The organism is Actinoplanes cyaneus (genome assembly GCF_016862095.1).
Taxonomy (GTDB): domain Bacteria; phylum Actinomycetota; class Actinomycetes; order Mycobacteriales; family Micromonosporaceae; genus Actinoplanes; species Actinoplanes cyaneus.
Window position 1 is genome coordinate 57,672 of record NZ_BOMH01000036.1, and the last position, 111,980, is coordinate 169,651.

Consider the following 111,980-nt stretch of genomic DNA (forward strand, 5'->3'; position numbering starts at 1 on the left):
GCTGCTCGGTCATGACTCTCCCCGGACCAGTGACGTCAGGCGCCCGACCGCTCGCGCAGCAGGGCGATGTCGGCGCGCTGCCCCTCCACCCCGCCCGGAGTCTCCACAATGGCCGGGGCACCGGAGGCGCGGATGGCGGCGACCACCAACTCGGGGTCGATCTTTCCATTCCCCAGGTTGTCGTGCCGGTCCTGGCCCGAGTCGAACCCGCCCTTGGAGTCATTCGCGTGGATCAGGTCGATTCGTCCGGTGATCGCCTTGACCCGGTCGACGATGCCGACCAGGTCCTCCCCGCCGGCGAAGGCATGGCACGTGTCCAGGCAGAAGCCGGCCCCGAACTCGCCGACCGCGTCCCACAGGCGGGCCAGGTTGTCGAAGCGCCGGGCGCACGCGTTCTCCCCGCCGGCGGTGTTCTCGATGAGGATCGGGAGCGGGAGGCCGCCGTCCTTCTCCGCGTACTCGAACGCCTTCCGCCAGTTGGCGAAGCCGGCGGCCAGGTCACCGCCGTCGACGTGCCCGCCGTGCACGATCAGGCCCTTCGCGCCGATCTCGGCGGCCGCCCTGGCGTGCGTCATGAGCAGTTTGCGGCTCGGGATGCGGATCTTGTTGTTCGTCGAGGCGACATTCAGCCTGTACGGCGCGTGGATGAAGACGTCCACGTCGGACGCGCGCAGCCGCTCCGCGTCCTCGCGCGGCTCCGGATTCTTGTAGCTCTGCGGGTCGGCGAGGAAGAACTGCACCGCCTCGGCGCCGCGGGCGGCGGCCTCGGCCAGCGGGTCGGCGGGATCGACGTGGGCTCCGATGCGCATGGGACGAGCCTACGACGCCCGTCCGACAGTTTCCGGAAAGCGTCACCGCCGTCCGATCCGCCTCGTTAGCCCCATCGATCACGTTTGACCGATCGCCGGCCGTGACCGGCGGCGAACTGGGGAGATCTGCATGTCGCGGCAGTTCCGATACCGGATGGCAGCGCTGGTGGCCAGCGGCCTGATCTTCGGCCTGCCGCTGCTCACCAACGGCACGGCCAGTGCAGGTCAGCTCCAACCCGGTGATCGGTGGGTCACCTTCGGGGCTGGCATGCTGGGACTTTCCTGTGATTCCAGGCCGAACGTCGAGAAGATGACGGTGCCCGCCGAGAGCACCCTGCGCGTGATCAATCGGACCGGGCACGACGCCCGCCTGGAGCTCGCCGGCCGGCCCGGGGGAGTCATCCCGGAGAACGGCGCCGCCGAGGTGCTGTTCCGCCGGGGCACCACGCCGGTCGTCCTCACGCCGGACTGCTCGGGCTCCGGTGACCCGATTCCGATGCTGGTCACCGCGGTGCCCTCGATCGCGGCGACGCTCGTGGACCCGGCGCCGGGCGGTTCGGACGCGTCGGGCCTGCCCGCCCTCGTCAACAGGGTGTCCGGGCAGTCGTCGGCGTCCGGGCCTGCGGTGTCGCGCACCAGGCAACCGCGGGCACGTCCGTCGCAGGGCGCGGGACACGGCGGGTCCCGCGACCAGGACGACCGGCGGGCACGAGCTGACGCTTCCAGGAGCGCCGCCGCACAGCCGGACAAGGCAACTGCCCATCACAGCAAGGACCGGATCGCCCGTACGGCGCAGGCTCGTGATCCTGGATCTGCCGGGGTGCCGCCGGCCGGTCGCGGGACGCAGGCGCCACCGAGTGGTGTGGCAACCGGCGTGACCGGCGACGACGCCCTCCCGCGGGCCTCCGCGACCGACCCGTTCCCGCAGTCGGGGGAGCCGGTGGACGCGCCCGCGGCCGAGCCGGTGGCGGCGGTCGGGCCGCTGCGCACCGGCCGCCCGATCGGTCTGCTCGGCCTGACCGCCGTGGTTTGCATGCTCGGTGTGCTGACAGCGGCTATTCGGGCAATCGTGTCGCAACGTGCATCTCGGTCAAATCTGGCGTAAGGTTTTCTTCGTAAGGCTCCGCGGGGCGACCGCGTCCACCTCATCGGTGTGGTCGTTCCTCCCCAGGTCCCACCCAACGAACCGGACCGGACGCCCCGCGGCTCTGCAGGAAACGAGACCCCGTCCACACGGACGGGGTCTTCGTTTTGGGACCCAGCGCCCTACCTGGGTATGCTGGCTCGGTTCGCAGACTGTTCGCCGTGGGCGTTCCTTCTCCCACGGCTTTCTTCTGCGTGCGACACAAGACCTCCTGCCACGGAGAGACCGTGGCCGTATAGCCCACAGGAGGTGAATGTCTTGCGTCATTACGAACTCATGGTGATCCTCGATCCTTCGCTCGAGGAGCGCACCGTGGCCCCGTCGCTCGACCAGTACCTGAACGTGATCAGGACCGCGGGTGGCTCGGTGGAGAAGCTCGACGTCTGGGGCCGTCGCCGGCTCTCGTTCGAGATCAACAAGAAGGCTGAAGGCATCTACGCGGTCATCGACCTGCAGGCGACGCCCGAGGCCGTGGTGGAGCTGGACCGTCAGCTCAAGCTCAACGAGTCCATCCTGCGGACCAAGGTCATCCGTCCCGAGACCCGCTGAGGCGTTTTTTGTCAGAGGGTCCTGAGACCCTTTGCGTCAACGACTTGAGCGGCGAGGAGAAGTTTCATGGCTGGAGAAACCGTAATCACGGTGGTTGGCAACCTGACCAATGACCCTGAGCTGCGCTTCACCCAATCGGGGGCGGCGGTCTGTTCCTTCCGCGTCGCCTCCACCCCGCGGACCCTTGATCGGCAGTCGGGCGAATGGAAAGACGGCGAGCCACTCTTCCTGGCGTGCAGCATCTGGCGTGACGCCGCTGAGCACGTGTCCGAGTCGCTGCAGCGCGGCGCTCGGGTGATCGTGCAAGGCCGGCTGCGTCAGAGGACGTACGACACCAAAGAGGGAGAGAAGCGCACCGTTTACGAGCTCGAGGTCGACGAGATCGGCCCGTCCCTGCGCTACGCCACGGCGAAGGTGCAGAAGGCGAGTCGTTCCGGCGGCGGGGGTGGCTTCGGTGCCTCCGGCGGTGGTGGCGGCGGCAATCGGCAGCAGTTCAACGGTGGTGGCGGTAACAGCGGCGGTGGTGGTGGTCGGAGCAACAACGACTACGACGACCCCTGGGCCACGGCTGCGCCCGCTTCCGGCAACCGTTCCGGCGGTGGCAACAACTCCTCGTTCGACGACGAGCCTCCCTTCTAAGCCCTCGGGCTTATCTTGAGTTCAGGAGTAAGAGCAATGGCCAAGGCTGCGGCGCTTCGCAAGCCGAAGAAGAAGGTGAACCCGCTCGACAAGGACGGGATCACCTACATCGACTACAAGGACACCGCGCTCCTGCGGAAGTTCATCTCCGACCGGGGCAAGATCCGTGCCCGTCGCGTCACCGGGGTGACCTCGCAGCAGCAGCGGCAGATCGCCCGCGCGGTCAAGAACGCCCGCGAGATGGCGCTCCTGCCGTACACGGCGACGGCGCGCTGAGGAGGGTCACCGAAATGAAGATCATCCTCACACAGGAAGTTTCGGGTCTCGGGACCCCCGGCGACGTGGTCGAGGTCAAGAACGGCTACGGCCGTAACTACCTCCTGCCGCAGGGCTTCGCCATCCGGTGGAGCAAGGGCGCCGAGAAGCAGGTCGTCGTCATCAAGCGGGCCCGCGAGGCCCGTGAGATCCGCGACCTGGGCCAGGCGACCGAGGTCAAGGAGCAGCTCTCCGGCCTGAAGGTCTCGCTGAGCGCGCGTACCGGCAACGGTGGCCGCCTGTTCGGCTCGATCACCCCGGCCGAGATCGTCGACGCGGTCAAGGCCGCCGGCGGCCCCTCGCTGGACCGTCGTCGTCTCGAGCTCCCGAGTCACATCAAGACCACGGGCTCGTACAACGTCCAGGTCAAGCTGCACCCCGAGGTGACCGCCACGTTCCCGGTGAACGTCGTCGCCGCGAAGTAAGTCCTCGCACCACCATGTAACGGCACGCCGGTTCGCCCGGCGTGCCGTTCGTGCTTTCCGCACCGGGCGCCGCCGCCTCGTCGTCCGGTGCTCTGGGTGGGTCAGCTGAGCTCGCGCCGCCTCGTCGTTCGGCGCTCCGGGTGGGTCAGCTCAGCTCGCGCCGTCTCGTCGTCCGGAGGCTCCGGATGGGCCAGGTGAACTCGCGCCGCCTCGTCGTCCGGCGCTCCGGGTGGGTCAGCTGAGGCTGTTGCCGGTGATGGCGGAGTTCAGAACCGTGGCCAGCCCAGCGCCGACGACCGCGGCGGCCAGGCCGACGCTGGCGGATTTCCAGGCGGTGGTGGCGAAGCGCAGACCGAAGGCGACCATGATGCTCAACACGAGCGAGATGCCGAACTCCGGCGCCGCGTTGGCGAGCGTCTGAAGGGCGTGGGCCCGCTGGCCACCGTTGAGCAGGAGGATCCCCAGGACGAACAGGACGACCGGGACGCCGTACCACACGACGGTGTAACCCACCGCTGCGAGCGGGCTGTTGGACTTCTGGTCCTCGTCCTCGTCATCCGGGTCGAGCAGGTCGTTCTGCCGGCCGGAGAGCACGCCGCTGCTGACCGGGCGCCGCTCGTAGGATCCGGTGTTCTCGAAGAGGGCACCGCTCACGCCGCGGCGAGGCGGCCACGAGGTGTCCTCCTCGGGGGAGGCCGGGGGCGTCGCGATCACCGAGGTGGCACTCAGCGCCAGGTTCGACCCGCCGTTGACCGTGGCGGTGCCGCTCGGCCGGAAGGGCGGGAAGTCCGACGTGCTGAACCGCTGAGGCTCCCCGTCGACCGGTGCGGCATCGCGGGCGAGCTCGCGCCGCCAGTCGTCGTCGGTGCTTGCGGGCGTGGTGGCGCGGTAACCGGTGGCGCCGGAGACCGGAGCGGCGACCGGCGTCACGCCCAGGTCGGTACGCCAGTCGGCGCCGGCGGTCGCCCGATATCCCGCGGCGCCCGAGGTGGGTGCGGCGGCGGTGCCGTTCAGCTCGGCCCGCCAGTCGCCGGCCGGCGGTGCGGAGGTGACAGCGGTCGCCGCCGTCCCGGTGAACCCGGGCGCGGCAGCCGCTGAGCCGCTCAGCTCCGGCGTGGCGGTCCCGTTGAGCTCGGCCCGCCAATCACCGCCTGGAGTCGCCGTGGCACGGTACCCGGAGACGGGGGCCGCGCTGGTGACGGTGGCGCCGCCGCTCAGATCGGTGCGCCAGTCCCCACCCGCGGCCGCACGGTAGCCGGCAACGCCCGACGTGGGCGCGGCCGTCCCGCCGCTGAGCTCGGCCCGCCAGTCCCCACCGGGACCCTCTGCCTCGGCGCGGAAACTGCCGTCCGGCGGGGCGCCGCGATAGCCGGGCCCGTCCGGGGCCGCGCCGCGCCGGTAGTCGCCGCCGGGCCGTCCGCCACCGTTCCACCCGGTGGCGGGGCCGCTCCCGTCGTTCCAGGAGGGGCCGGTCGGCGGTTCCGGAGCTCGGCGGTCACCCTGGCCACGGGGTCCGCCGCCCCCACCCCCGAAAGGGGGTTCATCACGGTCATCCCGCCGGCGGGGATTCCCGTACCGGTCGGTCTCCTCGTCGAATGCCGGTGATTCCTGGCCGGCCCAGGAGGACGGGCCACCGGGCAGCTCACGCTGCGCGCCGTAGGCCGGTTTGCGCTGCTCGCGCCAGTCCGGCTCGTCGTAGCCGTCATCCCGCCGCTGCGGGGCGGCGGGCAGCTCACGCATGCCGAAGGCCGGCTCGCGGGACGCGCTGCCGGACGGCAACTCCCGCGCGCCGCCCGCCTGACGCGTGCCGGACCAGGACGAGTCGTCATAGCCACCCGGACGAGGATCGCGCCGCGGCTCCGGAGCGCCGTAACCGCCCTGGCGATCAGGGGCGCCATAGCCGTTCTGCCGGGGCCCGCGGTCCGTCTCGGGGCCGCCGTAGCCGTTCTGCCGGGGGATGCGATCCGACCAGCCGTCCGGCTCGGGCGCGGCATAGCCGTTCTGCCGCGGCTCACGCTCCTCCGACCACGACGAACGCCCGGCCGGCAGCTCGCGCTGAGCCCCATAGCCCGGCTCCGACCAGCCCGAACGCTCCGCCGGGAACTCACGGGGGCGCGGCGGCACGGGACCCTGCCGCCAGCCCTCGGTGGCGTAGTCGTCGTCGCGACGGGCCTGACGTCCCGGCCACGCTTCGGGTTCCGGCTCCGGCGCGCGTCGCCGGCCGCCGTTCTCGTTCGGGTACGCCTCGGGGGCGCCCCGCTGCGCCGGGTAGGGACCCGACTCGTACTGCTCGGAGCGGAAGCGCCCGGAAGTCGAAGGGTCGGGCTGGTCCGCACCGGTCCACGGGGTGCCGCCGGGCATCGCGCTGCGCGGGGTCGCCGGGCCGGGCATCGCCCCGGCGGTCGACCAGCCGCCACTTCCCTGCGACGGCACGGCGCTGCGCGGCGCGGGCATGGCGCTGCGCTGGCGGGCGCCCGGACCGTCGGGCATGCCGTCGGCGGGCAGCGGGCCACCGGGCACGCCACCGACCGGGCCGGTGGGCTCGTCGTCGCGCCGGCCACGCCGGCCGCCACCACCCCACCCGTCCGGGCCCGGGGACTGCTCGGCAGGGGCGCCGCCCTCGGCCTTGCGCATCTGCTCGCGCCGGGCCGCCTCGGCCCGCCAGGCCAGCACGCGAGGGTCTTCCTCGCCGCGGCTCCACTGGCCGGTGTCCGGGTCGCGGGTCCAGTTGCTGGTGTCGGGCTCGGCCTCCCAGGAGCGGGTGTCCTCGCGCCAGTTCGTCGGGTTGGCGTTGTAGCGCTGCGGGGTGCGGGCGGCACGGCGGCCCTGCTGGCCCTGAGCGCGCTGGCGCTCCGGCAGGCCACCGGAGGCGGCCGGGCTCTCCGACGGGCCGCTGGGACCGGCTGACGGGGTGTCGTCGGGTGCTCTGCGGGCGGACGGGGGGCGTACGCCGTACTGAATCGGGGTCTGCCCGGTGTTGCGCTCACCGTAGGCACCGCTGGTCTCGCCATAGGCGCCGCTCGGGGTCTCCGCGCTGTAGCCGCGCCGGGGGGAATCGTCGGACCGGGAGTCACGGCGAAGCGACCGACTGCCCCAGGAGGGCGCCGGCGGGCCGGGATCGGCGACGGGCGAACCCGGCGCGAGGATGTTGCCGGTGTCGTCGTGGCCGGCCCAGTTGTCCCGGTCGGACGTGCCGGACCACCCCGTGCCGCCGGAGGGCTGCTCGTCCGGCTCGGGGGCTCGGCGGCGGCCACGCCGGGTCGACCACTCGTCGTCGGCGCGACGCCAGGCGGCGCGGTCGTCCTCCCGGACGAAGTGGCGGCCGTCGTCGCGCGGGCCGCTCTGCCAGCCCGGACCGTCGGAACGGCCCCAGCCGGCGCTGTCGGTCGTGTTCTCCCCCGGGGAGCGGCGGCCGGTGTCCCACGACGACGACGGGGTGGCGCTCTCGGCGGACCAGGAACCGCTGGCCGGCGCGGACGACGACCACGAGTCGGCGGGCCGCTGCTGCCAGGACGGGGTGGGCGGCGAGGGCTGCTGCCACGACGGCGTCTGCGCGGGCTGCTGCCACGACGGGGTCTGGCCGGACTGCTGCCAGGACGGTGTCTGCGTGGACGGCTGCTGCCAGGACGGCGTGCTCGAGCTGCTCCAGGTCTGCTCGACCGGGGTGGTCGCGGCCCGGCCGGGGGGATCCGCGTCGCGCCGCCAGGACGGGGTCTCCGACCAGCTCGACGAGATGTCCCGGCTGCTCTCCCGGCCGGACTCCAGCGCGGGGGTGGGCCAGGCGGTGCCGGAGATGGTCGGGCGCTCGGGAGTGCCCGGACGGTCGCCGGACGTCTCCGCCTCGTTCTCCGACCGCCAGGCCTCGGTGGTCGAACGCCAGACGTGCGAGCCGGTGGACGAGCGCCACTCGGTGGTCTGCCGCCAGCGTGCGCCGGTGGCCCGCCACTCCGAGGTCTGCGTGCGCCAGCCGGCGCCGTCGGCGGGGAAGGTGGGGCGGCCGGTGGAGGCGACGTCGGACCAGCGGTTCGCCGGCTCGACGGCCTGACCGCCACCCGAGTAGGGCTCGACCTCGCTCTGCTGCGCCCACGCGTCCGCGCGGCGCTGCCAGGTGAGGGCTTCCGGGCTCGGCGTCATGCTGCCGGTATCGGTCAGCGCGGACCACCGGGTGCCGGATTCGTCGATCTCCGGTTCCGGGATGGGCCAAGCCTCCGCAGCGCGCCGGTCGCGCGACATGCGGGCGCCGTAGTCCCACTCCCGTTGGTCCACGTGAAAAGGGTGACGTGCGAGAGACGGAACCGCAACGCCTGACAGCGACGGCTTGCTCACCCGACCCAGTATTTTCGCAGATCCATCAGCTTTTCTGCCTTCCACAGGACGTGGCTGGAAAAGTGCTGCTGAGGCTCTTTCCCCAAGAGTTGTCCACATGCTGTGCACAGGGTTGCCCACAGGTTCGGGGGTACTGTCCACAGCTTGTCCAGAGGCTCGTCCACCGCGGCAGTTGGGCAGGTAGCGGCCGGGTTCGTAGAGTGGGCCATCGCTCTGATCGACTGGTTCTGCCGAAGTTCGTCTGGTTCTGCTGAAGTCACGACGAGTTCGGCCGAACGGTCCGGGTGAGAGTGGTTCGATCGTGATGGCGGCATGGTCATTGAGGGGGGATGTCCCGGTGTCGATCACCGACGACGCACGGCCGGATCCGCGTCCTCCATCTCAGCCGTCCGGGGGACCCCAGAGCAACGGCTTCGGTCGTTCCGAGGGGCCGAACGAGGGACGGTTCGACAAGACGCCCCCGCAGGACGTCGCGGCCGAGCAGGGCGTGCTGGGCGGCATGCTGCTGTCCAAGGACGCGATCGCCGACGTCGTCGAGATCCTCAAGACCAACGACTTCTACCGGCCGATCCACGCCACTGTCTACGACGTCATCCTCGATCTGTACGGGCGGGGTGAGCCGGCCGACGCCCTGACCGTCGCCGCGGCCCTGGCCGACAGTGGTGACCTGCAGCGCGTCGGTGGTGTTCCCTACCTGCACACGCTGATCGAGAGCGTGCCGACCGCGGCCAACGCCTCCTACTACGCGCGGATCGTCTCCGAGCGCGCGATCCTGCGCCGCCTGGTCGAGGCCGGCACCAAGATCACGCAGTTGGGCTACGGCGCGGGCGGCAACGGCGGCCGCGACGTAGACGACATCGTCGACCTGGCCCAGCAGGCCATCTACGACGTCACCGAGAAACGGGTCAGCGAGGACTTCGCGGCCCTCGGCGACATGCTCCAGCCGACGCTCGACGAGATCGAGGCGGTCGGCGCGGCCGGCGGCGTGATGAGTGGCGTCCCGACCGGCTTCGCCGACCTGGACCGGCTGCTCAACGGTCTGCATCCGGGTCAGCTGATCATCGTGGCCGGCCGTCCCGGTCTCGGTAAGTCGACCGCGAGCATGGACTTCGCCCGCAACGCGGCGATCCGGCACGGCTGCGCCAGCGCCATCTTCTCCCTGGAAATGAGCAAGATCGAGATGGTGATGCGGCTGCTCTCCGCCGAGGCGCGGGTCCCGCTGCACACCCTCCGGTCCGGCCAGCTCTCCGACGACGACTGGACCAAGCTGGCCCGGCGCATGGGCGAGATCAGCGAGGCGCCGATCTTCGTCGACGACACGCCGAACATGAACCTGATGGAGATCCGCGCCAAGGCCCGCCGCCTCAAACAGCGGCACAACCTGAAGATGCTGGTCATCGACTACCTCCAGCTGATGTCCTCGCCGAAGAAGACGGAAAGCCGCCAGCAGGAGGTCTCCGAGCTGTCCCGTGGCCTCAAGCTCCTGGCGAAGGAGATCGAGTGCCCGGTGATCGGCGTGAGCCAGCTGAACCGTGGTCCCGAGCAGCGCACCGACAAACGGCCCCAGCTCTCCGACCTGCGTGAGTCCGGCTCGATCGAGCAGGACGCCGACGTCGTGATCCTGCTTCACCGTGACGACTACTACGACAAGGAGTCGCCGCGGGCGGGAGAGGCCGACTTCATCGTGGCCAAGCACCGTAACGGTCCGACCGACACGATCACTGTGGCGGCGCAGCTGCACCTGTCCCGCTTTGTGGACATGGCCATCTAGAAACGGGTGGGCTGCTCGCCCTGCCGCTGGACAGGCTCGTCACCCGGGAGCGACTCCGGAACATGGCGGCGAGGGGCAGCGCTGAGGTCGGTGGTGAGCACACTGGCGGTTCGCCACGGAACACGATCGCCGGGCTGTTCGCGGCCGTCTGCGGCGTTACCCGCCGGGCTGTTCGCGGCCGTCTGCGGCGCTACCCGCCGGGCTGTTCGCGGCCGTTGTCCATCGGCACGTCCGCTGGATCGTCGGTGCCGGTGAGAAGCGGTTGGCACGCCGGGTCGCAGCTTTTGGCCGCGGCCCCCGCCCGGCGTGGCCTGGGGCTTCGGTCCGGCGCCGCCGCGGCGGGCGGCTTGCGAGGAACGGATCAGATCGTTCGTCGGCAAGGCGGCTCGGGCAGCGTCGGAATGGGTCGAGCAGCGTGGTCAGGCAGTTGCCGACCCGTGGTCAGGCAGTTGCCGACCGGGACGAGCGTGGTCAGGCGGCTTCGTGGTGGAACGGGGCCGGAGCTTCGTCCGGCTGCTGGTGAGCGGCCACCAGTTGCTCGACCTGGCGGTGCTTGCCGGCGGCGGCGTGCTGGACCGTCTCCACGATCACGCGGGCCAGCGTGTCGACGTTCCACTGGCGGCACGCCTGCTGGTCGAGGCGCAGGCCGACGAGGTCGCCGTCGGCGTTCACCGTGGCGTGGACGGCGCCATCCGCGGAGGCGGCGCTCACCTGCATGGTGGCGAGGCTGCGCTGCAGTTCGTCCACTCCGGAGCGTAGTTCCTCATAGCGGCCGTAGACGTTCTCGAGATCGTTGCGCAGCGCCTGATTCGCCGCGCGATCAGCAGTTTCAGTCACGGTTTCTTCCTCCGTTTGCTGCTACAGGGAGCGACGTGACAATACCCAAGATCCGCGACGTTGCGTATTCCAATGACTTCGTAACGCGAACGAAAAGAGAGAGCTATCGAAATAGTTCACTCTTATGTGACCGATCGACTCCGAATAGTGGTCACTGAGCGTGATCAACGCCACTGCCGAGCGCGCGGAGGCGAGTCAGTGAAGGTCAGTTGCCGCTGCTAGCGGTGCCGAAGGGCGGACGATCGGCAGCCCACGGTTCGAGGCGAACGTGGTCGCTCTCGGTCAAGGGCCTCCGGCCGGTGCACATCGGTAACGTCTCGCGGCCGTCCCAACTCGCGGGCGGACGAGTATCACCGAGTAGACCGCCAAAAGTGGCGAGCGCCACGTCTATCGGCGATTCGGCCGGTTGTGACGCTGCCGATCAGCCGACGACAAGATCCGAATGGTGCAGGGACGCCTCGGTGATCAGGGTGGCCGCACCAACCGGTGCGGGTGAAGCCGCGATCCGGCGGTGGAGCCACAATCCGGGGATGGCGCTGCGATTCAGTGGTGGCGCTGCGACTCGGTGGTGGCGCTGCGACTCGGTGGTGGCGCTGCGACTCGGTGGTGGCGCTGCGATTCAGCGGTGGCGCTGCAACCCGGCGGAGACAGCACGCGGGGCCCACCCCCACCGGCGCAAGCCGGCCGAGGTGGACCCCGCAATCGTCAGCAAATGAGCGAGCCGTCAGACGGCAGGCCGGACCGCCCCGCGATCAGGAACGATCAGTCGAAGAGGTCGTGCAGGAACCCGCGACGCCGGTAGTGCCCGTGGTGCTGCTGCCGGTAGTGGCCGTGGTGCCCGTAGTGCGGCGCCGGCGGGTAGTGCGCGGCCGGCGGCGGGTAGTGGGCAGCCGGAGCCTGGTGCATCGGAGCGCCGTAGGCCGGCGGCGGCGGGGGCGGCGGAACGTATCCGTGCCCACCGTGTGGGGCAGGCGGGGGCGGCGGCGTGTGGGCGGCAGGCCCGGGAGCCGACGGCGCGCGGTTGTAAGTGGCCTCGGCCGCGAAGAGCTTTTCCAGCTCGCCACGGTCCAGGAAGATGCCGCGGCATTCGGTGCACTGATCGATCGTGACGCCGCTGCGCTCGTAGACCCGCATCTCGCCGTGGCACTTGGGACAGGTCATCTGCATTCCATTGACGGTACAAGGCGATGTCATGCCGTGGGGCGGAAGAACCTGTGCATCTGCTGTGCCGGCTGGGAAACCTGTGCCCGGAGTGCCGGTGCCCAGACCAGGAACGCCGCTGGGTAGAGCAGGTAGCCGAACCGGGTGGTCGGCATCAGCAGGATCGCCGCGAGCAGTCCCCACCCGCAGAACAGCGCTGCGGTCCCGGCGTCGCGAGGCGGGCGGCGCAGCAGCAGCCAGGCGATCACCAGAGCCGCCGCACCGAGCAGGACGGACGCGAGGATGTGCCCGCCCGGGAGGTTCTGCGCGATCAGGTAACCGGGGAACGGGGACTGCGCCGGGCTGGTGACCAGGCCGTGCCCGAGCGGGAACCGCAGCACGTTCTCCACCAGCGAGTCCGCGTTCACCAGCAGTGGCGGGACCAGCGCGAGCACCGGCAACCCGACAGCGAACGGCAGGTAGCGGCGGCCGTGCCCGGTGACCAGGGCGAGAACGGCGAGCACGGCGACGACCGGGAAGGCGAACAGTTTCGCGGCAGCGGCGACTCCGACCGCGACTCCGGCCCAGCCGAACCGTCCGGTGGCGGCGAGGGCCAGCGCGAGCAGGCACAGCGCCAGTACCGGGATGTCGTCCCCGCCCGTTGCCAGCGTCAGCGCGGTCACCGGCAGCACGGTGGCCGCCTGAATCGCCCGTACGGGAAACGGGTGTGAAGAACGCAGCAGAGCGACCGCCGAGCCCACCGCGAGCACCGCGGTGATCGCGAACCAGACCCGCGCGTCTGTCCACCAATGGTCACCGGCGAACGCCCGCGGAAGCCCGAAGACCGCCATGCCGGGCTGGTACGGCCGGTAGCCCATCAGCCGCTCGTCGAGCGGGAGCGCGGCGATGTCGGCGCGGCTCAGATACGGCGTACCGTGCTCGACCAGCGACTTCCCCATCGCCTCGACGACGAGGACTTCCTCCTGTGCGCGATCGGTGCGCCCACCGGCTCGCTGCACCGCCTCGACGACCAGTGGCACCAAGGCCACGGCCGCCCAGGTCGACCAGGCCAGCCAAGCCCGGAAACGATCACCGGAGACGTGCCGCGCGAGAAGTTGGACGAGCACCAGCAGGGTGGCAGCCAGGTATCCCCACCAGGCGATCAGGCCCCAGGCCCGGTGCGGCAGCAGCGTGGAGGTCAGCCCGGTGACCAACGCGAACACCGCGGAGATCAGGTACAGCCCGAGATCGACCGTGAGTCTGCCGGCGGGTTTGGTCACGCGGGCAAGTGTGGCAGAGAGGATCTCCCTGCTCCGGCAGCTCGCCGGGCCGGCATCCGCACCACCGCGCCCACCTCGTGCAGCGCCGACGCGAGCACGCCCGGACGGCCGCCGGAGCCACGCTGCAGCGTTCCGACGAACCGGGCCGCCGACAGCGGCCGGGCGAACAGGCGCCCCTGACCGGCGAGGCATCCGAGCTCCCACAACGCCCGCCGCTGCGGCTCGCTGTCGACCCCCTCGGCAACCACCGTCAGGTGCAGGTTGCGGGCGAGGTCGACCGTCGTCCGGACGACCGCCGCGGCCTCCGCCGAGGTCTCCACCGCCGCCACGAACTCCCGATCGATCTTGAGTTCGTGCACCGGGATCCGGGAGAGCACCGAGAGCGAGGAGACGCCGGTCCCGAAGTCGTCGACGGCGAGCCGCACGCCGGCGTCGCGCAGCTCCGCGAGGGTCTGCTCCACCACGTCGATCTGGCTGATCGTGAGTGACTCGGTCAGCTCCAGGATCAGCTGTGCGGGTGACACGTCGTGGTGTTCCAGCCGGGCCAGCACCGCCGCCGGGAAGCTCGGGTCGAGCAGGCTGCGCGGCGACACGTTGACCGCGACCGGCAGGTCGAAACCGGCCGCCCGCCAGGTCTGCATGGCGAGCAGCGACTCCTCCAGCACCGCGTCGGCGAAGGTCGGCAGCTGCCCGGAGCGTTCCACCGCCTCCAGGAACTGCAGCGGGGTGAGATCTCCCTGGTCCGCGTGTTTCCATCGGGCCAGCGCCTCGGCCGCGAGCACTTCGCCGGTGCCCAGGTCGACGATCGGCTGGAAGTCCACCGTGAACTCGTGCTCGTTGATCGCGCGCCGCAGCTCACCGGTGATCATCAGCCGGTCGACGTCGGCCGTGTCCCGCGCGTGTGCGTAGATCGTGGTCGGCTCGCCGGCACGTTTAGCCTGGTACATCGCTATGTCGGCGCGCCGCATCAGCTCCTCGACGCTGCCCGCGCCGGCCGCCAACGCGATGCCGCCGGCCGCCTCGACGGTGATCAGCATGCCGTCGACGTCGATCTCCGGCTCGAGCGCGCTGAGCATCGCGGCCGCCCGGTGCCCGGCCAGCGCCGGGGTGGGCAGACCGGCGAGCAGCACCGCGAACTCGTCGCCGCCGAGCCGGGCGACCAGATCGCCGGCCTCCGCCGCGCCGCTCAGCCGTCGCGCCACCTCGCGCAGCACGTCGTCCCCGGCCGCGTGCCCGAGGGTGTCGTTGACCTCTTTGAAGTGGTTCAGGTCGATGAGCAGCAGCGCGACCAGCCCGTCGTGACCGGTGTCGGTGAACAGGCGGCCGGCGCGTTCGTAGAGCTGACGCCGGTTCGGCAGACCGGTGAGCGGATCGTGGGTGGCGGCGTGCTCGTTCTCCGCGGCGATGCGCGCCAGTTCGGCGTACGCCTGCGCGTTGCGGATCGCCGTGCAGACGGCCGACGCGAAGGTGCGCAGTTTGTACTGCTCGACCTCGGTGAGCCGGACCGTGCCGCCGAATCGCAGCCGCAGCACGCCGACCCGCATGCCGCCGTCGTGCGCACGAAGATCCACTGTGGTCTCGCCGGGCGTGGGCGTGCCCCGGACCAGCGCACTGTCGGAGAGCACCTGGGACTCGGTCGCCCGGACCGTCCGGTCGGCGCCGCCGGCGGTGAGGTCGATCGCGGCCTCGGCCGCCGAGAAGATCTGCGCCGCGCGGGTCGTCGCGGAGTGCAGCACCTGATCGAGGTCGACCGCGTTCAGCTCGTCAGTGGCCTTGGCCAGGCGTTGCCAGGATTCGCGCTCCTGCCTCGTCCGGGTGGTGCGCGACTGCCAGAGGTGCATGCAAGCCACAACGAGCGGAACGACCAGCAGAAGCATCACGTTCGCGTCGGTGGCGAGCACCCAGAGCACGATCAGGCAGGCGATCATCTGGCCGAGGTGGCTGATGATCTTGCCAACCAGGTTCTGCCGGAGGGCCCACCCGATGCTCAGTTGCGAGTTCATCGCCAGGATCGGCGCGAAGACCACGTCATCGACCAGGGCGTATGCCAGCAGGCCCACGACCAGCGCGGCCACCGGGAGGTCCGGCGTGGTCAGGTGAGGGCGGATGCCGAAGGCCAGGAAGACGGCCGCTGCGGCGCTGACGGTGAGCGCCTCCTTGGCGACCGAGAACGCCGTCTTGCGGGCGCCGGCCCGGATCGCGGTGCGCAGCACGGCCTGGGCGACCGCCGCACAGAGCAACACCCAGACGGGTGGCAGCAGGACCAGGCCGACGAGCACCGGCACTTCACCCCAGGTGGTGCCGAAGGTGCTGGACCTGACCCGGACGTAGACCCGCAGGCGGTTGGTGGCGATCACCGCGGCGCAGAGCAGGACGAGCACGAGGGCCGGGGGTCGCGGGTCCGGGACGCGGACGGCGTAGACGGCCCACAACGCGGCGGCACCGGCCGCCAACATGACGACGAGACCGACAAGCAGCCGGAGCCGCTGATCGGTCTTGTCGTCGTTGGTGCCGGTCTCAGACATGATGTCCTCGTCGCCGAACGCAACTGAGCGATAGCTCAGGGTTCAAGGCTATTCATATGCGCCGTTTCGCGCATCCCTGTCTTTTTCAGCCCCACTCGTTGTTGCGCATGGCACTTCTCCTCACCCGTTGCCGAAGTTCGCTCCGGTCTGCCGACCGTCGCCTGTGGTGTGTCGCGACAGGGCAGAACGTTAGGCCGCGATCATGCCGTTTTCCAGCATATCGTGTCGGTATGCGCAGATTGCGATGAGAGCATCGGCGGTGCTCACGGACAGTTTCCGAATGACAACTGAATGCAATGAAAATGCGGTCCCGAATACAATTTTCATTGCCTGCGCAACGGCTCTGGCCAGTACCGGAACCTTACGAAGCCGGTGTGGACAAAGTGTGAAGCGGATCCGGCCCGGATGCGAACGCGGCTCCCCCGATCGCTCTATAAGCTCCCGGTATGCCCCAGGAGACGCAGTTGACGCATGTCGACGAGACCGGCGCCGCCCGGATGGTCGACGTGTCCGCGAAGGCGGTGAGCGACCGGCGTGCCGTCGCCGCCGGCCGGGTCCGCACCACCCCCGAGGTGATCGAGTTGCTCCGGGCCGACGACCTGCCGAAGGGTGACGCCCTGGCGGTGGCCCGCCTCGCCGGGATCATGGGCGCCAAACGGACCCCCGATCTGATCCCCCTCTGTCACCCGATCGGGCTGCACGGCGTCAAGGTCGAGCTGGTGCTCGGCAACGACGTGGTGGAGATCACGGCGATCACGAAGACGGCGGACCGCACCGGCGTCGAGATGGAGGCGCTGACCGCCGTCGCGACGGCCGGCCTCGCGATGATCGACATGATCAAGGCGGTGGACCCGGCCGCGAGCCTCGACGCGGTGCGCGTTCTGCGAAAAGAAGGCGGGAAGACCGGCGATTGGGTACGCCCGGAGGACCGCCCGTGACCATCCGGGCGCGCGTCGTCGTCGCGTCGAACCGCGCGGCGGCCGGCGTCTACGCCGACACCAGTGGTCCCCGCCTCGTCGCCGGCCTGCGCGACCTCGGGTGCGAAGTGGACGATCCGATCGTCGTCCCGGACGGTGACCCGGTCGCCGAAGCGCTCCGGTCCGCGATCGCCGACGGCGTCGACGTCGTTCTGACCAGCGGCGGAACCGGGGTCACCCCGACCGACCGCACCCCGGAGGCGACCCGCGGCCTGCTCGACTTCGAGATTCCGGGCATCGCCGAGGCGATCCGCGCGTACAGCCGCGACAAGGTTCCCGCCGCCGCCCTGTCCCGCGGTCTCGCCGGGGTCGCCGGCCGCACCCTGATCGTCAACCTGCCCGGCTCGACCGGCGGTGCGAAGGACGGACTCGCGATCCTGGGACCACTGCTCTCCCACACGGTCGATCAGATCCGCGGCGGGGACCATTAGGCTCGACGGGTGAGCGCTGACGAGAACACCCCGGTCGGCTGGGAGCAGGCCCGCGAGCTGGCCTACCAGGCCGGTCGCGCCGCCTGCGCCGGCACCGAGCAGGTCCCGCTGCCAGACGGTGACGGCCGCACCCTGGCCGAGCCGTTGCGCGCCCGCACCGCCCTGCCGGCGTTTCCCACCTCGAGCATCGACGGCTGGGCGGTCCGCGGTGACGGCCCGTGGCGGCGCGTCGGTCAGGTGCTGGCCGGCGGCACCCCGCCGCCGCTCACCGGCGACGGCACGTGCGTCGAGATCGCCACCGGCGCCATGGTGCCCGAGGGTGCCGCCGCGCTGATCCGCGTCGAGGAGTCCACCATCGACGCGGAGGGCCTGGTCACCGGCGTTCCGCGGCCCAACCCGGAGTGGCGCCTGCCCGGTGAGGAGGCCACGCTCGGCGAGGAGTTGTTCCCGGCCGGCACCCCGGTCGACCCGGCGGTCATCGGCGTCGCCGCGACGTGCGGACACGAGTTCCTGACCGTCCGCCCGCAGCCCCGCGCGGCCCTGCTCGTCTTCGGCGACGAGCTGCTCACCGAGGGCTCGCCCGGCGGCGGCCGGGTCCGCGACTCGCTCGGCCCGCAGGTCCCCTCCTGGCTGCGCCGCAGCGGCGCCACGGTGACCTCGGTCATCGGCCCGGTCAAGGACACTCTGGACGCGCACCTCGACGCGATCCGCACGGCCCTCGAGACCTCCGACGTGGTCTGCACCACCGGCGGCACCATGCACGGCCCGGTCGACCACCTGCACCCGTCACTGACCGAGCTCCGCGCGGACTATGTGGTGAACACCGTCGGCGTCCGCCCCGGTTTCCCCATGCTCCTCGCCCGCGTGCCCGGCCCGGACGGCCGCCCCCGTTTCCTCGCCGGCCTCCCAGGCAACCCGCAGTCCGCCGTGATCGCCCTGGTCAGTCTCGTCGCGCCGCTGCTCGCGGGCCTGGCGGGCCGTCCGTTCCGTGCCGACCTGCCCCTGGTCGAGGCCGCCACGCCGATCCCCGGTCGCGGCCGTGACACGCATCTCGCGCTGGCCGCTCTCGACCCGGCCGGCCGGGTCGCCACGCCGGTCGGTCACGTCGGCTCGGCCATGCTCCGCGGCCTGGCGAACGCTCACGGTTTCGTGGTCGTCCGCCCCGGCGTCAAGGTCGCAGCCGGCGACGCAGTCCCGTTCCTGCCCCTCCCGTTGCTGCCCGGAGAGCGCACATGACCGTCATCCTCGCCGAGGTCCTCGATACCCCGCTGGACCTCGCCGCCCATGAGGCCGCCGTCGCCGACCCGCGAGCCGGAGCGGTCGTCTCGTTCCAGGGCGTGGTCCGTGACCACGACGGCGGCCGCGGCGTGACCCTGCTCGAATATGAGGGCCATCCCTCCGCGGCCAAGGTCCTCCAGGAGGTCGCCGAGGAGATCGCCGCCGATCCCGCGGTCTACGCCGTCGCCGTCTCGCACCGCGTCGGCACGCTGCAGATCGGCGATGTGGCTCTGGTCGCCGCGGTCAGCACGGCGCACCGCGCGGCCGCCTTCGAGGCCTGCGGCCGCCTGGTCGACGAGGCCAAGGCCCGCCTCCCGATCTGGAAGCGCCAGGTCTTCACCGACGGTCAAGAAGAGTGGGTCAACTGCCCCTGACCTGAAGATCAACTTCAAGATCTTCAGGTCCCCTCTTCGCTGTGGTCCGGATCGTCGCTCCCGCGGGGACCCTTGCGGGCTTCGCAGGCCGCTGGCGCGGCCAGAACGCGAAGCCCTCCAGGGCGGCCTCCGTGGCGGGGCACGGTCACCCCAACCCCGCCGTGCCCACTCCGCCCCGCGCCCGGGCCAGTTCTCAGCTCGCCCCGCCGGCCCGCGCACCGCTCACCGTTCGCCCGCCGGTCGCGGTTCCCCGGCTGGTGCTCACGGTTGTTATCCGGGCTTGAAACAACCGTGAGTGCCAGCCGGGAGGGTGAGACGCGCAGCGGCCTGGCGCGGGGATCAGGTCGCGTCGCCGGCCCTGCGCGTCGTTCACCGTGCCGGTGCCGGTGCCGGTGCCGGTGCCGGTGCCGGTGAGGGTGAGGGTGAGGGTGCGGTGCGCGTGTGCGCGGGTCGCGGTTCCCCGGCGTGGGGACCAAATGGCGGCCCTGGCCCACGGGACCGGAGAGAGACGGGTCGGGCCTGGGAGGCGACAGGGTTCAGGGGCGGGAGCCTCGGGGGACCGGGATGGCGGCTGGATGCCGGTGGGGTTGTGGCTGGGCGGGCGGGAGCGGGGCCGAGCGCCACGGCAGCGTACTGGTCAGGATGATCAGGGCGAAGGCGTAGCCGTTCCACGGCAGCAGAGTCGTGGGGGCGGAGAGCAGCAGGGCGTACCCGCAAATCGCCGAGACGGCCAGGAACGTGTCGACGAACCTCGAGTGCCGTGATCCCCGGGCCGGCGCCCGGCGGCGCAGCGCGGCGTCGGCGAGCACCAGCAGCGCCGGGACCAGCCAGATCAGCTCGGCCGGGGTGGTCATCGGCCCGAAGGCCGCGGCGGCCAGCCCGATCAGCACGAACGCGGTCACCTCGTCCCCGGCGTAGCTCGCGGAGCGGGCCCGGATCATGCCCACGGCCACCAGCAGCACGCCCAGCGAGAGCCACACCAGGACGGGCGGCGCCGGGGTGCCGTCGAGGCGGGCGAGCACTCCGGCCAGGGCCTGGTTGCCGGCGGCGTCGAGGGATTCGGTCCGGTTCAGCTGCCACAGGGTGCTGCCGAACCAGGTGATCGTCTCGCGCGGGGCGAACAGCAGGCCGGCGAGAGTCACGGTGACGCACGTGGTGAGCGCGGTCAGGGCGGCCCGCCAGTGACGCAGCACGAAGAGACCGGCCAGGAAGAACACCGGCGTGACAGCGAACGCCGACGCCAGACCGATCCCCACGCCGGCCCACGAGCCGTCGAGCCAGCCGTGCCGGACGCGGTCCCGGAACGGAACGACCGGGTCGTCGACGCGCCACAGGGGCCAGCGCAGGGGAGCGGCCGGGTCCGGTGAGCGCGGCATCACGGGGTGCCGCAGGGAGCGGCGCAGAGCGACCAGGTCGGCCACGATCAGCCCGAACAGCAGCAACTCCGGCCGGCCTTCACCGAGCGTGGCCCGTACCGGCTCGGTGAGCATCGCCAACGCGGCGGCGACCAGGGCGAGGGGGGCGCGGCGGCGGCCGTACCGGCGGGCGATCGGGGCGGTCAGCGCGGCCGCGGCGAGCAGCAGCGCGACCACCCCGGTGAGGCCGAGGAGCCAGCCGGCCGCCTTCAACGGCAGCAGGGCGAGGGGCGCGAGGAGGATGGCGAGTGCGGGTGGCAGGGCGGCCCCGGCCTGGCTGAAGGGGTCGCGGTACGAGTACAGCTCCGCCCCGCCCAGCCAGTCCCGCACTGCCGCATGGGTGACGGCGAGCGTGCTCAGGCCGTACCGGGAAAGGTTTATCGAGATCAGTGCGAGGGTGACCAGGCCGCCGATGGTGACCAGCGCGGACCTGGTCCGGGCAGCGCGAGGCGCGCGTCTCTCGATGACCGGCATGGCTCGACCCCCGTCTCGTCCTCCGGGCACAGCACGGCTGCCACCAGCACGGGTTTGGCGGCAGGTCGGTGCCGGGCGGAACGAGCTAGTGCGGCCTTTCGTCGGCTTTAACGCCGGGGCCGCACGGAGGTTGTTATTCGGACAATTAGTGCATTCCGGTCGCGCACAGAGGGTGCGTCAGGGCAGCTTCCTCGCCGCGGTCGCGGACAGCGCGGCAATCTTCGCCTCGCGCTTGGCGGTGCGCACCGCACGACGGATGTCGCGCCGCGAGCGATCGACCGCATGGGTGAGCGACCGCTGCGACCGGTCCACCGCGTGGCTGAGCGAGCGCTGACCGCGGTCGACCGCGTGGGTGGTCCGATACCGCAGGCTCGGCTCGCCCTCGGTGTCGGCCGCTGCCAGCAGCAGGCCGCCGAGCAGACCCAGGTTCTTCAGGAAGTGGATCTGCTGATCCGGGCGGCGGTCCTTCGGAACGGCCCAGAACGGATGCCCGGCGAAGGTGGTCGGGAGCAGACCGGCGGCGAGGACCGCTGCGGCCGGCCGGGTGAACCGGCCGGTGGCCAGGGCGAGCCCGGCCAGCACGTCGGTCCCGGCCTTGAGCCGGACCAGCGTCTCGGGGTCGGTGGGCAGGCGGGGGTCGGTCTTCTCCAGCAGCGGAGTGAACCGGTCGGTGACCCGGCGGGCGGCCTGCACCCGCCCCTCACCGGGTTTGATCAGCACACGGACTCCGCTGATCACGAAGATCGAGGCGAGCATGGCTCGGGCGGCGGCGCGGACGGGCTTCATGGATTCCTTATACCCGTCCTGCGGAGATCACACCGGCTGTGTACGGAGGTAACGGCCGAAGTGCGGCACGGTGAACGCAACGGTGCCCCGTTCCCCCGAGTAGATGAGCCCCTTCTTGATCAGCGCGTCCCGGGCCGGTGACAGGCTGGCCGGCTTGCGTCCCAGGGCCACCGCGATGTCCGAGGTCGGCACCGCCGCGTCCATGTCGTTGCCGGGGTCGTTGGAGAGCGCGGCCATCGCCCGCATGTACTCGCGCTCGGCGGGGGTGGCCCGTTCGAAGCGCGAGCCGAAGAAGCCGACTGCCAGTTCGCTCTCCGCTTCCGGCGCCGCCACCCGCACGTCGCCGGCGGTGATCGGCGACTGCGGCGCGTGATCCCAGGTGGCTTTGCCGTAGGCCTGTACGAAGTACGGATATCCGCCCGACTTCTCGTAGAGCAGGTCGAGCGCCTCCTGGTCGTAGTCGACGCCCTCCCGCTCGGCCGGCACCCCGAGCGCCAGGTCGGCCGCGTCCCGGTCGAGGCGGTCGATGCGCTGATACCGGAAGAGCCGCTCGGAGTACGACTTGGCGGCTGACAGCACCGCCGGCAGATGCGGCAGCCCGGCACCGACCACGATCAGCGGCGCGCCGAGCTGCGAGAGCTCGTGGCAGGCGGCGCAGAGCGCGGACACGTCGGTCGCGCTCAGGTCCTGCATCTCGTCGATGAACAGGGCGATCCCGGTGCCCACGTCGGTGGCGAGCGACGCGGCGTCGGTGAAGAGCTCGACCAGATCGATCTCGATGTCGCCGGAGTCGGCGCGACCGCGCGCGGGCGGCACGTCGATGCCGGGCGCCCAGCGGTCGCGCAGCTTCGAGCCGCTGTCGTTGGCCCGTAGCGCGAACGCCTTGAGCACGGCCAGCACGTCGTCGACGCGTTCCGGGTCGCGGTGGTGCGGGGCCAGCTCACGGATCGCCATGTGCAGCGCGCCGGAGACCGGGCGGCGCAACGACTGGTCCGGCCGAGCCTCGATCTTGCCGGTGCCCCAGAGCCGGCCGATCGCCGCCGAGCGCAGGGTGTTGAGCAGCACCGTCTTGCCGACGCCGCGCAGGCCGGTGAGGACCAGGCTGCGTTCGGGGCGGCCGCGGGCCACACGTTCCAGCACGATGTCGAAGGCGTCCAGCTCACGGCCGCGCCCGGCCAGCTCGGGTGGACGCTGACCGGCGCCGGGAGCATAAGGGTTCCGCACCGGATCCATGACGTAGCACCGTATCGGGCCATCTAGGACCAACGCTAGAGTCCGCTCGATATGTCGCTCTAAAGCTGTCTAGGATTCTGGCTAGAAAAGGCTAGAGCGGGTCAGAGTCAGCCTGCGGGGTGCTCACGCAGGCACAGCACGAAGTCCACGTCGTCATACTCCGTGTCGTAGAAGTACCACTTGGTGTAACCAGGAACCTTGGAGCACTTCGCCACCGCATCCTTCTCGCCGGTGGTCCGCCCGTCGAAGCGTTTCAGCACCTCGTACGTGTTCTCCGAGCACGCCACGATGGTCAGCGCCGGCTCGGTGTTCGTGCCGCCGTTGTGCACGCACTGACCCGGGTTGGCGAAACGCGCGTCCGAGCTGGCCTGCGGACGGGCCAGGTTCCCCGCGGTGGACGACGCGGCGACCGGTGCCTGCGACTGATCCTTGCGACCCAGCAGGAACCACACCGTGGTCGCCAGCCCGCCACCGACCAGCACACTGAGCACCGCGATCAGCGCCGCGACCGCGACCCCGCGTTGGGGCGCGCGCGGCGCCGGTGCGGGTGCCGGGGCGGCCGACGGATATGCCGGGAACTGCTGATGCGGGATCGGCGGCGACTCCCAGCCCGGATCGCTCCGGTTGTCACCCCAGGGATCGGACGGCTCCGCATACGGCTCGCCGGAGGCAGACTTGTCCGAAGAGGCCGGACCGTCCGGTGAGGATGGCCCATCCGACCAGGGCGGTCCGGAGAACGGGCCGTTGTGTGACATCGGGAGATCCTCCTCGGCTGGCTGCCGGATGTCACGGTAGCGTGCGCCGCGTGCTGTGGACGGTTCTGTCCCGTTGTCCACAACCCGACCTGCGAGCGCCGTTCCGGACCGTTACCTTTCCGGCCCATGTCGTCACTACTGGTGATCATGGCGGGCGTGCTGGGTGGACTCCCGGCAGTTCTGCTGGCCCTGATCGATCTGCGGTCGCTGCGCCTGCCCGATCCCCTCGTCGCCGTGCTGGGCCTCGGCGCCGGGGTGCCACTGGCACTGCTCGCGCCGGCCCGGATCGGGCTCGCGCTGCTGGCGGGCCTGCTCGTCGGCGCCGGCTATCTGCTGATCGCGCTCCTGCCCGGGGACGGGCTCGGCCTCGGGGACGTGAAGCTCGGGGCGGTCCTGGCAGTGCTGCTGGGGCTCGCCGGTGGCTGGCCGGTCGTGCTGATCGGCCTGTTCGCGGCACACCTGATCGGCGCCGGAGTGGCAGTGTTCCTGCTGGCCACCCGGCGCCGCCGGATCTTCCCCTTCGGACCGGCGCTGCTGCTGGGCGCGCTGATCAGCGTTGTCACAGCAGCCTGAGCTGGCGATCCTTCGGTTTCGACCGCGCCGACTCACCCAGCCGCTCGAACAGGCCCGAGTCGATCACGTCGAGGAACGGTGTCGGATGCTGCTCCCGCTCGCTGCCGTGCCGGAACCGCTTCGCCGAGTAGCTCACGTACAGCCGATCCTGTGCGCGGGTCAGCCCGACGAAGAACAGCCGCCGTTCCTCGGCGATCTCCTCGTCGGTCGGCTGCGAACCCGGCCAGCGCAGCGGCAACAACCCGTCCTCGCAGCCGACCAGGAACACCACCGGGAACTCCAGGCCCTTGGCGGCGTGCAGGGTGAGCAGGTTCACCGCCTCGGCGCGCGGGTCGAGCGCGTCCACCTCGGCGCCGGTCTCCAGCTGCTGAAGGAACTGCGGCAGGTCGTCCCCGACCCGCTCGGCCAGTGGGGTGAGCAGGTCAGCCGCGGCCCAGATGTCCTCCGGGGCGATCTGCCCGCCGTCGAGCGTCGGCGCCGCGTACCGCTGAGCCAGCACCTGGGCGGCGAGCCGGATCCGCGCCGCGAGCGTGCCGCCCTGCCCGTCCGCGTGCCGCAGCTCGCGAGCGATGATCTCCACGCCGGGCCGGTCACGCAGCCGGTTGTGCGAGCGCTTCTGCACCGGCACGCCGGCCCGCGACAGCGCCTCCAGGATCGGGCCGGACTGCGCGTCGGTGCGGTACAGCACCGCGATGTCCGAGAACGACAGCGACCCGGCGGTGGCCGACCGCGAGTCGACCCGGCCCGAGTCGAGCGACCGGTGGGACAGGCCACCGACCAGCTCGTCGATCGTGCGGACCACGAAGTCGGCCTCGTCCGCGACGCTGCGCGCCGGGTAACGCCCGACCAGCGCGGCCTCCGGGTCCAGCCGGGCCGGGTCCAGCCGGCGGCCGCTGACCAGCGACGACGGCGCGATGGCCTGCACCGCGGCGGCCAGGATCGGCGCCGACGAGCGGTAGTTGCGGGTCAGCCGGACCAGGCGGGCGTCCACGAAGTCCTGGTTGAAACGGAGGAAGTAGCGCACGTCAGCGCCACGGAACGAGTAGATCGCCTGGTCCGGGTCACCGATCGCGCACAGGTTGCCGTCGGCCGGTGACAGCAGGCGCAGCAACTCGTACTGCAGCTCGTCGACGTCCTGATACTCGTCGACGAAGATCCACTGCCAGCGCCTGCGGTACTTCTCGACCAGCGCAGGATCCTCGCGCAGCAGCTCGACCGGGACGCTGATCAGGTCGTCCAGGTCCACCAGGTCCTGCTGGCGCAGCAGCTTGCGGTACGCGAGGTCGTCGTCGCCGGCCTGTTCCCGGGCGGCCTTCTGCTCCGGCTCCTCGGCGATCCGCCAGCCGGAGCCCAGCCCGGCGGCCTTCGCGTTCTCCTTCAGCACGGTCAGGCCCAGCGAGTGGAACGTGCCGACGGTGATGTCCTCGGCCACGTCCCCGAGCAGGCTCTCCAACCGCTCGCGCAGCTCGGCCGCGGCCCGGCGGGTGAACGTGATCGCCAGGCAACGCTCCGGGAAGACGCCCAGCTCGGCGCAGAGATACGCGATCCGATGGGTGAGCGTGCGGGTCTTGCCGGTGCCCGGGCCGGCCACGATCAGCAGCGGGCCGCCCGGTGCGGACGCGGCCACCCGCTGCATCGCGTCGAGCCGGTCCAGCAGGCCGGTGCCGACCTCTTCCATGCCGGCCAGCATCGGCTCGAACGGCTCGTGCGGGCTCGGCGGCGGGGCCAGCGGGGGCGGGGCCGGCTTCTCCTTGACCGCTTTCGCCTTCGGTTCCTTCTTGGGAGCCTTCGCGACCTTGGCCGCCGGCGCCGTCGGGAACATGTCGAAGAGCGTCTCGACCTGCGGGGCGCTGTTGCGGTTGCGCAGCTCACCGGGCTCGAAGAGGGTGATCACGCCATACTCGCCGTCATACCCCGGGACGCGCCGGACGTCGCCGCGCCGCAGCCGGGTGATCGCCTCGCGCAACTCGTCGCCGCCGGCCCTGCCGATCTCGTCGACCGGCACCTTGCGCAGGATGTCCAGCTCCGCGCCGAGCGTCGCCACCAGGTGGTTGAGCTGCGACTCGACGGTCTTCGACTTCGGGCCGACGCCGTGGATCTCACCGAGGATCTCGTGCAGCTGGATCAGGTGCTCGACGTGCGCGTCCCTGGCGAAGCCCTCCGGACGATCCGCGAGATCCTCGACCCGGCTCAGTACGCCCACGGTCAGTGGACGACCGCACTCCGGGCAGCGGCCGCCGGCCTCGCGGGTGCGCTCCGGCTCCCAGTTGACGCCGCACGCGCGATGACCGTCGGCGTGGTACTTCCCCTCTTCCGGGAAGAACTCGAGCGTGCCTGCCAGGCCGACGCCGTCCTTGACCGCGAAGTAGTCCGGGACGCCGGTGAACAGCGTGGCCTCGCGGGCCAGCGCGCCCGGCGAGTGTGCGTCCGAGTTCGAGACCAGGCGGTAACGGTCGAGGCTGGAGACCCGCCAGTTCATCGCCGGGTCACTCGACAGGCCGGTCTCCACCGCGGTGATGTGGTCGGCCAGGTCGGCATAGCAGTCGGCGATCGCGTCGAAGCCGGACTTCGAGCCGAGCGCGGAGAACCACGGCGTCCAGATGTGCGCCGGGATGAGATAGCCACCGGCCTGGAGCGTGATCTCCAGCAGGTCCCGCGAGTCCAGGCCGAGAATCGGACGGCCGTCCGCGGTCAGGTTGCCGATCCTGCCCAGGGCGGTGTTGATCCTCGCGGCGGACTCGAAGTCGGGCGCGTAGAGCAGGTGGTGGACCTTGCGGGTGCGGTCGTCACGCTTGTAGATCGTGGAGATCTCCACGCTCAGCATGAACCGTGCCGGGTCCGTGCCCTTCAGCGAGCCGGGCAGCCGCTCGGTGACCGGGCCCTCGTCGTTCAGCCGATAGAGACCGGGCTCGGCCGGCGTCAGGCTCTCCCGGAGGTGCTCGAACCACGCCGGGTGGGTGAAGTCGCCGGTGCCCAGCAGCGCGATGCCCTTGCGCCGGGCCCACCAGGCCAGGTTGGGCAGGGTCAGATCGCGACTGCAGGCTCGCGAGAACCGCGAGTGGATGTGTAGGTCGGCAACGTATGTGTCCGAGCTGACCTCCACGTCTCGCATCCTGTCATGGCCGTCGGTTCCGGCACGAATCGCCACGCTCAAACACACTTACCGATCTTGATGAGTTACGCCATGCGGAGTTCGACCACCGTGACCTGCGGCGGCGCGCCAACACGCACCGGAGGGCCCCAGAAGCCCGCGCCGTTGGTCACGTAAACCGGCACTCCGTCGACCCGCCCGAAGCCGGAGACTACCGGTTGCTGCAATGTCACGAGGAGGTTGAACGGCGCCATCTGCCCGCCGTGGGTGTGCCCGGAAACCTGCAGATCCACCCCGTACGGCGCGGCGTCCTTCGCGGCCAGGGGCTGGTGCGCCATCAGCACCACCGGGCGGCTCCGGTCCCGATCGCCGAGCGCCTTGCCGAAGTCGGCCGGGTCACCGTGCTGATCGCCGCCCAGGTCGTTGACACCGGCCAGGTCCAGCCCGTCGATCTCCACACGCTCGTTGCGGAGCGGGCGCATGCCCAGCTCGGTGACCTCCCCGATCCACGGCTCGAAGCCGGAGTAGTACTCGTGGTTGCCGGTCACGAAGTAGGCGCCCCTGCGTGACTCGATCCCGCGCAGCGGCTCGGCGAGCCGCCCCAGCTCCGCGACAGTGCCGTCGACAAGGTCACCGACGACGCACACGACGTCCGCGTTCACCGAATTGATCACACGGGTGATGCGCTGGGCGTGCCCGATGCCGGTCAGCGGCCCCAGGTGGATGTCCGAGACGACCGCCAGCCGGGTCCCGTCCATCGCCCGCGGCAGCTTCGCGATCGGAATCCGCACCCGGTCGATCCGCGGCGCGCTGGTCGCCGTGCGCACCCCGTAGCCGGTCACGCCTGCCGCGGTCAGCCCGGCGAAGATCGCCGCACCCCGGGCCAGCACCAGACGCCGATCCATCCCCTCGCCGACCGCCCCGGAGCCGGAGCCGGTGTTGCCAGGTCCGGAGTTTCTGACGCCCGGCTCCGCAGCCGGTGCGTGCGTGTCGCCGTCGATCGTCTCCCCCGCGGCGATCACCGGCTGCAACTCACGGTCCGCCGCCAGGTTGCGGCTCTGCGGCGCTTCCGCGCGTTTCCCGGTACGCCCGTGGCGCGCCCACGTCAGCCGCAGGACGAGCCGCGGAATCTCCAGCACGATGAGGGTGACCAGGAGGTAGAACAGCAGCGCGAGCCACAGGTATCCCGGCCAGGCCAGCCACTTGAGATGCCCACTGCGCACCCCGATGAGGGTCGCCGGCCCGAGCAGCCCCAGCGCGACGGCGATCACCGCGCTCACCCGCCGAGCCCAGCGCGAACGCACCGTGTCCCCGGCCAGCCGCTTCCACAGGTAGGCGTAGACAAGGCCGATGACGACCACCAGGATCACCGCGACGATCGCCACCAAGTCTTCCTCCCCAACAGCCGTCCCACCGTAACCGGCCATCCCCCGAGCCGAGCCAAGTCTCCCCGACCCTCGGTGTCACCGCCGCACCGCACCCTCGGCCCCACAACCACGTCGCCGCCAGGCGGCCGTGTCGTGGCCGCCGCACCGACGCCCGTGTCGCCACCAGGTGCGGTGTCGTGGCCGCACGACGCCACCCCCTCCGACGGCGTCGTGCCTCGCCACGCAGCCCCCGGTGTTGCCGCACCGGCGGGATCAAGGGGCGTCACCGGGTTGCCGAAACGCCGCGGAGCAGCGCGCATCACCCCGAGCCGATGCGAGCCGCCCCGAAGCGTTCCCGCTTCCCGAGTGACTGGAATCCTGCCCGAGGGGTACGACAAAAACGCGAAGCCCGAGGCGCCCCGGGTGGTAAGCGACCGAACCAGCCGAGGAATGGTGGAACCGGTCAGCCGCCGGCGAAGGGCGGCAGGACGTCGATCGTCGCGCCGGCCGGCAGGACCGCGCGCCGATCGTGGCAGGCCAACCCGTCCACCAGGAAGCTGGCGGCCTTGAGAACCAGCCCCAGCCGCTCCCCGTGCCGACTGGTGAGGACCTCGGCCAGATCCTCCAGGGACCCGGCGGAGACCTCCTCGGCGGAGACTCCCCCGGCCGCGGCACGCGCTCCGGCGAAGTAGCGAACGGTCAGCAACGCTCTGCTCCCCACGAGACGATCAGCCCCCGATGGCGGACATCGGCCGGGCCGGCTGCAGGAAGGCGGGATCGTCGATCCCGTGCCCGGCCCGCTTGCCCCGCATCGCCACCCGCCAGGCCTCGGCGATCTCGGTGTCCGGAGCACCGTCGCGCAGCAGTTTGCGCAGGTCGCTCTCGTCGGTGGCGAACAGGCAGTTCCGCACCTGGCCGTCGGCGGTCAGGCGGGTGCGGTCGCAATCCCCGCAGAACGGCCGGGTCACACTCCCGATCACGCCCACCCGTGCCGGCTCCCCGGCCGCGTCGACGTGCCCCGGGACCAGCCAGGTCTCGGCTGGAGCCGTTCCACGTGAAACATCGTCAGGCCGGAGATCGAAGGGCTTCAGCGCCGCCAGGATCTCCTCCGCGGTCACCATCGTGTGCCGATCCCACTGGTGCTGGGCGTCCAGCGGCATCTGCTCGATGAACCGCAATTGATACCCGTGTTCCAGCGCGAACCGCAGCAAGGCCGGCGCCTCGTCGTCGTTGACCCCGCGCATCAGTACCGTGTTGATCTTCACGGGGGTGAGCCCGGCCTCGGCCGCGGCGCGGAGGCCACTCAGCACATCGGCGTGCCGGTCACGGCGGGTCAGCGTGTGGAATCGGCCCGGGTCGAGCGTGTCGAGCGAAACGTTCACCCGGTCGAGCCCGGCGTCCCGCAGGGCCGGAGCGAGCCGATCCAGCCCGATCCCGTTCGTCGTCACCGAGAGCCGGGGCCGGGGCGTCAGCCGCGCCGTCTCGGCGATGATGCCCACCAGGCCACGCCGGATCAGCGGCTCCCCGCCGGTGAACCGCACCTCGGTGATGCCGAGCTGCTCCACGGCGATCCGCACCAGGCGGACCACCTCGTCGTCGGTGAGCTGCTCGGGCTGCGGCATCCAGGCCAGACCCTCGGCGGGCATGCAATACGTGCACCGCAGATTGCACCGATCGGTGAGGGAGACCCGCAGATCGGTGGCGACCCGGCCGAACCGATCGGCGAGCATCATCACAGCTGCCACCGCCACCGCTCGGCCGATCTCGACGTCTCGCTCACGAATCGAATCTAGCCGCTCCTCCGCCAAGTTGCCGCTAGGCATATCGGCCTGTGGACAACGGACGACCGATTCCGAGCCTGTGCAGAACGGATGAGTGATGCGGTCAGCGCGCAAGACGGCCCGCGGCGGCGTCCTTCACGGCAGGTCAGCGCGCAGGACGACCCGCGCCGGCGGCCGCCACGGCAGGTCAGCCACGCAGGACGGCCGTGGCGGCGGTCACCACGGCGTCCGCGAACTGCGCCCCGAACGCCGCTGTGTGCACCAGCAGAAGATGCAGCTGATGCAACGGCACCCGCCGCTCCCACCCGTCGGCGAGCGGCCACTCCGCCCGATACGCACCCATGAGCACATCGAGCTGAGTCACCCCGCCGAACAGCGACAACGTGGCGAGGTCGGTCTCCCGGTGGCCCCCGTGCGCCGCGGGATCGACGAGCCACCCGCGACCGTCGGCACCCCACAGCAGGTTCCCGGGCCACAGGTCACCATGGATCCGTGCCGGGGGCTCCTCCACGCCGTACCGGTCAATCGTCTCGATGATCTCCTCGACCATCGCGACGCCGTCGCCGGAAAGCGCGCCTCGATCAGCGGAAAGCCGCAGGTAGGGCAGCAGTCGGCGCTCGGCGAACCAGCCGCTCCACGGCCCGCCGGAGGGTGTGTTGTCGAGCGGGAGCGGCCCGATCCATCCCGGCCACGGCGCGCCGAAGGTCTCCGCCCCGCTGCGGTGCAACGCCGCGAGCCCACGGCCGAGAAGCTCCGCGGCCCGACGGCTGGCCTGGCCTTCCTCCACCCACTCGGTCACGATCAGATGCGGAAGAGCAACGATCATTTCCGGTACGGGCACCGCTCCCGCCTCGCCCAGCCAGCGCAAACCCGCCGCTTCCGCCGCGAAGTACCCCTCCGGCGCCTGCTCGTCGGATTTGGCGAACAGCGAGACCCCGTCGTCGAGCGTCAACCGCGAGATGCCCGCCCGCACCGGCGTCTCCCGGATCCGCTGATGCGTGAGAAATGTCGGGAGGTGCTCCGGGTGCGCGCGCAGATACGCCATGTCCACCCGGTTATCTTGCGCTTCGGGTGACGGACATCCCATTTCAGAGGCAAAATGTCGGCATGGCCCCTGTCGCAGTGCGTTCATACCGCCCGAGTGACCACTCCGCGGGCCGACGGCTGTGGGCTGAGCTGACCCGCCAGCAGAACGAGATGTACGGCGAGGCCGACGACGACGGTGGCGCCGGCTTCGAGGAATACCTGACCAGGCTCGATCTCAGTGGGCTGTGGGTCGCCGACCACGCCGACGACGGGGTGATCGGGATGGTCGGGCTGATCATGCGGAACCGGGCCGGCGTGGTCGAGCCGGTCGTCGTCACGATCACCCACCGTCACAAGGGGGTCGGCCGCAAGCTGCTGCAACACGTGGCGGCCGAGGCCAAGAAGCGGAGCATGACGTCGCTGACCATCTCGCCGTCGTCGCGCAACGTGGAGGCGATCCGCAGCCTGCACGCGGCCGGTTACGACGTGGTCTCCTCGATCGAGCTCACCATGGATCTCGACCGTCACCCGCACGCCTGGCAGCAGGAGGGCCTGGAGTTGCAGGGCCTGCCCTTCCGTAACTGACGCTCGGCCGCGGCCTGTGGACGAGTTGTCCACAGCGGTCGCGATCGGCATTCGGCGGCCGCGCGGAACGAGCCAGGCTGCCGTGCATGACAGCCAGCCGCAGCCTCGCCATCCGCACACCCGCCGAGCTCATCGCCGTCGTGCCGTTCGTGATGGGCTATCACCCGAACAACAGCGTCGCCCTGGTCGGCCTCGCCGGCTCGCGGATGGAGTTCGCCGCCTGCCACGACCTGCCTCCGCCGGAGGTGAGCGACGCCGACGCCGAGCTGGCGGCCGACGCGGTCGCCGACGTGGTGACCCGCCAGCAGCCGACCCGGGTGGTCATCGTCGGCTACGGGACGGCCCGGCGAGCCCTTCCGGCACTGCTGCGCAGCGCTGAGGCGGTGCGCCGCCGCGGCGTGGAGGTGTTCGACGTGATGCGGGTCGAGAACGGGCGCTGGTGGTCCTACGCCTGTCCGGACAGGGAGTGCTGCCCGCCGGAGGGCACCCCCTGCCTGCCGGGCGACAGCGTGATCGCCGCCGAGGCGACGTTCCACGGGGCGGTCGCCCTGCCGAGCCGCAAGGACCTGGTCGCGCAGGTGGCCGCCGTCGACGGCGCCGAGCGCGCCGAGATGGTCCGGGCGACCGAGAGGGCTCGGCGCCGCTTCACCGACCTGCTCGCCGAGGATCTGACCGCGGAGCGCTGCGGACGGCTGATCCGGCAGCAGGGCAAGCTCGCGATCCGCGCGGCGGAGAAGTGCTACCGCTCGGGCCGCTCCCTCGAGCCGGACGAGATCGCCTGGCTCGGCGTGCTGCTCGTCGACCGTTCGGTGGAGGATCTCGCGCTGGACCGGGCCGCCACCGCGCACGAGTGGCAGATCCGGCTCTGGACCGACGTGCTGCGCCGGGTCGAGCCGGCCTACGTCGCGCCCGCGGGCTGCCTGCTCGCTTTCACCGCGTGGCAGGCCGGGTTCGGTGCGCTGGCCCGGGTCGCGGTGGACCGGGCCATCGCCGAGGAGCCGCAGCACCAGATGGCCGAGCTGCTGCACAACGTGCTGGGCTTCGGGCTCGCACCGCACATGCTGCGCAGGCCCGGGCGGGCCCGATGAGGTCGCCGGCCGGTCCGCTGCCGCCCGGCGACCCATCAGGATCAAGGACGATCGATTTGCGGTACGGCCGCGGCAGTCCCGTTCCCGGCGGCCTGCGCGGCCCCGCTCCCAGCGGCCCGCGCGGCGGGCGTCGGCGCGTCGGCGATCTGCGTGAGCCCCGGCACCCGATCCTCGATCACGAACGACGCCCGGGTGTGCGCCGGTGCCCCCGGCGCGCTGACGTAGGGCAGCACCACGAAGTCGGCGGTCAGGGCGTCGGGCGTGATCCGCGTCCGGACGTATCCGCGCTGGTTGTTGTAGAACTTCAGGTGCGGGTTCCAGGCCGCCCACGGGTGTGTCCCGCTCGGCACGTCGGCGCCGTCCCCGGTCGAGGTGATCGACGAGCAGACCAGCTCGGTGCCGACGGTCCGCGAGGTCGGGTCGTCGTAATCCAGCTTCAGCTCGTCGGCCCAGTGCGCGTGCACGTCACCGGTCAGCACCACCGCGTTGCGCACCCGCGCGTCCACCCAGCCCTGGGTGATCCGCTGCCGGGACGCCTGGTAGCCGTCCCACGAGTCCATGCTGAGCACCTTCTGCGGCCCGGCGTTGTTGTCGCGCTGGCCGAAGAAGACCTGCTGCCCGAGGACGTCCCAGCGCGCGTCCGACCGGCGGAAGCCGTCGAGCAGCCAGGCTTCCTGCTCGCCGCCGGTGATCGTGCGCCGGGGGTCGTAGGCGTCGGCGCAGTCCTTGTAGCCGTCCCCGCAGGCCTGGTCGTCGCGGAACTGCCGGGTGTCGAGCAGGTGGAAGGTCGCCAGCCGTCCCCAGCGGATCCGGCGGTAGAGCTGCATGTCGATGCCGCGCGGGATCGAGGTCCGACGCAGCGGCATGTTCTCGTAGTAGGCGCGGAACGCGGCCGCCCGTCGCGCCGGGAAGCCGGGATCGGGCTGCTCGGGCACCTCGTCGGCCCAGTTGTTCTCCACCTCGTGGTCGTCGAAGACGACGGCCCACGGCGCGACAGCGTGCGCGGCTTGCAGGTCCGGGTCGGTCTTGTACTGCGCGTGCCGCTGGCGGTAGTTCGCCAGGGTCACGGTCTCGGGCCCCTCGTGGTCGCGCGGGTTCCCGGTCGGCGCGAGGTAGACCCCGGCCTGGTATTCGTACTGGTAGTCACCCAGGTGCAGGATCAGCTCCGGCTCGTCCTCAGCGAGCCGGCGGTACGCCGTGAAGAACCCGTGCTCGTACTGCGAGCACGAGACGAACGACATGGCCAGCGACCCGCCGGTCGCCCAGCGCGGCGGCGTGGTCCGGGTCCGCCCGACCGGCGAGGTCCAGCGCTCGGCGTGGAAGCGGTAGAAGTACTCACGCCCGGCGGACAGTCCGCCCAGCTCCACGTGCACGGTGTGGGCGGATCCGGGCCGGGCGGCTACGGAGCCGCGGCGGACGACACGCCGGAAGCGCTCGTCGGCGGCCAGCTCCCAGTCGACACGGACGACCCGGTTCGGCATGCCACCGAGGCCGTCCTCGGCGAGCGGGTCGGTGGCCAGGCGGGTCCAGAGCACGAAGCCGTCCGGCTCCGGGTCTCCGGAGGCGACTCCGAGGGTGAACGGGTCGGTGCGCAGCGGGCCACGATACGGCGCGGCATCGGCGGCGAGAGGCCACAACGTGGTGGTGCCGGCAGCGCCGACGGCGGAGCTCAGCAGCAGGGTACGTCGTGAGATCGGCATGCCCGCAGCCTCCCTGCCATGGATGAAGGTGGATGAATACGGCAAGTGGCCGAGAGGGGAATGTCTTGTGGTCAGACCGTGACGCGCTCCACTCCCGCGTAAACGTTCATGGTCGTCCCGCGCAGGAAGCCGACCAGCGTCATCCCCGCCTCGTCGGCCAGCTCGACCGCGAGCGTGCTCGGTGCCGATACGGCGGCCAGCATCGGCAACCCGGCCATCCACGCCTTCTGGGTCAACTCGAAACTGGCCCGGCCGGAGACCATCAGCACGTGCCCGGCCAGCGGCAACCGGCCCTCCCGCAGAGCCCAGCCGAGCACCTTGTCAACCGCGTTGTGCCGGCCCACGTCCTCCCGCAGCACGAGCAGCCGCCCGTCAGCGGTGAACAGCCCGGCCGCGTGCAGCCCGCCGGTCCGGTCGAAGGTGCGCTGCGCGGCCCGCAACTGATCGGGCAGCCCGGCCAGGACGGTGGCCGGCACCCGCAGCGGGTCGGCGGTCACGTCGAAGCGCGACCTGGTCCGCACCGCGTCGATGCTGGCCTTGCCGCAGACCCCGCACGAACTGGTGGTGTAGAAGTTGCGGCTCAGGTCGGTCACCGGCGCCGGCACGTGCGCGCCGAGCACGATGTCCACCACGTTGTACGTGTTCGGGGTGTCGGTGCCGGCGCACAGCTGCGCGGTCGTCACGTCCTCGGCGACCGCGATCAGGCCCTCGCTGAGCAGGAACCCCATCGCCAGGTCGATGTCGTGCCCCGGGGTGCGCATGGTCACCGCGAGCGGCTGCTTGCGCACGCGGATCTCCAGCGGCTCCTCGGCGGCGAGCTCGTCGGGCCGTCGAAGGCTGGTGCCCGGAGTCGCGCCGAGATCGATGCGGACCACCGGGCGACGTGTCGTGCTCCTCCCCATGGCCGGAGCTTACGGCGCTCCGGAGCAAACGCCACGGCGGCGCGGTCGCCGATAAGTACACGCCGTGTCACCGGGCACAACAAAGACGCGTGGACACGCCCGGACGCCGGTCGGGATACGGTACTCACGTGGGGGGATTTGCGGCGGTGGTCCTGGCCGGTGGTGCGGCGCGGCGAATGGGTGGTGCGGACAAGCCGACTCTGGCTGTCGCCGGCCAGTCGATGCTGACCCGGGTCCTGGCCGCCGTGCACGACGCCGACCCGCGTGTCGTCGTCGGCCGGGTCTCCTCCGACCTGCCGGTTCCGGTGCACGTGACTCGCGAGGAGCCACCCGGTGGCGGCCCGGTCGCGGCGGCCGCGGCCGGTCTCGCGCTGGTCCCGCCGACCATTGCGTACACGGCTCTGCTCGCCGCCGATCTGCCGTTCCTCACCGGCGAGGCGATCGACGTGCTGCGCCTGACCATGGAGTCGGCGCCGATGGAGGGTGCCGTCTATCGGGACGCCGACGGGCGGCTGCAGATCCTCTGCGGGGTGTGGCGGACAACGGCGCTGCGTGCGGCGATCGAGCGGCTCGCCACCAGGCGGGGCGGGTTGCACGGCGCGCCGGTCCGCGAGCTGATCGCCGAGCTGCGGGTCGCCGAGGTGTCCTGGCGCCGCCCCGGCCCGCCACCCTGGTTCGACTGCGACACCGACGACGACCTGCGGACGGCCGAGGAGTGGGCGCGATGAGCGAGCTGGACAGGTGGGTCGCCGCGGCGAGCGCCGAGCTCGGCGTCCCGCGGGAGGACGTGGCCGTCACCACGGTGCTGGACGTGGCGCGGGACGTCGCGCACAACGTCGTCCGGCCCGGGGCGCCCGTCACGGCGTACCTCATGGGTCTCGCCGTCGGTCGTGGAGCGGACCCGGCCGACGTCGCCGAGCGTGTCACCGCGTTGGCCCTGAGCTGGGAGAACTCGCCAGCCGAGAAGTGAACGCGAGACGGGCGTTTACAGCCCCGCCGCTCTCGATAGGGTGACGGGGACGGAGGTGCGATCATGACGGCAGAGAGCCCGGCGGGCGACACGCCCGAAAGCGTGTTGCTCGACGAACCGACCACGGCAGATCTACGGGCCAAGGTCACCGAGGCGTGGCGAGAGTTCGCGAGCGCTCTGGCCGGCATGCTGTCCAGCCTGCCGTCCGGCGCCCAGATCGACCTCACCCTGGACCCGACCGCGTCCGGCACCGGCGCCGCGGTCTACTCGGTCAGCATCCGGGTCCTGCCGGCAGGGGTGCTCGAGGCGCTCGCCGTCGGCAACGCCGCGCTGCCGGCGGAGTATCGGATGGATCGCGCCACGGTCGCCGAGATGGTCGCGCTCGGCTGGTCCCCGCCGGGCGTGCTGGCCGGCTCACGGGACGCGTTCGGCCTGCGTTCCGAGCAGTCCAAGGCGACCGCGGTCGCCGCCACCATCTCGCGCACCCTGCGCGACATCTACGGCGCGCCGCACCCGGCCTTCCTGGTCTACCTCGTGCACGACGAGGAGGACGAGCCGATCGAGGCCGGCCCGCTGGCCACCGCCCGGCTGGAGGCGGGGCTGGAGCTGGTGGGCGCCGATGGCGCCGAGCTGACCGACGAGGAACTGCTCGCCGAGGTCGCCGGTGACGAGGTGCCGCTCGACGAGCGGGTCCGCACGGTGATCGCCACCATGTCCAAGACCACTGTCGACCAGCTCCAGGTCGACGCGGACGGAGACATCGGCATCCGGGCCGGCTCCGCGATGGTCTTCGTCCGGGTCCGGGACAATCCGCCGCTGGTCGACGTCTTCTCGCCGATCCTGACCGAGGTCGAGCCGACCGAGCAGCTCTACGTGAAGCTGTCCGAGCTCACCAACCGGATGCCGATCGGCCGGCTCTACTGCGCGCAGGACACGGTCTGGGCGTCGATCCCGGTCTTCGGCCGCAACTTCCAGGCCGTGCACCTGATGCTCGCGGTGCAGGTCATGACCGGGCTGGCCGACGAGCTGGACGACCGGTTGCACGGTGAGTTCGGTGGCAAGCGCTTCTTCGGTGAGGGCGACAAGCCGACCCCGCCGAAGAACGGCGACGACCACCGCACCGGCATGTATCTCTAGTCCGGCAAGGACGGCACCGCTGTCGGCGTCTCCACGAGCCGGGACAGCACCACCATGCTGCGCGTCGACGTCACGAACGACTCGGCGCGCAGCCGCTCCAACGCCTGCTCCAGATGACCGATATCGGCCGCGCGCAGGTGCACGAGCGCATCCGCCTGCCCGGAGACCGTGTACGCCCCCACCACTTCAGGATGCCGGCGCGTAGCGACGGTGATCTGCGCCGGTGTGGTCCGCCCGGTGCAGAACAGCTCCACGAACGCCTCGGTCGTCCACCCCACCGCGGCCGGCTCGATCACCGCCGTGAATCCCTTGATCACCCCGGCCGAGCGCAGCCGGTCGACCCGGCGTTTCACGGCCGGGGCGGAGAGCGACACCTTGGCGCCGATCTCGGCGTACGAAGCGCGGGCGTCCGCCACGAGCAACGCAATGATTCGATGGTCGACGGCGTCCATCTGCAACGATTCGCCTCCGGAAGGCAAGATTTCGAGCTGTTTGCTGCACCGCAGCCTACCTACGCTAAAACCTCATGAGCCAGTTGGAGCGATCGCCACGAACCCGGACATATCTGATGTGTCCCCCGGAGCATTTCACGGTCGAGTACACGATCAACCCGTGGATGGACACCACCGTCGCGGTGGATGCCGCCCAGGCCCTGAAGCAGTGGGAATCGCTCCGCACCACCCTGGTCGATCTCGGTCACGTCGTCCACGTGCTGGACGCCCGCCCTGGCCTGCCGGACATGGTCTACTCGGCGAACGGCGCGTTCTCGGTCGACGGCACCGTCTACGGCGCCCGGTTCCGCTATCCGCAGCGCGCCGACGAGGCCGTGGCGCATCAGGCTTTCTACGACACCGCGGGGGCCTGGAGGTTCGTCGCTCCGCAGCACGTGAACGAGGGCGAGGGCGACTTCGCGTACCTTCCCGCGGCGTACGGCGGAATCGTCCTTGCCGGTTATGGCTTCCGCACCGACCCGGCCGCGCACGCCGAGGCGCAGGAGGTGCTGGGTCGCCCGGTGATCTCGCTCCGGCTCGTCGACCCGGCCTTCTACCACCTGGACACCGCGCTGGCAGCGCTCGACGACCGCCACGTCACGTACTACCCGGAGGCTTTCTCGGAGGCGTCGCAGCGGGTCCTCGCGCAGCTCTTCCCGGATGCCGTGCTCGCCGACCGCGCCGACGCCGAGGCGTTCGGCCTGAACCTGGTCAGTGACGGCCGCCACGTGGTCCTGAACACCGACGCGGTGGACATGGGTCACAAGGTGCGCGCCGCCGGATATCACCCCGTCCACGTGGATCTCTCCGAGCTCAAGCGCGGCGGCGGCAGCGTCAAGTGCGCCGTCGCGGAATTGCGACCCGCACAACGCTGACCTCACGGGCACCTTTGGATTCCGTGCGCAAAGATGGTTCGCATGACCGACGAAACCCGCACCACCGAGCACAAGGACGACGGCACCGTCATCGTCATGGGCCCCGACGGTCGCCCGATGGGCACCATCGACGAGGACGGCACGATGAGCCCGGAGGAGCCGGGCAACCTCATCGAGCAGCCGGCGAAGGTCATGCGCGTCGGCAGCATGATCAAGCAGCTGCTGGAGGAGGTCCGGGCCGCTCCGCTCGACGAGGCCAGCCGCGGCCGGCTGCGGGAGATCCACCAGCGTTCGATCAAGGAGCTGGAGGATGGTCTGGCCCCCGAGCTGCGCGAGGAGCTGGACCGGCTGACGCTGCCGTTCGAGGGCGAGACCCCGCCGAGCGAGGCCGAGCTGCGCATCGCCCAGGCGCAGCTGGTCGGCTGGCTGGAGGGGCTGTTCCACGGCATCCAGGCGGCGCTGGTCGCCCAGCAGATGGCCGCCCGCCTGCAGCTCGAGCAGATCCGCGGTGGCCAGGGCCGTCCGGCCCTGCCCATGGGAATCCCCGGCAAGCCGGACCGCCCCACGGGCCAATACCTTTAAGGCCCCTTCCCGTACGCCCATGGCAGCGGCCGTGCGAACGTCCCCGCGCGAGGCCGCTGCCATTCCGGGCCGCCCCGCGCCCCCGCCCGCCCGGCTGGCGCTCACGGCCGCTTCAAGGCCCGAATACAACCCTGAGCGCCAGCCGGCACCTGGCACCGGCTCGCGGCGCGGGTCACCGTTCCGGCTGGTTCTCATGGGCGTTATTCGGGACGAATAACGCCCATGAGAACCAGCCGATGGCAGGCGGCGCGGCAGCGACCGCAAGCCGAAGCGGACATCGCGGCTGTGCCGGCGCAGGGGCGCCGCACCCGCCGTACGGGAAGATCCGGTCTTAGAGGTTGAAAGCCTTTTGCAGGTAGACCGCGACACCGTCGTCGACGTTGGTCAGCGTGACCTCGTCGGCGACCGCGCGCACCGCGGGGTGAGCGTTCCCCATCGCGACGGCATGCCCGGCCCAGGTCAGCATCGGAAGGTCGTTCGGCATGTCCCCGAACGCGATGACCTGGTCCGCCGTGATGCCTTCCCGCTCGCAGAACCAGGCGAGCCCAGCAGCCTTGGTCACCCCCGCCGCGGAGATCTCCACCAGCGCGGACGATGACGACCGCGTCGCCTCGGCCACCCCGCCGAGCGCCTTGCTGACCAGCTCCAGGAAGTCGTCGGGATCCGCCGAAGCCGAGCGGGCCAGCAGTTTCACGGCGGGCGCGGAGGTCAGCTCCGCGGGCGTCGAGATCACCCGCACCCGATGATCGGTGAAGCGCAGCGGCCACGTCGACTCGTGCCGGAACGACCGCCCGTCCTCGATCTCCACCGCGAGCGAGAGGTCGGGCACCGCGTCCCGCAGGCGGCGGGTGACGTCGAGGAGCACCTCGCTCGAGAGCGGATCGGCGCGCAGCACCTCGTCGGCGTGCGGGTCGTAGATCACCGCACCGTTCGCGCACACCGCCGGCAACCGCTCCGGCAGCTGGTCGTAGAGATCCTCCAGCCAGCGCAACGGCCGCCCGGTCACCAGCACCACCGGCGCCGGGACGGCGGTCAGCACGTCGATGGTCCGCCGGCTGATCCTGCGCTCGTCGTCGATCAGCGTGCCGTCGATATCGGTCGCCACCAGCCGCCAGGGAGCCGTGGATGGCGAGGGAGCCGTGGATCGGGAAGAACCTGTGGAGCCAGAAGGACCTGTGGATCGCGAGGGTGCCATCACCTCGACAATAGCCGTTCCAGATACACCGCCACCCCGTCCTGATCGTTGGTCAGCGTCACATCGTCGGCGACCGCCAGCAGCTCCGGGTGCGCGTTGGCGACGGCGACCCGCCCCCAGCCGGCCCAGGCAAACATCGACAGGTCGTTGGGCATGTCGCCGAAGACCAGCACGTCCGCCGGGTCGACGCCGACGGCCTCGGCGACCACCGCCAGGCCGGTGCCCTTGTCCACGTGTGCCGGGCAGATCTCCAGGTAGTCGAGGCCGGCCTGGGTGACAGTCGCCACGTCGGCCGGGACGACGCGCCGCGCGACGGCCAGCAGCTCGTCGACGTCCAGCTTCGGGGACCGCGCGAACGCCTTGATCACCTCACCGTCCAGGCAGTCGGCGCGCTCCCGGGCCTCGAAGGCGACCGGGTACCGCCAGGTCGGGTCGTAGTCACCCCAGAGCGGCGAGTCGTCGTGCTCCAGCGCCTCGAAGATCACCGAGAGCGGGCCGGCCACCGACTCGATCCGGGTCAGCACGTCGGCCAGCACCGGACCGGACAGGCGCGCCTGCCGCAGGTAACGGGACTCGGCCTGGTCGAGCACCCACCCGCCCTGGGCGAGCACCAGGTAGTCGGCGACGCGGATGTCGTTGCGGGTCAGTGACGCGAGCCGGGGGCCGCGGCCGGTGGCGGCGACGATCCGGATGCCGGCAGCGCGGACCCGTTCCAGGACCTGATGTGTATACGCCGAAACGGTCTCGTCACTGCGGACCAGCGTGCCGTCGAGATCCGTGGCGATGAGCTTGGGAAGCCCAGGCTTGAGCATCGGAACCTCCGTGGGTTGGGAAACCCCCGCGGAGGGCGGAAGGAGAACGTTACTCCTGCCCGGCCACCAGCGACCATGACAACTGGTGACCGGGTGATGTCGAGATCGTTAGCGGCTGGGTTCCAGCACGTCACGTCCGCCGAGGAACGGCTGCAACGCCTTCGGCACCCGCACCGAGCCGTCCGGCTGCTGGTGGTTCTCCAGGATCGGAATCAGCCAGCGGGTGGTGGCGAGCGTGCCGTTCAGCGTCGCCGCGGTCTGCGGCTTGCCGTTCTCGTCGCGGTAGCGGATGTTGAGCCGGCGCGCCTGGAACGTGGTGCAGTTCGACGTCGAGGTGACCTCGCGGTACCGCCCCTGCGACGGCACCCAGGCCTCGCAGTCGTACTTCCGGGCCGCGCTGCTGCCGAGGTCACCGGCGGCCACGTCGATCACCCGGTACGGAATCTCGACCTTGGCCAGCATCTCCTCCTCCATGGCGAGCAGGCGCTGGTGCTCGGCGAGCGCGTCCTCCGGTTTGCAGAAGGAGAACATCTCCACCTTGTCGAACTGGTGCACCCGCAGGATGCCGCGCACGTCCTTGCCGTGCGAGCCGGCCTCCCGCCGATAGCACGTCGACCAGCCGGCGAACCGCGACGGCCCGTTGCTCAGATCGATGATCTCGTTCGAGTGGTAGGCGGCCAGCGCCACCTCCGACGTGCCGACCAGGTACAGGTCGTCGGCCTCGAGCCGGTAGATCTCGCTGGCGTGCGCGCCGAGGAACCCGGTGCCCTCCATCGACTCGGGCCGGACCAGGGTCGGCGTGATCGACGGCGTGAAACCGTGCTCCACCGCCTGCTGGATGGCCAGCTGCAGCATGCCCAGTTGCAGCAGCGCGCCGACACCGGTCAGGAAGTAGAACCGCGAACCGGACACCTTGGCGCCCCGCTCGGTGTCGATCGCCCGCAGCGCCTCGCCGATCTCCAGATGGTCCAGCGGCTTGTCGATCTGCGGGATCGTACCGACCTCGCGCAGCACCACGAAGTCGTCCTCGCCGCCGGCCGGAGCGCCCTGCTCGACCAGGTTCGGCACGGCCAGGTGCGCACGCTTGAGCGCCTCGTCGGCCTCGGTCGCCGCGGTCCCGGCGGCCTTCACCTCGGCGGCCAGCTCCTTGGTGCGCGACAGCAGCGCGGCCCGCTCGTCACCGGAAGCCTTCGCCACCTGCTTGCCGATGGAGTTCTGCTCGGCCCGGACCGTCTCGAACCGCTGAGTGGCGGCCCGGCGCTCCTCGTCGGCACGCAGCAGGTCGTCCACCAGCTCGGTGGACTCGCCGCGCAGCCGCTGGCTCGCGCGGATCAGTTCCGGGTCTTCACGAAGCAGACGCAGGTCAATCACGACTGTGGAGCCTACCGGGAGAAACACCCCACGGTCGCGCGGGTATTGACCGCGTCATCGAAGGGGTATATCGCGATTGTCCGGCGAGGAGACGAACGGCTCGGCCGGGGTGATGCTCAACTCCAGCGGCTCGTCCGCCGCCGGCTCCGGGGCCCGCATCTGCTCCGGTCGCGGCCCGGCCGTCGCACGCCCGGCGAGCCAGAGCGCGACCAGCGCGGCCGCCACGCCGGCGATCGCGCACCACAGCCCGCGGCCGAGCGCCACCGTCATGTGCTCGCTGTCCAGCGCGATCTTGTAGAAACTGGTCACCTGCCGGCTCTGCGCGCCGAGCAACTGGACCGAGGCGAGCAGCAGTGCGAGCAGGACCCCGCCGGCCCCGAACCCGGCCAGCCGCGCGTAGCGGCGTCCCGCCTCCGGGCCGCGGATCGCCAGCAGCACCGCAATGGCCAGGAGGAACAGGCCGACGACGTACGCCGCGCCGACGCCCCCCAGATCGAACAGGTCGGTCGGCAGCATCTTGGTCTCGCCGACCTCGTCCGCGCCGTACATCAACCCGTCGACCGTGGTCACCTGCCACTCGGAGATCAGCGACGCGAACGCCGCCACCCCGCCCAGCCCGGCGATCAGCGGCGCCACCCGATGATCACCGCCCAGCCCGCGGAAGAATCCGGGCCGCTCGGTCTCACCGATCTCGATCACCGTCTCCGACATGTGATCCATGATGGGCCCTGCCTCGTCGACCCTCCACCGCGCCCCGGATGGGCTAGCGTTCTGTTCATGCCTATTCGTTCTGCTACGGCCCGCTGGGAAGGGAACCTCACCGAGGGTTCCGGCACGGTAAAGACTGGTAAGGGTGGCCTGCAGGGGAACTACTCCTTCAAGTCACGCTTCGAGGAGGGTGAGGGGACCAACCCCGAGGAGCTCATCGCCGCGGCCCACTCCGGCTGTTTCTCGATGGCGTTCTCGAAGGGTCTCGCCGACGCGGGCTTCACGCCCACCTCGGTCGAGACCGTCGCCAAGGTGCACATGGACAAGACCGACGCCGGTTTCGGCGTGTCCCGCATCGATCTGGAGACCGTCGGCGACGTCCCCGGCATCGACGAGTCCACGTTCCAGAAGATCGCCGCGGACGCCAAGGAGAACTGCCCGATCTCCCGCCTGCTCAGCCCGGGCGCGGCGATCAGCCTGTCCGCCAAGCTCGCCTGATCACTGCCTTACCCACGCCGGCGCGGTCCTCACGGCCGCGCCGGCGGTCTTTCGCTCCGGCCGCCACACGGCACAATGGTGGGCGTGCCGGTGGACATGAGTCGCGAGCGCTTCGAGGAACTCGTCGGTGAGGCGCTCGACGAGGTCCCGGTCGAGCTGCTGTCCCTGATGAACAACGTGGTCTTCCTGGTCGAGGACGCCCCGCCGGACGGTGACGACGGCCTGCTCGGCCTCTACGAGGGCACCGCGCTCACCGACCGCGGCTGGGACTACGCGGGCGTCCTGCCCGACCGGATCACCATCTACCGCCTGCCCACGCTGCGCGTCTGCGACTCCGACGAGGACGTGGTCGAGGAGGTCGCGATCACCGTCGTCCACGAGATCGCCCACCACTTCGGCATCGACGACCAACGCCTGCACGAGCTGGGCTGGGCCTGACCCGAAGATCAACTTCAAGATCTTCATGTCCCATCTCCGCTGTGGTCCGGATCGTCGCTCCCGCGGGGACCCTTCCGGGCCGAGCAGGGCGCGGGGCGCCCAGAACGCTCACCCCGAAAGGGCGACGTCCGCGGGTGGGCACGCTCAGAGCAACAGACCCGTCCACGCCCTCGAGTCCGCCGCGCAGTGCCGCCGCGGCCGGCAGGCGTAGCGCGTCGGTGACGGCGTCGCCCCGGGAGTCCGCGACGCCGCCGATGGTCCCGGCCGCAGCGCGCCCCCGCTTCCGGCTGGTTGTCATGGGCGTTATTCGTGCCTCATAACGCCCATGACAACCAGCCGGGACCGTGACCCCCGCGCATGCCCGGCCCCGGCGCTCATCAGGGCCGCAGCGCGCGTCGCTCACGACGTACCGGAGTCAGCCTGGTTCGCCGGAGCGCAAGCGCGCCAGCCAGGCGGACGAGTCCGCGAAGTCGGTGTCGGAGAGACCGGCCGGCGCCTGCACCGGAGGCTCCGGCTGCAGGCGATGCCGACCGTAACTGCCCAGGAACCGCACCTCCGCGCAGATCCGCCGCAGCCCGCGCAACGCCTCCCCGAGACGCGCCTCGGCGACGTGGCCGGTGCAGTCGAGGAAGAAGAAATACGTCCCGAGCTGCTCCCCGGTCGGCCGCGACTCGATCCGGGACAGGTTGACGCCACGCACCGCCAGCTCGGTCAACACCGCGAGCAACGCGCCCACCTGATCGTGCCGGATCGACACGGCCAGCGACGTCACGTCGTCACCGGTCGGCGGCGGGGGTGGCCCCGGCGGGGTGAGCAGCGCGAAGCGGGTGACCGCCTCGGCCCGGTCGGCGACCTTCTCGGCCAGCACGGCGAGCCGGTTGCGGGGCACGCCGATCGGGGCGCAGAGAGCCGCGTCGTACTCCCCGGCGGCAGCGCTGAGCGCCGCGGCGGCGTTGGAGAGCACGTCGACGACCGTCGCATCCGGCACGTTGTCCTGCAGCCAGTGCCGGCACTGTGCGGAGGCCTGCGGGTGCGCCGCGATCGTCCGTAAACCGGCCAGCGGCTTCAGCACATCGGCGGCCAGCACGAACTCGACCGGCAGCAGCACCTCCCGCGCGATCATCAGCGGCGTGCCCGTGACCAGCTCGTCGAGCGTGACCGGGATCGCGCCGCCGACGGAGTTCTCCAGCGGAACCAGCGCGGCATCGGCTTCGCCGGAACGGACCGCTTCCAGGGCCTCCGGCACGCTGCGGGCCGGGATCCGCACCCCGTGCTCGGCGGCCGGGAGGGTGCGCAGGGCCGCCTCGGTGAACGTCCCCTCGGGGCCGAGGAAGGTGAAGCGCGTGGGCGGCGTACCGGGCATGCCGTCAGTCTAGGGTCTGTACAGCCGGGAGCTCAGTAGCCGCAGGCGAGGACCCGGATGCCGGCCGGCGCGCTCGACTGGACCTGCGGGTTACAGACGTCCGAGCCCGCCGTGATGAACGCCAGCGAGGTGCCGCTTCCGCTGGCCACGACGTTCAGCGGCTCCTGGTCACCGCTGACCCCGGCCAGTTTCAGGACCGTGAACGACCACGTGTCCGCGCAGAACGGCCCCTCCCGCACCTGCAAGGTCTTCTTCGGGATGCCGTCCTCTCCCTTGACCAGCGCGAGGATCTGCGCGCCGGTCGGCTCGCCGCTGCACTTGGCCGCGTGCGCCGGGGTGGGCGTCGGCGACTTGGTCAGCGGCGCCGCGCTCGGCGGGGCCGTGGTGGTGGTGGCCGTCGTGCCGGTCGGATACGCATACGTCGGCGGAACCCACGTCGGAGGCAGCACGCCGCCCGGCGAGACCGGGGTGTACGTCGGCGGCGGCAGGATCATCGACGGCTGCGGGCTCGGAGCGGGGGGAAGCGACGCCGCTGAGGGCAGCGCGGCAGGCCGTGACTCGTCGTCGCGTGATCCGCAGGCCGCCGTCAGCAGCACAGCGCCCACGACCAGGGGGATGAAGCGAGTGTGCGGGGACACCCGGTCATGGTAGGAGCGTTACCCGGACAGTGCCAGGTTGTCGGGCGGCTATCGGGAGCCGGTCACCCGGCTATGCGATGCCCGGCCGCGGCGAGCGTGTTGACCGCCTCGGTCAGCCGCACCGTCGGCACCAGCAGATAGTCCGTGTCATACGTCGAGAACGTGACGATGTTGACCCGGGCGTCGGCGAGGGGCCCCACCAGCGAGGCCAGCACCCCGGTCATCGCCGTCGTCAGCCCGGCCACGCGCAGACATCGCCAGGCGGTGTCCACCTCGGCGCTTTCCGGCACCCGGTCGGTCGGGCAGATGATCGAGATCTCGTCGAGGCCCCAGGTCACCGAGATGACGCTCTTGTCGTCCGGACCCGCGGTCAGGGAAGGGGGCAGGGACGAACCGGCCGACAGGCGGCACACCGCGTATTCCCCTGGTAACAGGTCTAGATCGAGCATGACGGCAGACTACGTTACGGATCGGTAACACCCAATGGTTGCCGGATGCGGCGAACACCACACCGCCACGGGCAAACCGGACGTCAGTAGTGAACCAGGGAGAGAAAGGTCAGCGATCCGGCCACCCGGCCACCGGCCAGCAGCGGCGTGGACACCGCGTCGACCGTCAATGGCGGCTTCTCGGCATCCGGAACCACGCGCAGCAGCCCTCGTGCCAGGCGCTCGCTGCGGACCGCGAGCAGCGGCGGGATCTTCTCCGCCTCCGGGTCCTCGAGCGGACCGGCGCCGGCCGTGAAGTCGATCAGGTGCAGCGTCGCGGTCAGCCGTTTCCCGATCGCGTCGGCCGGCTTGCCCAGCCCGAGCAGCTCGCTGCCGGACAGGGAGACGGCCAGGATCGCGCCACCCGCGTCGATGATCAGGCAGGGCTCGTCGGCGATCGCCACGGTGCTCGCCCAGCGCTCGATGCTGGTGACGAACTCGGCCTCGGCCGGTGTGCGTGCCTGGGGGACGAACGCTCCCGAGAGGGAGAGCTCAACATGCGCCACCCGCTCCTCCTCGCTTCTGTCGCGTCGTCCGGGACGCCCCGGGAAACCGGGGCGTCACCGACGACGGCGTCGCAAGGAACGTTACCGGCGGGTCGGCCGCTTGTCAGCGGCCGTCTGTCCGTTGCTGTACCAACGGTAGTCGCCGGCCGGCCGATAGGGCGCGTTCGCCCAGGTGGCCGGGTTGCTGGCAACGGCTGAGAGTTTGCTCGCCGTGGCCGCCGAGATGCGGGCGCCGCCGGCCAGCAGCAGCCGGTCGAGCTCCTTGTCGGTGGCGACCAGACAATCCTTCGGCAGGCCGTGGACGCTGATCACGCCCGAGCCGACGAACGTCAGCACCGGGGTGACCGGCACGTTTAGGCCGACCGCGGCGGAAAGCGCTTTCGCGGCACGTCGCGCGTCACGACGCGCCTCGGCCACGTACTGCGGGCGCTTGCCGTTGATCTGCACGACGTCACCGGCGATCAGAACACGCGACCGGCCGTGGTCGGCGACGGTCACCGCGTAGACGCCACCGGGGCCGATGGCGAGGAATCCGGCCCGCTCATCGGCGGGGTCGGGCTCGTAGTACGACTGGGACAGGTCGGTGCGCGGCCAGTCCACGATGTGCCAGGCGGACCCGAGTCGGTCCAGGCGGGTGAGCGCACGTGCGCCTGCCGCTTCCATGCGACGGGCGTCACGATCGGCGCGACGGCGCCGAGCCCACTCCATCGGAGTCAGCCGCGGCTCGAGGGCCGAGGGCGGTGCCGCATGGCCGACCGGCGTCAGTGCGCGGTTGGTCGAGGGCACGGGCAGGGCAGGGCGGGCGGGGAAGACAGTCACTGCGACCTCCGGCAAAAGGTCTTTCGGGCTGGCTCTCTGTTTCCAACTACCGTACGTGCTCAGCCCTTCACGGAGAAGGGCGGCGGAGTGGAAAGAAAGAGAAAGAAGTGTGGATGAATACCGCATTCACGGACAACGTCTTCTTGCGGATGGTGCTACTCCACACGAGCGGTCCGGGGTTTCGTCGCACTGTGCCAAGTTAACTCCGTCGCCCGATCGGTGCATGCTCGTCTCAGGATCTAGATCAGAACGTGACCGGGCGATAGCGTTCGGTACGGACTAACGTCGGCCTGGTGTACGTCGACAGTGAAGTCAGCCGCCTGCGCACCGTCCTGCTCCACCGACCGGGAAAAGAGCTGGCCAGGCTCACGCCGCGGAACAGTGGATCACTCCTCTTCGACGGCATCCCCTGGGTCGGCCGCGCTCAGGACGAGCATGATCAGTTCGCCGAGGCGCTCCGCTCCCGTGGTGTCGAAGTGCTCTATCTCTCCCAATTGCTCGCGGAGACCCTCGCCGTGCCCGAGGCGCGTGCGGAGCTGACCGCCGGCGTTCTCGCCGATCGGCGCCTGGGCGACGGCCTGCGCGCCGGGATCGCCGACTACCTTGCCGACCAGCCGCCGGACAGGCTGGCCGAGGTGCTGGTGGCAGGGCTCTCCCACGAGGAGGTGAAGCCGGCCGGGGGCAGCCTGGTCTACGAGATGCTCCAGCCGAACGACTTCCTCATCGACCCGCTGCCCAACCTGCTCTTCACCAGGGACTCGTCGGTCTGGGTGCGCGATCGGGTCGCCGTGACCAGTCTCGCGATGCCCGCCCGGCGCCGGGAGACGACGCTCACCCACGCGGTGTACCGCTTCCACCCGCGCTTCGCCGGCTCCGGGCTGCTCTACGACCCGGCGCTGGAGCACGTCGAGGGCGGTGACGTGCTGGTGCTCGCGCCGTCCGTGCTGGCGATCGGGGTCGGCGAGCGGACCACTCCGGCCGGCGCCGAGCGGCTGGCCCGGCGGGTGCTGGCGGCCGGGCTCGCGCACACCGTGCTGGCCGTGCCGATCGCGCAGGAACGCGCCACGATGCACCTCGACACGGTCTGCACCATGGTCGACGCCGACGCGGTCGTGATGTACCCGAACGTGGCCGACACCTTGCAGGCCTGGTCCATCACCTCCGGCGAGGATCACGATCATTTGCGGGTACGGCCTCCGCGCCCCTTCCTGGAAGCCGCGGCCGAGGCGATGGGCATCGAGCGGCTGCGCGTGATCGACACCGGCCTGGACCCGGTCACGGCCGAGCGGGAGCAGTGGGACGACGGCAACAACACGCTCGCCATCGCACCCCGGCTCTGTGTCGCCTACGAGCGCAACGTCGAGACCAACGCGCAACTGGAGCACGCCGGCATAGAGGTCGTCCGCATCCAGGGCTCCGAGTTGGGCAGCGGCCGTGGCGGCCCGCGCTGCATGAGCTGCCCGGTCCTGCGCGACCCCCTGCCCGGCTGAACCAACAGCGTCACCCGCTACCCGGCTCAACCAACAGCGTCACCCGCTACCCGGCTCAACCAACAGCGTGACCCGCTACCCGGCTGAGCCAACAGCGCGACCCTGCCCGACTGAACCAACAGCGTGATCCGCTACCCGCCTGAACCCGCCAGGAGGTGCCTGCGCGGGCTTTGCGCGGTCAGGGCCGGGACGCGACGTGCTGTGGTCAGCTGGTTCTCATGGTCGTTATGAGGCACGAATAACGACCATGAGAACCAGCCGGAACGGCGAGCCGCGCACCTGCGACGAGCGGCCACGGCCTGGCGGCCACCGCGCGAATGACCGTGCTCGCCCGTCCGGCCCGTGCGCGGATCTGGTGCTCTGACCGTGCCCCGCCACGGAGATCGCCCTTTCGGGTCTCGCGTTCTGGGCCGCCCCGCGGCCCTGCGAGGCCCGGAAGGGTCCCCGCGGGAGCAGCGCAGAAGGACCACAGCGGAGGCAGGCAATGAAGATCTTGAAGTTGATCTTCAGGGCCGGACGTGCCGGCGGCTCAGCGAAGGGTGAGCTGGCGGCCGATCAGGCCCTGCTTGGCGCGGCGGGCCGCGGCGTCGAGCGGCTCGCTGATCGCCAGCGTGTCCTGGTAGCGCTTGGCGAAGTCGGCCAGCGGCGCCTCCCAGTCGGCAGCCTCCGGCTCGCCCGGAATGTCCCAGACCGGCACGAGCAGGCCGTGCGCGCGGAACATGCCGGCGAACTTGGTGTCCTCGCGGAGCACGAGCTCCCCGGCGGCGGAGAGCCGGGCGAGAGCGTCCAGCGCCTGGTCCTCACCCTCGGCGAGCACCCAGCGGACGTGGCCCTTCTCCGGCGCGATCCGGCACCAGTAGGCGGCCTTCGCGGCGGCCAGGCGCACGGTCGGGTAGATCGAGGCGTTCGCCCGCTCCAGCGACGCCTTGACGCTGGCGTCCTGCAGCTGGTCGGTGTCCAGCCAGTACTCGAAGCCGTCCTGCATGGTGATCTCGAGCGGGCCGTCGACCAGCACGTCCTGCAGGCGCTGGCCCTCACCGGGCAGCGCCGGCACCGAGACCGGGTCGCCGGGCTTGGTCTGCAGGCCGGCGAGGATGGCCACGGCCAGGTCACGCGAGACGTCACCGGACTGCACGTGCCGCTGGAGGCCGATGAAGACCTCCCCGTCCTGGCGCGACATCGCGGGCCAGGCCATCGGGAGCACGGTGGAGAGGGTGACGGGGCGGTCGCCGTACTCCTCGATGATCTCCGGCTTGAGGGTCAGTCTGGCCGAGGCGGCCGGGACCAGCTCGCGCAGCGCGACCCACTCGGGCTCGTCGGTGAGACCCTCGAACGGGCGGGCGACGAAGATGTCGCGCACCTTGGTCCTGGGCTCGGACTGGGACTTACGACGCTTGCTCACGAGGGACCAGCGTAGGCGGTGCCCCTCGGAAACCGGTGACGCGGGCCACCCAGGCGCGGCGCAAGAGCGCTCAGGCGCGGCGCAACCGGACCTCGGCGACCGTCCCGCCGCCCTCGCGCGGACGCAGCGACACCCAGCCGTGCTGCCGCTCGACCATCCGTCGCACCAGGTAGAGGCCCAGCCCGGCCCCCGGGTGGTGGTGCCGGTCGCCGCCCTCGGCCTGCCAGTAACGCTCGAAGGCGCGCTCGACGTGCTCGGGTGCGATGCCGGCGCCCCGGTCGGACACGCGGAAGCGCAGGGTGTCATCGTCGGTGCCGGCGCAGAGCTCGACGATGCTGTCCGGCGGTGAGTACTTCTCGGCGTTCGTCATGAGCTCGGTGAGGATCATGACGATCGAATCGCGGTTCCCGTACGCCTTCGGCAGGTCCCCCGGCAGATGGGCCAGTTTCAACCGTCGACGCAGGTCGGCCGGCAGCTCCTCGGACGCCTCACGTAACGCCTCGACCAGGTCGAACGGCCCGGCCGGAGCGGAGCCGAGCACCCCGTCACTGGCCGCCGAGAGCAGCCGGTCGACCAGCCGGGCCAGCTCGCCGGCGCGGTTGCCGATCACCCGCACCGCTTCCCGGCGACCGGGCTCGCCGAGCGTCTCCCAGTGGTTGGTGAGCGTGTCCGCGTACCCCTTGATCACCGTGACCGGGGTGCGCAGCTCGTGGCTGGTGACGGCCACCCACAGATCGCGGTCGGCCTGCGCGGGGGCGGCGGCCGGGTGCACCGGCAGCCCCTCGCCCATCCCGTAGAGCCGGCCGATCTGCCCGGCGAGCAGCTCCAGCACCGCGTGGTGCTCCGGCCCGGGCTCGCCCGCGTCGGCGCCGAAGTAGACGTGCAGCGAGCCGGCGAACGTGCCACCGGCCTCGCACCGCGCGCCCAGCATGTGCCGCAGGTCGCCGCCCTCGATCTGCCGCGCGAACTCGTCGTTCACCGAATTCAGTGACACCAGCAGGGTGCGGCCGGGCGCTTCCAGCCGGCGCTCGACGCGACGCCCTATCGCCGGCTTGCACACGCCGGTGGCCGCGATGATCCGGCCGTGGCCGTCCCCGTATTCCGCGAAGCCGGCCCCGCGGGCGCCGAGCACCTCCTGCGCCAGCAGGACGAGGTGCTGGAGCACGGGCAGGCCGGACTCCCCGGTGTTGAGGCGGTCGAGGACCGCGATCTGACCCCGGGTCAGCGCTGGATAGTCGGGACTCTCCGGCATGTCTGCGAGTCTGCCTCGCCTTTCAGCGTTCAGCGGATGTGACTGCAGTCACAGTTGCTCCAGGCGGTCCAGGACGAACTTCGGCCGGTCGGTGATCACGCCGTCCACCTGATGGCGGAGCACCAACTCGAGATCGTCCGGCTCGTTCACGGTCCACACGTACGTCCGGTGGCCGGCCGCGCGGATCGCCGGCAGCAGAGCGTGCCGGTTGCGGACCAGATCGATCCCCGGGCCGGCGATCCGCGAGCCGAACGGCAGCTTTCCCTTGCCGGCCAGCGGCGGGAGGAGCTCCATCAGGTAGGCGGTCGGCACGCCGGGCGCCTGGGCGCGGATGCGGCGCAGGGCGAGAGCCGCGAACGACATCACCGTCACGTGGACCGGATCGTCCGGCTTCGGCTCGGCGAGACCGAACCGCCGGAGCATCATGACCAGCCGCCGCTCGACCTCGGCGCCGTACACCGAAGGGTGCTTGGTCTCGATCAGCAGGCGCACCGGCCGGCCGCAGTCGCGCACCGCCTCCAGCAGCCGTTCCAGGGTGAGCAGGCGGCTCAGGTCGGGAAGCTCCTCGTCGCCCGGGTAAGCGGGGTGCCAGGAGCCGTAGTTGAGTTCGTCGAGCTCCGCCAGCGTGCGGCGGCTGACCAGGCCCTTCCCGTTGCTGGTGCGGCTCAGTCGCCGGTCGTGGAAACACACCAGGTGCCCGTCCCGGGTCAGCCGCACATCGCACTCCAGGCCGTCCACACCCTCGTCGAGCGCGCGAAGGTACGCCCCGAGCGTGTGCTCGGGCAGCGCGTCGGCGCCCCCACGGTGTGCGAAGACGAGCGGCCGATAGCCGGTCACAACACCCGGGCCGGCTGCCCGTCCTCGTCGACCACGTCTTTACCGGCGGCAGCCCACGACTTCATCCCGCCGTCGAGGTTGCGCACGTTGTCCCACCCGTTGTTCATCAAGTAGGCCACGACCTGGCCGGAACGCCCGCCGGCGCGGCAGATCACCACGACCTCGCCGTCGGTGGGCACTTCGGCCATCCGGGCCGGGACCTCCATCATCGGGAGGTGGTGGGCGCCCGGCGCGTGGCCGGCCTCCCACTCGTCCGGCTCGCGGACGTCGAGAAGGTAGGCGCCGGAGTCGACCTGATCCGGGGTCACGCTGGGTACCTGAGGTCCGAACACGGCTCCCAGCGTACGACCCCGGGTCCGGTCAGGACTTCTTGACCGGGTTCGCCGTCATCCACTCGGACATCGTGTCGGCCTTGACCGCCTTGAACAGGGCTAGCGCCTTCTCCCGGTCGGAGACCACCACGGACTGCCCGGCGATCGTCTCGCTGCCCTTGTTCGGCGTGGTCAGGAACGTCAGGTTCTCCCCGCGCAGGCTGCGGAACTGCAGCACCATGTCCTTGAGCGAGAAGTCCTGGTCGACGGTGACCGCCTTGGCGACCGCGTTCAGGAAGTCGTCGAGCTTGCCCGGGCTGGCCAGCGTGCCGCTGCTGGCCGCCTTGTCCATCAGCGCCTTGAGGAACTCCTGCTGGTGCTGCATGCGGGCGAAGTCGCCGCGGGCGAACTGCTTGCGCTGACGCACCCAGTCCAGCGCCTGGGCGCCATTCATGTGCATCATGCCCTTCTTGAAGACCCGGTGCGGCGGGTGGATCGACGTGATCGTCTGGTCCACCTTGAGGTCGACGCCGCCGAGCGCGTCGGTGACCTCCTTGAAGCCGCCGAAGTCGATCGCCATCACGTTGTCGATCTTCACGTCGGTCAGGCACTCGACGGTGTGCACCGCGCGGGGCAGGCCACCGAAGGCGAACGACGCGTTGATCTTGGCGCGGGAGCCGTCGCTGCACGCCGCGTCATTGGTGCGCGGCACGACCACCCACAGGTCACGCGGGATCGAGATGATCTGCGCGCTCTTGTGGTCGGCCGGGACGTGCATGATCATCAAAGTGTCCGCGCGCCACCCGGTGGCGTCGTCGTCCTTGGTGTCCGGATCGCGCGAGTCGCTGCCGACCAGCAGGATGTTGATCGCGCCGTCGACCGTCTTGGCCGGCCGCTCCTCGCTGAGCCCGGAGAACGCGTTCGTCCGCTTGAGGTCGTTGTCGATGCCGCTCACGTAGTTGACCGCGAAGATGCCGCCGGTCAGAGCCAGGGCCAGCGCCACGCCACCGGCGACCAGGCCGATGCGGCCCCAGCGAGGGCGGACCCGCGGGCCCTTGCCCTTGCCCTGATAGGTGTGCCCCCGGTCGCCCGGTCCCGCAGACCGGCCGGGAGCCGGCCCGGACGGCGGGACGGAGGCCCGTCCGGAGGAGTTGCCGCTGGGAGAGGTGGTCGCAGACATGAGACCACATTAGGTCGGAATGACCCGTGATCCCGGTGGTCGCGAGCGGTGCGGCACGAAGGTGGGAGACGGGGCTCTCCCGGGCCCGAGCCGGCGCGGCGACGACACCGGCCCGGGCAGGGGGAAATGCTCTAGTGCGCGCCGTGCCCGGTCAGCGACCGGACCTCGAGCTCGGCGTACTTCTCGACGTCCGTCTCCTTGCTGAGCACGGTGCCGAGCCAGCCGAAGAAGAAGCCCAGCGGGATCGAGATGATGCCCGGGTTGGACAGCGGGAACCAGTGCCAGTCCTGGTTCGGGAACATCGCGGTGGCCGAGCCGGAGACGACCGGCGAGAAGAACACCAGGATGACCGCGGAGAGCAGGCCGCCGTAGATCGACCAGAGCGCGCCCGCGGTGTTGAAGCGCTTCCAGAACAGGCTGTAGAGGATCGCCGGCAGGTTCGCCGAGGCGGCCACCGCGAAGGCGAGCGCGACCAGGAACGCCACGTTCAGGCTCTGCGCGAAGATCGACAGAGCGATCGCGATCGCGCCGATCACCAGGGCCGAGATCCGGGCGACGCCGACCTCCTTGCGTTCGGAGGCGTTGCCCCGCTTGATGACGCTGGCGTAGAAGTCGTGCGCGATGCTCGACGACGACGCCAGGGTCAGCCCGGCGACCACGGCCAGGATCGTGGCGAACGCGACCGCCGCGATGATCGCCAGCAGCACCGCGCCGCCGGTGTCCCCGCCCAGGTAGTCGATGCCCAGCTTCTGCGCCAGCTGCGGCGCGGCGGTGTTGCCCGCCTTGTCCTGCGCGGTGATCGCCTTGCCGCCCACCAGAGCCGCCGCGCCGAAGCCGAGAGCCAGGGTGAACAGGTAGAAGACGCCGATGATGCCGATCGCCCAGAGCACGCTCTTACGAGCGATCCGGGCCGTCGGCACGGTGTAGAACCGGGTCAGGATGTGCGGCAGGCCGGCCGTGCCGAGCACCAGCGCGAGACCCAGCGACAGCAGGTCCATCTTGCTGTAGAAGGTCTTCGTCGCGTCGCCGGCCGTCTCCACGCCATACCTCAGACCGGGCTCGAGGAAGGCCGCGCCCTTGCCGGACTGCGCGGCGGCGTCGCCCAGCAGCGTCGACAGGTTGAACTTGTAGTGCGCCAGCACCATGAGCGTCATCACCAGGGCGCCGGTCATCAGCATGAACGCCTTGACGATCTGGACGTAGGTGGTGCCCTTCATGCCGCCGACCACCACGTAGACGATCATCAGTGCGCCGACCAGGATGATCGTGAAGACCTTGGCGGTGCCGGCGTCCATGCCCAGGAACTTCTCGTCGGCGGAGATGCCGAGCAGCAGCGAGACCAGCGCGCCGGCGCCGACCATCTGGGCGATCAGGTAGAAGATCGACACCACCACGGTGGAGACCGAGGCGGCGGTGCGCACCGGGCGCTGACGCATCCGGAACGCCAGCACATCGGCCATCGTGTAGCGGCCCGAGTTGCGCAGGAACTCGGCGACCAGCAGCAACGCCACCAGCCACGCGACCAGGAAGCCGATCGAGTAGAGGAAGCCGTCGTAACCGTAGAGCGCGATCAGGCCGGCGATGCCGAGGAACGACGCGGCCGACATGTAGTCGCCGCCGATCGCCATGCCGTTCTGGAAACCGGAGAACTGGCGGCCACCGGCGTAGAAGTCGGTGGCGGTCTTGGTCTGCCGGCTGGCCCAGATCGTGATTCCCAGGGTGATGGCCACGAAGACCAGGAACAGCGTGATGGTCAGCGTGCGCGAGGTGCTGGACGAGGCCTCAGCAGCGAGAAACATCAGAGCACGCTCCCCTCTTCGGTGGTGGAGGAGGGCGCACGCCGGTCGCCGTCGATGCTGTTGTAGATGTCGTCCGCGGCCGGGTCGATCTTCTCCGCGGCGAACTTCGAGTAGTACCAGGCGATCACGAACGTCGAGACGAACTGCAGCAGGCCGAGGAGCAGGGCGACGTTGATGTTGCCGACCAGCTTGATCGCCATGAAGTCCCGCGCGTACGCGGAGAGCAGGACGTACAGGGAGTACCAGAGGATGAACGCGATCGTGGTCGGGAAGATGAACCTGCGAAGGGTATGGCGCAGCCGACTGAATTCGTCGGAGTTCTGCACCTCGAGATACTTCTCGGGGGTGGCCGGCACGGTGTCACCACCTTCGTTTGCGAGCGGACTTTTCCGGGACCGTACGAAGGAAAGCCGCCCGCCCCGCGCCACCGGTCAGCGTCTGCGCTCAGTGGTGGTCTGACTGCGCTCAGCGGTCGAGTTCGGCGTACCGACCACGGAAGTGGACGAGCGGCACGGTCGCGGCATCCAACTGAACCGATGCCACGACGCCCTCCACCAGCAGCGCCCAGCCGCACGGCCGGCTCGTGTCGAGGGTGCAGCCGGCCCAGGCTCCGGCGTGCGCGGGCACCGGCCCGTACGGCGTCTCGCGCCACTGACCGGTGGCGAACAGTCCACCCGGCGCCGGCATCAGCCCGGCGAACCGGTCGGCCAGTTGCCGGTCGGCCGGCGTCAGCGGGGTCATCGCGAATCGCCCGGCCTGCGACACCGCGTCCCAGAAGTCGCTCTCCTCGTCGATCAGGCCGAGCACCCGGCCCGGATCGCCGTCGGCGACCAGCGTGGACGAGACGGTCAGGCCGGACGGCCCCGGCGCGGTCCAGAGGGTCACCGGGGACGCCAGCCGGCCACGCAGCCGGCGCACCGGCGACTTGTCCTCGTCGGGAACGGCGAACGGATCGGTGGAGTGGATCGTCATCAGAACATTGTCTCGATTACAGATCGTGCACGCGGCTGTCACTTTGAATTGATCACCGGCTATTTTCCTCTGGGGACCTTCGGCGGGAAGGGGATTGCGCATGCCCCAGGTGGTGTTGCGGCCGGGCGACGTCGTTCACGTCGGGGCCGACGCGAGTGTGCAGTTCTCCGGGGATCGGGCGCTGACCTTCCGGGTCATCCGGGTCGACCCGCGGGTCACCTACGACGGCTGGATCTGGCTGGACGGTTACGTCGTCGGGCCGGGCGGCAACGCGTTGCAGAGGCGGCGCATCTTCGTCCGGCAGGACGGGCTCCGGCCGATCCGGGCCAGCCGGGTTCCGGCCCCGCGCAATGGCAGCCCCCGATCGGCCCATCGCCCTTAGGTGCCTTTTGATCCGGCGTTGTCCCTCGAAAGTGGACAAAGCCGGGGATGTCCTGGCATTACACATTCTGTGTAATGTCGGGCAGGGGTGCGGGGAAATGGCGGACGACCTGCCGCGCGCAGGGGACGTTTATCACGTCGGGGCCGCCGCGAGCGTTCAGTTCGCGGGCGATCGGGCGCTGACGTTCCGGGTGATTCGAGTCGATGTGCGCCCTACCTATGCGGGTTGGCTGTGGATCGACGGATATGTGTTGGGGACTTCCGGGGACGCGACGGAACGGCGGCTGATATTCGTACGCCGGGATGGTCTGAAGAAACTGCGGTGACTAGCGCGGTGTCACCGCGGCGAGCACCTCGGGCATGCGCCGATCGAGCAGGTCCCCGGCCAGTCCCGCGCCGATCAGATAGGCGGCGACGCCGTAACCGAGGCCGATCGGCAGCCCCGCCCAGGTCCAGGCCGGGCCGAGCAGCGAGCCGGCGAGCACGACCGGCAACGCCCCGAGCATCCCGCCCAGCATGCCGGCGACACTCGGCAGACCTTTGGCCAGGCCGCCCCCGGAGGAGACCGCGAACGGGCCGGTCGACTCGGGCAGGGCATAGGCGCCGCGCACCGAGATCGGCAGCAGCACGGCGAGCCCGGTGCCATAGACCGCGAGCAGCGTGCCGAGCTGCGCCGGGATGCCCTGTGGCCGGCCGGCGAGCAGCCCGGCCACCGTCGCCACCGCCACCAGCACCGGGAACGTGATCAGCGCGTGCGAGGCGGCCCGCGAGTGGATCTCCAGCCGGCCGGGGATCCCGATCGCGACGTTGGTGGCGTAGGCACTGCCGTCGTAGCCGAACTGGTTCGCCAGCGCGACCGGGGCGATCGCGCCGACGACGAACGCCAGCGGACCGGCCACCCCCGCGCCCGGCCCGAACGTCGTGGTCAGCGGCAGGAACAGCCCGGCCATCAGGAGCGCGACCATGCCGGCGCGGCGACGGTTCTCCCGCCACCAGTACCGCGTCTCGCGAGCCACCAGCGCGCCGAACCTGGTGCGCGGCCACCAGCGGAACATCAGCTGGTCGACGGGGGTGCTCGTGGAGCGCGCGGTCATCCGGCGGCTGCCCGGCGAGGACAGGCCGGTCATCGCCTGTTCCAGTGTCCGGTGCCACCACAGCAGCAGGCCGCCGGCGGCGGCGGAGACGATCAGGAGCTTCAGCGGTACGGCCCAGCCCCGCCCCGCCGCCACGTCCAGTCCCATCGAGTACGGCGCACCGAGCGGCGTCCATCCGGTGACCTCGGCGATCCCGGCGATGTCGGCCCAGTTCGCCCGATCGAGGAGCCCGAGCAGCAGCAACTGCAGTGGCCCGACCGACGCGGCCACCACGGCCAGCATGATCGTCGCCAGGTCGCGTGCCCGCCGGGACCGCAGCGCGGTGGCGAACGCGCTGGTCACCGCCCGGCTCAGCAGCACACAGAGCAGCAGGCCGCCGACCACGCCGACGGCCTGTGCGAGCGCGGCGAGCGGCCCGCCGAGCCGGGCGGCGGTGTCCACCGTCCCGGCCGTGGCGGTGAGCGTGGCCAGCGCCGGCAGCCCGATCAGCGCGGACGTGCCGAGCCCGGCGATCAGGCTGCGGCGGCTCAGCGGGAGCAGCGCGAACCGGGCCGGGTCCAGGGTCTCGTCGACCCCGAAGAACAGCAGTGGCAGGAACAGCCAGCCGAGCACCAGCAGCGCGCCGCCGAACGGCAGCAGGATCTCGGCGGCGTGTGGCGCGTCCAGCAGCCCGGGCAGCGCGAACCCGGCATATCCCAGGATGGCCAGCGCTGTCGCGGCGAAGGCACCGGTGACGAAGAGGGCGACCCGGCCCGGGCGTCCGCGCAGGCCGTTCGCGGTGAGGCGGAGCTTGAGCCGGACGAACGGCCACACGCTCACAGCCACGCCAGCTCCGAGCCGGTTGCCACCCGGCCGCCGACCACCTGCACGAACACGTCCTGCAACGGGCGGCCGGCGCGGACCGTGTCCAGCGGTCCGTGCATCCGGACCACGCCGTCCGACATGATCGCGACGTGCGAGCAGAGCCGCTCGACGACTTCCAGCACGTGACTGGAGAAGACGACAGTGCCGCCGCCGGCGACGTACCGCTGCAGGATGCCCCGGATCAGCGCGGCCGACACCGGGTCGACGGCCTCGAACGGCTCGTCCAGCACCAGCAGCCGGGGCGCGTGGAGCAGGGCGCAGGCCAGGCCGATCTTCTTCTTCATGCCGGCCGAGTAGTCGACGACCAGGGTGCGGTTGCCGACGCCGAGCTCCAGCACGTCGAGCAGGTCACGGGCGCGCTGATCGACGACGGCGGCCGGCATGCCGCGGAGCAGGCCCTGGTACGCCAGCAGCTCCGGCCCGCTCAGTCGGTCGAACATGCGCATCGCGTCGGGCAGGACGCCCACCAGGGACTTCGCCTCGATCGGGGACTGCCAGACGTCATATCCCAGCAGGACGGCCTGACCGGTGTCGGGCCGCAGCAGGCCGACGGCCATGGAGAGGGTGGTGGTCTTGCCGGCGCCGTTGGGGCCGAGCAGGCCGAAGAACGACCCGGCCGGGACTTCCAGGCTGATCCCGGAGACCGCGAGTTTCGTGTCGAAGCGCTTGACCAGCCCGCGCAACGCCATCGCCGCGACCGGCTCGCCCGTGCGTTGTGCCGGCACCGTCATGCCTTGCAACCTAGCCGGGTGCCGGGGCTCGGACCAGCCCGTTCACCTGCGGAGACGAGGGATCTGGCTGCCCGGGCACGCTGACCTGCCGGTTTGGCCCACCGGCGGTTTTCCACAATGGACCAGATGTCGTCAATAGGCTGAGGTAAATGACATTTCCGACCTGGCTGTCGCCATTCTCACAGCCGCGCTCGGCGGAGTTGCTGGAACGGCGGTGATTGGCGCAAGATCTGGCGCGGTCGCCCGAAATCTGCCGATTACTTGCTGCGTCACGGAAATAGGCAGATGCATTTCGTGGCGCCCGAACGGGCCCGGGTGTTCCGCGGCGAAACGGGGGAAACGCGGAAGACCCGGGCCCGATCAGCTTTCGCGGCGCGCCCGCCCCGGTCCGGCGGCGCGCTCGCGACCCTCAGCCGACCCGCTCGATCACCGCGCGGCGGATGAGGAACTTGCCCGCTTCCCGGACCTGCTCGAACGCGGCGTTGTTGAGCAGCACGCAGCTCCCCGAGGTGGTCTGCACGGTCACGGTGGTGCTCTTGTTGTTGTCCAGGTTCGTGACCTTGAGCTTCGTCCCGATCGGGAACGTGCCGCTCGACGCGAACGGCGCGCCGGCCTCCCCGGAGAGGGTCACTGTCGAGCCCTTGCAGACGACCTCGCCGGTGCCGGTGCCCGCGCCGTTGTCACCGGCGGCGGGTGGCGTCGTGGCGGCCTTCGTCGGGGCGGTCGTCGCCGCCTTGGTGGGTGCGGTGGTGGCGGGTTTGGTCGCGGCCGGCGGCGCGGCGACGTTCGTCGTGCAGCCCGCCTGCTGACGCTGCACGTTGATCAGGTCGACGACCGCCTGCCGGTTCGCCAGCACCGCGTCGGTCTGCGCGTTGGGATGCGCCCGCTGGTCGGCCATGAAGGAGAGGGTCTCGCGCAGCGAGTTGTCGAGCCCGTCGCAGGTGGTGGACGCGTTGCTCATCCCGGTGCCGACGGCCAGCCCGCCGGCGGCGAGAGCGGCGATCGCCACGCCGATCGCGATCTTGCGGTTGCGTCCGGTGAGTCCGCTGCCGGGCCGCCGGTATGCACTGCTGCGTGATCTCCTCATGCCCATGTCTACGGGCCGCCGATCACGCGCGGTTGACGGTCGTACCTTAAAGATCCTTAAATGCTTCAGGATCTCAGCGACTCGGGAGCGTGCAGCCGCAGCATCGTGGCACCGACGTCGGCCGGCACGCGGCGGCTGGTCAGCAACGACATCACCACCATGACGAAGAACGCGAGCGGCACGGTCCAGGCCGCCGGCTGCGCGGCGAACTCGGCCAGGTTGCCCGGAAGATCCGCGCCGAGCACGGTGACGAAGACGGCCACCACCGCGGACCCGCCGCCGACCAGGATGCCCGCGATCGCGCCGGCGTCGGTCAGCCCGCGCCACCAGATCCCCAGCACGAGCAGCGGGCAGAAGCTCGACGCCGCCACCGCGAACGCCAGCCCGACCACCCGGGACACGTCCATGTCGGACACGAAGATCGCCATCGTGGTCGGCACCGCCGCCGCCAGCACCGTGGCCAGCCGGAAGTCACGCACCGAACCGGAACGTCCGGGCGGCAGCACATCCGTGAAGATCACCCCGGCGATGCTCGTCAGCAGCCCCGACGAGGTGGACAGGAACGCGGCCAGCGCGCCGGCGGTGACCAGGGCACCGAGCAGCCGGCCGAGATGTCCGCTGCCCAGCGCCGCCTCCGGCAGCAGCAGCACCACGGCGTCGGTCCGGCCGGTCATCAGCAGCTGGGGGGTGTAGACGCGCCCGAGGACGCCGTACAGCGTAGGAAGGAGATAGAACAGGCCGACCATTGCCAGTACGACGAGGGTGGTGCGCCGCGCCGACGCGCCATCCGGGTTCGTGTAGAAGCGCACGAGCACGTGCGGCAGCCCCATGGTCCCCAGGAACGTGGCCAGGATCAGGGAGTACGTGCCGAGGAGCCCGGAATCGCCGCCCGGTTGCAGCCAGTAGGCCCCGAACGTCGCGTCGACGGTGCTCACCTTCGGCACCGGGTCGCCGGCCGCGAAGTGCAGCGTCGTGCCGGCGGTCACCGGGCCGATCCCGTCCAGCACCGCGTCCTGCTCGATCACCACGCTGGTCGCCGCGGGGAACACCGCACCGGCCGGCGGTGTCACCGCGGGACGCCCGTCGGACTGCCACTGAAGGACCAGGAACAGGATCGGCACGGCCAGCGCGGTCAGTTTCAGCCAGTACTGGAACGCCTGCACGAAAGTGATCGCGCGCATCCCGCCGAACGCCACGTTGGCGGTCACCACGACCCCGACCAGAAGAGCACCCCAGGCGTATGAACCGCCGGTGACCGTGGCGAACGTCAGGCCCGCGCCCTGCAACTGCGGCAGCAGATAGAGCGCGCCGATGAACAGCACGAACGTCGTGGCCAGCCGCCGCAACCGGGTGGACCGCAGCCGTACCTCGCAGAAGTCGGGAAGCGTGAACGCCCCCGACCGGCGCAGCGGCGCGGCCACGAAGAGCAGCAGTGCCAGGTAACCGGCCGCGAATCCGACCGGGTACCAGAGCACCTCGACGCCGTAGCGCAGGACCAGGCCGGCCACGCCCAGGAACGACGCGGCCGACAGGTACTCGCCGCTGATCGCGGCGGCGTTCCACGATGGGCTGACGCTGCGGGAGGCGACCAGGAAATCCGAGGTGGTGCGGGCGAAACGCAGGCCGTACACGCCGATGCCGATCGTCACCAGGACGACCACGACCAAGCCCGGCACGAGGTACGGGTTCACCGCTCCGGCCTGCGGATCACGGCGGTGAAGTCCTGCTCGTTGCGTTCGGCCCAGTGCACGTAGGCGGCGCCGACCAGCACCAGGAACGGGAACGACAGCACGCCGAGCAGCAGCCACGGCAGGTGCATCCCGAAGACCTTGAATCCGCCGACCGCCGGTGCCACCGCGAACAGCAACGGCAGCGCGCCCAGCCCGGCCACGACCACCAGCGACAGCCGTAAAGCCAGCGCCAGCTGGGCCCGGACCAGGCCCTTCACCAGTGCCTCGCTGATCGCGGTCTGGTCGGCGAGGTCGGTGCGGGCCGGGTCGGCCGGGCGGCGGTGGACAGTGGCTTCGCCCAGCACGACCCGGGTGCGCGGGGGCGGCGGATCGTCGGCCATGTCCGGCAGTCTCGCCGTCCCGGCCGGAATGTCAATAGCCGTACCGCGTGGAAAGGCATTGATCGGGATTGACCGGATGCGGGTGGTCGCCGATCAGGTCCCGGGCCCGTGATCGGTCCAGGTTCCACGTCCGCCAGTCGTCCTCGCCCATGTCCAGGCTGATCAGGTAGAGGATGCAGCTCCGATCCGCGGCGCCGGACATCGCGGCGACAGCCGGGACCGCGTCCGGGGACAGGGTGGCGAGGTAGCCGATGTCGATCCGGTCGGCCGGGCGGTGCAACTGGTTCTGCGCGATCCGCAGATCCGGGTTCGCCACGGCCAGGCCGATCAACGCCAGCACGCCGGTCGCGATCGCCGCGCGGGGCAGCCACGGCGCCCGGATCCGGATGCCGGCCAGCAGCACCAGCAGCAGGACCACCCCGAACCACACCTCGCAGCAGGCGACCAGCAGACGCAGGCGGGTCAGGCCGTACGTGTCGACGTAGACCTGCATCCGGACCAGCGCCGAGGCCACGATGACGAGCGTGAGCAGCGTCAGCGCACCCAGCACGACGCGGAGCGCGAGGCGGTCACCGGGCGCCTCCCGGGGCGCCCAGCGCGCGGCGCCGGCCAGCACCACCAGGGTCAGGCCGGTGACGATGCAGAGCTGCCAGAAGCCGCCCCGGGCGTAACCGGCGTAGGTGAGCCCGGCCGTCGCCGACACGTGCCGTTCTCCGCCGAAGAGCACCGTGAGCTGCACCGTCACGAACGCGGCGAACAGCAGCGTGAGCAGCCCCAACGGAACGGCCCACTCCAACCGGTTGACCTTGCGACCCTCGGTGCGGTCCAGGTCGGCGAGGCGCGGCGGCGCGACCCGCAGGTAGGCGGCGCCGGACAGCAGTGGGGCGGTGACGGCGCTGACGAACACCCACCGGAACACACTGTCCACGTTGATGTCCGGGAGCAGCGCGCCGACCACGTCGGCGAAGGCGTCGTCGGCCGATGCGAAGAGCAACCCGAAGACCCCGAGCAGGGCGGCCGAGACCGCGGCGGTGGCGACGATCCGGATCGGTGCCGGGCCACCGCTGGCCCCGTCGGCCCGTCGCCATCGCGCCAGCCCGCTGACCAGCCACGGCACGGACCTCAGAATCGCAACCGGGCCCATCAGGTACGTCGTGACGACCGCGCGCATCGATCGTCCGCCCCCGAGCGCCAGTGCGAACGTCAGCGTGGCCGTGCACAGGCAGAGCGCGAAGAGCCAGCCGGCCGCGCGGAACGTCCCCACCGCGGCCAGGGCGATCGTCGCCGCGCCCCAGGCCGCCCGATCCCAGCCGGAGGCCCGCTGCTCACGGCTCACCAGGGGTGGGATCGAGCTGGTCGCGGGCCGAGTCACGAGCAGCGCGGCCGCGGCGGCGAGGGCGGCGATCAGCCAGCCCAGACCGGTCTGCGCCAGTGGCAGGCCGAGCGCGGTGACCGCGGTGCCGGCGAGGATCGCGACGACGGTGCCGGGCGCGGCCGGAGCAGCCGGGCCGGGAAGGCGGCCGGCCCAGAGCCGCACGTCCGGCCACGGGCCATGAATTGCACCTACTGTGATGGTTTGTCCCAGTCGAGGAGCTGGCGGTGCCGTGGACATGTCGATTCCTCTTCTAAAGGGGGAGTCGTACGTGAATGTGGCCGCCGCGCCGGTCGGCCGGCTCGACCGCGGCGATCGTTCCGTTGTGGAGCTGCACCACCCAGCGCGCGATGGCCAGCCCCAGGCCGGTGCCGCCACCGGCCGGTCGCTCGCCGCGGGTGAAGCGCTCGAAGACCCGCTCCCGCTCCGCGACCGGGATGCCGTCGCCCTGATCCGTGACGACGAAGAGCACGTGCTCGCCGCGGCGCTCGGCGCGCAGCGTGACCAGACCACCCGGCGGGCTGTGCCGGGTCGCGTTGTCCAGCAGGTTCGCGAAGACCTGGTGCAGGCGCTCGCGGTCACCGGGGAGCACCAGCGCGGGGGCGGCGACGTCGACGCGGACGTCCCTGCCGATGCCGTCGGCGTTGACCTTCGCCTCCCGGGCCACCTCGTCCAGGAACTCCGGAACGTCGATCAGCTCGCGGCGCATCGGAACCACGCCGGCGTCCAGACGGGACAGATCCAGCAGGTCGCCGACCAGCCGGCTGAGCCGCTCGGTCTGCGCCAGGGCGGTGCGCATCGTCTCCGGGTCGGTGTCGGCCACCCCGTCGACGATGTTCTCCAGCAAACCCCGGAGAGCGGTGATCGGCGTACGGAGCTCGTGCGAGACGTTCGCGATCAGCTCGCGCCGCTGCCGGTCCGCTGCGGCCAGATCCGCTGCCATCTGGTTGAAGGCGTCGGCCAGCTCACCGACCTCGTCCTGCGAGCGAGTCTTGATCCGATGGTTGTAGTCGCCGCGAGCCATCTGCCGGGCCGCCACCGTCATCTCGCGCAGGGGAATCGTCGCACCGTGCGCCATCACCTGCAGCGTGACCAGGCCCAGCGCGGCGGCGATGCCGATCCACAGCACGTCGACGCGGTAGAAGTCGATGCTCCACAGGAAGACCAGCAGACCGATCCCACCGGCGAACCCCAGCGCCAGCGACAGCTTCGCCTTGATCGACCGCACCGGGTCGAGCGGCCGCGGCAGCCACCGGAACAACTTCGCGGCCACGTCGTGGATGACCTGCAGCAGCTTTGCCCTCACCGGTCGACTTCCAAGGCATAACCGACCCCGTGCACGGTACGGATGAGGTCCGCCCCGAGCTTGCGCCGCAGCCCCTTGATGTGGCTGTCGACGGTGCGGGTGCCCGAAGCGTCCGCCCAGCCCCACACCTCGGCCAGCAGCCGCTCCCGGGGCAGCACCGTCCGCGGCGCCCGGGCCAGATGCACGAGCAGGTCGAACTCGGTCGGGGTGAGGTGCTTCTCCGCCCCGGCGCGCAGCACCCGCCGCTCGGCCTGATTGATCTCCAGGTCCCCCAGGCGCAGCGTCGGCGGGCCGGCCTTCGGCGTCGCGGCCACCTTGTCGACCCGGCGCAGCAGGGCGTGGACACGTGCGGCCAGTTCCCGCATCGAGAACGGCTTGGCCATGTAGTCGTCGGCGCCGACCGCGAGCCCGACCAGCAGGTCCGTCTCCTCGCCGCGAGCGGTCAGCATCAGCACGGGCGTGGGCCGCTCCGCCTGGATGCGCCGGCACACCTCCAAGCCGTCGAAGCCGGGCAGCATGACGTCCAGCACGATCGCGTCGGGCGGATCGCGCCGGGCGGCCTCGACCGCGCTCGGCCCGTCCCCGACCACCTGCACCAGGAAGCCCTCGGCCCGCAGCCGGGCGGCCACGGCGTCGGCGATGGCACGCTCGTCCTCCACGACGAGAACCCGTCGACCAGCCGAAGTCTCCATCGTCGTCGCCCCTCGTCGTCAGCCGCCGCTCTGGCGATCAGCCTGCCCTATCGCCGCACCGGCGATCGGCTGATGGCACGACGCCGGCCGGTGCGCCCCCGTGACTCACCGGACCCGCGTCGTGTGGGCAGCAGCCTATTGACCGGTCGCGGAGGGCTGGGGGTGGAGTTGTGAACGAACTGTGGAGATGATCCGTGGATGCCGTACACCGTCGAAGTCGAGCGGCGCTTCCAGGCGCGTCAGGGGCTGAGGGCAGCGGTCCGTTCCGTTCTGCCGCCGGGCGCCACCGTCGCGGTGCTGCTCCGGGTCGGGATCACCTTCGACGACGACCAGCTGACCGATCGTGGCTGGTTCTTCGACACGGACGTGGTCGCGGACCTGCTGGCCGAGTGCTGCGCCGAGCTGTCGAGGGAGACCTGGACGTCGCTGTTCCCGTTCCGTCCCACGTTCGAGCTGGTCGCCCGGGAGCTCCACGGCCGGCTCGCATCACAGATCGCTCAGCTCGCCTATGTCGAGCTGCGGGACGAGTCCCTCGGCTCGACCACTCGCTACTGTGCGCCTGACCAGTAACGGACATGACTGCCATCGTGGCCGTGAGCTGGGCTTTCCGGGGCAAGGTCAATGCGGTACGAGGGGTGTGCGGCGAGCCTCATGGAGCGCCCGTCGAGCTTAAGGCCAGCTTGTGGTTATCCCCGGCCAGCCTGTGGATAACTCTGTGGGAAAGTCGGTCGGGCTGTGGATAGCGGTGTGGATTAGCGGGTCCAGTCGTGCTTGGCGGCGCGAATCAAGCGGTCCTTCAGCTCCCTCGTGTGCCGGCGGCTGACCGGAAGCTCCACCCCGTCCACCGCCACCACATAGCCGGAACCGGTCAAACGCAGCTCTGTGACCAGCCGCAGCTGCACCAGGTACGACCGATGGATCCGGACGAAACCGGCGTTCGCCCAGCGCTCGGCGAGCGTGGCCAGCGACACCCGGACCAGGTGGGACGCGTCAGCGGTGTGCAACCGCGCATAGTCACCCTGCGCCTCGACCCAGCGGACCGACGACCGCGGCAGCATTCGGGTGGTGCCGGCAAGCTCGACCGGGATCGCGGGCTCGTCCGCCACCGCCGTCGCCAACGTGGCGGCCGGTGCCGGCACGACCCGCAGCCCGGCCACGCGCCGCAGTGACTCACCGAGCCGCTCGGCCCGCACAGGCTTGCGCACGTAGTCGGTCACGCCCAGGTCGAACGCGTCCACCGCCCCGTCGTCGTAGGCGGTCACGAACACGATCGCCGGCGGATGCGCGAACCGGCGCAGGATCCGGGCCAGCTCCATACCGTCCAGCCCGGGCATCCGGATGTCCAGGAAGACGGCGTCCACCTCGGTGTCCCGCAGCACCCGCAGCGCCTCGGTCGCGTCGCCCGCCCGGTGCACGTGGGCGACCCGGCCGTCCGCGTTCAGCAGATAGGCCAGCTCGTCGAGCGCCGGTGGCTCGTCGTCCACAGCCAGCACGACCAGGCTCATGCCCGTCTCCGCTCTCTTCTCGGCCCGCACTCCCCCACCCCGCCGGCTCCCCAGCGGCGTCCCACCTCAGCGCGACACACCCCCAAGGCCCGGCCCCGCAGGCTCGGCTGGTGCTCAGGGCTGCGTCCGGGCCTGCGATACAGCCGTGAAGGCCAGCCGGGTGCGGGTGGCTGCGGGCGGGCGGGGCCGGTCATGCGCGGACCTCGGGGTGGAACTTCGGGACTCGCATGCTCACCTTCGTGCCGGCGCCGGGGGCCGTCTCTACGACCAGGCCGTGGTGGTCGCCGAAGACCGAGCGCAGCCGCTCGTCCACATTGACCAGCCCGACGTGCTGGCCCTCCTCGTTGTCGGAACCGTCCTGCCCGAAGACCGACGGATCCATGCCGACACCGTCGTCCTCGACCGTGATGTGACACTCGGCACCGGCGTCACGGGCTTCGATGTTCACCATACCGACGCCGGGTTTACGGGACAGGCCGTGCCGGACAGCGTTCTCCACCAGGGGCTGCAGGCACAGGAACGGGAGGCCGACCGGCAGCACCTCGGGCGCGATCTGCAGCCTGACCTGCAGACGGTCACCGAAGCGGGCGCGCTCGATGGTCAGGTAACGATCGATCGAGCGCAACTCCTCGGCGAGGGTGGTGAACTCGCCGTGCGCGCGGAACGAGTACCTCGTGAACTCGGCGAACTCCAGGATCAGCTCACGCGCCCGCTCCGGGTCGGTGCGCACGAACGAGGCGATCGCGGTCAGCGCGTTGTAGATGAAGTGCGGACTGATCTGCGCGCGCAACGCCCGCACCTCGGCCCGGGCCAGCCGCTCGCGTGACGAGTCGAGCTCGACGAGGGCGAGCTGGGAACCCGCCCAGCGGGCCGCTTCCAGCGTCGCCTGCACCAGACCCGGCGCCGGTGGCCCGTCGGAGACCGCGATCAGAGCCGCCGCCCCCGATGAACGCCCCGGGCGCCCGGCGGCCGTGCCGGTGGCGTCTGCCGCTCGGCCGGGGCGGCCCGCCGTGGTCGCTGTGGTGGCCGGCCCGGGGAGCGGCGCCACCACCGCCCCGCGGACCACGCAGTCGACGCGGTCGCAGGGCAGGTCGGCGGCGGTCAGGACGATCGAGCGGCGCGTATCGAGGGCTCGCTGGGCGGCGGCCGTCAACTGGTCGGAGTGGTGGGCGCCGCGACCGTCGAAGGCCAGGCACGTCACCCCGTCGGAGAGGCTCAGGCCGACCGCGCCGACCAGCGTGCGCAGATGCCGGGCCGCTTTCGCCGCGGTCGCCTGGGTCAGCCCGGCCCGCAGCGGCTCGGCGGCCAGCGAAGCGGTGTGCAGCACCTCCCAGGTGGCGCGCTGCATGGTCGTGGCGATTCCGCGCCGGGCCCGGAGCCGCAGCACAGCCACCACGGCGGCAGCGAGCGCCGCCAGCACGGCGACCACCGCCAGCACACTTCCGATCTGCCCAGCCACGGCACAGATCCTGACGCCTCCGAGCCCTCCGCGCCATGCCACTTCCTCAGCCTGTGGACAAACTCGGACAGCCATGACCCGCCTGTGGACAACCGCCACTGTGGAGAGCCGCAGCGTACGTCGCGGCCGTCAGCTGGTTCTCACCGTGGTCATGAGGCACGAACAACCACGGTGAGAACCAGCCAGAACCCGGCCGGCGCCGTCACCTGGACCAGGGCGCGACGGCTTCGCGCCGTGAACGAGAACGAGAACGGCCCGCGACGAGGAAGTCGCGGGCCGGGGGTGGCGGAACCAGAGATCAAGCCTCAGTAGGCGCCCTTGCGCTTCAGCACCACGAAGATCGTCCGCCACAGGATGCTCAGGTCGTAGGTCAGCGACCAGTTGTCGACGTAGTACAGGTCGAGCCGGACCGCCTCGTCCCACGACAGGTCCGAACGCCCGCTGACCTGCCAGAGACCGGTGATGCCGGGCCGGACCAGCAGGCGCCGCCGGACGTCGCCCAGGTAGTCGCCGTCGTCCGCGGGCAGGGGCCGGGGCCCGACCAGCGACATCTCGCCCTTGAGCACGTTGATCAGCTGGGGCAGCTCGTCCAGCGACGTGGCCCGCAGCTTCTGGCCGAAGGCGAAGATGCGCGGGTCGTGCTTCATCTTGAAGAGCATGCCGTCGGACTCGTTGAGCTCCTCCAGCGTGGCCTTGCGCTCCTCGGCGTCGACATACATCGTCCGGAACTTCCAGACCTTGAACGTCTGGCCGTCGTGCCCGACGCGGGTCTGCCGGAAGATGACCGGGCCGGGGTCGGAGAGCCGGATGCCGAGCGCGATGACCGCCAGGATCGGGCTGATCAGGATCAGTCCGAGGGCGGCGACGACGCGGTCGAGCAGGTTCTTGATCAGCCAGCCGGGGCCGGAGAGCGTGGGCTCCTCGACGTGCAGCAGCGGCAGGCCCTCGATCGGGCGGATGTGCACGCGCGGGCCGGCGATGTCGGTGAGCTGCGGCGCGACGACCAGGTCGACGCCGGTGCCCTCCAGTTGCCAGGCCAGGCGGCGCAGCTCGCCGGGCTCGTTGCTGGCCGAGCCGCAGACCGCGATCGTGTCGGCGCCGACCTCGTGGACCAGCGACAGCACGTCACGCCCGGTGAAGATCGGGATCGGCGTCTCGATGCCGCGGGTCGCCGCGTAACCGTCGGTGATGTGGATCGCGACCGGGATCAGGCCGGCGGCCGGGCTGCGGGTGACCGCGGTGTAGACCTCGAGCGCCTCGGGCAGCGTGCCGACCAGGATCATCCGGTGCGCGCCGTGACCGGTGCGGCGCCGGGAGATGTGCAGCACCTGACGGGCGGCGACCCGGCCGATCAGGATGAGCAGCAGCGCGCTCAGCGAAACGGTCGCGACCGTGCCACGCGACAGCGGGGTCTTCGTGGCGAACGCGAGCAGCGACACCGCGGCGACCACGGTGACCGAGGTGCGGACGGTCCGCTTGAACTCCTCGCTGCCCAGGCCCAGGTAACGGCGGTCATACGTGCCGTTGGTCCAGAGCAGCAGCAGCCAGCCGAGCGGGAGCACGACGTAGGCGAAGAAGGTGAAGAGGTCGCTGCCCTCGAGGAACCACCAGCTCTTGCCCTGGAAACCGCTCTGCGACTTCTCGAGGAAGGAGGCGATCCAGCTGGCACCGAGAGTGGAGAGGATGTCGAGGACGATCAGAGCGGCTGTGTACGGCCGATGCCACCGGGAAAGCCTGCGTTTCTGACGGGTCCACGCCGATCGGGGGACACCGTTGCTCGGTGGCTGCTCCTGTTGCTGCGGCCACTCGAAGCTGTCGTACCGCACGGGCTTACTCCGGCTGCTGTCGGTCGTTGGGCGATGCAGGCTAGTCGTCACTTCGCCTACGTCCTCCCGCATCCGGAAAAAGATTACGCACCGCCACGACCTTGAGACCGTCGGCGGGTCCGCCGATACCCGTTCGCGTCACAACGGTGTCCAGGGACCGGGCCACTATACCGATGGATCGGCCGGAGAGAAGGTGACGTTGTGGTAGCAATCCTTACCAACACGGTCAGTGACCGATCGGTGGCGGTCTTCACCGGACCAACTTGGACAGGCGGCGGTCGGCGAGCGGTTTGCCGCCGGTCTGGCAGGTCGCGCAGTACTGCAGGCTCTTGTCGGCGAACGACACCTCGCGCACGGTGTCCCCGCAGACGGGGCACGGCAGACCGGTACGGGCGTGCACCCGCATGCCCGCTCGTTTCTCGCCCTTGAGCTCGGCGGCCTTCTGCCCGACCGAGCGTTGCACGGCGTCCGTCTCCACTTCGCGCATCGCCTCGTACAACGTGGTGAGCTGCTCGCCGGTGAGCTTTCCGGTGAGTGCGAAGGGCGACATCCGCGCTACGTGCAAGATCTCGTCGGAATATGCATTGCCGATTCCGGCGATCACCTCCTGATCGGTGAGCACGCCCTTGACCTGCCCGTTCCGCGATTTCAGGAGATCGGCGAACTCGTCGCGGGAGACCGCCAGAGCGTCCGGGCCGAGCCGCGACACGCCCGGGACCTCGGTCAGCGGATCGCGAACCAGGTAAGCGGCGAGCGACTTCTGCGTGCCGGCCTCGGTCAGGTCGAAGCCGGAGCCGTCGTCGAGCCGGAGCCGGATCGCGATCGGCCCGCTGCCCGGTTTGAGCGGGGCCGGCGACTTGAACGCGTCGCGGTAGTGCAGCCAGCCGGCCCGGGCGAGGTGGACCACCAGGTGCACCTCGGGGCCGATGCCGATGTCCAGGAACTTGCCGTGCCGCCCGGCCGAGGTGATCGGCAGGCCGGTCAGGGCAGAGGGCGCCGGATCGTACGTCTTCAGCGCGCTGAACGAGGAGACCTCGAAGCGCTGCACGGTGTGGCCGACCGCGCGCTCCCGCAGGTACGCAGCGAGCGCCTCGACCTCAGGGAGTTCGGGCACAGGTCCACGGTAGCGTTCTGATCCGTGAAGGTGGTGGTTGCGCACAACCGGTACCGCGAGGCGATCCCCTCCGGGGAGAACGTCATCGTGGACACCGAGATAGAGCAGCTCCGGGCGGCCGGCCTGGAGGTGCTGCCGTTCCAGCGGAGTTCCGACTCGATCGCGTCGTTCTCGGCGGCTCAGAAGGCGCTGCTGCCGGTCTCCCCGATGCTGGGGGTGGCCGCCCAGCGTGATCTTGCAGAGTTGATCAAAACCGAAAGACCGGATGTCCTCCATCTTCACAACCCATATCCGCTCATATCGCCCAGAGTGATCCAGACGGCGCACCGGTTCAACGTGCCCGTCGTCCAGACGGTCCACAACTACCGGCAGGTCTGCTCGTCGGGCCTGTACTTCCGGGACGGGCACAACTGCCAGGACTGCCGCGGCAAGCTGCTCGGCTGGCCGGCGATCAAGCACAAGTGCTACCGCGGCTCGGCGGCGCAGAGCGCGATCATGGCGACCACGCTGGCCGTGCACCGCCCGACCTGGCGCTCGGTGGACCGCTACATCGCGCTGACCGACAAGATCGCCGCGCACCTGACCGACTACGGCATCGCGCCCGAGCGCATCGTGATCAAGCCGAACGGCCTGCCCGACCCGGGGCAGCCGGAACCGCTCGGCGACGGCTTCCTCTACGGCGCCCGGCTCTCCCCGGAGAAGGGCCTGGGCCTACTGCTGGACGCGTGGCGCCGGCACCCGGACGGCTCGCTCGGCCCGCTGCGGATCGCCGGTGACGGGGAGCTGCGTCACCTGGCCGAGCAGGCCGCGGCCGAGCGGTCCGACGTCACCTACCTGGGCCCGCTGGACCGGGCCGGGATGACCGCGGCCCGGCGCGCGTCGTCGGTCGTGGTCGCCGTTCCCACCTGGGAGGACGTGCTGCCCACGGTGATCCTGGAGGCGATGGCGTCGGGCCGGCCGGTGCTCGGCACGGCGGTCGGCGGGGTTCCCTACCTGATCGGGGCGGCGGGCTGGCTGGCCGAGCCGGACCCGGCGGCGCTGGCCGCGGTGCTGCCGGTCGCGCGAGCCGAGGCGGCCCGGGCGGCGATCGCGGCCCGGGAGCGCTATCTGGCCCACTTCCATCCCGACGTGCTCACCAAGCGCCTGATCGAGGTCTACGCGGACATGCATTCACAGCGCGCGCCAAGGTAATTCTGTGGCGAGCCGGGGAATCTCACGGGGTACGCGCCGCTGCCGCAGGGGGATTCGGCTCGGGCTGGTGTTCAAGGTGGACTAGGCGGCGCGGAAGGTCACGTTCGCGGCCGAGTTCGTGCATCCCGACCGGGTCTCGGCGCCGACCCAGGGCAACTTCCGGGAGCTCGCGGACGCGGCAACGTGATCGTCACCGCCAGCTTGAACGGGCACACCGGCATCGCCCGGTGGCGGGCGCGGGCCGGTGGTCAGCCGCAGGAGCTGAGCACGACGGTGAGGCGGCCCGCACCGGCTTCGAGATGACCCTGACGGTCAGCGGCACGCAGGAATACGTCGTCGCCGAGGCGCTGGACGCCAAGGGGGCCGTGCTGGGCTCGTCCTCGGCGATCCCGGTGCGGGTCTAGATCAACATCCTTCCGCGCGTACGGCCGTGGAGGCGCTCCATCGCCGTACGCGCGCCGGAAGTTGATCTAACCGCGGAGCGCGCTGCGCCCGGTGAAGGCGATGCTGGCAGCCAGGAACCCGCCGTTGACCAGGGTGAACACCGCCACGAACCAGACCGCGAACCCCGGCGCCACGATGAGCACCAGGCCGGCCAGCGCGACCACCGCGCCGTAGTCACGGACCAGCTTGACCGTGCGGACCGCCGGCGAGCGGCTGGTCACCATGCTCGGCGCCTGGCCGCCCTGCTGCATCACCGACGTGACCAGGTTGACCATCCAGGTGGCGGCGAAGGCCGACAACAGCCACGCCGGAGTGCCCGACTCCTGTGCCTTGGCGGTCGCCGAGAGGGCTGCCACCAGCGCCGACTGCACGGCCACGTCGCAGAGCACGTCGAGCCGCCCACCGGCCGCGGTGCTCTGCCCGGTGCCGCGGGCGAGCTGACCGTCGGCGCAGTCGAGGGCGTACGCCAGTTGCCAGCCGGCCAGCGCGATCAGGCCGACCAGGGCGCCGGGCACCCGGCCGTGGGCGACCGGTCCGGCCGCGGCGATCACCACGAACGCGGTGAGCAGGCCCAGGCACAGGTTGAGGATGGTCAGCGCGGTCGGGCTCAGGCCGTGCCGGCGCGCGACGACCGCGATCCGCGAGCCGATCCGCTGGCTGATCGCCTCGCTGAACAGCCCGCCGCCACGGTTGACCGCATAGTAGTCGGCGGCCGTGGGCTCAGCGGGCGGCGAGAACGTTCGCATACTCGGTCAGCCTCTGCCGGGTCTCGTCCGGCGTCATCGCCAGATGTTCGAGGATGGTGTAACGGTCCGGCCGGGTCCGCGGGGCGAACTCGACGGCCCGGGCGAACTGCTCGGCGTTCAGACCGACCTCGGACGGCAGGCGCGGCAGCCGGTGCCGTCCCAGGCAGTCGGCCATCTGCGCAAAGCGCCGGTGGTCGCCGCGCAGGAACGTGCAGAACAGCGCGCCCAGCCCGGCCAGTTCCCCGTGGGAGGCGGTCTCCGGATAGAGCGCGTCGATGGCGTGCATGATCTCGTGACAGCCACCGGACGACGGACGGCTGCTGCCCGAGATCGCCATCGCCAGCCCGCTCGCGATCAGCGACTCGGCGAGCACCGTGACGAACGCGTCGTCGGCCATGTCGCCGGGCATCGTCAGCACCGCCTCGGCGCCCATCCGGGCCAGCGAGGCCGCGAACCCGTCGACCGGCTCGTCGCGCATCACGCGGGCCAGCTCCCAGTCGGCCAGCGCGCTGATGTTGCTGATCACGTCGCCGATGCCGGCCCGGTTGACGCGGTCCGGCCCGGTCTCCACGAAGTCCAGGTCGACGATCACGCCGAACGGGATGTGCACCCCGTACGAGCCCTTGATCCCGTCGTTGACCAGGCTGGCCACCGGGGAGGCGATCCCGTCGTTGGCCAGGCTGGTGGCGACCGAGACCATCGGCAGGCCCCAGCGGCTGGCCGCGTACTTCGCGGTGTCGACGGTCTTGCCGCCGCCGATCCCGACCACCGCGTCGAAGTTGCCGGCCCGCAGCCGGCCGGCCAGTTCCAGCGCGGCGTCCAGGGTGCCGCCGCCGGTCACGTGGATCGTCGCGGCGCGCAGCGACGGCCGCAGCAGGCCGGCGATCCGCTCGCCGAGGCCCGGGCCGACCACGACCGCGACCTCGCCACCGGCCGAGATCCGGCCGTCGGCCAGGATGCTGCCCAGATCCGCGACAGCGCCCCGCCGGACGTCGATGTGCAGCGGGGTCTGGACGCTACGAACTAGCAGCGGCATGCGATGTCCCGCGCCCTGACGAGATCGTCATGGTTGTCCACCTCGATCCACTCGACCTGGCCGATGTCGGCCCCGCGGACGGCGCCGCCGCAATTCGCGTACTCCTGGAACCCGTCCTCGTAGTAGCGGTCCGGGTCGCGCTCCCAGGTCCTCTTCAACGCGTCGGCCACCGCCGGGGCCGCCGGCGCCTCGATGATGCAGGCGCCGATGTACTCGCCGTGCGACTCGGCGGGATCCATCAGCTTCGTGATCTTGGTCAGTCGGCCGTCGGCGCCGAAAACCGTCTTCATCTCTTCGTCGGCCACCTGCTTAACGGTGTCGACCGCGAGCAGGATGCTGGGGCCGCGCGCGGCGAGGAGGGTTTTCTCGACGCCGACCGGGTGCACGGTGTCCCCGTTGACGACCAGGGCGCCCCGCGCGAAGTGCTCCCGGGCCAGCCAGAGGGAGTACGCGTTGTTCCACTCCTGGGCGCGGTCGTTGTGGACGAGGGTGATGCGGACGCCGTACGTACGCTCGAATCCCTCTTTCCGGTCGTGCAGTGCCTCGGCGCGGTAGCCGGCCACGATCGTGACGTCGGTCAGCCCCACAGCGGCGAGGTTCCGCAGCGAGATGTCCATGATCGTGGTCTCCCCGTCCACCGGGACCAGCGCCTTGGGCAGGGTGTCGGTGTACGGGCGCAGCCGTCGTCCGGCTCCGGCGGCGAGAATGAGGCCGATCATGCTTCCTCCTGGCGAGTGGGAATCCGCTACGAACCGGTCGGCAGCGCCCTTCTAAGCTGGTCGGCATGACCGCTGAGCAGCTCATCTCGTTCGCCCGTGGTGCTCCGTCGCTGGACATCGTCGACGTGGAAGGCCTGAAGGCCGCCGCCGCCCGCGCTTTCGACAACGATCCGGCGGGTGTCACCGCCTACGGCACGTCCGTCGGATATCTGCCGCTGCGCAAGTGGATCGCGGACAAGCACGGTGTCTCGCCGGACCAGGTCATCGTGACCAACGGCTCGCTGCAGGCCGACGCGTTCCTCTTCGGCCACCTGGTGCAGCCCGGCGACGACGTGGTCGTGGAGAAGCCGACCTACGACCGCACCCTGCTCAACCTGCAGAACCTGGGCGCCAAGGTGCACCAGGTGACGCTGCGGGAAGACGGCATCGACATCGACGAGCTGCGCGGGCTGCTCGAGTCCGGGGTCCGCCCGAAGCTGGCGCACATCATCCCGAACTACCAGAACCCGGCCGGCCTCACGCTCTCCGCGGAGAAGCGGCAGGCGCTGCTCGCACTGGCCGAGCAGTACGAGTTCATCATCTTCGAGGACGACCCGTACGTGGACATCCGGTTCCGCGGCGAGGCGCTGCCCTCGATGCTGTCGATGGACAGCAACAACCTGGTCGTGCACGCCTCCAGCTTCACCAAGACGGTCTGCCCCGGCGTCCGCGTCGGTTACCTGGTCGGCCCGGCCGCGCTGATCGACGCGATCGCGAAGAAGGCGACCAACCTCTACATCTCCCCGGGCATGGTGTCCGAGGCGATCGTGCACCAGTTCTGCGTCTCCGGCGACATCGAGAAGTCGGTGCGCAAGGTCAGTGAGGCGCTGGGCGAGCGGGCCCGGGTGCTGGCCGAGTCGATCCGGGACCGGATCCCCGGCGCGACGTTCACCGAGCCGGACGGTGGGTACTTCCTCTGGGTCGACCTGCCCTCGGACATCGACGTGAACAAGCTGTTCCCGGCGGCCATGAAGAAGGGCGTCGCGATCGTCAAGGGCAGCGACTTCCTGCTCGAGGGCGGCCACAACTCGGTGCGCCTGGCGTACTCGGCGGTCACCGTGGACCAGATCGACGAGGGTGTCCGGCGGCTCGCCGAGGCCATCGACGAGGTCCGCGGCTGATTCCGGTGTTTCCGCCCGGACGGACCCGGGAAGTAGTAGGTCCGTCCGGGTGGGCCCCGTGAGTCCGACCCCCCGCCGACTTCGGCGGCCCGCCCGGCCGAACCTCCCTGCGACCCGAGGAAGTAGCCTCGATTGGTTTGTCGGGTCACCCGGGGGAGGTCGGTATGAGCGAGCAGGAGAACGGTTCGTGGAACCGTAACCGCCCGCTGTCCAGGGCGTGGGCGGCCCGCGCGATGGGACGCTTCCTCGGCGCGACCGAGACGAGTCCGCAGACCGGTGAACCCGGTGCGGACGGCAGCTCGGTCGTCGACTGCGGGGTCTATGTGGCCGGTGAGCGGATTCCCGGCTCGTTCACTCCGGACCAGGCGTTCGCCGAGGTCCGCCGGCGTGACGACGCGTTCGTCTGGCTCGGTCTGCACCAGCCGTCCGAGCACGAGATGACCGAGATCGCCCATACGTACGGGCTGCACGAGCTGACCGTGGAGGACGCGGTCAAGGCCGAGCAGCGGCCGAAGCTCGAGCAGTTCGGTGAGGTGCACTTCCTCGTCCTGCGGACCGCCCGGTACGTGCCGCACCAGGAACTGACCGAGAGCTCCCAGGTGGTCGAGACCGGCCAGATGATGATCTTCGTGGGTGACCGGTTTGTGATCACGGTTCGCCACGGTGAGGCGTCCGAGATGACCCCGGTCCGCGCCGACCTGGAGAAACAGCGGGCGAACCTGCTGGAGCAGGGCCCGTGGGCGGTGGCCTACGCGGTGACCGACCGGGTCGTCGACCACTACCTGGTGGTGGCCGAGCAGGTCGAGGCCGACCTGGACCTGATCGAGGAGGGCGTCTTCTCGCGTGACCGCAGCGCCCCGATCCAGCAGGTCTACCAGCTCAAACGAGAGCTCGTGGAGTTCCGCCGGGCGGTGGTGCCGCTGCAGCGCCCGCTCGCCGGGATCATCGCGAGCCAGGGCGTGGTGCCCAAGGAGATCAGGCGTTACTTCCGGGACGTGCAGGACCATCTGACGCGTACGGTCGAGCAGGTCTCCTCCTACGACGACCTGCTCAACTCGATCCTGCAGGCACGCCTGGCCCAGGTCACGGTCGACCAGAACAACGACATGCGCAAGATCGCCGCCTGGGCCGGTATCGCGACGGCGTGGACCGCGGCGGCCGGCATCTACGGCATGAACTTCGAGTACATGCCGGAACTCCACTGGCGGTACGGCTATCCGGGGCTGATGGCCTTCCTCGCCGTCATCACCGTGATCCTCTACCGCGCGTTCCGGCGCAACGGCTGGTTGTAGATATCGATAGGCTGCGATGGTGCAGCAGATCCGGAGTCAGCGGCTGATCAGCGCGCTCGTCGGTCACGACGCCGACCCACGCCGGCCACCGCTGCGCCGGGCCGGATCGATGGCCCTGACCGGTGTGCTGCTCGCCGCGCTCACCGCCGGCATCCTCGGCGGGTACGGCATGCTCACCGGCGCGAGCTCGGCCTCGCCGACCGATCCGTCAGCGGTCCTGCTCGACAAGAGGTCCGGTGCCCGCTACGTCTACCTGGAGTCTGATCGCCGCCTGCACCCGGTGCTGAACTACACGTCCGGGGCGCTGCTCGCCGGGCCCGTGGTCAAGACCGTGGCCACCGGGAAACTGGCCGGTGTGCCACTCGGGGCGACGCTCGGCATCCCGGGCGCGCCGGACACGCTGCCGGCCGCGGAGAAGCTGCTCGAGGCGGCCTGGACGGTCTGCACCGACCGCGCCGGGCGCGGCACGCTGCTGGTCGGAACCGTTCCGGCGGGCGAGCCGGTGGCGGGACGGGCGCTGCTGGTCCGGGATCCCTCGGGACGCACCTTCCTGGTGCGGGACGGCCGGCGCTTCCAGCTGCCGGACGGTGGGTCGCCCGAGCCTGCTCCGGCGCTCGTCGCGACCGCGTGGATCGACGCGGTCCCGGCCGGGCCGGACCTCACGGCGCTTCCGGCGAATGCCGGCACAGCCGATTTCTCGGTACGGGCCTGCGTCTCCCGCCCGGCGGACGAGCCGGCGGCGATCCGCCTCGACCCGGTGATCCCGGAGGGGAACACGCCCGCCGGCCCGGCGAGGGTCGACGTGGTGCACGTGCCTCGCGGCCGGGGAGCTGTCGTGACAGCCGGTGGCGCCGGCGCCGTCCACGTCGTGACCGACGACGGGCAGAGCTGTCCGCTGTCGAGCCGGGACGTGCTCGCCAAGCTCGGCTATCCGGCGGTGAAACCGGTCACCGTGCCGGCCGAGCTGATCGCACTGATGCCGGCCGGCCCTCTCCTGGATCCGGAGGTGGCCGGCCGGCACTGAGCAGCGTTCACTACTTCGCGGGGTAGGACTTCCCGGTCTGGTCGGAGGTCGCCGCGGTGCCGTTCGACGTGGTGTAGACGGTCGGCTCCAGCGGCTCGAACGCCGCGTCGTCCGCACCGGTCACCGGCGTCGGGTTGGGAGCGGCGTCGTACTCCTCCCACTGCGCCTGGTTGCGGCGCTTGGTGTACCAGGCGGCGCCGAGCCCGAGCGCGGTGCCCAGCAGCGCGTACCCGGCGAGCTTGCTGCCGCGGCCACGCTCCTTGCGGCCGAGCGCCTTCTCCGCCCTGCGCTGGAGCTTGTCGGCCTGCTTGCGCTGGGCCTTCAGCTCCTTCTTGGAGACCTTCTTCGTGCTCTTGCCCGCCTGCCGCACGTTCTCCGTCGCGGCGGCGACCAACGGGGTCAGCGTGGCGAGCGCGCTGTCCCAGCTCTGCGTGGCGGCGCCCTTGGCCTTTTCGGCGGCCGGCTGCACGCGCTCGACCGCGGCGTTCAACCGGGGCGCGACCGTCGCGCTGGTCTCCTGAGCGGCGATCGAAGCGGCGCGCTTGAAGTGATCCATGCTCTGTCCGAGCTCGTCACGCATCCGCGCACTCCGGCGCTTACGGCGCATCGTTGCCAACACCAGTGCCACCTCCTGTGGTCTTGTCCCAGCTCATGTTGCCTTCTCGGGTACCCCCGCGCGGCCGGATCAGACACATGGGGGAGGATCCGAACTGAAGAGACTGTTCCGATCCAACGCAGACGGGAGTACCCGTGGCCGAGACGATTTACGCCACCCTGCACACCAACCACGGTCTTATCCGGCTCCAGCTGTTCCCGGACCACGCCCCGGCGACCGTCCGGAACTTCGTGGAACTGGCCGAGGGCACCAAGGAGTACACCGACCCGCGCACCGGTCAGAAGGGCTCCGGGCCGTACTACGACGGCACCATCTCGCACCGGGTCATCGCGGGCTTCATGATCCAGCTGGGCGACCCGACCGGCACTGGCCGGGGCGGCCCGGGCTTCCAGTTCGGTGACGAGTTCCACCCGGAGCTCTCCTTCGACCGGCCGTACCTGCTGGCCATGGCGAACGCCGGGCCGGGCACCAACGGTTCGCAGTTCTTCATCACGGTCGCCCCGACCCCGCACCTGAACCGTCGTCACACGATCTTCGGCCAGGTCGCGGACGAGCAGTCGGCGAAGGTCGTCGACGCGATCGCCAACACCGCCACCGGCCCCGGCGACCGTCCCCGCGAGGACGTCGTGATCGAGCGGGTGGAGATCGAGCGTTCCTGACGCTCACGGTACCTTTGGTGTATGAGTGAGGCTCCCTCCACGACGCCGGTGTGCTACCGCCATCCGGACACGGAGACCCTGCTCAGCTGCAGCCGGTGCGAAAAGCCGATCTGCCCCAAATGCATGAATGACGCGGTCGTCGGCTATCAGTGCCCCGACTGCGTCAAGGACGGCCGCCGGAGCCAGCGGCGTGCGCTCAACGCCTTCGGCGGGAGCCGCGTCGCCGGTCAGGCGGCTTACGCCGTGCGCACCATCATCGGGATCAACGTCCTGGTGATGGTGGCGTCGGTGATCCTCGGCGGCCCGCGCGCGATCGCCGGGGCCGGCGGTTTCTTCGGCCTGCTCGGCTCGGGCACCCCGGTGACGGAGGCCGGCGAGGTGATCGGCTGGGCGTCGTACCCGGACGGCAGCGTCCACGGCATCGCCGACGGCGAGTGGTACCGGCTGGTCACCGCCATGTTCCTGCACTACGGCGTCGTGCACCTGCTGCTCAACATGGCGCTGCTGCTGCAGATCGGGACCTATCTGGAGTCCCGGTTCGGGCCGGCGCGCTTCCTCGCGGTCTACTTCCTGGCCGGCATCGGCGGCAACGTCGCCTGCTACCTGTTCCAGGCGCCCAACCAGCCGTCGGCCGGCGCCTCGACCGCCACGTTCGGGCTCATTATCGCGATCATCATCGTGAACCGGCGGCTGATGCTGGACACCAGCTCTCTCGTGCCGCTGCTGATCACCAACCTGCTCTTCACGTTCGGCATCCCGCAGATCTCGAAGGCGGGTCACCTCGGCGGTCTGGCCGTGGGCGCGGCCGTGACAGCGGTCCTCGCCTACTCGCGGCTGCCGCACCGCACCGCCAAGCAGGTCATCGGCTGCGTGGTCCTGCTGGCCACGTTGATCGCCCTGTCCGTCTGGCGAACCTACGACATCCTCCCCTGACCGGTACGCCGCCGGCCCAGTCGCGCACCTACGACTTCTTACCCCTGACCGGCTACGCCGCCGGTCCAGTCGCGCACTTACGGCTTCTTCCCCTGACCGGCTACGCCGTCGCCCCAGTCCCGTCCGTCCCGCTCCGCGACGTCCGCCCTGCCCCGGATCGCTGCGCGCTGCCCGGCTCCAGCTGGTTCTGACCGGAAAATAACGTCTGCGTGGGATGGTTTGGGTGTTTTGGGGTGGTCAGGCTGCGGTGAGGGTGACGGTGTAGCCGAGGGCTTCGAGTTGCTGGATGTGGTTGCGGGTTCTGCGTTGGTCGCTGGTGCGGTTGGTGTGGTGGTCGGCGCCGAGGTCGTGGAAGCGGCTGGTGGGGTCGGCGAGCAGGTGCCAGATGGCGACGAGGATGGATCGGGCGACGGCGACGAGGGCTTTGGGTTTGCCGCGGCGTTTGACCAGTCGTTTGTAGCGTTCGCCGAGGAAGGTGTCGGTGCGGGCGGCGGTGGCGGCGGCCAGGCCGAGGGCGGCTTTGAGGTAGGGGTTGCCTTTGCCGGTTTTGCCGGTGGTCTGCCGGGTGCCGGACTGGATGGTGCGTGGTGAGAGTTTGGCCCAGGACACCAGGTGCGCGGCGGTCGGGAATTGGGTCATGTCCAGGCCGGTCTCGGCGATGATGTTCTGGGCGCCGGTGATGCCGATGCCGGGGATCTCGGCCAGGCGCTGCACCGGTGGCAGTGGCCGGTTGCCGGGATTGCTGGTGCCCTCGCCGCCGTGTGCGCCGCCGTCGTGTGCGCCGGGGCTGTTGCTGTGTTCGGTGATCAGTTCGTCGATGCGGGTGGTGAGCTGCTCGATCGTGGCGGTGAGGGCGTCGATCTGGTCGAGCATGATTCTGGCCAGTTCGCCGTGGTGGGCATCGAAGCGGCCGGTGAGTGCTTCGATGAGTTCGCTGTTCTTGGACCGCATCCGGCCGCGGGCCAGCGCGGCCAGGACCCGCGGGTCGCGTTCACCGTCGATGAGTGCCTCGATCATGGCGCGGGCGGACAGGGTGTCCAGTGAGGAGGCCACTGACGACACTTTGATCAGCGCGTCTTCCAGGAGTTTCTCCAGGCGCTGCCAGTGCCGGCTGGACTCGCGGATCAGATCGGTGCGGGTGTAGTCACGCAGGTTCCGGATCGGTTCCGGTGGCACGAACGAGGATCGCAGCATGCCTTTCTCGGTCAGTTTCGCCAGCCAGACCGCGTCGAGTTTGTCGGTCTTGGGCCGGCCCGGGACGTTCTTGACGTCGCGGGCGTTGACCAGTTGCACGTCCAGGCCACTGTCTTCGAACAGGTAGTACCAGATCCGCCAGTAGTCCGAGGTGCTCTCCAGGGTGATCTTCTGGATCCCGGACTCGAGTAGTTGCCCGGCCAGGGCACTGACCGCGGTGGTGGTCGCCGGCACATCCCAGACCTGGCACCACCGGCGCCGCGGGTCCTGCGGATGCGGCACCCGGGTGCAGACCTTGCCGGACTGTTTACCCACATCGACAGCGCAGACCCGGTCGAAGACCTGCTCGTACTGCTCGTCGGGGACTTCCTGCGGCTGCGAGACCTGCCGTGATCGTGGCCGGGACATCCCGGGCTCCTTTCCTCACCAGCGGCTACCGGTGAGTTGCCCGGGGGTCTTGGTCAAGCAATCGAAAATCTGACCGGCGTGCTCGTAGCAACAGTGCGTGGCCCTCCCAGGCCAGACCCCACCACCAGACTCATGGACGGACTCCACGTTCCAAGACCAGCGACCGGCGTCGACGGGCAACCCACCAACCACAACGAGGCCGGCACCCGCCCTATTTTCACGTCCGCGAGACGTCACCCGAAGGAGACAAGATGACTCATGGGCGTTATGAGGCATGAATAACGCCCATGAGAACCAGCCAAGACGTGGCGGCGCGTCGCTGAGAGTGCGTCCCGGCGGCTTCGCGTAGGTGGACGGGCTGGCGGCGGGTGCCCCGGGGTGGTCAGGCGCGGAGGGTGGCGAGCTCGGTGGCCACGTCTTCGGGGTCGGCGCCCAACTCGTGCGCCCCGAACAGGTAGACGGCGTCGCCGGTGTCGATCTCCAGGAGCTCGCTGCGCAGCCCGCGCCGGGTGGTCCGGTCGACCCGTACCTTCTCCACCTCCGGCCAGCGGACGTGCCGCCGCCGGGCGAAGCCGGTGACGACCGTGACCCCGTCACTGTCGGCGGCGAGACGGACCGGCACGAGCACGTCCCGCGCCGCCCAGACGACGAGACCGGAACCGACCAGCACGGCGAGCGCCCATCGGATGGGATCGTGGGCGGCGAAGGCGACGGCGAGCACCACCACGGCGACCGCGCCCGTCAGCTTGGTGACCGGCAGGACCGGTTTGACGCGCCATTGCATGGGGACACTATGGCAGCCCGATCGCTGTAATTCCTTATTCAGCAGCTCGGGCCGCTGCCTCCACAGTTCACAACCCGTTAAACATGTCATGGACGTGATCCCGCGTACGTTCCTTCCCACCACCCTCGAATCCGGCGCCGCCATTCCCAGCCGGCATCTCCCGATCGTCGAGCGGTGCGTCGACCCCGGCGACGACGCGGTTCTGGTGACCCGGTGCACGCGGCCGGACGCCCCGCTCGCCGGTGAGTACCTGCTGCTGCTCACCCACCGCCGGCTCGTCGTGATCCAGCGAACGCCCGTGCTGCACCGCCTGCGCCTGCATCTGAACGCGAACCTGCGGCACCTGAGCGACGTCACCTGGCGTCCCGATCTGAGCCGCCCGGCCCTGGAGATGGCGGCCACGGCGGTGGACGGGGTTCGCGAGCGCTTCCGGATCAAGTTCCCGGACACCGAGTCGGTCTGGCTCTTCGAGGCGAAGTTGCGCGAGGTCTTCCTAGGCACCGCCGCCTAGGAACGCCCGGAGCGACCGGCGCAGGCCCGCCGCGTCCAGCCCGTGTGCCCGGGCGTGGTCCTCCCAGGTTCCGTAGTCGCGGATCTCGGCCCGTCCCACCCCGAGGTGCAGCGCCCGGTGCGGCAGGCCGCTGAGCGCCTCGCTGACCAGGCGCGCCGACGTGCCGGCCAGGTACGGCTCGACCACGATCACCTCGCCCTCGGCAAGCAGTCGCATCCCTTCGGTGTCCAGCGGTCGCGGCGTGTTGGTGTACGCCACGGTGACGTCCAGGTCCGCGGTCGCCGCCAGCACCGGGTCGAGCATCGGCCCGACCGCCACCACCAGGGGGCCTCCGCGCTTGAGCACGCGCAGCTTCCCGCCGTCCGGGTACGCCCTCGTGTTCTCCTGCAGCCCCAGCCGGATGTACACCCGGTCGTCGTGCCGGGCCGCCTCGCGCAGCATGGCCGGCACCTCGTCGTGGTGCCCGGGAACCAGCACGGTCCAGCCCTCGAGTGTGTCGAGCAGCGCGACGTCGCCGGGCGAATGGTGTGTGTACCCGGAGGCGGCCGAGTCATAGGATCCGCCGATGCTGACCAGCACCGCGCCGGTGTCCTGGTGCCCGAGGTCGAGCTTGATCTGCTCGTACGCCCGGTCGACGAGAAACGGCGCGTAGGAGTGCAGGTAGGGCCGCATCCCGGTCATCGCCAGCCCGCCTCCCACGCCGACCATGAGCTGCTCCCGGATGCCCACGTTGAGCGCCCGGTCGGGATGCTTGCGCAGCGCCGGCGCGAACACGTCGGCGGAGATGTCGGCGAGCACCAGCGCCGTCCTGGGGTCCTCGTCGAGCAGCGCCGTGGTGGCGGCGACGAACGTCTCACGCATCATCTTCAGCTCCACTTGGGTTCGACTGCCGCGACGATCAAATGCGGTTTTCCCGTACGGACGAGCAGGCCCCGTTCGATCTCGTCGTGATCGTGGCCGTCGACCAGGGAGACCGTCCAGCCGGGGAAACGGGCGGGGATGCCGCCCGGCCAGCCGTGGGTCGCCGACCGGTTGTCGATGACGATCGCGGTCAGCGGCAGGGGCAGCGCCGCGGCGTACGCGATCGCCTCGTGATTCGACCCCTCGTCCAGTTCCGCGTCGCCGAGCAGGACGAACGTGCGGGTCTGGAGGTAGCCCTGCGCCCGCAGTCCGAGCGCGACGCCGACGGCGAGCCCGAGCCCGTGCCCGAGTGAGCCGGTGCCGGCCTCGACGCCGGGGATCAGCACGCGGTCCGGGTGCGTGCCGAGCGGGCTGTTCCACTGCCCCATCCGGTCGAGCCAGTCCTCCGGGATGAAGCCCCGGTCGGCCAGCACCGCGTAGTACGCGGCCGGCCCGTGCCCCTTGGAGAGCAGGAATCGGTCGCGGTCCGGCTCGTCGGCGGTTTCCGGCGTGATCCGCAGGACCCGCTCGTAGAGGACGCGGATCACGTCGAGTGTGGAGTGTGCGCTGGGTGCGTGCTTCTCGTCACCTGTCAGGCGGCGCAGCGTGGAAACGGTCATGTCGGATAGGCTGCAACTTGAAGTGAACTTCAACTCAAGGGGACCGCATGGAGACCCTCACCATCGGCGAGATGGCCGCCCGCAGCGGGGTGGCGCCCTCGGCGCTGCGCTACTACGAGCGGGAGGGCCTGCTGCACGCCGCCCGGACCGGCGGCAACCAGAGGCGGTACGAACGGGCCGACCTGCGCCGGATCGCGTTCATCAAGATCGCCCAGCAGGTCGGGGTGTCGCTCGACGAGATCCGGGAGGCGCTCGCCGAGCTGCCGGAGAACCGGACGCCCACGAAAGCCGACTGGTCCCGCCTCTCCAGCCACTGGCGGCACCGGCTGGAGGAGCGGATCGCCATGATGGAACGGCTGCGTGACCAGCTCACCGGGTGCATCGGCTGCGGCTGCCTGTCGTTGCAACGCTGCACCCTGATCAACCCGCGGGACCGGTTGGCGTCCCGGGGCACCGGCCCGCAGATGATACTGAATCCACCGCGGGACTGAGCCGGATCCTAGGATCCGGGTGACCGGCGCCGGTTCGCCTCCGCCTCGGCCTCCGCGATGATGCGTGCGCCCTCCCGGCGGGCCTCTGCCACGTGGTCCGCCGCCTGCTCCTCGGCGAGCTCGAGGATGCCCTCGACGCGGGTGCCCAGCTGGCTGAAGACCGGCTTCTCCGGTTTCTCGGCGGGCGTCGTGCCCTGCGCGGGGATCAGGTCCTTGCCGCTGTCCCGCCTGCCGAAGATCAGCAGAAGCAGGCCGAGACCGCCGGCGACCACGGCCGGGATCGTCAGTGACTCGCCGGACCGAGCTCCCACGAACGTGCCCAGACCGAGAGCGGCCAGCACGATCCCGAATGTCCTCACCGGCGGATGGTAGCGACCATCGTCGAATTCCGGCAGCTCACGGTTTTGTGCTCGGACCGTGCCCACCCGCGGACGTCGCCCTTGCGGGTTTCGCGTCCTGGGCCGGCCACGGCCCTGCGAAGCCCGGAAGGGTCCCCGCGGGAGCGGCGGACCTGGACCCCGGCGGACGCAGGCAATGAAGATCCTGAAGTTGATCTTCAAGTGAAGCGTCCGCCGCGAGGGGCGGGAAGCGGAGGATGTGGGATTCGAACCCACGATGAGTTTCCCCATACCGGTTTTCAAGACCGGCGCCATCGGCCACTAGGCGAATCCTCCCGTAGTGCTGCTCCAGTCTGCCAGATGCCCGCGGACCGCTGTCGCTTGTGTCGTACCCGTGGGGCATTGTCGGGGGATGCACGCGATCGTGATCGAGGAGAAGCAGCTGCGCTGGGCCGAGGTTCCGGACCCGGAGCCGGCCGCCGGCGAGGTGATCGTCGACGTCACCGCTGCCGCGGTGAACCGCGCTGACCTGCTGCAACGTCAGGGACAGTATCCGCCGCCGCCGGGCGCGCCGGTCTATCCGGGGCTGGAGTGCTCCGGCGTGATCAGTGCTCTCGGGCCGGGCGTCGAGGGCCACCACGTGGGCGAGCGGGTCTGCGCGCTGCTGGCCGGCGGGGGCTATGCGGAACGGGTCGCGGTACCGGCCGGTCAGCTGCTGCCGGTGCCCGCCGGGTTGTCGCTGGTCGAGGCGGCGGCGCTGCCCGAGGTGGCGTGCACGGTGTGGTCCAACGTGGTGGCGCACGACCGGCTGCGGACGGGCGAGACGCTCCTGGTGCACGGCGGTGGCAGCGGGATCGGCACGTTCGCCGTCCAACTCGGCAAGGCGCTGGGCGCGAGGGTGCTGGTGACGGCGCGTGCGGCGAAGCACGAGCGGCTGCGGGCGCTCGGCGCCGACGTGACGATCGACTACTCGGAGCAGGATTTCGTGCAGGTGGTGCGCGAGGTCACCGACGGCCGGGGCGTCGATGTGGTGCTCGACATCATCGGAGCGAAGTACCTGGCGCGCAACATCGAGGCGCTCGCGCCGAACGGGCGGATCTCGGTGATCGGCTTCCAGGGCGGCACCCGGGCGGAGCTGGACCTGGGCGCGCTGATGGCCAAGCGAGGCACCATCTCGTCCACCTCGCTGCGGGCCCGCCCACTGGCCGACAAGGCGCGGGTCGTCGCCGGCGTGCGGGATCAGGTCTGGCCGCTGGTCTCCGCGGGCTTGGTCAAACCGGTCATCCACACGACGCTCCCGCTGGCGGAGGCGGCCGAGGCGCAGCGCGTTATGGAGACCAGTGACCACCTCGGAAAGATCGTGCTGCTGCGCTGATCACCCGATCGGGGGCATATCCACTTGATGTTATGACCGATAAAGTCCTTTTTGCGGAGTGTCGCGCCGGTGTCCGGCCGCGGCGAACCCAGCATGGACGGACAGCGCGTCCGGTCCTCGGGTGCGCCCCGGCTGCGCTCCCTGGGGGACTCCGTGACGTACACCTCACACCGTGCCACGACGATCCGGGTGCTCGATCCGGATGACGACGGTGTGGACGAGTGGGCCCTGCGCTGGCGAGCCCGGATCTGGGTGGGCGGCGGAATCCTCGTCGCCCTCGCCCTGATCGCCTTCGGGATCTGGGCGGTCGCCACCGCGGACCGCCCGACCGGCGGCCCGGCGGTGATCCGCGGTCTGCCCCCAGCCGACTTCCGGGACTCCGCTCCCGGCGGGTTCGGGCTGAGCGTGCGCAGCGTGCGATGCGGCGTTTCCGCGATCGGGCCGGACGGGCTCGAACAGCGTGCCGGCGGTCAGTTCTGCCTGCTCGACGTGCGGGTCACCAACAACGGCCGTGAGCCGGAGCTCTTCGACAGCTCGGCTCAGCGCGTCTACGACGCCGATGGTGGAGCCTACGCCGTCGCCACCGAAGCTGCGGTATTTCTCAACGATGGCTATCCGACACTGCTCGGCGAGATCCGCCCAGGCGCTTCGGTGAACGGCGTCCTGCCCTTCGACGTTCCGAAGAATGCCCAGCTCAGAGAGCTCTCGATGCACGGTTCGGGATCCACGCCCGGCATCCGGATGTCACTGCCGTCGGCCGACCAGTAGCGACCCTTTATCTCTTCGAGATCGGGGGGACAATTATCTGAATCCACCCACGCCGTAATTCAAGGTGTGTTGGCATGGTCCACGGAATGCACAAAAGTTGTCCGGGTTCCCATTGCCCTCCTCAGACGGCGGCAAAAGCGCGGCAGAGCACGTTCATCCGCGCTGATGATGGGATTCGCGCGAGTGCCCCGGGCCTATTTCGGAGGCAACACTGCACGGTACGTCCACCCGCCGCGTGCTGACCGCCGGCGCACTAGCGCTCGCCGTCATCGCACCGGCCGTAGACCCTGCCGAGCACGCCACGGAGGCTCTTCAAGCTCCGCAGGCCTCGTCGGCAAACCCGGAGCCCCCGGCAGCGGACCTTGCGACCCGCGCCCTCCCGGACGGCTTCGACCTCAGCTTGTACGAACACCGCAGCCTGTACGAGCACCGCGAGAGCCTCTACGAGCACCGCGAGCAGGCCTCGGCGCGCGCCACCAGAGGGATGCAGCGCCGAGCCGGCACCATCCGGCCCGCTCCGCTCGCCCCGGTGCGGGCGCGTGCCGCAGCGACGCCGGTGCGCCGCCCCGCGCTCGGCACACCGCGGAGGGCCCCGCAGCGCGCGTCCCAGCGCCTCGAGCACAGCGTGCAGCGACGGGAGGCGGTACGCCGGTACCGGGCGCCCCAGCGGCGCGTGGTGATCGCTCAGCGGCGGACCACGGTGTCGCACCGCGGCATGGTGCGCAAGTCGGTGCGCCGGACCGCGGTGCGGCCGCTGACCGGAGCGCGCCACGGGCAGATGGGGGCGGTGCTCGCGTACGCCCGCTCCCAGCTCGGCAAGCGCTACGTCACCGGCGGCGAGGGCAGGGGCGGATTCGACTGCTCGGGGCTGACCCGGCAGGCGTACGCCCGGGCCGGGATGCGGCTGCCGCACTCGTCCCGCGCGCAGGCAGCCCGGGCCCGCAGCATCCCGCGCGGGCAGGCACGGCCCGGCGATCTGGTGGTCGGGCGCGGCCACGTGGGCATCTACATGGGCCGCGGCATGATGATCGACGCGGGGAACCACCGGACCGGGGTGGTGTACCGCAAGCTCTACCGCGGCCTGGACGTGAAGCGCATCCGCTGATTGCTGTGCTGACCGGCTGTGCTGACCGGCGTCGCCTTCGGCTCGCGGCATTGCGCCCTTGGCGGCCGGCGCCGAGCGACCCGAAAACGACCACGCTTCGCTAGCCGTTTTCGGGCCGCTCGGCGCCGGCGGGCGCAATGCGTGGGTGACAGGTGGGGCCGGTGGTGCAGAGGCCGGGACAGGTGGCGTCTCGGGCGCCTCGGGCCCTGGCGATGGCCTTGAGCGCTGGGCTGGAGCTGCTGGGCTCCTGCTGGGGGATGAGGGCAGGGCGGTGAGTTGCGGCGGGGCGCTGGAAGGCCCTGGGCTGGAGAGGGGTCCAGCCGGCACCCGTTGTGGCGGGTGCCGGCTGGCTTGGACCGATCGCAACCGGGCGCGGGGATCTCGGCCGCACACACCCGGTCGGATGTCTGACAGAAGCATCGCCGGGCGCGGCGGTGCCGGTGCGCACCACCTGTGCGTTTACCCGGACGAGTGACGAGAGCACGCAACGTCGCCGAAAGGTCGCGGACAACTATGGCGGTTACTCTCGGCTCATCACGGGAATGCGCCAGATCAGCTGAGCCACTTCGCCGGAGGCCCCGATGAGTCTTGACCGAGCTCTGGCCCCTGATCCGTATGATCTTCTGCCGCTGGTGCCGTCCTTCACGGTGACCAGCACGGACGTGACGGACGGGCAGCCGCTCGACGAGTTGCACGCCCACACGAGTGTCGGCGGGAAGAACCTGTCGCCGCAGCTGTCCTGGTCCGGGTTCCCGGAGGAGACGCACGGGTTCGCGATCACCTGCTTCGACCCGGACGCGCCGACCGGAAGCGGGTTCTGGCACTGGGTGCTCGTCAACCTGCCGGTTGCGGTGACCGGTCTTGATCGGGGCGCCGACCCTCTGCCCGACGGGGCGTTCTGCATCCGCAACGACTACGGCGAGCGCACTTACGGCGGTGCGGCGCCGCCGCCGGGCGACCGCCCGCACCGCTACGTTTTCGCGGTGCACGCGATCGACGTCGACGCGCTCGAGGTCCCGCCGGAGGCGACGCCCGCCTACGTCGGCTTCAATCTGGCGTTCCACACGCTGGCCCGGGCGACGATCCGCCCCACCTTCGAGCTCAAGGGCTGAGACTCGGCAGGGTCCGCGGTAAACGCAGAGGCGGCGGCCGGGTCGGCCACCGCCTCGCTTGCTTCAGTACGACGTCAGTGCGGCGTCCGTGCCACCGCGAAGACCGACTGGCCGAACGGCGGGCGGACGATCCGCTCGGCGGCCTTGGTCACCGGGAGCACGAGCGAGTCGTAGACCTTCACCATCGGCCCCTCCTTGGGGGCCAGCTTGAAGATGCTGGTCGCGCCGTAGTAGCCGATCAGGCCCAGCGCGTTCGCGTAGTGCAGCTTCTCCATCTCGAGGCCCGCCTCGGCGAACGCCGCACCCAGCGTCTTCTTCGTGTACCGCCGGATGTGGCCGGTGGCGATGTCGACCTGGCTCATCGCGAACATGAACGCCGGCACGATGATGATCACGCGGCCACCGGGGCGGACCAGGTCGCGCATGCTGCGCAGCGCGCCCACGTGGTCCTCGATGTGCTCCAGCACGTTGTAGGAGACGGCGGCACTGTACTGCCCGTCGGCGTCCTGCGCGGGGAGCAGCATCTGCCGCACCTCGATGTTCGAGTGCCCGGCCATCCGCTCCTTGAGCAGGACCAGCCGGTCCGGGTCGGCCTCCGTCGCGGTGAAGCGCGGGAGGTGCTCGGCCCACTCGATGGCATAGTCCCCGAGCCCGCTGCCGATCTCGATGGGGTTGTCCCCGAGGTATGGGAGAGCAAGCTCGACGAACCACCGGCGATGGTTCACAGCCGTGGCGAGGCCTTCGAGCACTTCGGACTGGATCCGCTGGTCTCCAGTGATGTCTGCCATAGGTGAGGTTCCCTCGTCTTGCCGATCTGATGCTGACAGCGGGACCGGTGAAGTTAACCACCTATCGCCGCTATCCGAAAGTTGACTGCGGCGTCGCGCCGATTTTTGGCCTGATTGAGACATAGGCACTTGGGGTATGCGCGTGGGTTGCGCGTTCCCCTGACGCCACGCTGCGGTTGATCCATGGACACGCGGAAAACACGCGTACATATCGTCTCTATCACGCTGCGGGCGCACACAGCGGAACTCTTCGCCACCTCGGTTAGGCTCGCCGATGCTATGACGATTACGGGTTTTGACGCGACGGGCCAGACGGCCGGTGAGAACGTTCTGCCGTCCCGCCAAGTGACCGCAGCCGAGGACCTGGACGCCGAGCTGCGGGCGCTTGAGGGTGGCATCGACACGGCCGCTCCGCTGGCCCCCGCGCCTGTCGGGGAAAAGGTAGATGAGCAGGTCACGGTGCCTGCGCGCCGCCGTCCTCTGTGGCAGGTGGTCACCTGGCGGGATGTTCTCGCCATAGCCAGTTTTCTGGGTGTTGCCCTCTTCGTCACGGCCCCGTTGTGGCTCAATCTTGATCATGAGTTGCGCGATGATCCGCAGGATCAGGCTTTCTTCGAGTGGATGCTGGCGCACGGTGCGCGCGTGCTCACGGATGGCGTATATCCGTTCTTCTCCGATCGCATGAATTACCCCGATGGGGTGAACATGATGGCCAACACCTCGGTGTTGGCCGTTTCGTTGCCACTGACGCCCATCACTCTCGCGTTTGGGCCGCATGTGGCGTTCAACGTATTTCTAACCGGCGCATTGTCATTAACCGGCGTGTCGTGGTATCTCGTGCTCTCACGCCGCGTGGTGGCGTCGCGACTCGCTGCGTGGGTGGGGGCGCTGTTCGCCGCGTTCGCGCCGAGCATGATCGCGCACGCCACCGGCCACCCGAACATCGTCTCGCAGTTCCTGGTCCCGCTGATCATCTGGCGCACCCTCGAGCTGCGGGTCCCCGGCCGCGCCGTGCGCAACGGCCTGCTCCTCGGCGGCCTGCTGGTCTGGCAGGCGTTCATCAACCTCGAGATCCTTCTGATGACGGCGATCGGCGTCGGCGTCTTCTGCCTGGTGATGGGGCTGGTCCGGCATCGGCGGCACCGCGGTGAGGTGCTCGCCTTCCTGCGCGGGCTGACGATCGCCGCCGCAGTCACGATCGCCGCCCTGGCGTACCCGTTGAGCGTGCAGTTCTTCGGCCCGCAGTCGTACCAGGGCCTGTCCGTTTATGTTCGGAGCTTCGGCTCGGATCTCGGATCCTTCACCGCCTATTCGACGCACTCGGTGGCCGGCAACCCGCTGGTTCCGCTGACGCTGGCGCAGAATCCGTCCGAGCAGAATGCGTTCTTCGGCTGGGGCCTGGTCGTCCTCTTCTTCGGGCTGATGCTCTGGCTTCGCCGCAGCGCTGCTGTGCTGACCCTCGGGTTCCTGGCGCTGCTCTTCGGGGCGATGTCACTCGGACCGCGTATTTACCTGGATGGGAAGGACACCGGCGTTCCGGGCATCTGGGCGTTTCTGCACCACCTGCCGGTGCTGAACTCGGCCGTCCCGACCCGCTGGGCCATGGCGATCGCGCCGATCGTCGGCATCGTCCTGGCCCTCGGCTGCCAGCGCGCCGCCGACCAGGTGCGCACCCAGCCGCACACCCGCGGCCCGATCCGCGTCGCGATGATCACCGCGGTGGCGATGGCGCTCGTGCCGCTCGTGCCGGTCCAGCTGACCACGGTCAAGATGGATCCGGTCCCCGAGTTCGTCACCTCCGGCGCGTGGCGGCAGTACGTGGACGACAACCACACCGTGGTCACGCTGCCGCTGCCGGACAACTTCTACTCCGATCCGCTGCGCTGGAGCGCCTACACCAAGCAGGACATGCGGATCGCCGGGGGCTACGCGCTGCTTCCCAACCAGGACCCGCAGGACCCGGCCGACCGTACCGCCGCGTTCGCCCCGCCGTGGCGCCCGACCAGCGGCCTGATGGCCTCCATCCGGCGCGGCAACCCGACGCCCGACGTGACCGACGCGCGGCGTGAGATGACGCTCGCCGACCTGCGGTACTGGAAGGCCGGCGTGGTCGTCCTGACGCCGCAGACCCGCGACATCGAGATGCTGCGCACCATGTCGGACCTGCTCGGCTTCCGCCCGACCTGGACCGGCGGGGTCTGGATGTGGGACGTCCGCAACCTGGTCGACAACCCTGACGCGGTCGTCTCCACCGACGGCGACAGCTGACCCGCTCCGGCCCTGCGGCGAAGCGCATCCCGCCAGACCGAGGCACGGGGCCATGTTGATTCTGACGGCATGCGATCGCCCCGCCCGGACCGTCTGCGGTGTCCTTCTGGCCGCAAGGCATTGACCGTTCGCGCCTGTCCCGGCTGTGGCGGATCACCGGGATCGCCCGGCCGCCGATCGGCGGGCGGAGCTTTCACGACGTACGCCAGGAATCCGCATTTGATCTGGTCGAACCGTGACCGGAAGACCGCCGGAAGTCGCCGCGACCGCGTCGATCGGGGATTGCTGGATTTGCGAACGGGTGCGGCTGTAATTCGACAAACCCGGAACGGGAGCCCTCAGGGCTTGATGCAGCAGCCGGGGCAGAGCTTCGGCGTCGGCAGGGTGAAGGCCAGGCAGCACGTCTTGCGCTGCACGTCGAGCTTGCCGTGGCGCGTAGGGACCAGGTCGATCAGGTCGCGGATGTCCAGAGCGCCGAGCAGCAGGTCGATCGACTCGGCGGAGGCGCCCGGGGTGATGTCGGCGGAGCGGAGGATCCCGTACGCGATGCCGGAGGCCAGCGAGCCGAGCAGCGGACGCTTGCCGAGGCGCACGCGAGCGTGGATGGCGTCGAGCAGGGGCGTCAGGTGCTCGTCGAGCAGGGAGCGGCGGAACTCCGCGAGCAGCGCCGTCTCGTCCGGCACGACGACCGCGTCCGGGTGACCGCTGAGCGCGAGCGGATCGTTCGGCAGGACAGCGACGGGGATGCCAGGGCGCACACCGACCGTGATCATGACGCTGGGGTTGGCGAAGGTCGTCACGACGTTACTGGCGGTCATCAGCGGGACGCGCCGCGCGGAGGCCCAGCCGAGGACCGCGGGAAGGGCCAGCCAGTAGGTATACGCCTTCCAGGCGAGCGCGGCGGCGGCGTGCGGCTGCGCGTTCCAGCGGCGGCCGGCGGACTCCAGCAGCGTGGCGAGGGACGGGCCGGCGAGGTCGCTCGCGGGCGCCCATCCCGCCTGGTCGCGCACGGTCAGCCCGGGCGCCAGCGAGGGCGCCTGGAAACCGCCGAACATGGCGTCGAGGGTGTGGGTCACGGGTGCCAGCGGGTGGGGACCGGTGAGTTCCAGGGTGACGGTCACGCGTTCACCAGCTTCTCCACCTCACCGCTTCCGTGCAGTCTCGCGGGGCTTTCATGCAGTCTCGCGGGCAGTGCTCCGAGGCGACCGACAGTACTCGGTTAAGGGTAGCCTAACCAACAACCTAGCTGGGATTTTCCGTACCAATACCCTCCGCGAGAATTACCTTACGTAACGTGGCTGGGCTGCCGGTTTTGTCAAGATACCTGTCGGCAACGCGCTACTAGCCCCATCCGGATACCCGATGCCGTGACACTGAGAGTGCCGTCGCGAAGGGGACATCCGTGATGACCACCTCGCCCGTTGAACGGGCCGCAGATCAGTTCGTTACGGCGCTTGCGCAATGGCGGGCCGAGCGCGGAATGACCAAGAAGCAGCTCGCCGCGCGCATGGGCTTCGATCCTTCCTATGTCAGTCACGTCGAGGGCCGCCGGCACAAGCCGACCGAGGACTTCGCCCGCCGGGCCGAGGCGGTGCTGGGCTCCGGCGGTCTGATCTGGCAGCGCTTCCAGGAATACGACGAGTTGCGCCACGCCCGCGGCACGATGCACCGGGACCCACCCGTGCCGGCCCAGTGGCTGCCACCCGGGACCGGCCTGGTGGTGGAGCGCGAGGTCGCCGAGCTGGCGTACATCGGCGGCGCCTACCGCTGCCGGGTGCGCCGCTCGCTCTACAACGCCGGCACCGAGGCGGTGACCCGCTACCTGGTGAAGATCTCCGTCGACCGGTACCCGAACGACCCGTCCGGCTCCAACCGGCACCACCGGGAGCACCCGCTGGCTCTCGACGAGATGGAGATCCACGCGGTGGCCGGCGAGGGCGGCGCGGCCGAGCCCATGCAGTGGCGGATCAAGCTCGATCGGGACGCGGCCAAGGAGCTCTGGCTGCTGTTCGCGAACGAGCGCGGCCAGTTCCCGCTCTACCCCGGAGAGCGGACCACGATCGAGTACGCGTACACGGTCGGCGAGGAGAAGTGGGGGCAGTGGTTCCAGCGCGCCGTGCGGCTGCCCACCCGCTCGCTCACCGTGCGCCTGGACTTCCCGGAGCGCTTCGAGCCCCAGGTGTGGGGCGTCGAGGTGTCCCTGAACGCGGAAGTACCGGTGCGCAGTCCCCTGGAACGCCGCAACGAGGGAGGTCGCGCCATTTTCGAGTGGTCCACCGATCAGCCTTTGTTGAATGCCCGGTACCGCCTCGAATGGCGGTTCCGTGGCGCTGACGCCCCGCAGTACGAGGAGCTCGCGCCCTCCGAGCCGGCCCTGCCCCGCGCCTCGCACCGGATGCGCGGGATCGGGATCATCCAGCGCGGTTCCGACCTGCTCCGGCAGCGGGCCCGGCACTTCCAGCTGCCGCGCGAGGCGCCGGCCGCCCGGGAGACCGTCACCCGCCTGCTCACCTCGCTCGCCCAGCTCGAGGACCTGCACGAGTTCAGCAAGGGAGTGGGGCTCGCCGCGTCGCAGATCGGCATCCCGGCGGCCGCCGCGGTGGTCCGCCCGCCGGAACGCGAGATCGATCCGGTGGTGCTGCTCAACCCGCGGGTCGTCGGCGAGTCGGTGGACTGCGACGAGCGGTACGAGGGCTGCCTCTCCTTCTTCGACTACCGCGGCCTGGTCGCCCGGTCGTTGCGGATCGAGGTGGAGCACGCGCGGTTCGACGGCACGCGGGTGGTGACCGTCTTCGAGCGGGCGCTGGCCCGGCTGGTCAGTCACGAGATCGACCATCTGGAGGGCCGGTTGTACGTGGATCGGATGGCACCGGACGCCAAGCTCGTGCCGATCGCGCAGTACCAGCAGACCGGCCGGCCCTGGGAATACTGAGTCAGTCGCTGAACGCGTCATACTTGACCCGGATCGAGGGAACCTGCAGCTCGGCGAGCGTCCTCAGGGTCGACTTGACCATGGCGCCGGAGCCGGAGACGAAGAAGTCGTGCTCGTTCCACGGGCCGTACCGGGCGACCACGTCCGAGATGTTGCCCTGCTCGCCGGCGAACCCCGGATCGTCGCTGCACGCGGTCACCACCGACAACCAGGGATAACGGGCCGCCAGCCGGTTCAGGTCGGCCAGGTCGTACAGATCCTCGCGGGTCCTCGCGCCGAAGAAGACGTGCACCCAGCGGGTCCGGTTGTACCGGGTCAGCTCCTCCAGCAGCGACTTGATCGGCGCCAGGCCGGTGCCGCCCGCCACGAACACGGCGTCCCGGGTCGATCTTCGGTCCAGGGTCATCGAGCCCATCGGCGCGGCCAGCTTGATCATGTCGCCGACCTGCAGTTTGCGCACCAGAGCGCTGGACACCCAGCCGGCGCCGAGCGCGCGGACGTGGAACTCCAGCGTGTTGTCGCGCCGCGGGGCGTTCGCCGGTGAGTACGTACGCCACAGCCGCGGCTGGTACCGGGTCGCCTCCAGGCTCAGATACTGCCCGGCACGGAACTCCAGCGGCTGCAGCGGCAGCACCGTGAAGACCGCGATGTCCCGGGAGCGGCGCTCGTGCTGGACCACCTCGCCGTACCAGTACGGCGGATTCTGATCAGCGTCAGCGCCGGACAGCATCTTCGCGGCGATCACCGCGTACGCGTCCGCCCACGCCTGGTCGTACTCGACGCCCCACTGCTCGCCGGCGAAAGCCCGCATCGACTCGATCAACGCCCCGCCCACCACCTCGTAGTGTTCCGGCACCACGTGGAACTTCCGGTGATCCCGCCCCAGCGCACGCAGGTAGTCGTCGAAGCGCTCGGGATCCTCCAGGGTCTGCACCGCGGTCACGATCGCTCCCAGCAGCCGCGTGCGCTGCACGTCCATGTGCACCGGGAACAGCTCACGAAGATCCGGGTGCGACAGGAACAGCCGGGCGTAGAAATAGCCGGCCACCTTGTCCTGATGCTCCTCGACGAGACTCCAGCTCTCCTTGAGCAAGCGTGCGAGGTCTCCCATGCATTCAGGGTGGTCAGCGCAGTCGGGAACACGACGCACGCTCGGTGCGACTCATCACCTGCCGCTTGTCCATATGACCGATTTTGTGCCCTCGTAAAGTGGGGCCCGTGACTTTCGAGCGGCAGCAGTCCACCCGATCGGCGTACCCCGCCGAGATAGCCATCGTCATGCTGCTGTCCCTCGGACAGTCGGCGATCTGGTCGGTGGTGTCGCTGACCGCCAAGCTCACCGCCGGCAAACCACTGGCGAGCCAGACCGCGACGCTGAACCCGGCCACGTCCGCCCGGCCCTACCTCGACCTGACCAACCAGCTGCTCGGCATCGTCTTCGACCTGATCCCGGTGCTCCTGGTCTGGTACCTGCTGCGCCGGGACGACATGCGACCCGGGCGCGACCTCGGCATCGACCTGCGCCGGCCGGGCTTCGACATCGGCTGGGGCGCCGGACTCGCCGCCGGCATCGGGATCCCCGGGCTACTGCTGGTCTACGCCGCCCTGCAGCTCGGCCTGAGCGCGCAGATCGTGCCGAGCGGCTTGAACGCGTACTGGTGGACGGTCCCGGTCCTGATCCTGGCCGCGATCCAGAATGCGGTGCTGGAAGAAGTGCTGGTCGTCGGTTACCTGATCACGCGACTGCAGCAGATCGGCCGGCTCTCCGTGCCGCTGATCATCCTGTGCTCGGCCGTGCTGCGCGGGTCCTACCACCTCTACCAGGGCTTCGGCGGCTTCATCGGGAACGTCGCGATGGGCGTGGTCTTCGCGCTGTTCTACCTGAAGACGAAACGGGTGATGCCGCTGATCGTGGCGCACAGCCTCCTCGACATCACCGCGTTCGTCGGTTACGAACTGCTGCCCGACTCCTGGCTCGACTGGCTGCGATACCACCCGTAACGGCGTTCCGCCCGCGTCGCGACCGTCTCGGCCGCGCTCCAGCCGCCGAGAACCGCGCTGATCAGCGACGTCCCCGGCAGCACCCGGTCCGCCAGCCGCAGCGCCGCCCAGCCCGCGCCGCTGCGATAACTCGGCAACAGAACCAGGATCTCCGCGGCGCGCTCCGGGTCCGTCGGATCCAGCCCATAAGCCGCGGCGACATGCAGCACCAGGCTGGCATGCGTGATCGCCGCGGTTCCGACAAGAGCAATCGGCGCGTACGTCCCGGAAAGCGCGCTGAGCAGGCCGCGTTGCGCCGCCGCGCGGGTGAACCGGGCCGTGGCCAGCCGTGCGAGGGCCTGCGGGGTGGCGGTGGGGTAGGTCGCCCGGGTCCGGTCGGCCCAGGCGGCGGCCTGCGGGCCGAACGTCTCGACAGCGGCGTCGGCCAGGAGTTTCGGGGCGTTGCGGGGGTCGGCCAGCAGGCGGGGCCAGAGGTCGAGGAGCAGCTGGTCCGGGGTGGGGGGCGTTTTCGCGGGCGCCTTTACCGCTTGCGCTGTCTCGGCCCTTGTCACCGGCGCTAGTTCGGCCTTTGGTGCCGGCGCTGCTTCGGCCCTTGTTACTGGCGCTGCTTCGGCCTTTGGTGCTGGCGTTGTCTCGGGCGGCATCGGCGTGGCCGCATCCGGCTTCGGTGGCGTGGCCTTGCGGGCGCGTTTTGCCGGGGTGGCCCGCTTAGCCGGCTCGGCCGGGGTGGTCGGCGTCGCCGGCTCGGCCGGGGTGGTCACCGCTTTCGCGGGAGTGGTCTTCGCGGCGGCGCGGGCTCGCGGGGCGACCTTCTTCGCCGGGGCCTTCCTGGCGGCCTCGGCGGGCGGGTCATCGGCGGGACGTGCGGGGCGCGGTGCTCGAGTGGTCTTCGGCACATTCGCCGTGGTCCCGGCCACTGGTGGAGCCTCGGAGGCCTCACCCGCCGTACCCGAAAGCGGGGTTGGTGGGGCCTTCGAAGAGTGACTCTCGGCACTCGTTCCGGGGCGGGGCGGTTGGAAGGTGACCGTCGGCGGCGCCCCGCGGCGCGTCGGCCGAGCGGTCGGCTCCTCCGACTGCGGCGCGCTGAAGGGCGCACGCGGATCCCGGGCACGCGGCGTCTGCTTCTCCTCCATCCTGCGCAGCGTAGTCGCAACCGCAACGTTTCGCCTGTTCGTGGCCTTCGTGGCAGATCTTCGGGACGTTTCGGGCCGACCTCTTTGTGCGGCGCCGAGGGCGTCCGGTACGCTCAATCCTCGGTGGCTGTCACAGGTCACCGAGGAGACTTCGCCTAGTCCGGTCTATGGCGCCGCACTGCTAATGCGGTTGGGGTTTTACCGCCCCTCCCGGGTTCGAATCCCGGAGTCTCCGCGCGAAAGCCGGGTGTGTATGCTGGCTGAGCACTGAGAGAGCGCCCGTAGCTCAATGGATAGAGCATCTGACTACGGATCAGAAGGTTAGGGGTTCGAGTCCCTTCGGGCGCACCGGAGTGAGCAGGGGATATAGCCGGAAGGCTATATCCCCTCTGCTTGTGTGGGTCATATGTGGGTCATGGTCGTGCCCCACGTCTGACTCGCTTCTGAGCAGGCCACAGGGCTGTTGGCCCGTGATCCAGGTGTGCGCTCGAAGGGACTCGAACCCTCAACCTTCTGATCCGCGGTCAGATCTCGTTCAGAAAGTTCGGGATTTGAATGTGTAGTTGTGAAGATTTGACGGAAACCGAGTCGAACTCAAGCTCCTCGAAGAGCCTGCCGGGCAAGGTGTACCCGCGATGCGGATGTCGGAGTTCGCTGACAGGGCAGCAGGTTTGGAAGTGTCCTCGGCGTGGTGAGCCGGGTCATGGCAGCTGGTACTACGCCATCCAGGTGACGGGACTGGACGGGCGGCGGAACCGGGCGCGGAAGGGTGGGTTTGCGAGCCGTAGCGAGGCGGAGCGGGCTGCCTGGGAGTTGCTGGAGCTGCCAGGCCCCGAGGCGGTGGCTCGGATGTGGACTGTGGGGCGATGGTTGGAGTTCTGGCTGTCTGAGCAGGAGAACCGGCTTCGCCCGAACACGGTGATCAACTATCGCAGCATCGTCCGCAAGCACCTGGTTCCGGCGTTGGGCGCCCATCGGTTGAACAAGCTCAATACCCGTGATGTGCAGCGGGCCATCGACGTGATCGCCCGGAAGAAGGTTCGTGGTGATCGGTTGATCGCCGCGTCATCGGTGCATCGTGCGCGGGCGGTGCTGCGAAGCGCGCTGTCGGAGGCACGCCGACAAGGGATGGTGGGTTACAACGCGGCTCGGGCCGTGCGGGTGCCCAGCGGTGTGCGCCCTCACGCGGTGGTCTGGACCGAGGAGCGGATCAAGGAGTTCGAGGAGTTCGGGATTCGTCCGCGGGTGGCGGTGTGGGACCTGCCGGATGTCGGCCGGTTCCTTCAGGCGGTAAAGGATGATCCGCTGTTCCCGTTGTGGTGGCTCGTTGCGCTGCGTGGCCCGCGCCGGGGAGAGATCGCGGGGCTGCGCTGGGAGGATGTCGACCTGGTCGCTGGCTGCTTTTCGATCAGGGAACAGGTCACGGTGGTGAACGGCAAGGAGGTCATCGGCCCGCCGAAGTCCGCTGCCGGTGTCAGGACCCTCGCCTTGGACGACTACTCGGTCCAGTTGCTGGAGGCTCTCCGGGAGTGGCAGCGGAGGAACTTCGGGCAGGTGGGCGCAAAGGATCGGGTGTTCCGCCGGGCTGATGGGCGGCCGGTGCGAGCGGAGTGGTTGACCCGTCGGTTCAAGGAGCTCGCGGAGGAGGCCGGGCTGCCTCCAGTGCGGTTGCACGACCTCCGCCACTGTGCCGCTGGTGCCGCCGGCGCCGCGGGGGTGGATCTGATGACGATCCAACGCGATCTCGGGCATGCCAGCCCGGTGACGACCGCGGAGACGTACTGGGTCGTCTTCTTGGAGGTGGCGAGGCGGTCGGTGCAGGCGACCGCGGCGTTGCTGCTGAAGCATGCCAAGGTCCGGATGTCTCTGGAGGCCGCGTCGCAGGCTTGACGAGTCATCTGGACCCGGTGGTTTCGTCGATATGCGGGGCACTATCTCTGGTGGCGTGCCTTCGGATCGCGTGACGATCGAAGTGCGCGGAGAAGCCTCCGCCCACCTCGACGCGCGGTCGCTCACATGACATGTTCGCGAGAGCTTCGTCTTGCCGCAGCGGATATGCGTGCGGCGCGACTGCGGGTCGCCACGACATCGGCCGGAGTGCCGCACAAACGTGTTCGCGGACGGACCATGGTGCGCTTGAGCACAGGGCAGACTCGTCTCGTCCGGCCGGCGGTAAGGATGAGCCGGGCGGTTTCCTCAGCTGCTCGGCGTTGAGTGGCGGGCAGGACGTTGGTGTAGACGTCGGCGGTGAGGGCGACGTTGGAGTGCCCGAGCAGGTCCTGGATCGTCTTGAGGTCGGCGCCGGCGGAGTGCGCGAGGCTGGCGGCGCCGTGGCGCAGGTCTTGGAGACGGACCGGTGGCAGGCCGGCGCGGTCGATGAGCAGTTGGAGGCGTTGGGTGAAGTAGCCGGGGTGGAACGGGGCGCCGTCGGGGCGGGTGAACACGTAGCCGCTCGGCAGGTACGGCTTGGCGGCGGCGTCACGCCGGATGTGGTGGCGTTCCTGGCGCCGTCGGTGCAGGCGGAGTACCTGCACGGTGTGCTGGTCCAGGGCGACGATGCGGCGGCTGGTCGCGGACTTGGGCGGTCCTTCGTGGATGGTGTATCCGGCGGTGGTGCGTTGCCGGGTGACGGTGAGTTGGGCGTGGTCGAGGTCGATGTCGGTCCACCGCAGGCCGGCGGCCTCGCCGCGGCGTAGCCCGCGCAGGGCGAGGAGCCACCAGAGCGCGTAGAGGCCGTCGTGGCGTACCGAGTGCAGGAACTCGGCGAGTTGTTTGGCTGTCCAGACGGCGACGACCGGGTGCTCGCCGGTGGCGCGCCAGGCGGCGACGCGGGGCTCGGTCCAAACCTCGGCGCGGGGACGGTCACGGGCCGGCAGCTCGACCCGGGTGGCCGGGTTGGCGAGGATGACGCCGTCCCGGAGGGCGGCGTTGAGCGCTGCTCGCAGCGTCGTGTGCACGTGCTGCAGGGTGCACACGGTGTTGGGCCGCCCGTGCCGGTTGGTGGACTTGCCGATCGCGGCGAACGCGGCGGTCAGCTGTCGGGGATTCAATTCGGCGAGGGTCAGGTGGCCGATGGTCGGGATCAGGAATCGGTCGATGTCGTGGGTGTAGTGCGCTCTCGTGGTGGGCCGGATCCGGGTGCGGGTGGTCAGCCAGTAGCGCAGCCAGCGGGTGACGGTCCAGTTCTGTCCGGTGCGTTCCTCCAGGGATATCGCGAGCAGGGCGTCGCGTGCCTGCTGGGCGGCTTCTTCGGACGGGTAGCCGCCGCGACGTATCCGTTCGACGTTGCCTAGCAGGTCGTGGGTCGAGCAGGCGAAGTACCAGCTGCCGTGACCCGGTTCCGGCAGACGTGGGCAGCGCTCGGCGCAGCGCCGTCCCGTCGTGTTGTCGGTGCATCCACATTTCTTGAAGATTCCGTTGGTCGTTGTCATGTCGTCCCCCGTGGTTCTGGTTGTCCTCGTTTCGGGTTCGGCCGGCTGGGATGTCGAGCGCGAACGGATCGGTATGTCTGTGCCGGCCGTCGGCGGACTGGTCGGACACCGTGGCGTGGGGCGTCGAAGTTCACGGGCTCGACCTCGTGCCGAGCCCGTGAGGTCGAATCCCCGCGGGTGTGCGCCACTGCTCGCGGTCGGCGGCGTTGTCACAAGAAGCCGTGAGTGGCGGGCTGCCCACATCCCTGATGGCGATCGTGCCCCGCTGAAACGTCGCCTGGGCCGACCGATTCGCCCTCGGTGCTCACGGCATTCCGCACACAGCGTGTTCGAGGAAGCCCATGCGATGCACTATTTGCGCTTTATAACCCGACGGTACGCCGGTTCACCATGCCTGTTCATGGAACACCATGGTTCCCCCTTAACAATCATGGCTCTCAGTTGAGTGCGATGGTCGACAGGTGATCGACCACGAAGGACCGACCCCGCTCTACGTGCAGGTGGCTGACGCTGTAGCCGCACGTATCAACACGGGCGAGCTCCTGCCAAATCGGCCGATCCCCTCGGAGAATCAGCTGGTCCAGGAGTACGGCGTGGCCCGTGGCACCGCACGCAAGGCCATCCAGTTACTCCGGGAACGCGGCCTTGTGATCACCGTCGTCGGCCGTGGCACTTATGTCGCGGCCTCCACTGACGGCCAGGCGCCGGCTCACTAGCCTTTTGGTTCGTGGGGTCCTCGAATTGCCTCAGTGGGTGCGCGTAGCCCACAAGCGTCGCTTGAGTGCTCGACCCGGCAAGCGCGCCTGATCTGGGCCGCCTTTGCGCGCTCGACATGCTGGTGAGTCGGATTGTGGCCAGCGCACCAGTAAGGATCGAGCGGGCTCGCGTTGCGAGCTGGTGTCGGAAAGCTTGACCGTTCGGATGGGCGGGTCGTGGTGGCCCCAGGGTGATGAGCGGTCGGGACCGGGCTTGCCAAGGCCTGACAAGAACGCCGTCCGATTCACTCTTTAGGGCGGTGTCGCGGGGCCTCCTGGTGTTGTCGCATAGGCGATCATCGGCGGAGTTTGGCCTGATCAAGCCAGGTTCACCGCTGCACGTGCATCTGCATGTGCATGCACCGATGCATCTTCCATTGCAGATACGTCGATCGGTGGTCACCATACGTTTGTGCCAGACCGAGACTCACGCCAGCATTCGCAGACGCGCCAGACAACCGGTCCGTTCTCGCGACGGCCTTTGCGCCTCCGTCGGCACTCAGCCGCACGTCTCCGTCTCCGCAGAGGGGTCGGCGCCGCTAGCTCCCAGGGCTGCCGGCGCCTCCTTCGCCTGGCACGTGCGGGTCGCGGCAATCAGCGCTGGGTGAAGGCGCCCGGCGAACCTCGTCCAGGGCAAGTCCTGGTGTTGATCGCTCCTCGGGTGCTGCACGCCGCTCGGCCAACCGGCCGCATCTCCCTAGTCTCCCTCGACCGCCGTTCCGGCGAACACAACACGGAGTCACACGTGTACTCGATCGCGCTTCCGCAACCGGAGGCCAGTGGCCGCCCGGAAACCGCTCAGGCGATATTCGGCCGCCAGCTCAACGCCCTCCGAGAACGCGCCGGGATCAGCCTTGAGGCGGCCGGCGCGCATCTGGTCTGCGACAAATCCAAGATCAGTCGTATCGAAGGCGGCAAAGTTACGGTGAAGGATGACGACCTGCACCTACTTCTTGACCTCTACGGCGAAGACGACCGCGAGGAGCGCTTAGCGCTGCTGGGCTTCAACGCAAGGCTCAACGAGCCTAAGTGGTGGCGGAAGCGTGGCCATTTGCTGCCCGAGTGGTACTGCTCGTACCTCGTCTTCGAGTCCGCCGCCACCTTGATCCGCACCTACGAACGTCATTTCGTCCCGGGGCTACTGCAGACCAAGGCGTACGCCGAGGCGGTTATCCGCTGCCGCTATACCGACGAGACCCAGATTCGCCGCCTGGTCGATATCCGCATGCACCGCCAGAAAGCCGTTCTGAAGAAGCGCACCGCCGGCAACCAGACGCGCATCCTGTGGGCAATGATCGACAAGGCGGCGCTCGACGACGTCTTCGGCGACCCAGGCATCATGCGAGAACAGATCGCCTTCCTGAGCCGTGCCCTTGAGACACTCAACGTCCAGATTCAAGTCGTGGAACGCGGCGCACTAGCTGCCCGCAGCAACTCGTTCTCAATCCTGCGCCTACGCGGACAGCTCCTGTCAGAGGTCGTATACCTCGAACAGATCGACAGCGCTCAGTTCTTCGATCATCCCGCCGGGTCCGAATCCTACCGGCAGGCCTTCTGCGAGATCGCTAACGTGGCCAGGGAGCCCTCGGGTACGCAGGCATTTCTTGCAGAGGCCGCGGACAAACTGCGCGATTGATGTCCCGCCTGTGTGGCTCGGCAAGCTACTCTCACGGCTGCAACTCGCCCGGTTGATGCTCGCGGTAAGGAATGCGCTCGCAAGTCATCCGCCATGTTTGACTTAGATCCGATGCAGGTGTAACGCGGGTTACGCGACGGTAGCCGCGGCAACTTGAATCCGCCTGTGCCCTCTCCGGTCGGATACCGGTCGGAGGATGGGACTTCCCGACGGAACCGCCAGAACCCCTGCTGGAACGGCATCTAGACCGGCGTTCAGTGAGGCACTCACAAAGTTGTCCACAGCGGAGAGGCGTCCTGTCCACAGGCCTCGCGAAACTTGTCCACCGCGGCAGTTGGGCGGCGGGACTTAAGGATGCGACTATCTGCACCGGCAGTAGGTACGCCTCCGGCCCGAGACCCTTCTCGTAGTCCGTATCGGGGTGGAGATGTACCGTCTGCCTACCGCAATGTCACCAAGTGCCCGAGCCCCTGCTCGGTGACGAACCTAGGACGTCACCGCCGTGGCGTCTCCGGTTACCGGCCCGCAAGCCGGCGGCCCGGGAGGGCACATGGGTGGCAAAGCGCGACACGACCGGAATGAGGAGCATGAGGAGCACGACGCAGCCGACCGCCGAGATCCGACGGACGACCTCTGGAGGATCACGGAAGGCGGGCTGCAACTGGCCGCCTTGTATTTTGCTTACAAGCAAAACGAGGGCGCCCAGCACGCTGCTGAGGCCCTCGTCCTGCTGATGCATCTTGTCCGGCGCATCTAGCTATCGCTTCATCCGGGAGTGAGGGTGTGGACCCTCGGGGAGGGGCCGTGTTGACGCACGGTCCTTCTCCGTCTCAAGCGGTAGCGCTGATGCTGTCCGGAGAGTCCGGACAGCATCTTGCATGAGAAGGGTAAACCACGTGTAGACGGCATCGCCGCTATGCGGGGCCATTTCCTGGTTCTGCGGCCGCTTACCATCCCACACTGTGCTGCTGAAGTCTCCTCAGCGTGCATAAGCCCGAAGCCGGCTATCAAGCCGTGCCGCGCCCAATCGGCGGCAGCACAGACCACAAGGCGCGCCGCCGACCGTCGAGCCGATCCACGGCGCGGTCGTCGAAGGCAGCTTCCAGCGCTTCCCGGCCGGGCTGGGCTTGTCCCATCGAGAAAGTGCTGTTCCAGCCCCTCGCAATAGTTTGTGATGCCTGCCGTTCGCTTCCGCTGCCATGCACTCGCCATCAATCAACAGCGAGCGACCGAAAGGTACACGCTGCACATGAAGCGTAGGCAACCTTGTTGTCGCTTACGGGTTCCCGCGGGGTCTGGCAAGGCTTTCGTAACGGAAGATCGAATTGAGCAACATCCCGGCTTCCAAGCCGACACCGACGGCCGCCATCACTCTCGTGCCCCACGGCCTGCACCGCGATCGGTTCTAAGACTCGTCCGGCTGCCGGGCGATGGCCGTCTGGTGACCGTAGACTGTGGCACGCCACACTCCAGTTGCGACTTCCGCAGCATGCCGATTCGCCCGTGGAGGGCCGAGTGGATCCACACAAGGTCGGAGTTGTTCTCATCCACGGCTTCGTCTCCGGTCCCGACACGTGGCGCCATCTAGTCGGGCTCATCCGCAGTGACCCCCAGCTCAACTTCGCCGAGCCGCTGACCTTCCAATATTCGACGCCTCCCATCACGTACTTTCTCCGCCGGATACCGAACTTCGACGACATCGCCGAAAGCCTGCGGCTCTATCTGACCGTCGAGGCGGGCGAGTTCCCGGAACTCGTCCTGATCACGCACAGCCAGGGTGGGCTGATCGCGCAGCGCTACCTGCAACAAATGATCAGCGAGGGCCACGCTCCGGATTTGCAGCGCATCCAGCAGATCCATCTGCTGGCCTGCCCGAACAACGGCTCACAGCTGTGGCTGTCCGCCCGGCGCTGGTTCATGCCACGCAACCCTCAGGAACGACAGCTGAGGCCGCTCGATGATGCGGTGGCTAGAGCGCAGCGGGCCGTCCTCACCGGGATCGTCCACGCGCGCGAGGTCTCGCCGACCACCTGTCCGATCGAGATGAAGGCGTACGCCGGCGAATCGGACGGCGTGGTGCCACCGGCCTCCGGCCGGGGACCGTTCCCGGACGGAGGTGTCCTGCCGGGCGACCACTTCACGATCATTCGCGCGAAGGACGCGCGGCACCGGACCTTCACGACTCTCAAGCATGAACTCCTGAAGTTACGCCCCGATTCCGACCAGAGCGCCAGTGTGCATAGGGCCCGGGTGCCCACCCCGGGCGGCGCCGAGCGTGTACCGGCGTGGCAACAACACGTCCTGATCACGCCCGAGAAGCTGCTCCACGTCGAGCGGACGCTCGACCGGCTCGTCACTGAGATAGCGGACGATTCGTACAGCGCGAGCTCGGCGCTGGCGGTGTGGGGCGAGGGCGGGCTGGGAAAGACCGCAGTAACCTACGCCGCCCTGCGCGCTCTGCCGCCGGATGCGTTCACTCACATCGTGTGGGCGTCCGCCCGTAACACCCGCTTCTCCACCACCGACGCCGGCACCCGGTCGGTCGAGTCGATCTACTGGCACGACCTGCTCTCCATGGTCGCTCGTCAGCTCAACTGTCCGTTACCGCCCAACCAGGCGCTCTGGGAAGGGAGCCTGCAAACCTTCCTAGCCAGCTCGCTAAGCCAGATTCGGATCCTGCTGGTCGTGGACAACCTGGAGTTCCTCTCGGCCGCCGACGAACTCATCGGGCGACTGCGCCGGCTGGGCTTCGGCCCACCCCATAAGATCGTGGCGACGACGCGGTGGAAGTCGGCCGCGGATGACCTCGACGTCCGTAACATCGAGATGCGGCCGTTCACCGAGCAGCAGACGTACGACCTCGTCCGGCACCACGCGCAGGGCAGCTCGTCAGATCTCGGCGGCGCGACCGACGACGACCTGTCGGTAATCTTCCGGACCACCGAGGGCAACCCCTTCCTCATCAAGCTCGTCACCTTGAGTTACGTGGCGAGTGGAAAGGCGCTGCGGCGGATCGTCGACGAGCTGACCGACGCGTCACGTGGTGGGCTCGGCCAGGCCGTACGCAACTGGTTGTTCGATCGATCCCTCGACGAGCTCAGCCGGCGCTTCTCCGAGGAGAAGACCCTCAACCTGCTGTTCGCCTTCTGCGCCACCGCTCGAGGCGGCTCAATGACCTACGAAGAACTGCGCGCCGAGAAGCTGGCGCCGACCGAGAAAGAATTCGAGCAACTGCTGGAAGCCGCGTGCCGGCTGGGCCTGGTGCGGCCGTCCAATCTAAACGCGCGCTACTCCATACACAGTCTTCTGTACGAATACACGTGCCCACTTACGCAGATGGGTGGGCGACATTAACCGATGAGCCACACTACCGCCACTAGGAATTGGGCGCGTCTGTTCGAGGAGACGGCACACCGCAAGTTTCCGCCCCGTATCAAGGACGCTGTCGCCGATCCCGGCCGATTTGCGGACCCGGGCGAACTTCCCCAGTTCGTCACGCTGTTGTCGGCCGGCCTGCTGGTCAGTGAGCATGCCGACACCGCCATGCTCGCCGACCTGGTGGAACGGTCGATCACGACCATGCTGACCGTCGGACCCGGACCAGATTTCCGCGACCATGAGGAGCTTCTCTCGACCGCCGTCCGGCTCATCGATGTCCTCGCGAGGCGCGGCGAACGAACGACCCAGCTGTATCTCCTCGCGGCTCAGTTCCGAGCGGGCTATGCCAACACCGACGCCGTCCGGAACGCCTATGTCGAGCGCGCCGTCAGCAGTGCGCAAGACGACCGCGAACTAGCGTCGGCGATGCTATTCCAGGCCCGATTCCACGCCGACCTGAGCGACTACCCGAAGGCCCTCACCGTCCTTGACCAATGCCGGCCGCTTGTAGCCAAGACCGCTCTGTCCGATCTCCGGGCAGAATGGAATGCTGCGTGCGGCCTCGCTCACTACTACAACGAACCGGCGACCGCGCGCCGCTTTTTCGAAGAGGCCATCCGGGTGGGCAGTGACCACCCGGACTCCACGTCGGCTCGGCGCGCCGTGGGGAATGCGCTGCATTTCCTCGGCCGAATCGCCGCCGACGAGGGCGAATACCATCGCGCGCTCACTCTCTACATCGAGGCGAGCAGGCTCTCTAGCGAGTTCAAGACCGGGCACGGCTACTACCATCAGCGGGTGGCCGAGGTTCTCGTCGACCATGGCGACCTCGATGAGGCGCAATACCACCTTGAGGAGGCCGAGAAACTGTTCAAGGCGGTCGGTCAGGTCAGCAACGGGCTGCAATTGCTTCAGGGCACCTGGGCCCGCTGGCATCTTCGCGCCGGCCAGGTAGACGACGCAGTACGGTCCCTCAGTCTGGCCATCGCCTCGAGTCGCT

Annotated in this window: 106 protein-coding genes and 3 tRNA genes (1 of these 109 only partly in view); 47 read left to right on the forward strand and 62 right to left on the reverse strand. The window is 70.0% G+C overall.

Translation table 11 applies throughout. From position 1 onward, the window contains the following. Positions 1–35 precede the first annotated feature (35 nt). Positions 36–809, reverse strand: coding sequence for a deoxyribonuclease IV (locus tag Acy02nite_RS22690; RefSeq protein WP_203743671.1), 774 nt, complete (start codon positions 807–809; stop codon positions 36–38). Positions 810–939: 130 nt separating this feature from the next. On the opposite strand from Acy02nite_RS22690, the gene Acy02nite_RS22695 reads away from it, so the two are divergent. The 5 genes from Acy02nite_RS22695 to rplI all read left to right on the forward strand — a co-directional run bounded on the left by Acy02nite_RS22695 (position 940) and on the right by rplI (position 3,881). Then, positions 940–1,914: a hypothetical protein gene (locus Acy02nite_RS22695; protein WP_203743673.1), complete on the forward strand. Its 975-nt coding sequence runs from the start codon at positions 940–942 to the stop codon at positions 1,912–1,914. A gap of 297 nt (positions 1,915–2,211) precedes the next feature. Beyond that, complete coding sequence (rpsF, locus tag Acy02nite_RS22700) at positions 2,212–2,502, forward strand: 30S ribosomal protein S6 (protein WP_203743675.1); 291 nt, start codon at positions 2,212–2,214, stop codon at positions 2,500–2,502. Between the two features lie 66 nt (positions 2,503–2,568). Beyond that, positions 2,569–3,141, forward strand: coding sequence for a single-stranded DNA-binding protein (locus Acy02nite_RS22705; RefSeq protein ID WP_203743677.1), 573 nt, complete (start codon positions 2,569–2,571; stop codon positions 3,139–3,141). Between the two features lie 36 nt (positions 3,142–3,177). Further along, positions 3,178–3,417, forward strand: a complete 240-nt coding sequence (gene rpsR, locus Acy02nite_RS22710; RefSeq protein ID WP_007073789.1) for a 30S ribosomal protein S18 — start codon at positions 3,178–3,180, stop codon at positions 3,415–3,417. 14 nt (positions 3,418–3,431) lie between these two features. Beyond that, positions 3,432–3,881 (forward strand): 50S ribosomal protein L9, encoded by a 450-nt coding sequence (rplI, locus tag Acy02nite_RS22715; RefSeq protein WP_203743679.1) that lies wholly within the window; start codon positions 3,432–3,434, stop codon positions 3,879–3,881. A 234-nt stretch (positions 3,882–4,115) separates the two neighbouring features. Here rplI and Acy02nite_RS22720 read toward each other — a convergent pair whose 3' ends face one another. After that, on the reverse strand, positions 4,116–8,147 hold the full coding sequence (locus Acy02nite_RS22720; RefSeq protein ID WP_203743681.1) for a hypothetical protein: 4,032 nt from the start codon (positions 8,145–8,147) through the stop codon (positions 4,116–4,118). A gap of 397 nt (positions 8,148–8,544) precedes the next feature. Between Acy02nite_RS22720 and dnaB the strand changes: the two genes are divergently transcribed. Next, positions 8,545–9,978 (forward strand): replicative DNA helicase, encoded by a 1,434-nt coding sequence (dnaB, locus tag Acy02nite_RS22725; RefSeq protein ID WP_203743683.1) that lies wholly within the window; start codon positions 8,545–8,547, stop codon positions 9,976–9,978. 471 nt (positions 9,979–10,449) lie between these two features. Here dnaB and Acy02nite_RS22730 read toward each other — a convergent pair whose 3' ends face one another. The 4 genes from Acy02nite_RS22730 to Acy02nite_RS22745 form a co-directional block, all read right to left on the reverse strand. Further along, on the reverse strand, positions 10,450–10,815 hold the full coding sequence (locus Acy02nite_RS22730; RefSeq protein WP_203743685.1) for a YbaB/EbfC family nucleoid-associated protein: 366 nt from the start codon (positions 10,813–10,815) through the stop codon (positions 10,450–10,452). 762 nt (positions 10,816–11,577) lie between these two features. Next, on the reverse strand, positions 11,578–11,982 hold the full coding sequence (locus tag Acy02nite_RS22735; protein WP_239175103.1) for a TFIIB-type zinc ribbon-containing protein: 405 nt from the start codon (positions 11,980–11,982) through the stop codon (positions 11,578–11,580). A 23-nt stretch (positions 11,983–12,005) separates the two neighbouring features. Continuing rightward, positions 12,006–13,235: a glycosyltransferase 87 family protein gene (locus Acy02nite_RS22740; RefSeq protein WP_203743687.1), complete on the reverse strand. Its 1,230-nt coding sequence runs from the start codon at positions 13,233–13,235 to the stop codon at positions 12,006–12,008. Next, positions 13,232–15,760 carry a putative bifunctional diguanylate cyclase/phosphodiesterase gene (locus Acy02nite_RS22745; protein WP_203743689.1) on the reverse strand — a complete coding sequence of 843 codons (2,529 nt, stop codon included), beginning with the start codon at positions 15,758–15,760 and terminating at the stop codon, positions 13,232–13,234. The genes Acy02nite_RS22740 and Acy02nite_RS22745 overlap by 4 nt, the downstream gene beginning before the upstream one ends. Before the next feature lie 446 nt (positions 15,761–16,206). On the opposite strand from Acy02nite_RS22745, the gene moaC reads away from it, so the two are divergent. From moaC to Acy02nite_RS22765, 4 genes are read left to right on the forward strand one after another with little or no spacing between them, the layout of a single operon-like run. After that, complete coding sequence (gene moaC, locus Acy02nite_RS22750; RefSeq protein ID WP_203743691.1) at positions 16,207–16,698, forward strand: cyclic pyranopterin monophosphate synthase MoaC; 492 nt, start codon at positions 16,207–16,209, stop codon at positions 16,696–16,698. Beyond that, a complete protein-coding gene (locus tag Acy02nite_RS22755) occupies positions 16,671–17,168 on the forward strand; it encodes a MogA/MoaB family molybdenum cofactor biosynthesis protein (RefSeq protein WP_203743693.1) in 498 nt (165 codons plus the stop codon). The genes moaC and Acy02nite_RS22755 overlap by 28 nt, the downstream gene beginning before the upstream one ends. Positions 17,169–17,177: 9 nt before the next feature. Then, positions 17,178–18,404, forward strand: a complete 1,227-nt coding sequence (locus Acy02nite_RS22760) for a molybdopterin molybdotransferase MoeA (RefSeq protein ID WP_203743695.1) — start codon at positions 17,178–17,180, stop codon at positions 18,402–18,404. Next, positions 18,401–18,820: a molybdenum cofactor biosynthesis protein MoaE gene (locus Acy02nite_RS22765; protein ID WP_203743697.1), complete on the forward strand. Its 420-nt coding sequence runs from the start codon at positions 18,401–18,403 to the stop codon at positions 18,818–18,820. The genes Acy02nite_RS22760 and Acy02nite_RS22765 overlap by 4 nt, the downstream gene beginning before the upstream one ends. Before the next feature lie 536 nt (positions 18,821–19,356). On the opposite strand, the gene Acy02nite_RS22770 is transcribed toward Acy02nite_RS22765, so the two are convergent. From Acy02nite_RS22770 to Acy02nite_RS22785, 4 genes are all read right to left on the reverse strand, one after another. Next, positions 19,357–20,709 (reverse strand): glycosyltransferase family 87 protein, encoded by a 1,353-nt coding sequence (locus tag Acy02nite_RS22770; protein ID WP_239175104.1) that lies wholly within the window; start codon positions 20,707–20,709, stop codon positions 19,357–19,359. Positions 20,710–20,886: 177 nt separating this feature from the next. Continuing rightward, positions 20,887–21,495, reverse strand: coding sequence for a DoxX family protein (locus Acy02nite_RS22775; RefSeq protein ID WP_203743701.1), 609 nt, complete (start codon positions 21,493–21,495; stop codon positions 20,887–20,889). A 27-nt stretch (positions 21,496–21,522) separates the two neighbouring features. Then, positions 21,523–22,728, reverse strand: a complete 1,206-nt coding sequence (locus Acy02nite_RS22780; RefSeq protein ID WP_203743703.1) for an ATP-binding protein — start codon at positions 22,726–22,728, stop codon at positions 21,523–21,525. Between the two features lie 107 nt (positions 22,729–22,835). Further along, on the reverse strand, positions 22,836–23,483 hold the full coding sequence (locus tag Acy02nite_RS22785; RefSeq protein ID WP_203743705.1) for an LppU/SCO3897 family protein: 648 nt from the start codon (positions 23,481–23,483) through the stop codon (positions 22,836–22,838). A gap of 126 nt (positions 23,484–23,609) precedes the next feature. Here Acy02nite_RS22785 and Acy02nite_RS22790 point away from each other — a divergent pair, with 126 nt between their 5' ends. Further along, positions 23,610–24,056, forward strand: coding sequence for a prepilin peptidase (locus Acy02nite_RS22790; RefSeq protein ID WP_239175105.1), 447 nt, complete (start codon positions 23,610–23,612; stop codon positions 24,054–24,056). Here Acy02nite_RS22790 and Acy02nite_RS22795 read toward each other — a convergent pair. The 5 genes from Acy02nite_RS22795 to Acy02nite_RS22815 form a co-directional block, all read right to left on the reverse strand. Beyond that, complete coding sequence (locus Acy02nite_RS22795; RefSeq protein ID WP_203743707.1) at positions 24,043–27,168, reverse strand: UvrD-helicase domain-containing protein; 3,126 nt, start codon at positions 27,166–27,168, stop codon at positions 24,043–24,045. The genes Acy02nite_RS22790 and Acy02nite_RS22795 overlap by 14 nt on opposite strands. Before the next feature lie 65 nt (positions 27,169–27,233). After that, the gene (locus Acy02nite_RS22800) at positions 27,234–28,574 is read right to left on the reverse strand and encodes a metallophosphoesterase (protein ID WP_203743709.1); all 1,341 of its coding nucleotides are present in this window, start codon (positions 28,572–28,574) and stop codon (positions 27,234–27,236) included. A 403-nt stretch (positions 28,575–28,977) separates the two neighbouring features. Next, positions 28,978–29,220 carry a MoaD/ThiS family protein gene (locus Acy02nite_RS22805; RefSeq protein WP_203743711.1) on the reverse strand — a complete coding sequence of 81 codons (243 nt, stop codon included), beginning with the start codon at positions 29,218–29,220 and terminating at the stop codon, positions 28,978–28,980. A 22-nt stretch (positions 29,221–29,242) separates the two neighbouring features. Beyond that, a complete protein-coding gene (gene moaA, locus Acy02nite_RS22810; protein WP_239175136.1) occupies positions 29,243–30,247 on the reverse strand; it encodes a GTP 3',8-cyclase MoaA in 1,005 nt (334 codons plus the stop codon). Positions 30,248–30,482: 235 nt separating this feature from the next. Further along, positions 30,483–31,346 (reverse strand): fructosamine kinase family protein, encoded by an 864-nt coding sequence (locus Acy02nite_RS22815; protein WP_203743715.1) that lies wholly within the window; start codon positions 31,344–31,346, stop codon positions 30,483–30,485. Positions 31,347–31,402: 56 nt separating this feature from the next. Between Acy02nite_RS22815 and Acy02nite_RS22820 the strand changes: the two genes are divergently transcribed. After that, positions 31,403–31,906 (forward strand): GNAT family N-acetyltransferase, encoded by a 504-nt coding sequence (locus tag Acy02nite_RS22820; protein WP_203743717.1) that lies wholly within the window; start codon positions 31,403–31,405, stop codon positions 31,904–31,906. Positions 31,907–31,992: 86 nt separating this feature from the next. Further along, complete coding sequence (locus Acy02nite_RS22825; protein WP_203743719.1) at positions 31,993–32,994, forward strand: DUF4192 domain-containing protein; 1,002 nt, start codon at positions 31,993–31,995, stop codon at positions 32,992–32,994. A gap of 41 nt (positions 32,995–33,035) precedes the next feature. On the opposite strand, the gene Acy02nite_RS22830 is transcribed toward Acy02nite_RS22825, so the two are convergent. Both Acy02nite_RS22830 and fdhD read right to left on the reverse strand, forming a co-directional pair. After that, positions 33,036–34,694: an alkaline phosphatase D family protein gene (locus Acy02nite_RS22830; protein WP_203743721.1), complete on the reverse strand. Its 1,659-nt coding sequence runs from the start codon at positions 34,692–34,694 to the stop codon at positions 33,036–33,038. A gap of 71 nt (positions 34,695–34,765) precedes the next feature. Further along, complete coding sequence (gene fdhD, locus Acy02nite_RS22835; protein WP_203743723.1) at positions 34,766–35,596, reverse strand: formate dehydrogenase accessory sulfurtransferase FdhD; 831 nt, start codon at positions 35,594–35,596, stop codon at positions 34,766–34,768. 146 nt (positions 35,597–35,742) lie between these two features. On the opposite strand from fdhD, the gene mobA reads away from it, so the two are divergent. From mobA to Acy02nite_RS22850, 3 genes are all read left to right on the forward strand, one after another. Continuing rightward, a complete protein-coding gene (gene mobA, locus Acy02nite_RS22840; RefSeq protein ID WP_203744178.1) occupies positions 35,743–36,324 on the forward strand; it encodes a molybdenum cofactor guanylyltransferase in 582 nt (193 codons plus the stop codon). Beyond that, positions 36,321–36,566 (forward strand): DUF6457 domain-containing protein, encoded by a 246-nt coding sequence (locus Acy02nite_RS22845; RefSeq protein ID WP_203743725.1) that lies wholly within the window; start codon positions 36,321–36,323, stop codon positions 36,564–36,566. The genes mobA and Acy02nite_RS22845 overlap by 4 nt, the downstream gene beginning before the upstream one ends. Positions 36,567–36,629: 63 nt before the next feature. Then, positions 36,630–37,703 (forward strand): T3SS (YopN, CesT) and YbjN peptide-binding chaperone 1, encoded by a 1,074-nt coding sequence (locus Acy02nite_RS22850; protein ID WP_203743727.1) that lies wholly within the window; start codon positions 36,630–36,632, stop codon positions 37,701–37,703. Here Acy02nite_RS22850 and Acy02nite_RS22855 read toward each other — a convergent pair. Next, a complete protein-coding gene (locus tag Acy02nite_RS22855) occupies positions 37,700–38,161 on the reverse strand; it encodes an Lrp/AsnC family transcriptional regulator (RefSeq protein WP_203743729.1) in 462 nt (153 codons plus the stop codon). The two genes, Acy02nite_RS22850 and Acy02nite_RS22855, sit on opposite strands and share 4 nt — an antisense overlap. Before the next feature lie 68 nt (positions 38,162–38,229). Between Acy02nite_RS22855 and ddaH the strand changes: the two genes are divergently transcribed. Next, complete coding sequence (gene ddaH, locus Acy02nite_RS22860) at positions 38,230–39,069, forward strand: dimethylargininase (protein ID WP_203743731.1); 840 nt, start codon at positions 38,230–38,232, stop codon at positions 39,067–39,069. Between the two features lie 42 nt (positions 39,070–39,111). Then, entirely contained in the window at positions 39,112–39,651 is a 540-nt protein-coding gene (locus tag Acy02nite_RS22865; RefSeq protein ID WP_203743733.1) for a bacterial proteasome activator family protein, read from the forward strand. A 331-nt stretch (positions 39,652–39,982) separates the two neighbouring features. Here the strand turns inward: Acy02nite_RS22865 and Acy02nite_RS22870 are convergent, their stop codons facing one another. The 4 genes from Acy02nite_RS22870 to Acy02nite_RS22885 all read right to left on the reverse strand — a co-directional run bounded on the left by Acy02nite_RS22870 (position 39,983) and on the right by Acy02nite_RS22885 (position 43,740). After that, positions 39,983–40,756 carry a Cof-type HAD-IIB family hydrolase gene (locus Acy02nite_RS22870; protein WP_239175106.1) on the reverse strand — a complete coding sequence of 258 codons (774 nt, stop codon included), beginning with the start codon at positions 40,754–40,756 and terminating at the stop codon, positions 39,983–39,985. 89 nt (positions 40,757–40,845) lie between these two features. Beyond that, a complete protein-coding gene (locus Acy02nite_RS22875) occupies positions 40,846–41,658 on the reverse strand; it encodes an HAD-IIB family hydrolase (protein WP_203743737.1) in 813 nt (270 codons plus the stop codon). A 108-nt stretch (positions 41,659–41,766) separates the two neighbouring features. Continuing rightward, complete coding sequence (gene serS / locus Acy02nite_RS22880) at positions 41,767–43,029, reverse strand: serine--tRNA ligase (protein ID WP_203743739.1); 1,263 nt, start codon at positions 43,027–43,029, stop codon at positions 41,767–41,769. 54 nt (positions 43,030–43,083) lie between these two features. Beyond that, positions 43,084–43,740, reverse strand: coding sequence for a hypothetical protein (locus tag Acy02nite_RS22885; protein WP_203743741.1), 657 nt, complete (start codon positions 43,738–43,740; stop codon positions 43,084–43,086). Between the two features lie 66 nt (positions 43,741–43,806). Here Acy02nite_RS22885 and Acy02nite_RS22890 point away from each other — a divergent pair, with 66 nt between their 5' ends. Both Acy02nite_RS22890 and Acy02nite_RS22895 read left to right on the forward strand, forming a co-directional pair. Beyond that, positions 43,807–44,235: an OsmC family protein gene (locus Acy02nite_RS22890; protein ID WP_203743743.1), complete on the forward strand. Its 429-nt coding sequence runs from the start codon at positions 43,807–43,809 to the stop codon at positions 44,233–44,235. Between the two features lie 90 nt (positions 44,236–44,325). Then, a complete protein-coding gene (locus Acy02nite_RS22895) occupies positions 44,326–44,673 on the forward strand; it encodes a metallopeptidase family protein (RefSeq protein WP_203744181.1) in 348 nt (115 codons plus the stop codon). Positions 44,674–45,088: 415 nt separating this feature from the next. On the opposite strand, the gene pheA is transcribed toward Acy02nite_RS22895, so the two are convergent. The 5 genes from pheA to Acy02nite_RS22920 all read right to left on the reverse strand — a co-directional run bounded on the left by pheA (position 45,089) and on the right by Acy02nite_RS22920 (position 48,487). After that, the gene (gene pheA / locus Acy02nite_RS22900; protein WP_203743745.1) at positions 45,089–46,036 is read right to left on the reverse strand and encodes a prephenate dehydratase; all 948 of its coding nucleotides are present in this window, start codon (positions 46,034–46,036) and stop codon (positions 45,089–45,091) included. A 32-nt stretch (positions 46,037–46,068) separates the two neighbouring features. Next, a complete protein-coding gene (locus Acy02nite_RS22905; protein WP_203743747.1) occupies positions 46,069–46,674 on the reverse strand; it encodes a hypothetical protein in 606 nt (201 codons plus the stop codon). 62 nt (positions 46,675–46,736) lie between these two features. Next, positions 46,737–47,123 carry an ACT domain-containing protein gene (locus tag Acy02nite_RS22910; RefSeq protein ID WP_203743749.1) on the reverse strand — a complete coding sequence of 129 codons (387 nt, stop codon included), beginning with the start codon at positions 47,121–47,123 and terminating at the stop codon, positions 46,737–46,739. Between the two features lie 83 nt (positions 47,124–47,206). Then, positions 47,207–47,668: a PAS domain-containing protein gene (locus tag Acy02nite_RS22915; RefSeq protein ID WP_203743751.1), complete on the reverse strand. Its 462-nt coding sequence runs from the start codon at positions 47,666–47,668 to the stop codon at positions 47,207–47,209. A gap of 81 nt (positions 47,669–47,749) precedes the next feature. Next, entirely contained in the window at positions 47,750–48,487 is a 738-nt protein-coding gene (locus tag Acy02nite_RS22920; RefSeq protein ID WP_203743752.1) for a hypothetical protein, read from the reverse strand. 293 nt (positions 48,488–48,780) lie between these two features. On the opposite strand from Acy02nite_RS22920, the gene Acy02nite_RS22925 reads away from it, so the two are divergent. After that, positions 48,781–49,977: an arginine deiminase gene (locus Acy02nite_RS22925; protein WP_425548062.1), complete on the forward strand. Its 1,197-nt coding sequence runs from the start codon at positions 48,781–48,783 to the stop codon at positions 49,975–49,977. A 529-nt stretch (positions 49,978–50,506) separates the two neighbouring features. Here the strand turns inward: Acy02nite_RS22925 and Acy02nite_RS22930 are convergent. The 8 genes from Acy02nite_RS22930 to Acy02nite_RS22965 form a co-directional block, all read right to left on the reverse strand. Continuing rightward, entirely contained in the window at positions 50,507–51,379 is an 873-nt protein-coding gene (locus Acy02nite_RS22930) for a DUF5926 family protein (RefSeq protein WP_203743754.1), read from the reverse strand. A 70-nt stretch (positions 51,380–51,449) separates the two neighbouring features. Beyond that, positions 51,450–52,631: a sensor histidine kinase gene (locus Acy02nite_RS22935; RefSeq protein WP_203743756.1), complete on the reverse strand. Its 1,182-nt coding sequence runs from the start codon at positions 52,629–52,631 to the stop codon at positions 51,450–51,452. Between the two features lie 48 nt (positions 52,632–52,679). Continuing rightward, positions 52,680–53,468, reverse strand: coding sequence for a glycerophosphodiester phosphodiesterase (locus Acy02nite_RS22940; protein ID WP_203743759.1), 789 nt, complete (start codon positions 53,466–53,468; stop codon positions 52,680–52,682). Next, the gene (locus tag Acy02nite_RS22945) at positions 53,465–53,800 is read right to left on the reverse strand and encodes a rhodanese-like domain-containing protein (protein ID WP_203743761.1); all 336 of its coding nucleotides are present in this window, start codon (positions 53,798–53,800) and stop codon (positions 53,465–53,467) included. Before Acy02nite_RS22945 ends, Acy02nite_RS22940 begins: the two co-directional genes overlap by 4 nt. A 28-nt stretch (positions 53,801–53,828) precedes the next feature. After that, positions 53,829–54,959: an LCP family protein gene (locus Acy02nite_RS22950; protein WP_203743763.1), complete on the reverse strand. Its 1,131-nt coding sequence runs from the start codon at positions 54,957–54,959 to the stop codon at positions 53,829–53,831. A gap of 131 nt (positions 54,960–55,090) precedes the next feature. Then, positions 55,091–56,758 (reverse strand): monocarboxylic acid transporter, encoded by a 1,668-nt coding sequence (locus Acy02nite_RS22955; RefSeq protein WP_203743765.1) that lies wholly within the window; start codon positions 56,756–56,758, stop codon positions 55,091–55,093. After that, positions 56,758–57,114 carry a DUF485 domain-containing protein gene (locus tag Acy02nite_RS22960; RefSeq protein ID WP_203743767.1) on the reverse strand — a complete coding sequence of 119 codons (357 nt, stop codon included), beginning with the start codon at positions 57,112–57,114 and terminating at the stop codon, positions 56,758–56,760. Before Acy02nite_RS22960 ends, Acy02nite_RS22955 begins: the two co-directional genes overlap by 1 nt. A 109-nt stretch (positions 57,115–57,223) precedes the next feature. Further along, positions 57,224–57,730: a flavin reductase family protein gene (locus Acy02nite_RS22965; RefSeq protein ID WP_203743769.1), complete on the reverse strand. Its 507-nt coding sequence runs from the start codon at positions 57,728–57,730 to the stop codon at positions 57,224–57,226. Positions 57,731–57,830: 100 nt separating this feature from the next. Here Acy02nite_RS22965 and Acy02nite_RS22970 point away from each other — a divergent pair, with 100 nt between their 5' ends. Both Acy02nite_RS22970 and Acy02nite_RS22975 read left to right on the forward strand, forming a co-directional pair. Beyond that, positions 57,831–58,112, forward strand: a complete 282-nt coding sequence (locus Acy02nite_RS22970; protein ID WP_203743771.1) for a hypothetical protein — start codon at positions 57,831–57,833, stop codon at positions 58,110–58,112. A gap of 97 nt (positions 58,113–58,209) precedes the next feature. Then, a complete protein-coding gene (locus tag Acy02nite_RS22975; protein WP_203743773.1) occupies positions 58,210–58,437 on the forward strand; it encodes a hypothetical protein in 228 nt (75 codons plus the stop codon). Here Acy02nite_RS22975 and Acy02nite_RS22980 read toward each other — a convergent pair whose 3' ends face one another. The 8 genes from Acy02nite_RS22980 to Acy02nite_RS23015 form a co-directional block, all read right to left on the reverse strand. Continuing rightward, the gene (locus tag Acy02nite_RS22980; protein ID WP_239175107.1) at positions 58,438–60,030 is read right to left on the reverse strand and encodes an ABC transporter permease; all 1,593 of its coding nucleotides are present in this window, start codon (positions 60,028–60,030) and stop codon (positions 58,438–58,440) included. Beyond that, complete coding sequence (locus tag Acy02nite_RS22985; RefSeq protein WP_203743775.1) at positions 60,021–60,800, reverse strand: ABC transporter ATP-binding protein; 780 nt, start codon at positions 60,798–60,800, stop codon at positions 60,021–60,023. The genes Acy02nite_RS22980 and Acy02nite_RS22985 overlap by 10 nt, the downstream gene beginning before the upstream one ends. 409 nt (positions 60,801–61,209) lie before the next feature. Then, on the reverse strand, positions 61,210–61,887 hold the full coding sequence (locus tag Acy02nite_RS22990) for an SCO2207 family protein (RefSeq protein ID WP_203743777.1): 678 nt from the start codon (positions 61,885–61,887) through the stop codon (positions 61,210–61,212). A gap of 65 nt (positions 61,888–61,952) precedes the next feature. Next, positions 61,953–63,578 (reverse strand): sodium/solute symporter, encoded by a 1,626-nt coding sequence (locus Acy02nite_RS22995; protein WP_203743779.1) that lies wholly within the window; start codon positions 63,576–63,578, stop codon positions 61,953–61,955. Continuing rightward, the gene (locus tag Acy02nite_RS23000; protein WP_203743781.1) at positions 63,575–63,958 is read right to left on the reverse strand and encodes a DUF485 domain-containing protein; all 384 of its coding nucleotides are present in this window, start codon (positions 63,956–63,958) and stop codon (positions 63,575–63,577) included. The genes Acy02nite_RS22995 and Acy02nite_RS23000 overlap by 4 nt, the downstream gene beginning before the upstream one ends. 31 nt (positions 63,959–63,989) lie before the next feature. Further along, positions 63,990–65,495 (reverse strand): DUF4153 domain-containing protein, encoded by a 1,506-nt coding sequence (locus tag Acy02nite_RS23005; RefSeq protein ID WP_239175108.1) that lies wholly within the window; start codon positions 65,493–65,495, stop codon positions 63,990–63,992. An 88-nt stretch (positions 65,496–65,583) separates the two neighbouring features. Next, the gene (locus tag Acy02nite_RS23010; RefSeq protein WP_239175109.1) at positions 65,584–66,636 is read right to left on the reverse strand and encodes a HAMP domain-containing sensor histidine kinase; all 1,053 of its coding nucleotides are present in this window, start codon (positions 66,634–66,636) and stop codon (positions 65,584–65,586) included. After that, entirely contained in the window at positions 66,633–67,328 is a 696-nt protein-coding gene (locus Acy02nite_RS23015) for a response regulator transcription factor (RefSeq protein ID WP_203743785.1), read from the reverse strand. The genes Acy02nite_RS23010 and Acy02nite_RS23015 overlap by 4 nt, the downstream gene beginning before the upstream one ends. A 198-nt stretch (positions 67,329–67,526) precedes the next feature. On the opposite strand from Acy02nite_RS23015, the gene Acy02nite_RS23020 reads away from it, so the two are divergent. Next, entirely contained in the window at positions 67,527–67,898 is a 372-nt protein-coding gene (locus tag Acy02nite_RS23020; protein ID WP_203743787.1) for a hypothetical protein, read from the forward strand. 182 nt (positions 67,899–68,080) lie between these two features. On the opposite strand, the gene Acy02nite_RS23025 is transcribed toward Acy02nite_RS23020, so the two are convergent. From Acy02nite_RS23025 to Acy02nite_RS23040, 4 genes are all read right to left on the reverse strand, one after another. Further along, positions 68,081–68,833 (reverse strand): LytR/AlgR family response regulator transcription factor, encoded by a 753-nt coding sequence (locus Acy02nite_RS23025; protein ID WP_203743789.1) that lies wholly within the window; start codon positions 68,831–68,833, stop codon positions 68,081–68,083. A 190-nt stretch (positions 68,834–69,023) separates the two neighbouring features. Next, positions 69,024–70,292, reverse strand: coding sequence for a sensor histidine kinase (locus Acy02nite_RS23030; RefSeq protein ID WP_203743791.1), 1,269 nt, complete (start codon positions 70,290–70,292; stop codon positions 69,024–69,026). A 305-nt stretch (positions 70,293–70,597) separates the two neighbouring features. After that, complete coding sequence (locus Acy02nite_RS23035; protein WP_203743793.1) at positions 70,598–72,190, reverse strand: sugar transferase; 1,593 nt, start codon at positions 72,188–72,190, stop codon at positions 70,598–70,600. Positions 72,191–72,368: 178 nt separating this feature from the next. After that, a complete protein-coding gene (locus Acy02nite_RS23040) occupies positions 72,369–73,232 on the reverse strand; it encodes an Fpg/Nei family DNA glycosylase (protein WP_203743795.1) in 864 nt (287 codons plus the stop codon). A 24-nt stretch (positions 73,233–73,256) separates the two neighbouring features. Here Acy02nite_RS23040 and Acy02nite_RS23045 point away from each other — a divergent pair, with 24 nt between their 5' ends. Then, positions 73,257–74,423: a glycosyltransferase family 4 protein gene (locus Acy02nite_RS23045; RefSeq protein ID WP_203743797.1), complete on the forward strand. Its 1,167-nt coding sequence runs from the start codon at positions 73,257–73,259 to the stop codon at positions 74,421–74,423. Between the two features lie 470 nt (positions 74,424–74,893). On the opposite strand, the gene Acy02nite_RS23055 is transcribed toward Acy02nite_RS23045, so the two are convergent. From Acy02nite_RS23055 to Acy02nite_RS23065, 3 genes are read right to left on the reverse strand one after another with little or no spacing between them, the layout of a single operon-like run. Further along, a complete protein-coding gene (locus tag Acy02nite_RS23055) occupies positions 74,894–75,613 on the reverse strand; it encodes a CDP-alcohol phosphatidyltransferase family protein (protein ID WP_203743799.1) in 720 nt (239 codons plus the stop codon). After that, the gene (locus Acy02nite_RS23060) at positions 75,588–76,649 is read right to left on the reverse strand and encodes an iron-containing alcohol dehydrogenase family protein (RefSeq protein WP_203743801.1); all 1,062 of its coding nucleotides are present in this window, start codon (positions 76,647–76,649) and stop codon (positions 75,588–75,590) included. Before Acy02nite_RS23060 ends, Acy02nite_RS23055 begins: the two co-directional genes overlap by 26 nt. Further along, a complete protein-coding gene (locus tag Acy02nite_RS23065) occupies positions 76,637–77,368 on the reverse strand; it encodes a phosphocholine cytidylyltransferase family protein (RefSeq protein ID WP_203743803.1) in 732 nt (243 codons plus the stop codon). The genes Acy02nite_RS23060 and Acy02nite_RS23065 overlap by 13 nt, the downstream gene beginning before the upstream one ends. A 65-nt stretch (positions 77,369–77,433) precedes the next feature. Between Acy02nite_RS23065 and Acy02nite_RS23070 the strand changes: the two genes are divergently transcribed. The 3 genes from Acy02nite_RS23070 (at position 77,434) to Acy02nite_RS23080 (ending at position 80,844) form a co-directional block, all read left to right on the forward strand. Next, complete coding sequence (locus tag Acy02nite_RS23070; protein WP_203743805.1) at positions 77,434–78,528, forward strand: aminotransferase-like domain-containing protein; 1,095 nt, start codon at positions 77,434–77,436, stop codon at positions 78,526–78,528. Between the two features lie 164 nt (positions 78,529–78,692). Next, the gene (gene corA / locus Acy02nite_RS23075; protein WP_203743807.1) at positions 78,693–79,820 is read left to right on the forward strand and encodes a magnesium/cobalt transporter CorA; all 1,128 of its coding nucleotides are present in this window, start codon (positions 78,693–78,695) and stop codon (positions 79,818–79,820) included. Positions 79,821–79,839: 19 nt separating this feature from the next. Next, positions 79,840–80,844: a type VII secretion protein EccB gene (locus tag Acy02nite_RS23080; protein WP_203743809.1), complete on the forward strand. Its 1,005-nt coding sequence runs from the start codon at positions 79,840–79,842 to the stop codon at positions 80,842–80,844. A 10-nt stretch (positions 80,845–80,854) separates the two neighbouring features. On the opposite strand, the gene Acy02nite_RS23085 is transcribed toward Acy02nite_RS23080, so the two are convergent. Then, complete coding sequence (locus tag Acy02nite_RS23085) at positions 80,855–81,424, reverse strand: hypothetical protein (protein ID WP_203743811.1); 570 nt, start codon at positions 81,422–81,424, stop codon at positions 80,855–80,857. A gap of 170 nt (positions 81,425–81,594) precedes the next feature. Here Acy02nite_RS23085 and Acy02nite_RS23090 point away from each other — a divergent pair, with 170 nt between their 5' ends. Both Acy02nite_RS23090 and Acy02nite_RS23095 read left to right on the forward strand, forming a co-directional pair. Next, complete coding sequence (locus Acy02nite_RS23090; RefSeq protein WP_203743813.1) at positions 81,595–82,119, forward strand: peptidylprolyl isomerase; 525 nt, start codon at positions 81,595–81,597, stop codon at positions 82,117–82,119. Positions 82,120–82,140: 21 nt separating this feature from the next. Continuing rightward, positions 82,141–83,052 (forward strand): rhomboid family intramembrane serine protease, encoded by a 912-nt coding sequence (locus Acy02nite_RS23095; protein WP_203743815.1) that lies wholly within the window; start codon positions 82,141–82,143, stop codon positions 83,050–83,052. Between the two features lie 237 nt (positions 83,053–83,289). Here Acy02nite_RS23095 and Acy02nite_RS23100 read toward each other — a convergent pair whose 3' ends face one another. After that, positions 83,290–84,654: an IS110 family RNA-guided transposase gene (locus Acy02nite_RS23100; RefSeq protein ID WP_203743817.1), complete on the reverse strand. Its 1,365-nt coding sequence runs from the start codon at positions 84,652–84,654 to the stop codon at positions 83,290–83,292. A gap of 382 nt (positions 84,655–85,036) precedes the next feature. Next, positions 85,037–85,438 carry a PH domain-containing protein gene (locus Acy02nite_RS23105; protein WP_203743819.1) on the reverse strand — a complete coding sequence of 134 codons (402 nt, stop codon included), beginning with the start codon at positions 85,436–85,438 and terminating at the stop codon, positions 85,037–85,039. Positions 85,439–85,526: 88 nt separating this feature from the next. Here Acy02nite_RS23105 and Acy02nite_RS23110 point away from each other — a divergent pair, with 88 nt between their 5' ends. Beyond that, on the forward strand, positions 85,527–85,949 hold the full coding sequence (locus tag Acy02nite_RS23110) for a hypothetical protein (protein ID WP_203743821.1): 423 nt from the start codon (positions 85,527–85,529) through the stop codon (positions 85,947–85,949). On the opposite strand, the gene Acy02nite_RS23115 is transcribed toward Acy02nite_RS23110, so the two are convergent. Both Acy02nite_RS23115 and Acy02nite_RS23120 read right to left on the reverse strand, forming a co-directional pair. Continuing rightward, positions 85,932–86,810, reverse strand: coding sequence for a transketolase family protein (locus tag Acy02nite_RS23115; RefSeq protein ID WP_203744191.1), 879 nt, complete (start codon positions 86,808–86,810; stop codon positions 85,932–85,934). The genes Acy02nite_RS23110 and Acy02nite_RS23115 overlap by 18 nt on opposite strands. 5 nt (positions 86,811–86,815) lie before the next feature. Then, a complete protein-coding gene (locus Acy02nite_RS23120) occupies positions 86,816–87,469 on the reverse strand; it encodes a thiamine pyrophosphate-binding protein (RefSeq protein ID WP_203743822.1) in 654 nt (217 codons plus the stop codon). Positions 87,470–87,516: 47 nt separating this feature from the next. Between Acy02nite_RS23120 and soxR the strand changes: the two genes are divergently transcribed. Further along, positions 87,517–87,960, forward strand: coding sequence for a redox-sensitive transcriptional activator SoxR (gene soxR, locus Acy02nite_RS23125; protein WP_203743824.1), 444 nt, complete (start codon positions 87,517–87,519; stop codon positions 87,958–87,960). Positions 87,961–87,968: 8 nt separating this feature from the next. Here soxR and Acy02nite_RS23130 read toward each other — a convergent pair whose 3' ends face one another. Then, positions 87,969–88,319 (reverse strand): hypothetical protein, encoded by a 351-nt coding sequence (locus Acy02nite_RS23130; protein WP_203743826.1) that lies wholly within the window; start codon positions 88,317–88,319, stop codon positions 87,969–87,971. A 230-nt stretch (positions 88,320–88,549) separates the two neighbouring features. Beyond that, positions 88,550–88,634 (reverse strand) — tRNA-Ser (locus Acy02nite_RS23135). A gap of 76 nt (positions 88,635–88,710) precedes the next feature. Between Acy02nite_RS23135 and Acy02nite_RS23140 the strand changes: the two genes are divergently transcribed. The 4 genes from Acy02nite_RS23140 to Acy02nite_RS23155 all read left to right on the forward strand — a co-directional run bounded on the left by Acy02nite_RS23140 (position 88,711) and on the right by Acy02nite_RS23155 (position 92,658). Continuing rightward, complete coding sequence (locus tag Acy02nite_RS23140; protein ID WP_203743828.1) at positions 88,711–89,673, forward strand: NAD(P)H-quinone oxidoreductase; 963 nt, start codon at positions 88,711–88,713, stop codon at positions 89,671–89,673. A 153-nt stretch (positions 89,674–89,826) separates the two neighbouring features. After that, entirely contained in the window at positions 89,827–90,441 is a 615-nt protein-coding gene (locus Acy02nite_RS23145; RefSeq protein ID WP_239175110.1) for a DUF4352 domain-containing protein, read from the forward strand. A gap of 400 nt (positions 90,442–90,841) precedes the next feature. Beyond that, positions 90,842–91,546, forward strand: a complete 705-nt coding sequence (locus Acy02nite_RS46620; protein ID WP_239175111.1) for a C40 family peptidase — start codon at positions 90,842–90,844, stop codon at positions 91,544–91,546. Between the two features lie 581 nt (positions 91,547–92,127). Further along, positions 92,128–92,658 (forward strand): YbhB/YbcL family Raf kinase inhibitor-like protein, encoded by a 531-nt coding sequence (locus tag Acy02nite_RS23155; RefSeq protein WP_203743832.1) that lies wholly within the window; start codon positions 92,128–92,130, stop codon positions 92,656–92,658. 74 nt (positions 92,659–92,732) lie between these two features. On the opposite strand, the gene Acy02nite_RS23160 is transcribed toward Acy02nite_RS23155, so the two are convergent. After that, positions 92,733–93,446 carry a class I SAM-dependent methyltransferase gene (locus tag Acy02nite_RS23160; protein WP_203743834.1) on the reverse strand — a complete coding sequence of 238 codons (714 nt, stop codon included), beginning with the start codon at positions 93,444–93,446 and terminating at the stop codon, positions 92,733–92,735. Positions 93,447–93,629: 183 nt separating this feature from the next. Between Acy02nite_RS23160 and Acy02nite_RS23165 the strand changes: the two genes are divergently transcribed. Beyond that, positions 93,630–95,714 (forward strand): DUF6311 domain-containing protein, encoded by a 2,085-nt coding sequence (locus Acy02nite_RS23165; RefSeq protein WP_239175113.1) that lies wholly within the window; start codon positions 93,630–93,632, stop codon positions 95,712–95,714. A 338-nt stretch (positions 95,715–96,052) separates the two neighbouring features. On the opposite strand, the gene Acy02nite_RS23170 is transcribed toward Acy02nite_RS23165, so the two are convergent. Next, on the reverse strand, positions 96,053–96,835 hold the full coding sequence (locus Acy02nite_RS23170) for a hypothetical protein (RefSeq protein ID WP_203743836.1): 783 nt from the start codon (positions 96,833–96,835) through the stop codon (positions 96,053–96,055). Between the two features lie 284 nt (positions 96,836–97,119). Between Acy02nite_RS23170 and Acy02nite_RS23175 the strand changes: the two genes are divergently transcribed. Continuing rightward, positions 97,120–98,646, forward strand: a complete 1,527-nt coding sequence (locus Acy02nite_RS23175; protein ID WP_203744197.1) for a peptide deformylase — start codon at positions 97,120–97,122, stop codon at positions 98,644–98,646. A 1-nt stretch (position 98,647) separates the two neighbouring features. Here Acy02nite_RS23175 and Acy02nite_RS23180 read toward each other — a convergent pair whose 3' ends face one another. After that, on the reverse strand, positions 98,648–99,757 hold the full coding sequence (locus Acy02nite_RS23180; RefSeq protein ID WP_203743838.1) for a globin domain-containing protein: 1,110 nt from the start codon (positions 99,755–99,757) through the stop codon (positions 98,648–98,650). Positions 99,758–99,924: 167 nt separating this feature from the next. Between Acy02nite_RS23180 and Acy02nite_RS23185 the strand changes: the two genes are divergently transcribed. Beyond that, on the forward strand, positions 99,925–100,647 hold the full coding sequence (locus Acy02nite_RS23185; protein WP_203744200.1) for a CPBP family intramembrane glutamic endopeptidase: 723 nt from the start codon (positions 99,925–99,927) through the stop codon (positions 100,645–100,647). Here the strand turns inward: Acy02nite_RS23185 and Acy02nite_RS23190 are convergent. Next, the gene (locus tag Acy02nite_RS23190; RefSeq protein WP_203743840.1) at positions 100,596–101,198 is read right to left on the reverse strand and encodes a hypothetical protein; all 603 of its coding nucleotides are present in this window, start codon (positions 101,196–101,198) and stop codon (positions 100,596–100,598) included. The genes Acy02nite_RS23185 and Acy02nite_RS23190 overlap by 52 nt on opposite strands. 726 nt (positions 101,199–101,924) lie before the next feature. Between Acy02nite_RS23190 and Acy02nite_RS23195 the strand changes: the two genes are divergently transcribed. From Acy02nite_RS23195 to Acy02nite_RS23205, 3 genes are all read left to right on the forward strand, one after another. Further along, positions 101,925–102,015: transfer RNA gene (locus Acy02nite_RS23195), tRNA-Ser, on the forward strand. 40 nt (positions 102,016–102,055) lie between these two features. Then, a tRNA-Arg gene (locus tag Acy02nite_RS23200) sits at positions 102,056–102,128 on the forward strand. A gap of 276 nt (positions 102,129–102,404) precedes the next feature. After that, positions 102,405–103,670, forward strand: coding sequence for a site-specific integrase (locus Acy02nite_RS23205; protein ID WP_203744202.1), 1,266 nt, complete (start codon positions 102,405–102,407; stop codon positions 103,668–103,670). A gap of 122 nt (positions 103,671–103,792) precedes the next feature. Here the strand turns inward: Acy02nite_RS23205 and Acy02nite_RS23210 are convergent, their stop codons facing one another. Next, positions 103,793–105,211: a tyrosine-type recombinase/integrase gene (locus tag Acy02nite_RS23210; RefSeq protein WP_203743842.1), complete on the reverse strand. Its 1,419-nt coding sequence runs from the start codon at positions 105,209–105,211 to the stop codon at positions 103,793–103,795. A gap of 461 nt (positions 105,212–105,672) precedes the next feature. Here Acy02nite_RS23210 and Acy02nite_RS23215 point away from each other — a divergent pair, with 461 nt between their 5' ends. The 5 genes from Acy02nite_RS23215 to Acy02nite_RS23235 form a co-directional block, all read left to right on the forward strand. Then, positions 105,673–105,927 (forward strand): GntR family transcriptional regulator, encoded by a 255-nt coding sequence (locus Acy02nite_RS23215; protein WP_203743844.1) that lies wholly within the window; start codon positions 105,673–105,675, stop codon positions 105,925–105,927. A gap of 784 nt (positions 105,928–106,711) precedes the next feature. Further along, positions 106,712–107,602 (forward strand): helix-turn-helix domain-containing protein, encoded by an 891-nt coding sequence (locus tag Acy02nite_RS23220; RefSeq protein WP_203743846.1) that lies wholly within the window; start codon positions 106,712–106,714, stop codon positions 107,600–107,602. A 550-nt stretch (positions 107,603–108,152) separates the two neighbouring features. Continuing rightward, a complete protein-coding gene (locus Acy02nite_RS23225) occupies positions 108,153–108,359 on the forward strand; it encodes a hypothetical protein (RefSeq protein WP_203743848.1) in 207 nt (68 codons plus the stop codon). 758 nt (positions 108,360–109,117) lie between these two features. Continuing rightward, positions 109,118–110,956: an alpha/beta fold hydrolase gene (locus tag Acy02nite_RS23230; protein WP_203743850.1), complete on the forward strand. Its 1,839-nt coding sequence runs from the start codon at positions 109,118–109,120 to the stop codon at positions 110,954–110,956. A gap of 3 nt (positions 110,957–110,959) precedes the next feature. Then, on the forward strand, positions 110,960–111,980 hold the 5' portion of the coding sequence (locus Acy02nite_RS23235) for a tetratricopeptide repeat protein (protein WP_203743852.1). Its footprint extends 305 nt past the window's final position; 1,021 of the gene's 1,326 nt are visible here — the first part of the coding sequence; it begins with the start codon at positions 110,960–110,962; its stop codon lies off the right edge, out of view.

Bases quoted from the DNA above. Each gene is read 5' to 3' on its own strand.
- Acy02nite_RS22690 (WP_203743671.1), bottom strand. From the start codon at position 809: ATGCGCATCGGAGCCCACGTCGATCCCGCCGACCCGCTGGCCGAGGCC.
- Acy02nite_RS22695 (WP_203743673.1), top strand. From the start codon at position 940: ATGTCGCGGCAGTTCCGATACCGGATGGCAGCGCTGGTGGCCAGCGGC.
- Acy02nite_RS22705 (WP_203743677.1), top strand. From the start codon at position 2,569: ATGGCTGGAGAAACCGTAATCACGGTGGTTGGCAACCTGACCAATGAC.
- rpsR (WP_007073789.1), top strand. From the start codon at position 3,178: ATGGCCAAGGCTGCGGCGCTTCGCAAGCCGAAGAAGAAGGTGAACCCG.
- rplI (WP_203743679.1), top strand. From the start codon at position 3,432: ATGAAGATCATCCTCACACAGGAAGTTTCGGGTCTCGGGACCCCCGGC.
- Acy02nite_RS22735 (WP_239175103.1), bottom strand. From the start codon at position 11,982: ATGCAGATGACCTGTCCCAAGTGCCACGGCGAGATGCGGGTCTACGAG.
- Acy02nite_RS22745 (WP_203743689.1), bottom strand. From the start codon at position 15,760: ATGTCTGAGACCGGCACCAACGACGACAAGACCGATCAGCGGCTCCGG.
- moaC (WP_203743691.1), top strand. From the start codon at position 16,207: ATGCCCCAGGAGACGCAGTTGACGCATGTCGACGAGACCGGCGCCGCC.
- Acy02nite_RS22765 (WP_203743697.1), top strand. From the start codon at position 18,401: ATGACCGTCATCCTCGCCGAGGTCCTCGATACCCCGCTGGACCTCGCC.
- Acy02nite_RS22770 (WP_239175104.1), bottom strand. From the start codon at position 20,709: ATGCCGGTCATCGAGAGACGCGCGCCTCGCGCTGCCCGGACCAGGTCC.
- Acy02nite_RS22775 (WP_203743701.1), bottom strand. From the start codon at position 21,495: ATGAAGCCCGTCCGCGCCGCCGCCCGAGCCATGCTCGCCTCGATCTTC.
- Acy02nite_RS22780 (WP_203743703.1), bottom strand. From the start codon at position 22,728: ATGGATCCGGTGCGGAACCCTTATGCTCCCGGCGCCGGTCAGCGTCCA.
- Acy02nite_RS22785 (WP_203743705.1), bottom strand. From the start codon at position 23,483: ATGTCACACAACGGCCCGTTCTCCGGACCGCCCTGGTCGGATGGGCCA.
- Acy02nite_RS22790 (WP_239175105.1), top strand. From the start codon at position 23,610: ATGTCGTCACTACTGGTGATCATGGCGGGCGTGCTGGGTGGACTCCCG.
- Acy02nite_RS22795 (WP_203743707.1), bottom strand. From the start codon at position 27,168: ATGCGAGACGTGGAGGTCAGCTCGGACACATACGTTGCCGACCTACAC.
- Acy02nite_RS22800 (WP_203743709.1), bottom strand. From the start codon at position 28,574: ATGGCCGGTTACGGTGGGACGGCTGTTGGGGAGGAAGACTTGGTGGCG.
- moaA (WP_239175136.1), bottom strand. From the start codon at position 30,247: ATGATGCTCGCCGATCGGTTCGGCCGGGTCGCCACCGATCTGCGGGTC.
- Acy02nite_RS22820 (WP_203743717.1), top strand. From the start codon at position 31,403: ATGGCCCCTGTCGCAGTGCGTTCATACCGCCCGAGTGACCACTCCGCG.
- Acy02nite_RS22825 (WP_203743719.1), top strand. From the start codon at position 31,993: ATGACAGCCAGCCGCAGCCTCGCCATCCGCACACCCGCCGAGCTCATC.
- Acy02nite_RS22830 (WP_203743721.1), bottom strand. From the start codon at position 34,694: ATGCCGATCTCACGACGTACCCTGCTGCTGAGCTCCGCCGTCGGCGCT.
- fdhD (WP_203743723.1), bottom strand. From the start codon at position 35,596: ATGGGGAGGAGCACGACACGTCGCCCGGTGGTCCGCATCGATCTCGGC.
- Acy02nite_RS22845 (WP_203743725.1), top strand. From the start codon at position 36,321: ATGAGCGAGCTGGACAGGTGGGTCGCCGCGGCGAGCGCCGAGCTCGGC.
- Acy02nite_RS22850 (WP_203743727.1), top strand. From the start codon at position 36,630: ATGACGGCAGAGAGCCCGGCGGGCGACACGCCCGAAAGCGTGTTGCTC.
- ddaH (WP_203743731.1), top strand. From the start codon at position 38,230: ATGAGCCAGTTGGAGCGATCGCCACGAACCCGGACATATCTGATGTGT.
- Acy02nite_RS22865 (WP_203743733.1), top strand. From the start codon at position 39,112: ATGACCGACGAAACCCGCACCACCGAGCACAAGGACGACGGCACCGTC.
- Acy02nite_RS22875 (WP_203743737.1), bottom strand. From the start codon at position 41,658: ATGCTCAAGCCTGGGCTTCCCAAGCTCATCGCCACGGATCTCGACGGC.
- Acy02nite_RS22885 (WP_203743741.1), bottom strand. From the start codon at position 43,740: ATGTCGGAGACGGTGATCGAGATCGGTGAGACCGAGCGGCCCGGATTC.
- Acy02nite_RS22890 (WP_203743743.1), top strand. From the start codon at position 43,807: ATGCCTATTCGTTCTGCTACGGCCCGCTGGGAAGGGAACCTCACCGAG.
- pheA (WP_203743745.1), bottom strand. From the start codon at position 46,036: ATGCCCGGTACGCCGCCCACGCGCTTCACCTTCCTCGGCCCCGAGGGG.
- Acy02nite_RS22910 (WP_203743749.1), bottom strand. From the start codon at position 47,123: ATGCTCGATCTAGACCTGTTACCAGGGGAATACGCGGTGTGCCGCCTG.
- Acy02nite_RS22935 (WP_203743756.1), bottom strand. From the start codon at position 52,631: ATGCCGGAGAGTCCCGACTATCCAGCGCTGACCCGGGGTCAGATCGCG.
- Acy02nite_RS22950 (WP_203743763.1), bottom strand. From the start codon at position 54,959: ATGTCTGCGACCACCTCTCCCAGCGGCAACTCCTCCGGACGGGCCTCC.
- Acy02nite_RS22955 (WP_203743765.1), bottom strand. From the start codon at position 56,758: ATGTTTCTCGCTGCTGAGGCCTCGTCCAGCACCTCGCGCACGCTGACC.
- Acy02nite_RS22965 (WP_203743769.1), bottom strand. From the start codon at position 57,730: ATGACGATCCACTCCACCGATCCGTTCGCCGTTCCCGACGAGGACAAG.
- Acy02nite_RS22970 (WP_203743771.1), top strand. From the start codon at position 57,831: ATGCCCCAGGTGGTGTTGCGGCCGGGCGACGTCGTTCACGTCGGGGCC.
- Acy02nite_RS22975 (WP_203743773.1), top strand. From the start codon at position 58,210: ATGGCGGACGACCTGCCGCGCGCAGGGGACGTTTATCACGTCGGGGCC.
- Acy02nite_RS22985 (WP_203743775.1), bottom strand. From the start codon at position 60,800: ATGACGGTGCCGGCACAACGCACGGGCGAGCCGGTCGCGGCGATGGCG.
- Acy02nite_RS22990 (WP_203743777.1), bottom strand. From the start codon at position 61,887: ATGAGGAGATCACGCAGCAGTGCATACCGGCGGCCCGGCAGCGGACTC.
- Acy02nite_RS23000 (WP_203743781.1), bottom strand. From the start codon at position 63,958: ATGGCCGACGATCCGCCGCCCCCGCGCACCCGGGTCGTGCTGGGCGAA.
- Acy02nite_RS23015 (WP_203743785.1), bottom strand. From the start codon at position 67,328: ATGGAGACTTCGGCTGGTCGACGGGTTCTCGTCGTGGAGGACGAGCGT.
- Acy02nite_RS23020 (WP_203743787.1), top strand. From the start codon at position 67,527: ATGCCGTACACCGTCGAAGTCGAGCGGCGCTTCCAGGCGCGTCAGGGG.
- Acy02nite_RS23025 (WP_203743789.1), bottom strand. From the start codon at position 68,833: ATGAGCCTGGTCGTGCTGGCTGTGGACGACGAGCCACCGGCGCTCGAC.
- Acy02nite_RS23035 (WP_203743793.1), bottom strand. From the start codon at position 72,190: ATGCGGGAGGACGTAGGCGAAGTGACGACTAGCCTGCATCGCCCAACG.
- Acy02nite_RS23055 (WP_203743799.1), bottom strand. From the start codon at position 75,613: ATGCGAACGTTCTCGCCGCCCGCTGAGCCCACGGCCGCCGACTACTAT.
- Acy02nite_RS23060 (WP_203743801.1), bottom strand. From the start codon at position 76,649: ATGCCGCTGCTAGTTCGTAGCGTCCAGACCCCGCTGCACATCGACGTC.
- Acy02nite_RS23065 (WP_203743803.1), bottom strand. From the start codon at position 77,368: ATGATCGGCCTCATTCTCGCCGCCGGAGCCGGACGACGGCTGCGCCCG.
- Acy02nite_RS23070 (WP_203743805.1), top strand. From the start codon at position 77,434: ATGACCGCTGAGCAGCTCATCTCGTTCGCCCGTGGTGCTCCGTCGCTG.
- corA (WP_203743807.1), top strand. From the start codon at position 78,693: ATGAGCGAGCAGGAGAACGGTTCGTGGAACCGTAACCGCCCGCTGTCC.
- Acy02nite_RS23085 (WP_203743811.1), bottom strand. From the start codon at position 81,424: ATGCGTGACGAGCTCGGACAGAGCATGGATCACTTCAAGCGCGCCGCT.
- Acy02nite_RS23095 (WP_203743815.1), top strand. From the start codon at position 82,141: ATGAGTGAGGCTCCCTCCACGACGCCGGTGTGCTACCGCCATCCGGAC.
- Acy02nite_RS23100 (WP_203743817.1), bottom strand. From the start codon at position 84,654: ATGTCCCGGCCACGATCACGGCAGGTCTCGCAGCCGCAGGAAGTCCCC.
- Acy02nite_RS23105 (WP_203743819.1), bottom strand. From the start codon at position 85,438: ATGCAATGGCGCGTCAAACCGGTCCTGCCGGTCACCAAGCTGACGGGC.
- Acy02nite_RS23110 (WP_203743821.1), top strand. From the start codon at position 85,527: ATGGACGTGATCCCGCGTACGTTCCTTCCCACCACCCTCGAATCCGGC.
- Acy02nite_RS23115 (WP_203744191.1), bottom strand. From the start codon at position 86,810: ATGCGTGAGACGTTCGTCGCCGCCACCACGGCGCTGCTCGACGAGGAC.
- Acy02nite_RS23120 (WP_203743822.1), bottom strand. From the start codon at position 87,469: ATGACCGTTTCCACGCTGCGCCGCCTGACAGGTGACGAGAAGCACGCA.
- soxR (WP_203743824.1), top strand. From the start codon at position 87,517: ATGGAGACCCTCACCATCGGCGAGATGGCCGCCCGCAGCGGGGTGGCG.
- Acy02nite_RS23140 (WP_203743828.1), top strand. From the start codon at position 88,711: ATGCACGCGATCGTGATCGAGGAGAAGCAGCTGCGCTGGGCCGAGGTT.
- Acy02nite_RS23155 (WP_203743832.1), top strand. From the start codon at position 92,128: ATGAGTCTTGACCGAGCTCTGGCCCCTGATCCGTATGATCTTCTGCCG.
- Acy02nite_RS23160 (WP_203743834.1), bottom strand. From the start codon at position 93,446: ATGGCAGACATCACTGGAGACCAGCGGATCCAGTCCGAAGTGCTCGAA.
- Acy02nite_RS23165 (WP_239175113.1), top strand. From the start codon at position 93,630: ATGGACACGCGGAAAACACGCGTACATATCGTCTCTATCACGCTGCGG.
- Acy02nite_RS23175 (WP_203744197.1), top strand. From the start codon at position 97,120: ATGACCACCTCGCCCGTTGAACGGGCCGCAGATCAGTTCGTTACGGCG.
- Acy02nite_RS23180 (WP_203743838.1), bottom strand. From the start codon at position 99,757: ATGGGAGACCTCGCACGCTTGCTCAAGGAGAGCTGGAGTCTCGTCGAG.
- Acy02nite_RS23185 (WP_203744200.1), top strand. From the start codon at position 99,925: ATGCTGCTGTCCCTCGGACAGTCGGCGATCTGGTCGGTGGTGTCGCTG.
- Acy02nite_RS23210 (WP_203743842.1), bottom strand. From the start codon at position 105,211: ATGACAACGACCAACGGAATCTTCAAGAAATGTGGATGCACCGACAAC.
- Acy02nite_RS23225 (WP_203743848.1), top strand. From the start codon at position 108,153: ATGGGTGGCAAAGCGCGACACGACCGGAATGAGGAGCATGAGGAGCAC.